Origin of the sequence: Chitinophaga vietnamensis, assembly GCF_902167635.1 — a bacterium.
Taxonomy (GTDB): domain Bacteria; phylum Bacteroidota; class Bacteroidia; order Chitinophagales; family Chitinophagaceae; genus Chitinophaga; species Chitinophaga vietnamensis.
Window position 1 is genome coordinate 634,227 of sequence record NZ_CABHMS010000004.1, and the last position, 84,927, is coordinate 719,153.

72 protein-coding genes and 1 tRNA gene (1 of these 73 cut by a window edge) are annotated in these 84,927 nt (G+C 49.6%); 52 read left to right on the forward strand and 21 right to left on the reverse strand.

Translation table 11 applies throughout. The features are described from left to right. Positions 1-509, forward strand: the end of a protein-coding gene (locus tag FPG75_RS13870; RefSeq protein WP_143307448.1) for a LamG-like jellyroll fold domain-containing protein. It extends 3,610 nt beyond the left edge of the window; only the last 509 of its 4,119 coding nucleotides appear in the window; the start codon falls outside the window, past its left edge; the stop codon is at positions 507-509. 132 nt (positions 510-641) lie between these two features. On the opposite strand, the gene FPG75_RS13875 is transcribed toward FPG75_RS13870, so the two are convergent. Beyond that, positions 642-3,275 carry a carboxypeptidase regulatory-like domain-containing protein gene (locus FPG75_RS13875; protein WP_143307449.1) on the reverse strand — a complete coding sequence of 878 codons (2,634 nt, stop codon included), beginning with the start codon at positions 3,273-3,275 and terminating at the stop codon, positions 642-644. Between the two features lie 190 nt (positions 3,276-3,465). Between FPG75_RS13875 and FPG75_RS13880 the strand changes: the two genes are divergently transcribed. Continuing rightward, a complete protein-coding gene (locus tag FPG75_RS13880; protein WP_143307450.1) occupies positions 3,466-3,816 on the forward strand; it encodes a hypothetical protein in 351 nt (116 codons plus the stop codon). Between the two features lie 462 nt (positions 3,817-4,278). Here FPG75_RS13880 and FPG75_RS13885 read toward each other — a convergent pair whose 3' ends face one another. Further along, positions 4,279-4,860: a histidine phosphatase family protein gene (locus FPG75_RS13885; protein ID WP_236652916.1), complete on the reverse strand. Its 582-nt coding sequence runs from the start codon at positions 4,858-4,860 to the stop codon at positions 4,279-4,281. Between the two features lie 230 nt (positions 4,861-5,090). Between FPG75_RS13885 and FPG75_RS13890 the strand changes: the two genes are divergently transcribed. Further along, positions 5,091-6,224 carry a terpene synthase family protein gene (locus FPG75_RS13890; protein ID WP_143307451.1) on the forward strand — a complete coding sequence of 378 codons (1,134 nt, stop codon included), beginning with the start codon at positions 5,091-5,093 and terminating at the stop codon, positions 6,222-6,224. Positions 6,225-6,238: 14 nt separating this feature from the next. On the opposite strand, the gene FPG75_RS13895 is transcribed toward FPG75_RS13890, so the two are convergent. Continuing rightward, positions 6,239-7,966: a hybrid sensor histidine kinase/response regulator gene (locus tag FPG75_RS13895; RefSeq protein ID WP_143307452.1), complete on the reverse strand. Its 1,728-nt coding sequence runs from the start codon at positions 7,964-7,966 to the stop codon at positions 6,239-6,241. A gap of 323 nt (positions 7,967-8,289) precedes the next feature. Here FPG75_RS13895 and FPG75_RS13900 point away from each other — a divergent pair, with 323 nt between their 5' ends. Further along, positions 8,290-9,363, forward strand: a complete 1,074-nt coding sequence (locus FPG75_RS13900; protein ID WP_143307453.1) for a class I fructose-bisphosphate aldolase — start codon at positions 8,290-8,292, stop codon at positions 9,361-9,363. A gap of 234 nt (positions 9,364-9,597) precedes the next feature. Here the strand turns inward: FPG75_RS13900 and FPG75_RS13905 are convergent, their stop codons facing one another. Then, positions 9,598-10,848, reverse strand: coding sequence for a glutamate-5-semialdehyde dehydrogenase (locus FPG75_RS13905; RefSeq protein ID WP_143307454.1), 1,251 nt, complete (start codon positions 10,846-10,848; stop codon positions 9,598-9,600). A 54-nt stretch (positions 10,849-10,902) separates the two neighbouring features. Then, on the reverse strand, positions 10,903-11,937 hold the full coding sequence (gene proB / locus FPG75_RS13910) for a glutamate 5-kinase (protein WP_143307455.1): 1,035 nt from the start codon (positions 11,935-11,937) through the stop codon (positions 10,903-10,905). Between the two features lie 80 nt (positions 11,938-12,017). Here proB and FPG75_RS13915 point away from each other — a divergent pair, with 80 nt between their 5' ends. The 6 genes from FPG75_RS13915 (at position 12,018) to FPG75_RS13940 (ending at position 20,236) form a co-directional block, all read left to right on the forward strand. Beyond that, positions 12,018-12,701, forward strand: coding sequence for a response regulator transcription factor (locus FPG75_RS13915; protein WP_143307456.1), 684 nt, complete (start codon positions 12,018-12,020; stop codon positions 12,699-12,701). 1 nt (position 12,702) lies between these two features. After that, the gene (locus FPG75_RS13920) at positions 12,703-14,067 is read left to right on the forward strand and encodes a HAMP domain-containing sensor histidine kinase (protein WP_143307457.1); all 1,365 of its coding nucleotides are present in this window, start codon (positions 12,703-12,705) and stop codon (positions 14,065-14,067) included. Between the two features lie 102 nt (positions 14,068-14,169). After that, entirely contained in the window at positions 14,170-15,276 is a 1,107-nt protein-coding gene (locus FPG75_RS13925) for an efflux RND transporter periplasmic adaptor subunit (protein WP_161596803.1), read from the forward strand. Positions 15,277-15,282: 6 nt separating this feature from the next. After that, on the forward strand, positions 15,283-18,360 hold the full coding sequence (locus tag FPG75_RS13930) for an efflux RND transporter permease subunit (RefSeq protein ID WP_143307459.1): 3,078 nt from the start codon (positions 15,283-15,285) through the stop codon (positions 18,358-18,360). Then, complete coding sequence (locus FPG75_RS13935; RefSeq protein ID WP_161596804.1) at positions 18,350-19,612, forward strand: TolC family protein; 1,263 nt, start codon at positions 18,350-18,352, stop codon at positions 19,610-19,612. Before FPG75_RS13930 ends, FPG75_RS13935 begins: the two co-directional genes overlap by 11 nt. 3 nt (positions 19,613-19,615) lie before the next feature. Continuing rightward, positions 19,616-20,236, forward strand: coding sequence for a porin family protein (locus FPG75_RS13940; protein WP_143307461.1), 621 nt, complete (start codon positions 19,616-19,618; stop codon positions 20,234-20,236). A 168-nt stretch (positions 20,237-20,404) separates the two neighbouring features. Here the strand turns inward: FPG75_RS13940 and FPG75_RS13945 are convergent, their stop codons facing one another. After that, the gene (locus FPG75_RS13945) at positions 20,405-20,890 is read right to left on the reverse strand and encodes a hypothetical protein (protein ID WP_143307462.1); all 486 of its coding nucleotides are present in this window, start codon (positions 20,888-20,890) and stop codon (positions 20,405-20,407) included. A 150-nt stretch (positions 20,891-21,040) separates the two neighbouring features. Between FPG75_RS13945 and FPG75_RS13950 the strand changes: the two genes are divergently transcribed. The 9 genes from FPG75_RS13950 to FPG75_RS13990 all read left to right on the forward strand — a co-directional run bounded on the left by FPG75_RS13950 (position 21,041) and on the right by FPG75_RS13990 (position 29,316). Further along, positions 21,041-21,310: an ArsR/SmtB family transcription factor gene (locus tag FPG75_RS13950; protein WP_143307463.1), complete on the forward strand. Its 270-nt coding sequence runs from the start codon at positions 21,041-21,043 to the stop codon at positions 21,308-21,310. A gap of 138 nt (positions 21,311-21,448) precedes the next feature. After that, entirely contained in the window at positions 21,449-22,210 is a 762-nt protein-coding gene (locus FPG75_RS13955) for a glucose 1-dehydrogenase (RefSeq protein WP_143307464.1), read from the forward strand. Positions 22,211-22,607: 397 nt separating this feature from the next. Next, positions 22,608-23,216 carry a TetR/AcrR family transcriptional regulator gene (locus tag FPG75_RS13960; protein ID WP_143307465.1) on the forward strand — a complete coding sequence of 203 codons (609 nt, stop codon included), beginning with the start codon at positions 22,608-22,610 and terminating at the stop codon, positions 23,214-23,216. 52 nt (positions 23,217-23,268) lie between these two features. After that, a complete protein-coding gene (locus FPG75_RS13965) occupies positions 23,269-24,531 on the forward strand; it encodes a TolC family protein (RefSeq protein WP_143307466.1) in 1,263 nt (420 codons plus the stop codon). Between the two features lie 10 nt (positions 24,532-24,541). Next, positions 24,542-25,438: an HlyD family secretion protein gene (locus FPG75_RS13970; protein WP_143307467.1), complete on the forward strand. Its 897-nt coding sequence runs from the start codon at positions 24,542-24,544 to the stop codon at positions 25,436-25,438. Positions 25,439-25,440: 2 nt separating this feature from the next. Next, positions 25,441-26,349, forward strand: a complete 909-nt coding sequence (locus FPG75_RS13975; protein WP_143307468.1) for an ABC transporter ATP-binding protein — start codon at positions 25,441-25,443, stop codon at positions 26,347-26,349. A 9-nt stretch (positions 26,350-26,358) separates the two neighbouring features. Continuing rightward, the gene (locus FPG75_RS13980; protein ID WP_143307469.1) at positions 26,359-27,081 is read left to right on the forward strand and encodes an ABC transporter ATP-binding protein; all 723 of its coding nucleotides are present in this window, start codon (positions 26,359-26,361) and stop codon (positions 27,079-27,081) included. Positions 27,082-27,091: 10 nt separating this feature from the next. Beyond that, complete coding sequence (locus FPG75_RS13985; protein WP_143307470.1) at positions 27,092-28,198, forward strand: ABC transporter permease; 1,107 nt, start codon at positions 27,092-27,094, stop codon at positions 28,196-28,198. After that, positions 28,198-29,316 carry an ABC transporter permease gene (locus FPG75_RS13990; protein ID WP_143307471.1) on the forward strand — a complete coding sequence of 373 codons (1,119 nt, stop codon included), beginning with the start codon at positions 28,198-28,200 and terminating at the stop codon, positions 29,314-29,316. Before FPG75_RS13985 ends, FPG75_RS13990 begins: the two co-directional genes overlap by 1 nt. Positions 29,317-29,322: 6 nt before the next feature. Here the strand turns inward: FPG75_RS13990 and FPG75_RS13995 are convergent, their stop codons facing one another. Continuing rightward, positions 29,323-30,756 carry an aminotransferase-like domain-containing protein gene (locus FPG75_RS13995; RefSeq protein ID WP_143307472.1) on the reverse strand — a complete coding sequence of 478 codons (1,434 nt, stop codon included), beginning with the start codon at positions 30,754-30,756 and terminating at the stop codon, positions 29,323-29,325. A 77-nt stretch (positions 30,757-30,833) separates the two neighbouring features. Here FPG75_RS13995 and FPG75_RS14000 point away from each other — a divergent pair, with 77 nt between their 5' ends. From FPG75_RS14000 to FPG75_RS14045, 10 genes are all read left to right on the forward strand, one after another. Beyond that, positions 30,834-31,307 carry a DinB family protein gene (locus FPG75_RS14000; RefSeq protein ID WP_144695862.1) on the forward strand — a complete coding sequence of 158 codons (474 nt, stop codon included), beginning with the start codon at positions 30,834-30,836 and terminating at the stop codon, positions 31,305-31,307. Positions 31,308-31,354: 47 nt separating this feature from the next. After that, positions 31,355-32,260: a DNA-3-methyladenine glycosylase family protein gene (locus FPG75_RS14005; RefSeq protein ID WP_143307474.1), complete on the forward strand. Its 906-nt coding sequence runs from the start codon at positions 31,355-31,357 to the stop codon at positions 32,258-32,260. 7 nt (positions 32,261-32,267) lie between these two features. After that, the gene (locus FPG75_RS14010; RefSeq protein ID WP_143307475.1) at positions 32,268-32,756 is read left to right on the forward strand and encodes a methylated-DNA--[protein]-cysteine S-methyltransferase; all 489 of its coding nucleotides are present in this window, start codon (positions 32,268-32,270) and stop codon (positions 32,754-32,756) included. A 370-nt stretch (positions 32,757-33,126) separates the two neighbouring features. Further along, complete coding sequence (locus FPG75_RS14015) at positions 33,127-34,530, forward strand: pyridoxal phosphate-dependent decarboxylase family protein (protein ID WP_143307476.1); 1,404 nt, start codon at positions 33,127-33,129, stop codon at positions 34,528-34,530. Further along, positions 34,523-35,437 (forward strand): EamA family transporter, encoded by a 915-nt coding sequence (locus FPG75_RS14020; RefSeq protein ID WP_143307477.1) that lies wholly within the window; start codon positions 34,523-34,525, stop codon positions 35,435-35,437. The genes FPG75_RS14015 and FPG75_RS14020 overlap by 8 nt, the downstream gene beginning before the upstream one ends. Before the next feature lie 180 nt (positions 35,438-35,617). Beyond that, positions 35,618-36,058, forward strand: coding sequence for a GNAT family N-acetyltransferase (locus FPG75_RS14025; RefSeq protein ID WP_143307478.1), 441 nt, complete (start codon positions 35,618-35,620; stop codon positions 36,056-36,058). A 6-nt stretch (positions 36,059-36,064) separates the two neighbouring features. Further along, positions 36,065-36,616, forward strand: a complete 552-nt coding sequence (locus FPG75_RS14030) for an NUDIX domain-containing protein (RefSeq protein WP_143307479.1) — start codon at positions 36,065-36,067, stop codon at positions 36,614-36,616. A 24-nt stretch (positions 36,617-36,640) separates the two neighbouring features. Then, positions 36,641-37,438: a 23S rRNA (guanosine(2251)-2'-O)-methyltransferase RlmB gene (gene rlmB / locus FPG75_RS14035; protein ID WP_201747958.1), complete on the forward strand. Its 798-nt coding sequence runs from the start codon at positions 36,641-36,643 to the stop codon at positions 37,436-37,438. Between the two features lie 89 nt (positions 37,439-37,527). Further along, positions 37,528-38,379, forward strand: coding sequence for a hydroxymethylglutaryl-CoA lyase (locus FPG75_RS14040; RefSeq protein WP_143307480.1), 852 nt, complete (start codon positions 37,528-37,530; stop codon positions 38,377-38,379). Between the two features lie 9 nt (positions 38,380-38,388). Beyond that, positions 38,389-39,363: a GSCFA domain-containing protein gene (locus FPG75_RS14045; RefSeq protein ID WP_143307481.1), complete on the forward strand. Its 975-nt coding sequence runs from the start codon at positions 38,389-38,391 to the stop codon at positions 39,361-39,363. Between the two features lie 2 nt (positions 39,364-39,365). Here FPG75_RS14045 and FPG75_RS14050 read toward each other — a convergent pair whose 3' ends face one another. Next, positions 39,366-40,826, reverse strand: a complete 1,461-nt coding sequence (locus tag FPG75_RS14050; RefSeq protein ID WP_143307482.1) for an MFS transporter — start codon at positions 40,824-40,826, stop codon at positions 39,366-39,368. A 263-nt stretch (positions 40,827-41,089) separates the two neighbouring features. On the opposite strand from FPG75_RS14050, the gene FPG75_RS14055 reads away from it, so the two are divergent. Beyond that, on the forward strand, positions 41,090-43,354 hold the full coding sequence (locus FPG75_RS14055) for a patatin-like phospholipase family protein (RefSeq protein WP_143307483.1): 2,265 nt from the start codon (positions 41,090-41,092) through the stop codon (positions 43,352-43,354). Here FPG75_RS14055 and miaE read toward each other — a convergent pair. After that, the gene (gene miaE, locus FPG75_RS14060) at positions 43,351-43,947 is read right to left on the reverse strand and encodes a tRNA-(ms[2]io[6]A)-hydroxylase (RefSeq protein ID WP_143307484.1); all 597 of its coding nucleotides are present in this window, start codon (positions 43,945-43,947) and stop codon (positions 43,351-43,353) included. The genes FPG75_RS14055 and miaE overlap by 4 nt on opposite strands. Before the next feature lie 71 nt (positions 43,948-44,018). On the opposite strand from miaE, the gene FPG75_RS14065 reads away from it, so the two are divergent. The 5 genes from FPG75_RS14065 (at position 44,019) to FPG75_RS14085 (ending at position 48,922) form a co-directional block, all read left to right on the forward strand. Continuing rightward, complete coding sequence (locus FPG75_RS14065) at positions 44,019-45,119, forward strand: aminotransferase class I/II-fold pyridoxal phosphate-dependent enzyme (protein ID WP_143307485.1); 1,101 nt, start codon at positions 44,019-44,021, stop codon at positions 45,117-45,119. Between the two features lie 58 nt (positions 45,120-45,177). Further along, positions 45,178-47,607, forward strand: coding sequence for a penicillin acylase family protein (locus tag FPG75_RS14070; protein ID WP_143307486.1), 2,430 nt, complete (start codon positions 45,178-45,180; stop codon positions 47,605-47,607). A gap of 86 nt (positions 47,608-47,693) precedes the next feature. Further along, a tRNA-Lys gene (locus tag FPG75_RS14075) sits at positions 47,694-47,766 on the forward strand. 113 nt (positions 47,767-47,879) lie between these two features. After that, positions 47,880-48,293 carry a DUF6326 family protein gene (locus tag FPG75_RS14080; RefSeq protein WP_143307487.1) on the forward strand — a complete coding sequence of 138 codons (414 nt, stop codon included), beginning with the start codon at positions 47,880-47,882 and terminating at the stop codon, positions 48,291-48,293. Positions 48,294-48,424: 131 nt separating this feature from the next. Beyond that, positions 48,425-48,922, forward strand: a complete 498-nt coding sequence (locus FPG75_RS14085; protein ID WP_143307488.1) for a hypothetical protein — start codon at positions 48,425-48,427, stop codon at positions 48,920-48,922. Between the two features lie 166 nt (positions 48,923-49,088). On the opposite strand, the gene FPG75_RS14090 is transcribed toward FPG75_RS14085, so the two are convergent. Further along, positions 49,089-50,147 carry a WD40 repeat domain-containing protein gene (locus FPG75_RS14090; RefSeq protein WP_143307489.1) on the reverse strand — a complete coding sequence of 353 codons (1,059 nt, stop codon included), beginning with the start codon at positions 50,145-50,147 and terminating at the stop codon, positions 49,089-49,091. Between the two features lie 93 nt (positions 50,148-50,240). On the opposite strand from FPG75_RS14090, the gene FPG75_RS14095 reads away from it, so the two are divergent. The 11 genes from FPG75_RS14095 to FPG75_RS14145 all read left to right on the forward strand — a co-directional run bounded on the left by FPG75_RS14095 (position 50,241) and on the right by FPG75_RS14145 (position 64,009). Further along, positions 50,241-50,984, forward strand: a complete 744-nt coding sequence (locus tag FPG75_RS14095; protein WP_143307490.1) for an SDR family oxidoreductase — start codon at positions 50,241-50,243, stop codon at positions 50,982-50,984. A 44-nt stretch (positions 50,985-51,028) separates the two neighbouring features. Then, positions 51,029-51,439, forward strand: coding sequence for an SMI1/KNR4 family protein (locus FPG75_RS14100; RefSeq protein WP_143307491.1), 411 nt, complete (start codon positions 51,029-51,031; stop codon positions 51,437-51,439). A gap of 229 nt (positions 51,440-51,668) precedes the next feature. Beyond that, entirely contained in the window at positions 51,669-52,739 is a 1,071-nt protein-coding gene (locus FPG75_RS14105) for a hypothetical protein (protein ID WP_143307492.1), read from the forward strand. Between the two features lie 226 nt (positions 52,740-52,965). Further along, positions 52,966-54,447 (forward strand): MAC/perforin domain-containing protein, encoded by a 1,482-nt coding sequence (locus FPG75_RS14110; protein ID WP_143307493.1) that lies wholly within the window; start codon positions 52,966-52,968, stop codon positions 54,445-54,447. Between the two features lie 146 nt (positions 54,448-54,593). Continuing rightward, complete coding sequence (locus tag FPG75_RS14115; protein ID WP_143307494.1) at positions 54,594-55,328, forward strand: hypothetical protein; 735 nt, start codon at positions 54,594-54,596, stop codon at positions 55,326-55,328. Between the two features lie 160 nt (positions 55,329-55,488). After that, entirely contained in the window at positions 55,489-56,055 is a 567-nt protein-coding gene (locus tag FPG75_RS14120) for an RNA polymerase sigma factor (protein ID WP_143307495.1), read from the forward strand. A gap of 65 nt (positions 56,056-56,120) precedes the next feature. Beyond that, the gene (locus FPG75_RS14125; protein WP_143307496.1) at positions 56,121-57,080 is read left to right on the forward strand and encodes a FecR family protein; all 960 of its coding nucleotides are present in this window, start codon (positions 56,121-56,123) and stop codon (positions 57,078-57,080) included. Positions 57,081-57,139: 59 nt separating this feature from the next. Then, positions 57,140-60,562: a TonB-dependent receptor gene (locus tag FPG75_RS14130; protein WP_143307497.1), complete on the forward strand. Its 3,423-nt coding sequence runs from the start codon at positions 57,140-57,142 to the stop codon at positions 60,560-60,562. 9 nt (positions 60,563-60,571) lie between these two features. Beyond that, positions 60,572-62,380 (forward strand): hypothetical protein, encoded by a 1,809-nt coding sequence (locus FPG75_RS14135; RefSeq protein WP_143307498.1) that lies wholly within the window; start codon positions 60,572-60,574, stop codon positions 62,378-62,380. A 9-nt stretch (positions 62,381-62,389) separates the two neighbouring features. After that, positions 62,390-63,187 (forward strand): DUF4397 domain-containing protein, encoded by a 798-nt coding sequence (locus tag FPG75_RS14140; RefSeq protein ID WP_143307499.1) that lies wholly within the window; start codon positions 62,390-62,392, stop codon positions 63,185-63,187. A gap of 69 nt (positions 63,188-63,256) precedes the next feature. After that, a complete protein-coding gene (locus FPG75_RS14145; protein WP_143307500.1) occupies positions 63,257-64,009 on the forward strand; it encodes a DUF4397 domain-containing protein in 753 nt (250 codons plus the stop codon). 56 nt (positions 64,010-64,065) lie between these two features. Here FPG75_RS14145 and FPG75_RS14150 read toward each other — a convergent pair whose 3' ends face one another. The 8 genes from FPG75_RS14150 to FPG75_RS14185 form a co-directional block, all read right to left on the reverse strand. Next, entirely contained in the window at positions 64,066-66,477 is a 2,412-nt protein-coding gene (locus tag FPG75_RS14150) for a TonB-dependent receptor domain-containing protein (protein WP_143307501.1), read from the reverse strand. 118 nt (positions 66,478-66,595) lie between these two features. Beyond that, positions 66,596-68,215 (reverse strand): thiol-activated cytolysin family protein, encoded by a 1,620-nt coding sequence (locus FPG75_RS14155; RefSeq protein WP_143307502.1) that lies wholly within the window; start codon positions 68,213-68,215, stop codon positions 66,596-66,598. A gap of 6 nt (positions 68,216-68,221) precedes the next feature. Further along, on the reverse strand, positions 68,222-69,784 hold the full coding sequence (locus FPG75_RS14160) for a S41 family peptidase (protein ID WP_143307503.1): 1,563 nt from the start codon (positions 69,782-69,784) through the stop codon (positions 68,222-68,224). A 5-nt stretch (positions 69,785-69,789) separates the two neighbouring features. Continuing rightward, on the reverse strand, positions 69,790-70,953 hold the full coding sequence (locus FPG75_RS14165; RefSeq protein ID WP_143307504.1) for a thiol-activated cytolysin family protein: 1,164 nt from the start codon (positions 70,951-70,953) through the stop codon (positions 69,790-69,792). 64 nt (positions 70,954-71,017) lie between these two features. Further along, positions 71,018-72,151, reverse strand: a complete 1,134-nt coding sequence (locus FPG75_RS14170) for a thiol-activated cytolysin family protein (RefSeq protein WP_143307505.1) — start codon at positions 72,149-72,151, stop codon at positions 71,018-71,020. Positions 72,152-72,160: 9 nt separating this feature from the next. Then, complete coding sequence (locus FPG75_RS14175; protein ID WP_143307506.1) at positions 72,161-72,691, reverse strand: hypothetical protein; 531 nt, start codon at positions 72,689-72,691, stop codon at positions 72,161-72,163. 285 nt (positions 72,692-72,976) lie between these two features. Continuing rightward, a complete protein-coding gene (locus FPG75_RS14180) occupies positions 72,977-73,720 on the reverse strand; it encodes a LytR/AlgR family response regulator transcription factor (RefSeq protein ID WP_143307507.1) in 744 nt (247 codons plus the stop codon). Further along, complete coding sequence (locus FPG75_RS14185; RefSeq protein WP_143307508.1) at positions 73,713-76,637, reverse strand: sensor histidine kinase; 2,925 nt, start codon at positions 76,635-76,637, stop codon at positions 73,713-73,715. Before FPG75_RS14185 ends, FPG75_RS14180 begins: the two co-directional genes overlap by 8 nt. Before the next feature lie 199 nt (positions 76,638-76,836). Here FPG75_RS14185 and FPG75_RS14190 point away from each other — a divergent pair, with 199 nt between their 5' ends. Beyond that, positions 76,837-77,868: an RNA ligase family protein gene (locus FPG75_RS14190; protein ID WP_143307509.1), complete on the forward strand. Its 1,032-nt coding sequence runs from the start codon at positions 76,837-76,839 to the stop codon at positions 77,866-77,868. Here FPG75_RS14190 and FPG75_RS14195 read toward each other — a convergent pair. Then, positions 77,856-78,737: an ATP-grasp domain-containing protein gene (locus tag FPG75_RS14195; protein WP_143307510.1), complete on the reverse strand. Its 882-nt coding sequence runs from the start codon at positions 78,735-78,737 to the stop codon at positions 77,856-77,858. The genes FPG75_RS14190 and FPG75_RS14195 overlap by 13 nt on opposite strands. Positions 78,738-78,830: 93 nt before the next feature. On the opposite strand from FPG75_RS14195, the gene FPG75_RS14200 reads away from it, so the two are divergent. Together FPG75_RS14200 and FPG75_RS14205 are read left to right on the forward strand one after the other, a co-directional pair. Then, entirely contained in the window at positions 78,831-79,286 is a 456-nt protein-coding gene (locus FPG75_RS14200; RefSeq protein WP_143307511.1) for a DoxX family protein, read from the forward strand. An 88-nt stretch (positions 79,287-79,374) separates the two neighbouring features. Beyond that, complete coding sequence (locus FPG75_RS14205; protein ID WP_143307512.1) at positions 79,375-81,072, forward strand: hypothetical protein; 1,698 nt, start codon at positions 79,375-79,377, stop codon at positions 81,070-81,072. Between the two features lie 212 nt (positions 81,073-81,284). Here FPG75_RS14205 and FPG75_RS14210 read toward each other — a convergent pair whose 3' ends face one another. Then, positions 81,285-82,049, reverse strand: a complete 765-nt coding sequence (locus FPG75_RS14210; RefSeq protein WP_143307513.1) for a hypothetical protein — start codon at positions 82,047-82,049, stop codon at positions 81,285-81,287. A gap of 101 nt (positions 82,050-82,150) precedes the next feature. On the opposite strand from FPG75_RS14210, the gene FPG75_RS14215 reads away from it, so the two are divergent. Continuing rightward, the gene (locus tag FPG75_RS14215) at positions 82,151-82,597 is read left to right on the forward strand and encodes a YybH family protein (protein WP_201747960.1); all 447 of its coding nucleotides are present in this window, start codon (positions 82,151-82,153) and stop codon (positions 82,595-82,597) included. Between the two features lie 15 nt (positions 82,598-82,612). Here the strand turns inward: FPG75_RS14215 and FPG75_RS14220 are convergent, their stop codons facing one another. Beyond that, the gene (locus tag FPG75_RS14220; RefSeq protein ID WP_143307514.1) at positions 82,613-83,428 is read right to left on the reverse strand and encodes a helix-turn-helix transcriptional regulator; all 816 of its coding nucleotides are present in this window, start codon (positions 83,426-83,428) and stop codon (positions 82,613-82,615) included. Between the two features lie 149 nt (positions 83,429-83,577). Between FPG75_RS14220 and FPG75_RS14225 the strand changes: the two genes are divergently transcribed. After that, positions 83,578-84,399: an HAD-IIA family hydrolase gene (locus tag FPG75_RS14225; RefSeq protein WP_143307515.1), complete on the forward strand. Its 822-nt coding sequence runs from the start codon at positions 83,578-83,580 to the stop codon at positions 84,397-84,399. 14 nt (positions 84,400-84,413) lie between these two features. After that, positions 84,414-84,794 (forward strand): DoxX family membrane protein, encoded by a 381-nt coding sequence (locus FPG75_RS14230; RefSeq protein WP_143307516.1) that lies wholly within the window; start codon positions 84,414-84,416, stop codon positions 84,792-84,794. Positions 84,795-84,927: the final 133 nt, after the last annotated feature.

Below are 84,927 nucleotides of genomic sequence, written 5' to 3' on the forward strand. Positions count from 1 at the left end.
TGCGCGTGAGCGGCAATGATTCCGCCAACCTGTCGCTGTTAAATTTGTACAAACGTTCAGCCAACGCCACCGGCAGCACCTGGAGCAATGCCTGCACGGCCACTTCGGCCAGCAGCGGCGACAATGGCACTGTTACCTTTGGCAGCGGCTGTAACCTCAGCTGGCTGGGACAGTTCGCCATTACCAGTCAGGGTACCTCTTTCGATACCACCCAGCCACTAACGGCAACGGCTATATCAAAAGCAGTAACGCCCGCAGCAACGCTGAGCATCTATCCCAACCCGGTAAATACTTCTGCCACCATTTCCTACCTCGCGGCCGGTAACGGCACGGCAAGCATCCGCATCACAGACGTGAAAGGCACGGCCATCTTGCGCCGCACCGAGGCGGTGGTAAAAGGTGCGAACAGGATCATCGTGAATACCGCTTCCATGGCCGCCGGCTCCTATATCGTCACTGTAAGCGAAGGAGGGAAGATGGTGTCGAAGGAGATGGTGATAGCGCGGTGACGCGAAGGTTGTTTGGCTCAGGATTTAATGATTGAAAGGATTAATGGGATATAATTAAAAAAGGCCAATTCGGAGATTGTTAAATAACGTAATCTCCGGATTGGCTTTCTAACTAAAATTAACAATGAGTGTTTAGCGTTTGGGAATATCCAAATGCTTTTTACCTATAATGTAAATGGCGCTCAGCATTAGATATTGTTGAAGAGTACTACTTGAGTAAGAATCAATAAAAATTGACGTAGTGGACCTTTGAATGAATTTATTTTGATCGAGTATATCGAAGGCAAGTAGTTTTAACGTAAGCTGTTTGTATTTTAGGAATGATTTTGCAATCCAGAAATTCAACAGATTGGACGTCTGATTAATATCCTGCACTTTTTGCAAATTTAGTGATCCGCCTATTGTTATCCCTTCTGGGACGAAAAAAACGGCGCTACAATAAAATTGTGATAAAGAAAGAGTTGCTGTCGAAAGATTTGTACCTTCCTTTACATTATCTTCTTTCTTAAATTTTGTCCAGCCAAGGGCCTGGCTTATTGCCGCCCTCCATTCCATTACATTTTTAATCGTTATTGTAGTTGATATGCGATTGGAAAGCGTTATGGATTTGGCTTTAATAAATTGGCTGTTAAATGATGTTGGCGTGATATCGTAATCGATATTGCCATCATATCCAAGGGTGAAGATATTTCGGAAAAAGGGTTTTCCATAGCTGATAGATCCGTTAAAGTGCTTACCACCATTGATATTGATTTGTTTGGTAGTTTGTTTGCCCATACTATCCATGGTAGTTTCCGGCAGTATTTGATTTATTTTTATCGATGCTTCGCCGGTAGCCGTAAAGGTAGTTCCATTGGTTTTAAAAGCATTATAGCCTGCGATGCTTGTGATACTATATCCCGCTTTTAAAAGCGGATTCCCGATCTCTTTATTTGTTGGATCGGTTAGCTTAACAATATTTATAAAATTATTTGGTGATGGAACTGATGGCAGCCCATGAACATCAAATTTAAAAGATTTGAAATCAGTAAAGTTATAATTAAAGAAAATGGCAGGATAAATATACACTTGGTTTGTCTGGAAGTGACTGATGCCATAAATATCAGTTCTTATCCCATTAAAAGTTACAGTACTTTTTAATCTACATTTATTCCAGGAGGAAGAAAATTCAAAGCCAGCATAGTTAGATGTAATTTGAGACTTTATGCCATTGCTAAGTGAGTCAATTTGATGGTTATTCATATTGAATTTAGTAAATCCTTTGCTATCAGTGAGTGTTATCCCGTACATTAGTCCAATGCTGCTAACATCACTAAGTGGTTTGGTATAGGCAGCTTGGAAGCTGTAATTACTAGAAGTGTTCTTGTTTTTCATTATGATCTCTTCGTAAATTGGAATAGTGTTGCCGCCATTCAAGGTGCTTTTCGTATTGCTTTTATTGTCACTATACATGTCCTGCTGGCGGAACCTTCCGTCAAAATATATCATGGCGCCATGCGTACCTATTTGTTTTGCCATTCTGATGGATGCGCCATACCCGGATGTATTGGCGACATTGTAAGCATGAGATGTATTATTTGTTGTGTCTTTAGCATAGATATTATATTCAGTATTGGACTTAACCCGCTCAGATCCTTTTGCGCCATCGAGTGAAACTGATAGTGTAAGTTTGTCATTTAGTTTTATTCCAGAAATATGTAATGAAAGGGAATGATTTAAGTTTACCTTTTCGATATTGGACTGGGTATATGTATTTAGATGATCGGATTGAGCCAGATACTGCTTGTCTGAAACTGATTGGTTCTCTGTATTTGAATAGGAGTCGTTTAATGAGATGGCAAATTGGGTAGTTGGTCCTATAGTAAGATTATAGTTTCCCCATACGGCTGTATTAGTCAATTGTCCAACTTGAGCGTTTCCCGGATCTTCTTCTGAAACTGTATTTACGTTTCTGTTGGTATTTATATTATTGCCTGATATGGAAGAGAGCAATATTTTCTTTTTATTAATAAATTGAAAATTACCGGTATAGTTATATCTCTCATTGCTTCCACCGCCAGTAGAAAGTGTACCGTTTAGTATATTCTTATTTTCGTCACGAATTGTTATATTCATCGCTTTTTGATTGTCTTTAACGTCTATGATCTGAATTTTGGAAATAATATTTCCCGAGAGCATTGTTGCCAACTTATCTGGGTTCGCAGATTTTCCATTTTGATCTTGGAGAACAGTTTTTCCCTCTATGAAAATTTCTTCAATTTTCTTCCCTTGATAATTATATAATCCGTCCTTTATGGTTAGGCCAGGAATATTCTCTATTAATCCTTTGAGTGTGCTGTTTTCATGAGATATAAGTTTGTCGGCCGCAAATTCAATTGTGTCTTTCCTGGCATTTAAAATTTCTTTCCTGGATTTAACGGTAACTTTATTGAGCTGCTTCGCAGTCTTAAATAATTTTATGGCGGTGATAGTATAATTTTTTTTTTCTTCAATACCCACCTTTAAGAATTCAGTTTTATATCCTATATAGGATGCTGCAATGGTATAATTTCCTGGCTCAACTTTGAATCTAAATACTCCTTTTTCATCTACTTTACACCAGCGGATATACAATCCTGTTTCGTTTGAAATCTTCACACTGGTTCCCGCTAATACTTGATTGGTTTCTCCATCAACAACTTTTCCGGTGATCTGCTGCGCGCTTGACTGCACTCGGATAACAAGGGCCAATATGGTAATAAATAGTTTCCAAGTGCATCTATTCATGAACTAAAATTAGGATAGAGGACCTTTAATTTTGTTTATTCTGTGTTAACAGAAATGGATGTTAATATGGAGTTAACAAGATCAAATAATTTGTGGATGTTAATAAACTGTTATGCACGTGTAAATTTGTATATGCGTTCTAGTTATAGCATGAATAGCCGCAATTTCAATGCAAACAAAATTTAAATTCATGAAAAAACTTTTATCATTTCTAGCGGCAGCATTACTGATATGTTTCGCCATGTTCTTTCTTTTTAATGTAAAGCATGCAGATGCATCAAAAAGAAGAGTCTATAACATTTTCTATTGTTTGAAGACCGCAGGGGGAAACTATACCTATTCTTCAACCCCGCCAGGTTTCCCTATTGCGTGCCATGCAAATAATGCGAATACGAGTTGTCAGATTGAAACAAATATTTCGCTTTCTACTTTGAATTCAAGTTATGCGGCAACATTTCCGGTTGATAACTCTGCATACAAGCCTGATACTGATCCAAGTTGGACGAAATGGATAGGCGGCATTTATGAAATCTATCAATAGACACAGTACATTTATTTACTAATGGAAAGAGCCACATCTTTGATAGTGGCTCTTTTTTCGGGTAATTCGTTGAATCTGTTTTAACAACTGAAATTTCGATTGGGAATGTTTGAGCTTACTGATAGTCAAAATTTTATCCCTCCTGTAAGCTTACCTGTATATGTTTTTTCTCTTGATAACAGGAACCGTCTAAAAAATTACAAGGCATCTTGTAGTATCTTAACAGCATAGATCAAGGTGATATACTGTCTGTTTCAAGTAAAGAAAAAGTACAAATTAAATTTGTTGAAAAAACGGTAAAATTAAAATAATGTCAGATGTCACCTGCTATCAGGAGAAAGAAGCCTAAGAATAAGTACTATGTCAAAAGTTCGCAAAAATCTCCACAAATCCTTATTAATCCTGTAAAAAAATCCTGCTAATCCTTTCAATCATTAAATCCTGAGCCAAACAACCTTCGCGTTATTCCTCCAGATGTAACACGCAATTATACAGCTCGCAGCTCCATTGCATGCCGTCATATTGCAGTTCGGTGATGGCGGTATTTTTAAGGGCTATCTGGTGAGGGGCTTCGGGCACGAGGTAGGCGATGGTTTGCCGGATAAAGCTGCCGTGGCTCACGATGAGAATGTTTTTGCCGGGGTAGTTGGCAACGAGGTCGGACATGAATGCTGCGCCGCGGGCTACTACGGCGGCATTGCTTTCTGCGCCTAGGTTGAGTTGGCGCCATTGCGGGCCCCAGCGGCGGATACGTTCTTCTTCGGTGGTGCCTTCTGCTTCGCCGCCGCCAGCTTCGCCGAGGCGGCCATCTTCGAGTACTACGGGCAGCTCCAGCTCTTTGGTGATGATGGCCGCCGTTTCTTTTGCACGCAGCAGATGACTGCTCCAGATCATATCCCAATGTTCGTCCGCGAGGCGACGCGCCAGCTTGCGGGCTTGCTCCCTTCCTTCTTCATCTAATGGTATATCTGAATGCCCTTGCAGGCGGCCGGCCTTATTCCAGGCTGTTGTTCCATGACGGATAATAACGATGCGCGTAATCATGGTCACAAAGATATAAAATTCAGGCAGGGTTCATAAAGTACTGTATTTATACCGGCGGCGAGTATATTTCAGTTAAGCGATGTATATTAGAAATAATAAATTTGTCCAATTTAGCTTTTTTTCATCCAGTGTGAATACTTTCCCGGACCATTAATGATGCCAACTCTCCCAAGGGGTAAAGCCTTCCATTTATTATTTAATCAATCAATTCTTACTAAAAAATCACATCCATGAAGCGAGATGTAAAAATGGCTACACGCGCCATATTGCAAAGCGTGCAACAGCAATATCATGCATTGCTGATGCAGGGGAACACTATTTTCTCCCTGGAACAGCTGTTCGACAGCGACCAATTTGCTATCCGTGAATTCTGCCGCTCCTTTCGGCCACATGCCCACGCACCTGCGCTGGCACAGGCGGCAAGGGCTTTCGGAGAGCAACACGGTATCTGGCTGGAAACAGCTGAACATTATATCACCTGCGCCATCTTTCTTTTCACATCTGCCGACACGGCGCGCATGATGGCGATCGTCGAAAACCTGGCAGTGGATTATTATTTGAATGATACGATGGGCAGGGAAGTATTTGGAAGATTGTCGTCCGGCCAACAACGGCATGCTAGCATGATCATCGACAGGATGGGGAACATCGATGTTGTTCAGGACGATATTACTGCCCCGCATCCGGTGGAAATTGCCAACAGGCAGGTATTGCAGTTCATGAAAGAAACTTCTCCGGAAGCATGGTTTGATCAGTTCCTGGAACTTTACTGCTACCATGTAAAGGTAACCCATCGCAATTGCAACGCGACAGAAATGGGGCGTATCCCGTCGGTGGCGGAATATGTAGATAGTCGTTGCCATATGGCCGGCATGCATCATGTGATCAGTTTGCTGGAATACAGTGATGGCGCATTTCTGGACCATGCATGGCTGGAAGCAATGGGCATCATGCAGCCACTTAAAAGGCTGCAATATGTTACGGCTGCTATCGGTGGTTTGATGAACGACCTTTTCTCATTTGAGAAAGAAGTGATCGATAACGGGGCCGATGCGAATCTCGTCATGGTGCTGGCATTGAACCACCCCGCGCTCACATTGGAGGAGGTGCTGCTCAAGGCATGTCAACAGGTAAATGGTTTATTAGTCGAATTTCAATGTTTGTATAATGAGGTGATGTCTACATGCCAGGCAGCAGTTGCTGAACACGTGATACCCGCGGCCAGTCTTCACAAACACCTGGAGGGCCTGGAGCGTTGTGTGCAGGCCAGTTGGGTATGGCAGGTACATACAGCCCGTTATAAGAGGGCGCACTCCATTTGGGAAGAGACGCAGCTGCAGGATGTGATGGCCAGGGCGGTGTAATCTTTCAGGTAGATCTATTCCTGTAATTCTCCGTCGGTGTGATGCAAATGTTTGTTGAGCAGGCCTTGTAATGCCTTGAAGTGAATGGGTTTTTGAATGATAGCATCGGCTCCTGCCGAGAGTAGCAATTGTTGGGATTCGCTGAATGCGTCGCCAGTAGCGACGATTACAGGAATATTTCTGTTGAGCGGGTGCTGTTTTAATACATTGAGTGTGCTGATGCCGTCCATCTCTTCCATGTGGTAGTCCATGATAATGATATCCGGTGTTTTTTTCCTGACCTCATCCAGCACTTCACGGCCATTAGAAGCCAGCGACACAGAACAACCGATGCGGTGGAGGAACATGGTGAGCAGATGTGCATTCTGCTCATCATCTTCTGCCACCACTACGTGTATGTCGCTGAGGTCGGGCAGTTGCTCGTCTGTTTCCACGGTTTGTACATCAGCCATGGTAGCAGTTTTCAATGGCATCACGATATGGAAGGTGGTTTGTCCTTCGGGGGTGCTGTCGGCAGTAATATTTCCCCCGAGAGATGCTACAATATTCTTTACGATATATAATCCGAGGCCGGTACCTTCTGTGTATTTAGTTTTATCAGTGACAAAAGGATCGAAAATGGTTTTCAGTTTACCGGGTGCAATGGGGGAGCCGTAATTGGAGAACAGCATTTCCCAGTTGTCGCCTTGTTTGCTTGCCGTTAAGGTAACGGTACTATCCTTGTGAGAATATTTAATCGCATTGGCGAGCAGGTTGGTAACGATCTGGTTCAATTTTAAGGAATCTGCAATGATCGCGTCCGGCATTTCATTAACCAGCAGTTTCAGTTTAATATTCCTGAAACGTGCGATCATCTTGTTCACTTCAATTATTTTGGAGAGAAAAGTTCTTATCTCAAATGTTTCTTCGGAAGTAACATTCATTTTGCCTGACTCGATCTGCGACATATCCAGTACATTATTGATGATGTTGCGGCTGTTGTTGGTGGCCATCATCAGCTGATCTACCAGATTCGACACACTTTTCAACTGTTCATTCAATTTTACTTCTCTCTTCAAGAGCTGTGCGGCTGCATAGATGGCATTCAGCGGTGTGCGCAGCTCATGGGTTACCTGGTATATGAACATCTTTTTGAAATGGTTGGCTTTGTGCATCGCATCATTGCTGCGAACATAAGGTCTGCCCACGATAATGATCAGGAGTAAAACACCCATCACTGAAAGGGCCTTGAAGATAACGGTATAATTACGGCTCAATGCTATCGATTCAACAAACTGGTAGTAATAGTTTGCTTCCAGTAGCACGAGTATCGCGAGCGCAGAGGCGATACAGATAAATCTTATTTTTTCATCTTTAAATATCAGGAATGTGATCAGGAAGAGAAAGATGATCATGGCTTGCAACTCGATCATGTTGCCGAGCAGTAAACCGAAATACACAGATGCTAAACATTGTGTGAAGTATGTTATCAGAGCGGCTGCATTGTATTTCCTGTTCCTGTTGAGAAAGATGGAAGAAGCGGCCATGCATGCTTCTATGGAGGCAGGTATCAGGATAGATAACTGTCTCGACAAAGAATAATAAATGGCGCCAACCACCGTGATCAGTATGGTTAATGTCATACTGAGGATGTTGACAAGCCTGATTCTTTTTACCAGTTCGTCATCTACCAGGCCTTCTGTACCGGAGGTGATAACATCGTTGAAAAAATTGCTGATCCTGTCTTTAATAGTCATAGTCATAGTAAGCAAAAAGGGTTTTTTGCGCAGTTGCGTTCAGGTGTGAGCAGTAGTGAACGTTTTCCTGAAGGGTCCCGCTGATTTTCCGGTCAAAATGGTTATATGGGTAAACTCTATTCTTCTTAATGGTCATTCAATACAGGTGCGTGAAATTCCATTGCGCTGTGTAACGTTGCTTGTCAAGCCCGGCCTCCGCCCGGGAGAACGGCCTTCTTTCAAAGTTATAGTTTTTCTCAGAAAAGAAAAATAATTCTGCCACCGTTCTCCGGAACGCTGTGTGCAGCAATAATTCCTTAAATTTAGTGGGACCAAAAAAAGATCAAGCTATGTTATCTACTGACAAGATCAGCGCTTTACTGGGGCAGGAGAGCGATAAACTACTGCAACATACCAGTACCACCATCTCTAAAGATATGCTGCATCTTCCCGGGCCCCATACGGTGAATGCCATCTATGGTAATTCCAGCCGTAATCCGCAAGTGCTGCGCAGCCTGGGTCAGCTCTTCGGCAGCGGGCGACTGGCACATACCGGTTACATGTCCATCCTGCCGGTAGACCAGGGCGTAGAACACAGTGCCGGCGCATCTTTCGCCAAGAACCCTGCTTATTTCGATCCGGAAAATATCGTGAAGCTCGCCATCGAAGGCGGTTGTAATGCGGTCGCTTCTACCTTCGGCGTGTTGGCGGCGGTATCACGGAAATATGCACACCGCATTCCTTTTATCGTCAAGATCAATCATAACGAATTACTTACCTATCCTAACAAAGCGGATCAGGTGATGTATGGCACCGTACAGGAAGCATGGAACCTCGGCGCCGCCGCCGTAGGCGCTACCATTTACTTCGGCTCCGAAAATGCCGACCGCCAGCTGGTAGAAGTATCTCAGGCCTTCGAGCTGGCACATGAGCTGGGGATGGCCACCGTCCTTTGGTGCTACCTCCGCAACGACGCCTTCAAAAAAGATGTGGACTACCACCTCTCCGCCGACCTCACCGGACAAGCCAACCACCTCGGCGTAACCATACAGGCCGATATCATCAAACAGAAACTGCCCGAAGTGAATGGCGGCTACAAAGCTCTCAACACCGGCAGCTCCTCTTATGGCAAGCTGGATGAACGCATCTACACACAACTCACTTCCGATAACCCCATCGACCTTTGCCGCTACCAGGTCGCCAACTGCTACATGGGACGCATGGGCCTTATCAACTCTGGTGGCGCCTCACAAGGCGATGCCGACCTCGCCGACGCGGTACGCTCCGCCGTCATCAACAAACGCGCTGGCGGCGCCGGCCTCATCTCCGGCCGCAAAGCCTTCCAGCGCCCCATGCCCGACGGCATAGCACTGCTGAACGCCATACAGGACGTGTATTTGAACGCAGAGGTAACCATCGCATAGGTTGTTTGGCTCAGGATTAAAGGATTGGAAGGATTACCAGGATTTTTTTTTCAGGATTAATAAAGATGAAAGAAGATTGGTGAGAAGATCAACGAGGTTCCAGCCCTTGAAGCGCTTTGAGCGCTTCAAGGGCTATCGTCGCGAAGATCTTCTCACCAATCTTCTTTCATCTTTATTAATCCTGAAAAAAAAATCCTGGTAATCCTTCCAATCCTTTAATCCTGAGCCAAACAATCACTCGCGGACCTGCCCTGCACCATACACGAACCACTTTTCAGTAACCAGCTTCTCAAGTGCGAAAGGCCCGCGGGCATGCAGCTTTTGCGTGGAGATGCCGATCTCGGCGCCGAGGCCGAAAACGCCGCCATCGGTGAAACGGGTGGAGGCATTGACGTATACGGCGGCGGCATCTACTTCATGGAGGAAGCGCTCACTCATGATCGGATCGCGGGAGATAATGGCCTCGGAATGTTTGGAGGAATGCTCGCGGATATGCTCCAGCGCTGCATCCAGACCGGGTACCACTTTGATGGAACATTGCAATGAAAGGAACTCACGCCCGAAATCTTCGGGTGCAGCGGCCTGCAGATGCGGATAGCCCGCTGATTGCAACAGGACATAGGCTAACGGGTCCGCATATACGCCAACATCATATTTTGACAGCGAAGACGCCAGCAAGGGCAGGAAATCCTTTGCCACGGCTTCATCTACCAGTACCGTATCCAACGCATTGCATACAGACGGACGCGATACTTTGGCATTGGTAACGATAGCAACGGCTTGTTCGAGGTTGGCAGTACGCTCTACATAGGTGTGGCAAACGCCGGCGCCGGTTTCGATCACCGGCACTTTGGAATGAGCCCGCACAAAATCAATCAGCTGCTGCGAGCCGCGCGGGATGATGATATCGATATATTTTACGGCTGTGAGCAGCTCGCTAACGAAGGCACGGTCGGTGGGTAAAAGCTGCACTACATCCGGGTTGACGGAGAAACGCCGTAACTCCTCACGGATGATGTTAGTGAGTATAGTATTGGTATGAAAGGCATCGCTGCCGCCGCGCAACACACATACATTGCCAGAACGGATGCAGAGCGCCGCTACATCTACTGTCACATTGGGCCTCGATTCATATATCACGCCAACAACGCCAAGTGGCACCGTTTTTTTCTGTACCAGCAGGCCATTATCAAGGTGGCGCTCTGATACCAGCTGATTGGCCGGATCAGGAAGACGGGCAATATCCTGCAAACTGGCGGCCAGACCGCGTATCCGCGCGCTATTCAATAATAGCCGGTCCTTCTTGGGATCATCATCAGGCATCTTGTCCAGGTCCAATTGATTGGCGGCCATGATGGCGGGTGCGGCATCCTGCAGGTGCTGTGCCAGTGCGCGCAGCAGCTCCTGCCGTTGCGCATCAGGTAGTTGCCGCAAGGATACAGATGAGCGCTGTGCCGCTTCCAGTAAGGGTTGTATAGTTTCCATTTAAACAGAATTTATTGTTGCTGTTGTTGCGGTAGCAATAACAGCAACAGATCATCACAGTAGCACGATGTCATCAGCATGCGCTACTTCCGTATTTTTCTCTTTGCGTTGCTTTTCCAGCGTTTCGGAGGAGAGCTTGGCGCGGCCTACGGCCACTACGATGTTATCTTCGTTTACAATTTCTATCACTTCACCGCATTCAAATTTCCCGATGATATTTTTTACACCAACGGCAAGCAGGCTATGGCGGCTTTCCAGCGCTTGCTGTGCGCCGGCGTCGATCATGATGCGGCCCGTTACCAGGCTGCCGCTGGCGAGCCACTTCCTGCGGGCGGGCATGCTGCAGGGTTGTGGCAAACACAGGGTGCCGGTTTTGCCGGCGATAGCGTTAAGAAGGCCGTCGGTAGTGCGGATACCAAATATCACCACCCGGATACCCATGCGGGTGGCCAGTCGCGCGAAGGTGAGCTTGGATACCATACCGCCCAGGCCGAGCGCTGATTTTTCTTTGTCGGCCAACGCAAGGGCATGCTGATCGATCACATCGATCTGTGGTACCACTTCACCGTTTTTGTCCAGCACGCCGGCCACGGAGGTGCTGAACAGCAGCAGCGATGCGCCGAATCCTACAGCGATCAGCGTGGCCAGTTCGTCGTTGTCGGAGAACTTCAGCTCCAGGCTGCTCACCACATCATTTTCGTTAGCGATGGGGATGATGTTGCTGGCCCACAGTTCTTCGTAGGTGCGTTTCAGTTGGAGGAACTGGTCGCGGTTAGAGAAGTGCTGGCGCTCGCAAAGGCTCTGTGCTACGGCAATGCCATAGGGTGCAAAGTAGCGGCTGTATTTGTTGAGCAGCAGGGGATTGCCGATGGCGGCTGCCGCCTTGCGCTCGCTGATGCTGCCATTGTATTCCTTCAGGAATTGCTTGCCCGCCGCCACCGCGCCGGAAGATACCAGCACAATATGATACGTGGCATGTAAGTCCGCCACCTGCCTGGCAATGCCGGCGATTACTGTTTCGTCGAGATCGCCATTGCCCCGCGTGATGGAGGCCGTGCCAAATTTTATAACTAATATCGGTTTGGTCAATTTTGGTAAATTTTTGGACAAAATATGAAATAAGGAGAACTTTCTCTGCATATTCAGGAGAATATCAGACCTTTGAGACCATGGCAAGGATATTAGTTATTGAAGATGAAGAGAGAGTAGGAGCGCTGATCAGGCGAGGACTGGAAGAACAGGGTTACGAGGTAACGCTCGCGTGGGACGGAGAAGCCGGCCTGAAGCTGGCGCTGGGCACCGATTTCGATCTCGTGATCACCGATATTGTATTACCCCGTGTGAATGGCCTCGAGTTGAGCCGCGCGATACGCGAGGCACGCCCGCTACTCCCCATACTCATGCTCACCGCACTCGGCACCACCGACGATAAAGTGGAAGGCTTCGACGCCGGCGCCGACGACTACCTCGTGAAACCTTTCGACCTGCGCGAGCTGATGGTGCGTATCCGCGCCCTCCTCAAACGCAATCCCGTAGCGCCGCAACCCGCCACCAGGGTGCTCCGCTATGCCGACCTGGAAATGAACCTGCAAACCAAGATCGTTACCCGCGATGGCAAAGAGATCAACCTCACCCCCAAAGAATTCCGCCTGCTGGAATATATGATGCAGCACCATGAAAGGGTACTGTCGCGCACCGAGATCGCCGAAAAGGTGTGGGATACCCACTTCGATACCGGTACCAATTTCATCGATGTATATATCAACTATCTCCGGAAAAAGGTCGATAAAGATTTCTCTGTAAAGCTGATCCACACCAAACCCGGCATGGGCTTCATTTTTAAAGCAGGATAATATGAAAATCCGGACCCGGCTTACCCTACTGTTTTCTGGCATCATCGCAGCATTGCTGCTGGTGTTTGCACTGGTGATCTATATTTCGTATGCCCGTGACCGTGAGGAACAATATTATCAGACCCTGCGCGCGCAAGCCACCACCAAAGCCAATCTGCTGCTGGATGCCAAGGTAAGCCCCTCGGTATTGCAGCTCATCTATAAAAACACCGCCTCCTCCGCTGAAGAGGAAGTAGCCATCTATGATCCCGGTTTCCACCTGCTCTACCACGATGCCGTGGATATCGATAAAGTGAAGGAGACCCGGGAGATGATCAACGACATCGCGGCGAAAGGAGAGATCAGGTTCAGCCAGAGAGGTTTGCAGGTGGTTGGGTTCAGATATGAACACCGCAACGGCATTTATATCATTACCGCCGCCGCGGCCGATGAGGCCGGACTGGCGCGCCTCCGCAACCTCGCCTATACGCTGGTACTTGCCTTCGGCGGCAGCGTAGTGCTGGTATTCCTCGCCGGGCAGTTCTTTGCCCGCCAGGCCCTGAAACCGGTGTCTGATATGGTAGACCAGATGCAGGAGATCACCGCCACCAACCTCGACCTGCGCCTCAACGAAGGCAATGGTAAAGACGAGATCGCCGAACTGGCCATCACTTTCAACCGCATGCTCGATAGTCTTGAGCAATCCTTCGATGCGCAGAAACAGTTTGTATCAAATATCTCGCATGAGCTGCGAACCCCGCTCACAGCCATGATGGCTGAACTGGAGATCACGGCCTCCCGCGAGCGGCCGGCATCGGAATACCGAGAGTCCATGCATCACGCCATTGAAGATGCACAGCGCCTCGTGAAGCTCTCCAACAGCCTGCTCGATCTGGCCAAAGCCAGCTATGATCCCGCAGAGATCAACTTCCGCGAAATACGCCTCGATGAGGTGCTGATGGAAGCCCGCAGCAGCATATTGCAGGCACACCCCTCGTACAAGATCAGTGTGGTATTTGAAGAAGATATGGAAGACGACGACTTCATCTCCGTAAACGGCAATGAATACCTGCTCAAAGTGGCTTTTATCAACTTAATGGAAAATGGCTGCAAGTTCTCCGCGCCGCCGGAGGTGACGGTGGCGGTCACCTGGTTCAAAGGCTATACTGTATTGCGTTTTACAGACCATGGCGTGGGCATCTCCAAAGAAGACCTCCCCAATATCTTTACCCCCTTCTATCGTGGCGCCAACAAACCGGTGGCCTCGGGGAATGGTATTGGGCTATCGCTCGTACAGAAGATCATACGGCTGCATAAAGGCGATATTACGGTACAATCCAGGCCAGGCATGGGTGCCGTATTCACGGTGGAGCTGCCGCATATCTGATTTTAATTTTTTTTTAATGGTTTTTTAAACGTTCTCTAACTGATGTTGCGCAGTCGCTATTATACCTTTGCGCCATCAATGCATACACGTAATTTTTCCTTTATGAAGATGATGACCATTGGATGCTGTGCAGTATTGCTGGCCGCCTCCTGCAACCAAAAGCCCGCGCCCGCCGGAAGCGCCGATTACGAGCTCCATGGCGATACCATCCGTCTCAAACACGGATCACCGCTGGAAGCCAGGCTGCGTACTGCTACTGTAGAAGCGTCTCCCTACCGCCTGCAACTGCTGACCGCCGGGATCGTAAAAGCGATCCCCAACAATTATGCGGAGATCGCGCCACCGTTCTCCGGCCGTGTGTTAAAATCGTTTATGCGTTTAGGTGAGCAGGTGAACGAGGGCGCTCCCTTGTTCGAAATCTCCTCACCGGATTTTATCGCAGCGCAAAAAGCCTGGTTCCAGGCCAAACAGCTGTTCGACCTCGCCACCACCGCCAGACGCCGCCAGCAAGACCTGTTGCAGCACGGCGTAGGCGCGCAGAAAGACTTTGACGAGGCCACCGCCAATGCCGCCGTTCAACAGAAAGAATTTGAAAATGCACAAGCCGCATTACAGATCTATAAAGTCGATCCCAAACAAATGGTGCTGGGCCAGCCCCTCACCGTACGCGCACCCATACACGGAGAAGTGATCGACAACCGCCTCGTTACCGGTCAGTTCATCAAGAGCGATGGCGGCCCCGTAGCTATCGTGGCGGAACTTTCCAAAGTATGGATCGCCGGCCAGGTGCGTGAAAAAGATATTCGCTTCATCCGCGAAAATGATGACGTAACCGTAGATCTCGCGGCACTGCCCGATCTCCGCATCAAAGGAAAGATATTCCATATAGGCAGGATCGTGGATGAAACCACCCGCGCCATCGAAGTACTGATGGTTTGCGATAACCCCGGCCACCAGCTGAAACCCGGCATGTACGCCAATGTACACTTCATCGATCCGCCACAAACGCAGATACGCGTACCGGCTACCGCCATCATGCAACAGGAGAATTCCGGCTACGTATTCGTGGAAGCCGCTCCCGGCGCCTGGTGCAGGCGGAAAGTAACTACCGGCGAAACAGACAGCACACAGGTGATCATCACCGGCGGTCTGCAACCCGGCGAAAAAATTATCACACAAGGCGGGTTCTATCTGTCTGAAATAAAATAACAGCCTATGAAACGACTGATCAGAACCGCACTGGAAAAACGCTGGCTGTTTGTAGCATTGTTCCTCCTGCTGGCCTTTTTTGGCTACTACTCCTGGACGCAATTGTCTGTAGAAGCCTACCCGGATATCGCCGACGTAACCTCGCAGGTAGTAACACAGGTGCCCGGCCTCGCCGCAGAAGAGGTGGAGCAACAGATCACCGTGCCGCTGGAACGCGCGCTCAACGGCATGCCCGGCATGCACGTAATGCGCTCCCGCTCTACCTTCGGCCTCTCCATGATCACCATGGTATTTGATGACGGAATAGATGATTACTGGGCACGCCAGCGCATCACCGAAAGGATCCGTGAAGTAGACCTGCCCTACGGCGCAAAGCCAGGACTGGACCCGCTTACATCGCCCATCGGGGAAATTTACCGCTATATCATCGAAAGTAAATCCGCCGACCTCCGCGCACTCACCGACCTGCAAAACTGGGTGATCATCCCCAGGATACGGCAGGTGCCCGGCGTAGCGGACGTAACGAATTTCGGCGGCCTCACCACACAATACCAGGTGGAACTGGACCCGCATAAACTAGAGCAGTACAACCTGCCATTGGGATCTGTGGTGAGCACCATCTCCAGCAATAACAATAACAGCGGCGGCAGCGTGTTGCAACGCGGCGACCTTGGCTACGTTGTACGTGGCATAGGCCTGATGCGCTCTCTCAATGATATCGGCGCTACCGTGGTGAGAACAGATAAAGGCGTGCCGCTCTTCCTCCGCGATCTCGGCACCTTGAAATACGGCAACCTCGAAAGAAAAGGCGTGCTGGGCTTCACCGATCATGAACGCCATTACAGCGAAGGCATTGAAGGTATCGTGCTGCTGCTGAAAGGACAGAACCCTTCCAAAGTGCTGGAAGGCGTGCATGCCGCTGTAGAAGAGCTGAACAACGGCGTACTGCCTGCCGGCGTAAAAATACATCCTTACCTCGACCGTACCGCACTGGTGGATACCACGCTGCATACGGTATCGCATACACTCCTGGAAGGGATGACATTGGTGGTGATCGTACTGATCGTTTTCCTGGGCAGCTGGCGCGCCGCCGTGCTGGTGGCCATCACCATTCCTTTCAGCCTCTTGTTTGCTTTCATCTGCATGCATTTTACGCACATCCCCGCTAACCTCTTGTCATTGGGCGCGGTGGATTTTGGCATCATCGTAGATGGTGCGATCGTGATGATGGAGATGATATTGAAACAGCGCGAAGATCATCCGGAGATGATATTTGAAGAGAAGACGATCGCGCAGCAGGTAGTATCGGTGGGCAAGCCGATATTTTTTGCCACCATCATTATCATCACGGCTTATCTGCCATTATTTGCTTTTGAAAGGGTAGAGAAGAAGCTGTTCACGCCCATGGCCTTCACCGTAGGCTATGCGCTGTTTGGCGCGCTGGCAGTGGCTTTGCTGCTAATACCCGGATTAGCGTATATGCTTTACCGTAAGCCGCGCAAGTTGCATCATAACCGCTGGCTGCAAAAGCTGACGGTGATGTATCATCGCCGCATCAGCAAGATCGTAGAGAAGCCGCGCCAGGTATTCCTGCCGCTGGGCATCGTGCTGGCCGCTGCCGCAGTGCTGACGGTGATGGTAGGTAAAGACTTCCTCCCGCCGCTGGATGAAGGCTCCATCTGGCTGCAGGTGCAGTTGCCTCCCGGCCTGGCATTGCCCAAGGCCCGCGAAATGGCCGACTCCCTGCGGGAGCGCACCCTGCGCCATCCGGAAGTGACCTATATGATGACGCAAGCGGGCCGCAATGATGATGGTACCGATCCCTTCACCCCATCTCACTTTGAATGTTCTATCGGTATCAAACCATATAGCGAATGGCCTTCCGGCAAAAGAAAGAGCGACCTTATCCAGGAACTCGCGGCGGATTACGCCACCATGCCGGGGTATACGGTAGGTTTCAGTCAGCCGATGATCGACGGCGTAATGGACAAGATCTCCGGCGCGCACAGTGAGCTGGTGGTGAAAGTTTATGGAGAAGATTTTCGCGAAACCAGGCGCATCGCAGAAGAAGTGTTGTCGACCTTGAAAACGATACATGGCGCCGCCGACCTGGCCATCGACCAGGAGCCGCCATTGCCGCAATTACAGATACGCGCCAACAGAGACGAGATCGCGCGTTACGGCCTCAATATCTCCGACGTGACGGAACTGATCGAAGTAGCGGTGGGCGGAAAGGCCGTATCACAGGTATTTGCAGGTAACCGCGTGTATGATATCACCTGCCGTTATGCAGAAGACAGCCGCAATACACCGGAGAAGATCGGTAACCTGATGCTGACCAGCGCTACCGGCGCCAGGATACCATTATCGCAGGTAGCTACCGTGTCGCTGGCTACGGGCGAGAGCACGATCACGCGCGAGATGAACAAGCGCCATCTCACCGTACGCCTCAACCTGCGCGGTATCGATCTGACTTCTTTCCTCAAGATTGCGCAGGCGAAAATAGCGTCGCAGGTGAAATATGATCATACTAAATACCGCGTGCAATGGGGTGGTCAGTTCGAGAACCAGAACCGCGCCTATGGCCGTTTGGCGGTGATCGTTCCGCTGGCGCTGGCGATTATGTTCATCCTCTTGTATGGCGCCTTCGGCAAATTCAGGCAGGCAGGTTTGATCCTTTCCATTGTGCCGCTGGCATTGTTTGGCGGTATGCTGGCGCTCAATGTGCGCGGCATGACGCTGAACGTATCTTCTGCCGTAGGCTTCATCGCCTTGTTTGGCGTGGCGATACAGAACGGGGTGATCATGGTGTCGCATATCAACCAGTTGCGGCGTCAGGGATTGCCTTTGCAGGCAGCTGTGATACATGGTGCGCAGGATCGTTTCCGACCCGTGCTGATGACCGCTACCGTAGCGGTGTTGGGCCTGCTGCCGGCATCGCTGGCTACAGGCATCGGCTCCGACGTACAAAGGCCATTGGCTACGGTGATCGTATACGGTCTGCTCTTCTCTACCTTGCTCACCCTGTATGCATTACCGGCAATATATTATCTCACAGAAAGAAAATATAACAATGAGAATTAAATACCTGCTGCCGGCGCTGTTGCTTTGCAGCAGTGGTTTACAGGCACAAGATACTACCCGGCTGCAATACCCGCAGTTCCTCGCGCAGGTGGGGCAGCACAACCTCGGCTATGCCGCAGAGAAATTCAATGTAGATGTAGCTTCGGCCAATATCGAAATCGCCAAGGTGTTCCCCGATCCGCAATGGACGGCCGGTTTCGCCGACAATGGCCAGCGCCGGATGGAGACAGGCTACGCTTTCAACAGCGGCCTCTCCTGGACCCTGGAGCTGGGCGGCAAGCGCCGCGCGCGCATCGGTCTCGCCAAAGAAGAGCATTCCCTGGCCAAACTGCAACTGGCCGATTATTTCCGTAATCTCCGCGCCGATGCTACCCTGGCCTATTTGCAGGCCATGCAACAGCAACGGCTATACGAAATAAAAAAGCAGGCCTGGCAATTTATGGACCAGCTGGCCATCGCAGATTCTATCCGCTTTAAAGCGGGCGCTATAACGGAAACGGATGCACGACAATCGCGCGTGGAAGCAGGTACGCTGCTCACGGAAACCTACCAGGCGGCGGCCGACTGGAAAACCGCCATGCTGCAGCTCAACCAGCTCAGCGGCGTACAGTCCGCAGATACGCTGCCATTGGCTACCGGCGACCTTGGCCGTTTCGTGCGCCACTTCCCCTTGCAGGACCTGCTGATGCAGGCCACGCAGCAACGTGCCGACCTGCTCGCCGCTTTGCAGCAGCAACAGGTGGCGCAGCAGGCTTTGCGTGTGGCGCGCAGCTCCCGCGTGATAGACCTGGGGCTGAATGCAGGTCTTAACGCCACTTCTGTCGTTACTAACGTGGTCGCACCTACGCCGTCGATGAATACTTTATCGGCCGGTGTTTCCGTGCCGCTCAAGTTCTCAAATAAATACAAAGGAGAGCTGCTGGCGGCCAATGCAGGCATAAAGCAATCGGCGGTGCAAACGAAACAGGCATCCGTGCAGGTGCAAACAGAGGTGATACAGGCCTACACCAATTACGAGGCCGCCACGCGGCAGCTGCAACTCTTCGATGCAGGCCTGCTGGATGACGCCCGCAAGGTGCTGGCAGGAAAAACATATGCCTACAGGCGTGGTGAAACCACCTTGCTGGAGGTGCTGAATGCACAACGTACGTATAATGATGTGCAGCAACAATATTATCAAACTGTTTACCAGCATGCGGCCGCCCTGGTGGAGCTGGAGCGCGCCGCCGGCATCTGGGACATTGAATTTTAACGCATGAAACAACTATTCATATTGCTGGCGGCCTTGCTGATAGCGGCCGGCGTACAGGCACAGGAGCAGGAACAGCATTTCCGTTTCGGTATCAAAGCCGGCGCACAGGTGGCGCAGCTGCGCGGCCAGAACCTCGACAGTATCTCTGCCAATGGCGAAAGCAAAGGACAGCCCGGCCTCTTGCTGGGCCTCTCTGCGGAATCGCCTGTGAGCCGCTACTTCCTGTTGAAACATGATATCTTTTTCAGCAGCCGCCGCATCACATTGAAGAATGCCGATGGATCGGATGCGCCGCTGCGTCGCAGCAACATCGATATCTTCCCGATATCTCCCACCTTGCATTATAAAGGACTGGAAATATTTGCAGGCCCTTATGCAAGCATACTGGTATCCACCAAACTCAATGGCAACGACTATTTCGGTAATGGCACCACTGACCGTGGCTATTCCCAGAAAACAGATTTCGGCTTCACTACCGGCGCCGGCTATACGTTAAAAGAACATTGGCATATCGAATTCCGCTATGTACACGGCTTACAGTCGATGGTGGAGAACCCGGCTGTACATCAGCAATTGAAAATATATAACCGCTATATGGGATTGACGTTGGGCTATTGGTTTTAAGCGGAAGTTGTCTGGCTCAGATTATACTGATTGAAAGGATTAGGATTTTTTATCAGGATTAATAAAGATTAAAGGATTCGCGAAGATCATCTCGATTTGATCTTCGAATCCTTTATCTTATTAATCCTGATAAAAAATCCTGGTAATCCTTCTCAATCAGTATATCTCCTAGACAACCTCCGCACTACTCAAATACTTTTCATATTCCCCCTCTATGTTGGTGATATCCGCTTTGTGTACGGATTTGCCATCGAATATCAGTACGCCCCAGTTGTATTGTTCTTCATCGAGGTTGAGCTGTTGCGGTTTGCCGCCGGTGGGGCGGAAGCTCAGGGCGCCGTTGGTGGCGTCTACGATTTCGATGCCTTTATCGGCCAGGAATTGGCGTGAATCGGAGAGGTAGTGCTGGTTGTCGTCCGCGATGGTGTAGAAGGCTTCTTCGCCGTTCTCTTTTTTCAGCTTCGCCAGTTTATGTTCATCGGGTGCGTAGAATACGGCACAGCGGCGGGTGATCTTGAGTGCTTTCGGATCTTCCGCTACGGTTTTTACGCTGGCCGCCGGTGCGGCGTTGGCGGTGGGCAGTTCCGGTGCATGCGGGTGTTGACAGGCTCCCAGCAGGAGTATGCCTGCCGCTAAAAGATGTGGTGTCTTCATGGATAGTTGAATTAGCATATATTGATCTGTATGGTGTATCGGCTGCCGCAGCCGGTAAATATAGTATACTTTTTTTATATACGATAGTTTTCCGGAGAAAAAAAACATTGAAATATTTCAATGTTTCAAAAAATGGTCTATATTTGCGTCATGGATTTGGGTATAATAGAAAAAGCAGCCAATGCAGTAGCCGATAAACATCGATTGGCTATTGTGATGGAGGTGGCGAAAAAGGGCCATATGCTATGTGGGGATGTTTGTGGTCTATGTTGTTTATCGCAGCCTACGGTATCGCATCACGTGAAGATATTGGTAGACAGCGGTGTACTGAACTCTACAAAGAACGGGCGCATTGTAGAGCTGACCATTAACCGGGAGATGATGAAGCAGTTATCCATGTTCTTCCTTAAACTGAGCTGATGAGCTGTGACCGGTGCAGCATCCAGCTTTTTTTATGATCTGATACATTTATGTTTTTAAATATATAGATATGAGAGATGATAACATCTCTTTTTTAAAACTTTAATATATCGATACTTTTAAATAAATCAAATAAAGATGAAACAGTTAGCAAATAAAGTAGCCGTTATCACGGGCGGCAACAGCGGTATAGGATATGCAACAGCAGAAGAATTTTTGAAACAGGGCGCGAAAGTATTGATCACCGGCCGTAATCCGGGCGCTGTGCAACGGGCTGCACTGGCGCTCGGAGAGCAGGCAGAGGGCATCACTGCTGATCAGGCGAGCCTGGCAGATGCAGAACAGCTGGCGGCACATGTAGAAAAGACATATGGCAAGATTGATATTCTCTTCGTCAACGCGGGCGTTGGTAAGTTCTTCAATTTTGCAGATACCCATGAAGACGATTTCGACAGCATCATGAACATCAATTTCAAGGGCGCCTATTTCACGGTAAAACAGTTACTGCCTTTGATCAATGAAGGCGGCACCATTATCTTCCTTTCTTCTATCAATGCATACTTTGGTATGCCTGGCGCTGCGGTGTATTCGGCCAGCAAGGCGGCATTGAACTCATTGTCGCGCACCCTTTCGCGGGAACTGGTGGATCGCAAGATCCGTGTGAACACCGTGAATCCTGGTCCTGTCGCTACGCCGATATTAGAAAAAGCCGGATTCAATGCTGAAGAAGCAGTGGCCTTCCAACAGAAACTGGCCACCAACGTGCCGATAGGCCGCATCGGTCAATCGCCCGAAGTAGCCAAACTGGTAAGTTTCCTCGCCTCTGATGATGCCGCATTCATCAATGGCGTTGAATATAATGTAGATGGCGGTCTCATGGTACCAACAGTAGCCATATAAAAACAAACCCATAGTGTAAGTTGCCTGAACCAGGATTTACCTGATACAGCGCGATTCACCTGATCTGCGAAGCGTAGCCGGAGGTTATATAATCGTCCACCGGCAGCTGTCCTCATCAACTGAATCCCACTGTATCAGGAAAATCCTGGTTCAGGTTTTTTTTGTTTGTCTGGTTTTCACCTTGGTCTATCAGGTGCCGCCCCTACGGGGCGAGATATCGGGACCATGCTCCTTTGCTACCAATATTACGCCCCGAAGGGGCGATAGCCCGGTAGCAAAATATGCGCTACGCTGCCATCAGCCCTGGTAGGGGCGGCAGATATTCGATAATTTTTTTTGTCGATACCCAAAATGATTTTATCTTCATTAACCAAATGGTTAAATTAAATAGTTGAATATGGCGGAAGAGAAAAGCACCGAAGCCCAGATCAAAGCAGCCGCACAAAAGATATTCCTGCAAAAAGGATTGGCAGGCGCCCGTATGCAGGACATTGCCGACGAAGCCGGCATCAATAAAGCCATGCTGCATTACTACTACCGCAGCAAAGACAAACTCTTCGAGATCATCTTTGAAGAAGCCATGGATAATATGTTGAAGTCATTGCATAGCATCCTGCAATCCCGCGGCTCTTTCAAGGAAATGGTGGCCGGCATCGTGGATAACTACATCACGCAGCTGTCGGCACGGCCTTACCTGCCGGTGTTCATCCTCAACGAGATCAACCAGAACCCGGAGAGAATGATACGCCGCTTCCGTAACGCCAGCCATCCGCCTGATATCGAGGCTTTCGCGGAACGTGTGAAGCAGGCCCAGAAGAAAGGAGAGATCAGGAAGATCAGCCCCCTGCAATTATTGATGAACGTTATCTCGATGTGTGTGTTCCCGTTCGCCGCCAAACCGCTGATACAGGCGCTTGCCGGCCTCGATGAAGTACAGTACCGCATGGCCATGGAAGAACGGCGCAAACAATTGACCGAATTTATTCTGGCCGCTGTAAAGCCCTGATTTTTTTCGTTTGCCCTGAAGTTAACTATATGGTTAAATTTAATGGTTGAGTATGAAACATTTCGTCTGGATATGGCTGCTATGCTCCCTCAGCGCCGCCGCGCAGCATAATGGCCTACTATCCCTGGAACAATGCCAGCAGCTGGCGCGAGACAACTACCCGCTGCTGAAACAGAAAAAAGTGCTGGACAATATCCTGCAACTGCAAACCAGGAACATCAACAATGCCTGGCTGCCACAGGCCGAACTCAACGGCCAGGCCTCCTATCAATCAGATGTAGTGCAACTGCCCGTCAAGCTGCCACAGCTTAATATCCCGACGCCTGCGAAAGACCAGTACCGCGCTACCATCGATATCAAACAACAACTCTACGATGGCGGCTCCACCCGCCTTCAGCGCGAATTGCAGACTGCGCAACAACAAAGCTCCCAGCAACAGGTGGAAGTAGAGCTGTATAAACTGAAACAGCAGGTAACACAAACGTATTTTAATGCGCTCCTGTCCGACGAATATATCAATGCTGCCCAGGTGATGGAAAAAGACCTGCAGCAACGCATCGAAAAAATGCAGGCCGGCGTAGACAATGGCGCTGTGCTGCCATCTACCGTCGACCTGCTGCAAGCCGAGCTGCTGAAGGCCCAGCAGCAGGAGCATTCCGCCCTTACCAGCAAAAAAGCCTATCTCGATGTACTACAGCTGCTCACCGGCGTGCCGGTAACGGCGGTGGATATACGTAGTACCGGCGCCGTGGCCGATATAACGCCAACGGATACACTGAACCGGCCGGAACTACTGTTATATCGCCTGCAACAGCAAACGTTGGCGCAGCAGTCGGCTCTTACCGGCAGCCGCAAGCTGCCGCGGGTGAGCGCCTTTGTACAAGGCGGCTATGGCCGCCCGGGCCTCAATATGCTCAGTAATGATTTCGCAGGATTCTATATCGCCGGCCTCCGCCTCAACTGGACCCTCTGGAACTGGCACTACCAGCGCAATGAGCAACAAGTGCTGGCCTTACAGGAAAAAAATGTAGCCGAACAAGCCAATACTTTCGTGCTGAATACGAAGGTGCAGCTCACCCAGCAACAGGCCGAGATCAACAACCTGCAACAGACGCTGGAAAAAGATGATGCCATCATCGCGCTGCGCGACCGCGTGAAAGACGCTTCTGCGGCGCAGCTGGATAATGGCGTGATCACTGTGCACGACTATGTACAGGACCTCGACGCTGCCACGCAGGCGCGTATCAGTCAGCGCACACATCTCTTGCAGCTGGCGCTCGCAAAAATCAACTATCAATTAATCCGTGGTTATTAAAACGCAATACATGAAAACAGCTCCGGTATTATTGCTCTGTATCGCTCTTGCTGCCTGCAATTCAGGCAATCATAACGCTGACGCCTATGGGAATTTTGAAGCCGTGGAAACCATCGTAGGCGCCGAAGGCACCGGCAAGCTCCTCGTCTTTGGTGTAGAAGAGGGCATGGTGCTCCCCGCCGATACCATCGTTGGCTGGATCGACTCCACACAATTACATCTGAAAAGAACACAGCTGCAAGCCAATATCAAAGCGGTGCTCAGCAAACGTCCTGATATTGCGCCGCAATTGCAGGTGATACAGGAACAGATCAACCGACAGAAGATAGAACAGCAGCGCGTTACCAATATGCTCAAAGCCCGTGCGGCCACACCCAAACAGCTGGATGATATCAACGCACAGATTGCGATACTGGAAAAACAATACCGCTCGCTGGCCTCCACGCTGAATACACAGGTGAGCGGCATCAACAGCGAAACGCAGCCCTTGCAGGCGCAGGTGGCGCAGATCAGCGACCAGCTCACGCAATCGCGCGTGGTGAACCCGGTGAGCGGCACCGTGCTCGTGAAATATGTAGAGAAAGGAGAAGTGGTCACCTATGGCAAGGCATTGTACAAGATCGCTGATCTTAACGACATCATCCTGCGGGCCTATGTGTCAGAAGAACAACTTGGGCAGATCAAAATCGGCCAACAGGTAACCGTACTCACCGACCAGCCCGGCGGAAAATCCAAAGCATGGCCTGGAACCCTTACCTGGATTGCATCTGAAGCAGAGTTCACACCAAAAGTGATACAGACGAAAGAAGAACGCACCAACTTGGTATATGCCGTAAAAGTGAAAGTACATAATGATGGCAGCCTCAAAATCGGGATGCCGGCAGAATTGATGTTCTCAAAACAATAGTTATGGCCAGTCCGATTACCGTGAATGGTATCTGTAAAAATTTCGGCAAGGTGCAGGCCCTCAGCGATGTTTCTTTTGAAGTGAAAGAAGCAGAACTGTTTGGTCTCATTGGCCCGGACGGCGCGGGCAAATCCACGCTGTTCCGCATTCTCACCACGCTGCTGCTGGCAGACAAAGGCACGGCCAGCGTGAATAACCTGGATGTAAGGAAAGATTACAAGGCCATCCGCCGCATGGCGGGCTATATGCCCGGGCGCTTCTCGCTCTACCAGGATCTTACGGTAGCCGAAAACCTGCACTTTTTTGCCACCATCTTCAATACCACCATTCAAACGAATTACGAGCTGATAAAAGATATCTATGAGCAGATCGCGCCATTCAAAAACAGGCCTGCCGGGAAATTGTCCGGCGGCATGAAACAGAAGCTGGCGCTGTGTTGCGCGCTGGTGCACAAACCGGTGGTGCTCTTCCTCGACGAACCTACCACCGGTGTAGATCCTGTATCCCGCAAGGAGTTCTGGGAAATGCTGCGCGGCCTGCGCGAGAAAGGCATCCCTGTGCTGGTATCCACGCCATATATGGATGAAGCAGTGCTGTGCGACCGGGTGGCGCTTATACAGCAAGGCAAACTGCTGGATATTGATACGCCGCAGGGCATCATCAATAAGTTCCCGGACCGCATCTGGGCCATGCGCGCGGAAAATATGTACCACCTGCTGACCAGCGTGCGGGCTTTTCCGGGCACGCGCAGCGCTTTTACTTTCGGTGAATACCTGCATGTAACACTGAAAGAAGGCGAGACTGGTTTGCCGGCTTTGCAGGATTATCTGCGTACACAGCCGCATCAACATTTGCAGATCATTCCCGTGGAAGCCAGTATTGAAGACTGTTTCATGGCACTCAGCGCATAAACGATCATCATGAATCCAATTGTTACCAGGTCGCTCACCAAAAAATTCGGTGATTTTATCGCCACCAACGCCATCACTTTTGAAGTGATGCCAGGGGAGATATTCGGTTTCCTCGGCGCCAACGGCGCAGGCAAAACTACCGCCATGCGCATGTTGTGCGGCCTGCTCAAACCCAGCAGCGGCGAGGCTTTTGTAGCCGGCTATGATGTATACACGCAAACCGAAAAAGTAAAGCAGAACATCGGCTATATGAGCCAACGCTTTTCTTTGTATGAAGACCTCACAGTGAAAGAGAACATTCGTTTTTACGGTGGCATTTACGGTTTGAACAACGGAGAGATCAAAGAAAAGACCGGCGCGCTGCTGCATAAACTGGATATGGACAAGGAGGCAGCCACGCTCGTGAGCGCGCTGCCATTGGGCTGGAAGCAGAAGCTCGCTTTTTCGGTGGCCATCCTGCACGATCCGCGGATCGTATTCCTCGATGAGCCTACCGGCGGCGTGGACCCCGCTACCCGCCGCCAGTTCTGGGATATGATCTATGAAGCGGCCGACAAAGGCGTAACTGTTTTTGTAACCACCCACTACATGGATGAAGCAGAATATTGCAAGCGTGTATCGATCATGGTAGATGGAAAGATAGAAGCCCTGGATACGCCGCAGGCATTGAAACAGCATTACCAGGCGGCCAGCATGAATGAGGTATTCCTCCGCCTGGCCAGAGGCAAATAAAATTTTTGTTATGCACCAGTTCTTCGTTTTTGTCAGGAAAGAATTTTATCACATCTTCCGCGACCGGCGTACCCTGCTGATCCTTTTCGGTATGCCGGTGGTGCAGATCATCTTGTTCGGCTTTGCGATCACCAACGAAATCAAACATGCGAAAATAGCGGTGCTGGATGAATCACGGGATGCCTGTAGCCAGCGACTGGTGCAGCAAATGGCCGCATCGGGATATTTTGAAGTAGCTACTTACCTGCGTAATAATAAGGAGATCGAAACAGCCTTTAAAAAAGGCGATATCAAAATGGTGCTGGTGATACCACCGAAGTTTGGTGAAAATTTTTTCCATCAACACCGTGCACCTGTACAATTGCTCGCCGATGCCGGCGATCCGAATACTGCTACCACTTTGCTCAACTATGCAACAGCCATCATCGGCAGTTACCAGCAGGAGCTTAGCCGTCAATCCGAGCTGCCACTTGCAATAGATACCACGGTGCGCATGCTCTACAACCCGGAACTGAAGAGCGTTTTCATGTTCGTGCCTGGCGTTATGACCCTCATCCTCCTGCTCGTATCAGCGATGATGACCAGCATCACCATCACCCGTGAAAAAGAATTGGGCACCATGGAAATATTGCTGGTATCTCCCTTGCCACCGGCTATGATCATCATCGGAAAAGTGATCCCTTATATTTTGCTGGCCTTCATCAATGCAGTGGTGATTTTATGTATGGGTGTATGGATATTTGGTATGCCGGTGAAAGGCAGTCTGCTCCTGCTGTTGGCGGAATGTGTGCTGTTTGTGCTCACTGCGCTTTCTCTCGGTATCCTCATCTCCACCCTCACCAATACCCAGCAAACCGCTATGATGGCCTCTATGATGGGATTGCTCATGCCAACGGTGTTGCTGTCGGGCTTCGTATTCCCGGTGGAGAGCATGCCGCGGCCTTTGCAAATATTATCCAATGTGATGCCGGCAAAATGGTTCATCATCATCCTCAAAAATATTATGCTGAAAGGAGAGGGCCTGAAAGGCGTATGGATGCAAACCGCTATCCTGGCGGGTATGACGGTATTTTTCGTGGGGTTAAGTATCAGGAACTTTAAAATTCGTTTAAGCTGATGCGTACGATAAGGTTCATCTTACAGAAAGAATTTTTGCAGATATTCCGCAGCAAGGCCATGCTGCGCATCATCCTCCTGGTGCCGGTGCTGCAGCTGCTCGTGCTTTCCTATGCGGCCAATTACGAAATACACAACCTCGCTATCGACGTGGTGGATCATGACCTCTCGCCCTGGTCCCGGCAACTGGTGAGCAAGATGACCGCCAGCGGCTATTTTCGGCTGCACCGCCAAACCTTCAACCAGCAGGAAGCTTTCGACGATGTGCAGGCCGACAAAGCCGATATCATCCTCAGTATCCCGCCGCATTTTGAGCGCGACCTGGTGAAAACAGACAAAGCGCAACTGCAACTGATGGTGAACGCGATCAATGGCAGCAAGGCCGGACTGGCATCTGGCTATGCCAATACCATCATCCGCAGTTTCAACCAGGATATACGTAGCAACTGGTTTGCGCTGGACAAGCACGGCGGGCCGGCCATGATCGATGTCACCTATTCCAACTGGTACAATATCCATATGGATTATAAAGTGTTCATGGTGCCAGGCATACTGGTGGTGCTGGTAACGCTGATCGGCGCTTTTCTTTCCGGTATGAATATCGTGAAAGAAAAAGAGATCGGCACCATCGAGCAACTAAATGTAACGCCTATACGTAAATATCAGTTCATCCTCGGAAAGCTCATTCCTTTCTGGATTGTAGCCTTGTTTGAACTGGCCTTCGGTTTAGTGGTAGGCAAGCTGGTGTTTCAATTGCCGATCGTGGGTAATATCGGGCTGGTATTCCTCTTTGCCGCCATTTATCTCTGGGTGATGCTGGGCATGGGTTTGCTGATCTCTACTTTCACGGATACACAGCAGCAGGCCATGTTCATTGCCTGGTTTTTTGTGATCATCTTTATGTTGATGAGCGGCCTGTTTACGCCGGTAGAGAGCATGCCGCACTGGGCGCAGGTGATCACCTGGTTCAACCCTATCGCTTATTTTATCAAGGTGATACGCATGGTAATGCTGAAGGGGAGCGGTTTTGCACAGATACAAAACTATCTCCTCATCATGTGCGCCTATGCGCTGGTGATGAATGGCGTGGCGATATGGAATTACCGCAAAACGGCGTGAGGAGCCTTATGCGTTGCTCATCTTCCTGATCAATTTCCCCAATACCTTCAAACCATCATCCACCTGTTTGCTCCAGGGAACGTTATAACTGATACGCATACAGTTGCTGTAGCGGTTAGACAGGGAGAACATACGCCCGGGGCAGAAGCTCACTTTCTGTTTGAGCGCCAGCTGGAACAGCTCGAAAGTATTGATGGATTCATCCAGCGCCACCCACAGCACGCAGCCGCCTTGCGGCCGGCTGATGCGGGCGCTTTCAGGAAAATATTCACTGATGGCCTGCGAGTAGCGCAGGCATTGGGTGTGGAGCTGTTTGCGGAGATTGCGCAGGTGATGCTCATAGCGGCCTATTTCCAGGAAATGTGCGATGGCCGCATGCGGCAGCGAACTACAGGCAAGAGAATGGTTCTGTTTCAGTCGCAGTACGGTGTCTTTGTATTTCCCGGGGATGCACCATCCCACGCGGAAGCCCGGTGCGAGCGACTTTGAGAAGGAATTGCATAACAGCACATTCCCTTTTTTATCAAAGGTTTTGCAACAGCCGGGGCGCTGCTTACCAAAATAAAGATCGCCATAGATATCATCTTCGATCAATGCGATATCATATTTTTCGATGATGGTAACCAGTTCTTTCTTGGCTTCGTCCGGCATGCAGGAGCCCAAAGGATTGTTGAAGTTGGGCACAAAAAGGCAGGCCTTGATCTTATGGCGGGGAATGGCTTTGTCGAGATATTCCAGGTCAACGCCCGTTACCGGATGCGTAGGCACTTCCAGTACGCGCAGGCCAAGACTTTCCGCCAATTGCAGGGAGCCATAGTAGGCGGGGCTTTCCACGGCGATGGTGTCGCCGGGTTGCGTGGTGGCCGAAAGACAGAGGGTGAGCGCATCCATACAGCCATTGGTGGTGATGATATCATTTTCAGAGATCGCAGCGCCCCAGCTGAGGGAGAGCCGTGCGATCTGTCCCCTTAATTTTTCATTGCCCTGCAAAGGTTCGTAGCCAATGCCGCTGGCGGGCAGCTCGCGCATGGCCTGCACCACCGCCTTGGATATTTTCGCCGATGGCAGTATGCTCAGGGGCGGCGCCGCCACAGAAAGGCGCAGCACATCTTCTCTCAACATCTGTGTAAACACTTCCGATATCATCTCGCTTACCGTTACATCTGCCGCCTTCTTCACTGGCTGACAGGTTTTGGGCATCGGCGGCATGCGCCGCATATTGAAGCGGATATAATAACCCGATTTAGGCCGGGACTCTATCAGTCCTTTCGATTCCAGGTGATAATAGGCCTGGAAAGCGGTGGTGAGGCTGATGCCCTGCTGCTTGCTCAAAGTGCGTACGGATGGCAGCTTTTCACCGATCTTGAGCACATCTTTCTCTATCAGCTGTTCAATATTATCTGCTACCTGCAGGTAGAGATGGTCGGCAGTCTTTAACATGGCAAAAAATATCTGATATGGTCAAAATTAATGAAACTGCATCTGTTTTATTGCAAAAAAAATAATTTATTTTGGAGATGTTATATCCTTCTTTGCTTTCCCGTTTGCAAACACAGCACGAATCGTTTGCCGAGATCGTGCACATGCTTTCCGATGAACAATTAAAACAGCCGCCAGCACCCGGCAAATGGTCCGCGCAGGATCAGGTGGCGCACCAGACTGCCTATCAGCATATTTTCCTGGCCCGCGTGAAGCGGATGCTGGAAGAAGAGGCGCCGATGTTAGACAGATATGTGGGAGATGAAGATCCGTATTTTATCCAGTTGAGATCGCTGCCCGTTCAGGAAGTGCTGGCTGCCCTGAAAAACAGCAGGGAAGCGGTGATCCGCCTTGTGACCAGTTTATCCGGACCAGCGCTCCAACGCAAAGGCTTGCATCCTTTATACAAAGGACTCACCATCGCCGAATGGACAGATTTTTTCGTATTGCATGAAGCGCATCACCTGTTCACTGCCATTAAAATAGCCGCACAATTGCGTGCGGGAAAATAGCAATAATCGGGCTGTAGAATGTCTCGTTTCTGTTTACTTTTGTTGATATGGATTGGCAAAAGATAATAGTAGAAGTGAGTGATCCGGAGAATTTTTCGTTCCGGGAATGCCTTTATTTTCTTGGCAGGTCAGACAAGGAATGTTTGCACTACATCCGGGGAAACACGCTACAGAAGATGATCCTGGCGGGTGATACGCCCGCGCTGCTGCACATCGCCGACACCGGCAAAGGCGCCTTGGAAGTGATGGTACGCGCGGCCGACAACACACCCGTTGATGCCGCAGGCATCCGCGATTATGTAAGCCGCTGGCTCGACCTCGGCATGAACCTGCAAGCATTCTACAACTACAGCGAGGGCGACACCTTGCTGCGAGGACTGCCACAGCGCTATAAAGGGCTGCGCCTCGTAGGCATCCCCGACCTGTTTGAAGCCATCACCTGGACCATCATCGGGCAACAGATCAACCTGGCATTTGCGTATACGCTGCGGCAACGTTTTATACAGGCTTTCGGTCATCATGAAAAGATCGATGGTACCGACTACTACCTGTATCCGCATCCCGCAGTGGTGGCGGCACTCCCGCCGGAAGCCCTGTTGCCTATGCAGTTCTCGCGCGGTAAGGCGGCCTACATCATTAATACCGCACAGCAGATGGCCAGCGGCCAGCTGAGTGCAGCCATGTTCGCTACTTTGCCTTACGAGGCCGCCAAAGAAAAATTGCTGGCCCTTAAAGGTATCGGCAACTGGTCGGCCAATTATGTGCTGATGAAATACAAGCGCTTTCCGCAAGCATTGCCACTGGAAGATGCGGGTTTGCACAACGCCATCCGTCACCGCCTGCAACTCGATGCCAAACCCACCCCCGCGCAATTGCAGACATATACCGGCCGCTGGCAACAGCATGCCGCCTATGCTACCTTCTACCTGTGGCGTTCTTTATTATCGCAATAAGTTGATCATGGACACCGTATCTTCTTCTCATCTTCGTATAGACACTCCCGTTGGTCCGCTGTTGATCAGCGGTACCGACACACATATCAGCGGCATCAACTTCCTTGATGAGGACAGCAGCGAGGCTTTTCCGCCGCCATCGGCGCTCGTACAGGAATGCGCACGTCAGTTACGTGAGTATTTCGCAGGCGAACGCAAAGCCTTTGAGCTGCCCATCGCGCAGCCAGGCACCGATTTCCAGCAAGGCGTATGGGCGCAGCTGCTCACTATCCCTTACGGACAAACGATTTCTTACCAGGCGCTGGCCCGTCGTATCCACAACCCGAAAAGCATCCGTGCCGTAGGTACTACCAACGGCAAAAACAATATCGCCATCATCGTACCCTGCCACCGCGTCATCGGCAGCGACGGCTCCCTCACCGGCTACGCCGGAGGACTCTGGCGCAAACGCTGGCTACTGGATCATGAGCAGGGGGATTTATTCATGATTAAATGATTGAAAGGATTACCAGGATTTTTTTATCAGGATTAATAAAGGATCGCGAAGGTTGTCTGAACCAGGATTAATATGATTAATAAGATTTTCCAGATTTTAGCCACGAGATCAAAGCGAAGATTATTTTTTGTTCAAAAATTTTCTTCGCTGCATTCTTGCCCCGTAGGGGCTAAAGCCCGGTAGCCCCGGGTGGAACCCGGGGAACAAAAAATAATCTTCGCTTTGATCTCGTGGCTTAAATCAGGAAAATCTTATTAATCCGTTTAATCCTGGTCCTATTCTGATATCCTCGAAAAACACGAAACTGAATCTGTTTTTCTACTGTAAATTGTCGCAATTTTGGTCTTTCATTTTCCTAAATGCCCGTCATATGAAACTCCGCGACGACCTAAAGCGCACAGACCAGTTATTACAGCTAACCAAAGATTTCAGCAGCAGGTTTTTATCAGTGATCGACAAGCTCGCGGCAGATAAGGTAGTTAAGCCACATGCGCCAATACCCTTGCCAGACGAAGGTTTCGGAGGAGTGACTACTTTAGAGAAGTTCCGGCAGCGCTATGGCGATCAGCTGACGGCGGCATCAGGACCCCGCTACTGGGGCTTCGTGACCGGCGGCGTAACACCCGCCGCTTTGATGGGCGACTGGATCGCTGCAGCTACTGACCTGAATGCTGCTGATAGGGATTCGGCCGCCTTCAATATAGAAACGGAAACGATTGCTCTACTGAAATCATTGTTCAATCTGCCGGAACATTTTCTCGGCGCCTTCGTTACAGGGGCTACCATGGCTAATTTCACAGGTCTTGCTATCGGAAGGGAATGGCTGGGCAAACAGCATGGAGTAGATATCGCGAAAGATGGGATGGCAGCATTGTCTTCCTTGAAGGTGTTGTCGTGCACGCCGCATTCCAGTATCGGCAAATCTTTGTCGATGCTCGGTCTCGGACGTAATAACCTGGTGAAGCTGCCAGCTTTGCCGCAGCGGGAGGCAGTGGATATAGCTGCTTTGGAACAATACCTGGAGGCGCATAAAGGCCAGCCATTTATTTATATCGCCAATGCCGGCACCGTGAATACCGTTGATTTTGATGACCTCGCGGCGGTGGCGGCTTTGAAAAAGAAATATGATTTCTGGCTGCACGTAGATGCTGCCTTTGGCGGCTTTGCCGCTTGCAGCGCGGATTATAGCCATCTGCTGCAAGGTTGGGAGCTGGCAGACAGTATCACGGTGGATGCACATAAATGGCTGAATGTTCCTTACGATGCGGCCATGATATTTTCCGCGCATCCCGACTTGCAGGTGGAAGTGTTCCAGAATGCAGGCGCTGCTTACCTGGGCGATCCGGCAGCCCATTTCAATTTTATCAATTACGTGCCGGAGAACTCCAGGCGCCAGCGTGCGCTGCCAGCCTGGTTTTCGCTGCTGGCATACGGTAAGGATGGCTACCGGCAGATCGTAGAGAACAATGTGCAGCTGGCGCAACAACTGGGCGCGCTCATTGCGCAGGATAAACATTTCAAGCTGCTGGCGCCCGTACGTTTATGCGTGGTGTGCTTTACGCTGGATGTGCCGGAAGCGCAGCAGGAAATGGCAGTCAATCAATTTTTGCAGGAGCTCAATGCCAGTGGCCTTACCTGCATGACCCGCACGGTTTATCAAGGCAAACACGCCATCCGGGCGGCTTTGGTGAACTGGCGCACAGCAACAAAAGATGTGCAGCTGGTCTATGAAAAAATGAAAGAACTGGTAATAGGTAAACAAGTCTATGCGTAAATCAAATACAAATGCTTACATCGCACTGGCGATCGTAAGTGTCTTTTGGGGAACCACTTATCTCGCATCCCGCATCGGGGTGCGGCACATACACGGGATCATGCTGGCCGGCATCAGGCAGGCCACTGCGGGCTTTCTGCTCACCGGCTTCTTCCTGTTGCGCGGCTATAAATTACCGGAAAGGGTGGTGTTATCGAAATTGTTTGTGATAGGGGTGATCATGCTCTGTGGCAGCAATGGCCTCATGACCTGGGCCATGCAGTATATTCCCAGCGGCCTTGGCGCTATCATTTCCGCTACCGTGCCTATCTGGATCACTTTGTTCAGTTATTTCCTGGTGCAACGCACGCGGCTGGGCTTACAGCTGATCATCGGGATGATACTGGGCTTCGCCGGCGTGGCCGCCATCTTTTATAATTACCTGTCGAGTTTGATGAACCCCGACTTTCGTTTTGGTATCACGCTGTCGATATGCGCCTGTGTATTCTGGGCGCTGGGCTCTGTGCTCACGGCCAAATGGGCGCTCGGCGTGAATTACCTGTATGGCGCCGGCTTCCAGATGCTTTTCAGTGGACTGGTGATGCTCACCGTAGGCACTACGTTCATGGGGCAGCAACTGAATGCCGGCAGCTTTACCGCTGAACTGTGGGAAAGCCTGCTGTACCTGATACTGGTGGGATCGATCATCTCTTATTCAGCCTATGTGTTTGCGCTCAACAACCTGCCGCCGGCACTGGCGGCGGTGTATGCCTACATCAACCCGATCGTGGCGGTATTCCTCGGCTGGGTGTTGCTCAGCGAAGGACTTACCTGGCTGATGGCATTGGGATCGGCCGTTACATTGGGCGGCGTATACCTGGTGAATGATGCGGTGAACAAGAACAAAAGAAAACAGTTGAGTATTTGAGTATTTGAGGATTTTGGGATTTAAGGATTTAGAGATGTGAGAATTTAGGGATTTGCGTATATACGTTAACGTTATTTAGCAAGATTTAAGGTAGAAGTATAGTCAGATGCCTCCCCGGTTTCCACCGGATCGGGCATCTGATCTATTTTTAGTACCTTGGTGTTCAAATACGATTATCTTATGGAAGTTATTCAGGCAACGGAATTGCATCTCAATGAAGTAGCGGTATTGTTCGATGCCTACCGCAGTTTTTACGGACAGGCGCCGGATTTCAGGGGTGCGCTGGAATTTATTACAGCGAGAATGAACAATAAGGAGAGTATCATTTTTGTGGCGCTGGAGGGAGAAGAGATCATCGGTTTCACGCAGCTGTACCCGATCTTCACCTCTGTAGGCATGAAACGCGGCTGGTTGCTGAACGATCTCTATGTGCTGGAAGCCCATCGTGGCAAAGGCGCCGGCAGCGCGCTGATAGATGCCGCCGAAGCCCATGGAAAGGCCACCAATGCCGCCTGGCTGATGTTGCAAACCTATATCGACAATACTACGGCACAACAATTGTATGAGTCGAAGGGATTTAAAAAAGACACTAATTCTTATTATTACTACCTCTCCTTATAATTGTAGATGGATATCAATAAAAATCCCTGGAAGATACATTCCAGCGAAACGAAGTACGACAATAACTGGATACGCCTGGATCACCACGAAGGGCTGAACCCCGCTGGCAATGCGGGTATTTACGGTGTGGTACACTTTAAAAATATAGCCGTGGGCGTAGTGGCGCTGGATGAAGAGATGAATACCTACCTGGTAGGGCAGTACCGTTTCCCGCTGGAACGTTTTACCTGGGAGATCCCTGAAGGCGGCGGCCCGCTGGGTGAAGACCCGCTGGCAACGGCTCAAAGGGAACTATTGGAAGAAACCGGACTTGTAGCCCGTCACTGGGAACTGCTGGTGAAACTGGATACCTCCAATTCCGTTACCGACGAAACAGCGGTGGTATTCCTTGCCCAGGGCTTGGAACAGCGCAGCGCCGAACCGGAAGAGACCGAACAGCTGATCGTTAAGAAAGTACCTTTCGAAGAAGCCTGGCGCATGGTGAAGCACCATGAGATCACCGACTCACTGTCCGTTGCCGCTATCCAGCGCCTGAAGCTGATGCAGCTGGGGTATTAGATAATTCCGGTATCTTTGCGGATAATGGAAAGAAAATTCAGAAAAGAGCGGGGCGATGCGCCCAGGAAATACGCGAATCCGCGTCCGAAGCAATCGTCATTGATCATAGGCCGCCAGCCTGTTTTGGAAGCGATCAACAGCGGCAAACCCATCGAACGCATATTCATGCTGCGTACCGCCACCGGCGATATTATTCCACAGATCAGGGAAGCAGCGGACACTTACAACATACCCGTTAACCTGGTGCCGGTGGAAAAGCTGAACAGCCTTACACAGGCCAACCACCAGGGCATTATCGCATTGGCGGGCAATATCACCTACCTCGATTTACAGGACGTGATCTCTCATGTAACAGAACAGGGCCAAACGCCGCTGTTCCTGATCCTTGACGGTATCACAGATGTACGCAATATCGGCGCTATCGCGCGGAGCGCGGTGTGCTGCGGCGCGCAGGCCATCATCATCCCCGACAAAGGCATCGCCGCCCTTAACGAAGAAGCGATGAAATCCTCTGCCGGCGCCCTGAAAAAGATCGCCGTATGCCGCGTCAACAGCCTGCTGAAAGCCATCGATACCCTGCATCTCAACGGTATCAAAGTGCTCACCAGCGAAATGGAAACGGATACCATCCTCTATCACTGCGATCTCAAAGAACCCGTAGCGGTGATCATGGGCTCTGAAGATAAAGGCGTGTATCCCGCACTGCGAAAGGCTTCCGACGTATTGTTCCGCATCCCCATGGCCGGCAACTTCGAATCCTTCAACGTATCAGTAGCTGCCGGTATTATTTTATATGAAGCGCTTAAACAACGAACCAAATAATTTTCGAATTTTTTGATGTGAGAATTTAGAAATTTAAATAAGCCCTTAAATTCCTAAATTCTCACATCGAAAATCTAAAAATATCTCTGATGCTTAAACTGATAGAATGCCCGCGCGACGCCATGCAGGGATGGCACAGGATGATCAGCACAGATGAGAAAGTGGCGTACCTGAATGCTTTGCTGAAAGTAGGATTTGACACACTGGATTGTGGCAGCTTTGTATCGCCCAAAGCGATACCGCAGATGGCCGATACCAAAGAGGTATTGCCACGGCTCGATCTCTCCGGCTCCAAAAGCAAGCTGCTGGCCATTGTAGCCAATGTGCGCGGCGCAGAGGAAGCGATCGTGTTCGATGAGATACGCTACCTCGGATTCCCTTTTTCTGTATCAGAAACATTTCAGCTGCGCAATACCAACAAAACCATCAACGAATCGCTGGAGCAGGTGCACACCATGCAGGAGCTTTGTATCAAAAGCGGGAAGGAGCTGGTAGTCTATATTTCCATGGGCTTCGGCAATCCTTATGGCGATCCATACAGCCCGGAGATCGTATTGAAATGGGTAGATGAACTGGTGAAGATGGAGATCGGCATTATCTCCCTCGCTGATACAGTAGGCGTTGCCGATCCGGAAAATATCTCCAGTCTCTTCCAACACCTGATACCAGCCTACCCTGCCACGGAAATAGGCGCTCACTTTCATGCGGCGCCCTATAACTGGGAAGAAAAAGTGCGGGCCGCCTGGGACCATGGCTGCCGCCGCTTCGATAGCGCCATCAAAGGTATCGGCGGATGCCCCATGGCCAAAGATGAACTGGTAGGTAACCTCGCCACCGAAAACCTGATCGCCTTCTGTGAAGCGCAACAGACGCCGGTTACGCTGGACAGGAAAGCGCTCATCGCTGCACAGGCGCTGGCAGACCTTGTTTTTAAAGATTAACATCAACTCATGCAATTTCATCTGAGCTTCCCGGTGGAACCACTGGAACCCGCCATACAATACAGCGATGAGCTGCTGCTGATGGGCTCCTGCTTTGCCGAAGAGATCGGCGAAAAACTATTGGAACACCGCTTTAATGTCAGTATCAACCCGCATGGCATCCTCTTCAACCCGCTCAGCATCACCAAAGCGATCCATACCTACCTTGACGGTAAAGTATATACGAAAAACGACCTCTTTCATCATAACGATGCCTGGCACAGCTGGGACCATCACAGCCGCTTCTCGGCAGAAACGCCGGAAGCCGCGCTGGAAGCCATTAACAGCGAACAGGCGCGCGCAGCTGTTACTTTGGAAAAGGCCGACTGGCTCGTGCTCACCCTCGGCTCCGCACATGCTTATTTCCTGAAAGAGAACAATACCATCGCCGGCAATTGCCACAAAGTGCCCGCAGCCACTTTCTACAAACGGCTGCTATCTGCTGAAGAGATCATCACCGCGCTGGATAATATGATGCACCGTCTCTTCTTCCGTAACCATAAAATTAATATACTCTTCACCGTTAGTCCGGTGCGCTATATCCGCGATGGCCTCGTGGAAAATAATCTCAGCAAAGCGATCCTGCTACAGGCCGTGCATCACCTGGTCAATAAGTTCGACCGGCTGTTCTATTTCCCGGCATATGAGCTGGTGATAGACGACCTGCGTGATTACCGCTTTTATAAAGCAGATATGGTACACCCCAATGAACTGGCGGTGAACTATGTATGGGAACAGGTGGTGAAAAGCTGCATCCATCCGGGCAGTCAGCCATTGTTGCACAGCATTGCAGACATCAACCGGGCGGCACAGCACCGCCCCTTCAACGCCGGCAGCCAGCAGCATCAACAGTTTTTACATACCTATGCCGCCAAGGTAAAGCAGCTGATGAAGGAACATCCGCAACTGCCGCTGCAATCGCTGCTGGCGCATTTCGAGCACTGAGCTTACAGCGGTATCCCTCTTTTGTCTTTGATGTATACGGCGCCGATCACGAAGCAGATCAATGCAATGGCGATGGGATAGATCAATCCTGCCAGGTGATGATGCGTTTCCGTTACCAGCAGGGTAGAGATGGTAGGGAGCAGTCCGCCGAATACGCCATTACCGATATGATACGGCAATGACATAGACGTATAACGGATGCGCGTGGGGAACAGCTCCACCAGGAAAGCCGCTATGGGTGCATATACCATCGTTACGAACAATACCTGTATGAATACGAGTACAATCAGCCAGATCACATTCGTGGTGCTCACGGTGATCTCTTTCTTACCCTCTTTTTCTTTCAGGATGGTGCCGTCGCTGTAGCTGTGTACGCGGGTGGTTTGCGCTACGAGCTTGCCGGAGGCGTCTTTGGCGTAATCGCTTTCTATTTTGAACAATTCTTTGGATTCCTGTTTCAGTTGCAGGTTGCCTACATTGTCCATCGCGCGGTAGATGGGGAAATACGCGATGGCGGCCAGCAGCATGCCTGCCAGCATGATCTTTTTACGGCCTATCCTGTCGGAGAGCCCGCCGAAATAGATAAAGAACGGTGTGCCCGCCAGCAATGCCACGGCGATGATGATGTTCGACTGCACAAACTCGATGTTCATGGTTTTTTGCAGGAAGGAGAGCGCATAGAACTGGCCGGTATACCATACCACGCCCTGGCCCATGGCTGCGCCGAAGAGCGCTAATAATACCAGGCGCAGGTTTTCTTTTTTACCAAAACTTTCCTTGATGGGATTAGCGGAGGTTTTGCCTTCCAGTTTCATTTGCGCAAACAGCGGCGATTCGTTTAGCCGTGTACGTATGTAGTACGACATGGCCACCAGCACTACCGACAAGAGGAAGGGGATACGCCAGCCCCAGTTGTTGAAATCTTTTGGCGTCATGGTGCTGCGGGTGATAAGGATCACGGCCAGCGATACGAACAGGCCCAGTGTGGCGGTGGTTTGGATAAAGCTGGTGTAGTACCCGCGGCGGTCGTTGGGCGAATGTTCCGCCACATAAGTAGCGGCGCCGCCATATTCGCCACCCAGTGCAAGACCTTGCAGCAGCCGGAGGAGGAGCACCAGCATAGGCGCCAGCGAACCAATGGTTTGATAGCTGGGGATCAGGCCTATGGCGAAGGTGGAGCCGCCCATGATCAGGAGCGTGAGCAGGAAGGTGTATTTGCGGCCTACGAGATCGCCGAGCCTTCCGAACACCAGGGCGCCGAAAGGCCGCACAATGAAGCCCACAGCAAAAGTGGCCAGGGTAGCGATATACGCCAGATCAGGATTGCTGGGCGGAAAGAATTTTTCAGAGATAATGGCAGATAAACTTCCGAAAATGTAGAAGTCGTACCACTCGATCATAGTGCCGGCTGACGATGCCAATATCACCTGCCAGATATTTTGTTGAGCATTAAGTTGTTTCATAGTGCCCTTAAGATATAAAAAATTATGGCTCAGGATTGAATGATTGAAAGGATTACCAGGATTTTTTTACCAGGATTAATAAGGATTAAGAAAGGATTCGCGAAGATCTACCCGAAAATCTCCTTTAATCTTTAAAAATCCTGATGAAAAAATCCTGTTAATCCTTTCAATCATTCAATCCTGAGCCAGACAACCTTCGCTCCAAGCCGTAATTCTTAATTCGTAATTCATAATTCGACCAATGCTCCTTATCTTTAATACAAATGAATCGTGGACAGTTATATCGCATCATCAGGGTGGCATGTTTCTTTGGCCTGTTATTGCTCGGGATAAACGGACAAGCCCAGGACAGCGGCGCAAAGCGCCCGAAGATCGGGCTTACGCTCAGCGGCGGCGGCGCGCGCGGACTCGCACATATCGGTATACTGGAAGCGATCGACAGCGCAGGCCTCAAAATAGATTATCTCACCGGCACCAGCATGGGCAGCATTGTGGGCGCCCTGTATGCGATGGGCTACTCCGGCGACTCCATTGAGGTGCTGGCCCGCAAACTCAACTGGAACAGCCTTTTCAGCAATCAGCCCGATCTTACCGAAATTTCATACGAAGAAAAAAATGAGTATAACAAATATATTATCGAGATACCGTTTGAATATGGCAAGCCCAAACTGGCTTCCGGCGTGATCTCCGGCGAGGCGCTGTGGCTCGAGTTAGCCAAATTGTGCTGGCCCGTGAAAGATGAAAAGAATTTCTCGAAGTTCAATATCCCTTTTAAATGCGTCGCTACGGACGTAGCCACCGGCGAGATCGTGACGCTCGACAGCGGCGAGGTGGTGACCAGTATCCGCGCCAGCATGGCCATCCCCTCGATATTCACCGCAGTGAAGATCGGTAACCGCAAGCTGGTGGATGGCGGCGTAGTACGCAATTTTCCTGTGATCACCGCTAAAGAAATGGGCGCCGATATCGTTATCGGCTCCAATGTGAGCGGCGGCCTTCGCAAAGCCGATCAGTTGCTCACACCCTTCGATATCCTTTACCAGCTGGGGTTCTATAAAGATGCCGCCGATTTCAAGGAGGCCCGCAAACAATGCGATATCTATGTATCTATCAACAAATATCTTGAAAACTATTCCGCTGCCAGCTTTGGCAGCGTGGACTCCATCATCGAAGCTGGCCGGCGCCGCGGCCGGGAAATGTACCCGGTATTCAAGCACCTGGCGGATTCGCTGAATGCGATCCATGCATCTGCGCCCTTTGTGGCCGACCGGCTGCCCTTTGCCACGGATATTGAATTGAGCAGCATTCATGTGACAGGCCTCATACACTCCGACGAGAAATTTTTCCTGCAACGATTGCGCCTGCGCCCGGGCGGCTGCTATACGCCGCTACAGCTGCGCGATGCGGTGAGAAATGTTTTCGGCACCCGCTTCTATAAACTCATCACCTACAACCTCACACCAGAAGGATATGGCAAAAGCCGCATGGATATTACGGTAGAAGAGAACCCGCTCACTTATGTGAAGTTCGCGATCAACTATAATACCTTTACCAATGCGAGCGCCATCCTCAATATCACGCAACGGAATTTTATCATCCCCAATTCCCGTTCCTTCGTGAGCGTAGCGATCAGCGAAAACCCGCGCCTGCAGGCCGAATACTTCAAATACCTCGGGCGTAACCGGAACTTCGGCTTCGGCTTGAGCACCTATTACGAAAATAATGGCCTCACTTTTTATGACGACGCTTTCAACAAAATGCAACAATACCGCAACAAGTATTTTAATGTGGATATGAGCATGCAATACACCATGGGCAGCACCATGTCTATGGGCGCGGGCACCCGTTGGGAGTATATTAAATACAAGCCGCAGTTCTCTCCTTACATTGAGCTGAAAGGCAGCACCAATCAGCTGAATACGTATATCTATTTTGGCGTCAATTCCCTCGACCGGAAAATATATCCTACACATGGTATGTGGCTGAATTTCGAAACAGGATATGTTTATAATCAGCACTCGGGCATCAAAGTGAATAAGGGCGGCGTTCCGGTGGACCTGGACAGTTTAGGCGTGAAGTTCAACAACTATCAACGGGCCTTGCTGAAGATGAAATACTACATTCCTTTCAGCCGCAAAAGCGCGCTGGAACTGGATGGTACGGGAGCGATAAACCTGGGCTATAACCAGAGCGGCATCAACGGATTTATTGTGGGCGGGATGTCGGATGTGATGCACAACCAGGTGCAGTTTGTGGGATTGTATGAGGGAGAGGTGATCACCTCCAGCATAGCGGCGGCGCAGGTGGCCTGGCAATGGGAGGTATGGAGAAATCTTTTTGCTATGCCGCGCGTAGGCGTTGCCCTATATGATTTCAACGGCAATACCAGCAGCAATTACAAATATCTCAGTGGCTATGGCATCGGAGCCGGCTACAGCACCCGTTTGGGGCCGGTGGAAGCCACGATGATGTACAGCGACCAGTCCGGCCAGTTGAAATTTTATGTGAATATGGGCTTCAACTTCTAGTGCATACGATCGCCCCGCACTTCAATATTTTTTAGTATTTCCGCTTCCATGCGCAGCCATTCCTGCCAGCGGTCCTTTACTTTTTCTTCCGGAAAATATTCATTGGCAAGATCGATGAAGAGGCGGTAGTGGCCCGCTTCGGAGATCATGAACTTGCGGTAGAACTCGCGCAGGTATTCATCTTTCAGTCCTTCGCTGAGAAGGCGGAAGCGTTCGCAGCTGCGCGCTTCGATGAGTGCGAAGATGAGCAGGGCATCGAGGAGAGCGTCTTCTTTCGTACCGCCTTTTACGCGGTGTTCCATGAGTGCGTTGACGTAGTCGTCTTTACGCTGCTTGCCCAGCGGGAGGCCCCGCTTTTTCATTTCGGCGAGCACCTGCCGGAAATGTCCCCATTCTTCGGTAACGATGGGCGCCAGTTCCTGTACGAGCCGCTCCCTGTCTGGATTGCGCTGTATCAGCGAGATGGCGGACGATGCCGCCTTCTGCTCACAATAAGCGTGGTCTGTCAGGATATCCTGCAGGGAGATCGCCGCAAGGTTCACCCAGCGCGGATCGGTGGGGAGCTTCAGGCCTAATATGGAAACTTTACTCATGGTCGCTCTTTGACTTGTTGCGCGAAGATACGCGCGAATGCTGTAATTTGCTAGAAGCAAGATGATTGTTTATGGAAGACTTTTTATTACAGCCACTCGCGCAACGGCGTGAGCAGCATGCTTTCCGTACGTTGCGGCTGCCGGGGCAGCTGGTGGATTTCTGTTCCAATGATTACCTCGGGCTGGCGCGCAGCGCGGCGATGCAGGAGGCGGTGCATACGCTGTTGCAGGAGCGGCCGTATATGCATGGCAGTACGGGATCGCGTTTGTTGGCAGGTAATTACGCATGGATAGAAGAAGTAGAAAAAGACCTGGCCGCATTTCATGATGCAGCGGCCGGGCTGATCTTCAATTCTGGCTATGATGCCAACCTGGGGCTGTTTTCAAGCGTTCCGCAAAGGGGCGATACTGTGATCTATGATCAGCTGATCCATGCTTCTATCAGAGATGGTATCCGTTTATCGCAGGGGCAGTCGTTTTCATTTATGCATAATGACCTGGCTGACCTGGAGAAAAAGATCGGCCGTGCTACGGGAAATATTTTCGTGGCGGTGGAATCGGTGTATTCGATGGATGGCGATATGGCGCCGCTGGCGGCCATCGCGGCTTTATGCCAGCGCAGCGGCACGCACCTGATCGTTGATGAAGCGCATGCCACGGGCATAGCAGGCGAGCGGGGAGAAGGCCTCGTGCAGGCGCTGGGCTTGCAGGCGCAATGCTTTGCGCGCGTGCATACCTTTGGCAAGGCAGTGGGCTGTCATGGTGCGGTGGTATTGGGTTCCGCCGTATTGCGGGATTATCTCATCAACTTCGCCCGTTCCTTTATTTATACCACGGCTTTGCCGGCAACGGCAATCGCCGCTATAGTGGCGGGTTACAGCCTGTTTCCGTACATGCGTCAACAGCGGGCGCATTTGCAATCGCTGATCAAACAATTCAGGGCAGGCGTACAGCATCGTGAAACGATACTGAGTGATACACCGATACAGGTGGTGCTCACGCGGGGCAATGAACATACGCGCAATACCGCTACGGCCTTGCAGGCGGCGGGGCTGGATGTGCGCGCCATCCTGCATCCTACGGTGCCGAAAGGAGAGGAGCGCCTGCGTATTGTGTTGCATAGCTTCAATACTGAAGCGGAGCTGACGAAGTTGGTAAATGTATTGGCATAAGTGGCGATTATATCTCAGAAATTACTTATTTTACTGAGATATATACCCTGATAAAATTATGAGAATCATCCCTGCTGTGGTATCAGCTGCTATCACCCTGTCGCTCACCTGGGCACTCAACACCAAGATTGGAAAGACCCCGCCGATGGGCAAGCTTTTGAGCCCCCAGCAAGGTTTCTGGATGAATGCTGAACCTATCGGCACCGGCCCGCGCGAAGCGCTGCAATTGCCAGGCTTCAAAGGCAAAGCAGAAGTTTGGTTCGACGATCGCATGGTGCCGCACATCTTCGCAGAAAATGAAGCCGACGCTTTTTACGTACAAGGATATGTGACCGCGCGCGACCGCCTCTGGCAGATGGAGCTACAGACCTTCGCTGCTGCCGGCCGTCTCTCTGAAATACTCGGTCCTTCCATGATCAACTACGACCGCACACAACGCCGTCGTGGCATGGTATACGGCGCAGAACAGGCATTGAAGACCATGATGGCTAACCCTGAAACGAAGGCCTCGCTGGAAGCCTATACGGCAGGGATCAATGCTTACATCGCCTCTCTCACGCCAGCCACGCTGCCGGTAGAGTACAAGCTGCTCGACTATCAACCGGAAAAGTGGGACCCGATCAAATGCGCGCTGCTATTGAAATACATGGCGCACGATCTCGCGGGCGCCTGTGAAGATCTGGAAAATACCAATGCGAGAAAGATCTTCTCCATGAAAGATTTTAACCTGATGTATCCCGATTTCCAGGATTCATCAGACCCTATCATCCCCAAGGGCACTGCATTTGCGGCCGCCTCTGTAAAAGCGGTGCCGCCGCCGGACAGTGTGCTGGCGCTCGATGCCGCCTATATGAAATTTAAAACAGACAAGCCCGATCCCGACAATGGCAGTAATAACTGGGCCGTGAGCGGCAGCAAAACAAGATCGGGCGCGCCCATCCTCTGCAGCGATCCACATCTCGGGCTAAGCCTGCCTTCACTGTGGTATGAAGTACAGATCCACACACCTGATATGAATGTATACGGCGCATCCTTGCCCGGCGCACCCGGCGTGATCATCGGTTTCAATGATCATATCGCCTGGGGCGTGACCAATGGAGAAGAAGATGTGAAAGACTTTTACCGCATGCAGTTCCGCAATGGAAAACAGGAGTATCTTTTCAATGGCGGCTATCGCAAAGCAGACCTGCGCATAGAAGATATCAAAGTGCGCGGCGGCGCCACCATCCACGATACCGTGGCCTACACCGTGTGGGGCCCCGTGATGTTTGACAACAGCTATCCCGATAAAACGGCGAACCAGTCTTTCCTCGCGATGCACTGGAAAGCGCTCGATCCTTCCAATGAGCTGTATACTTTCTACAAGCTCAATAAAGCGCACAACTATGATGATTATTTAGCTGCCATCAAAGAATATACCTGCCCTGCACAGAATTTTGTTTTTGCAGATAAGGAGGGAGATATCGCCATCTGGCACAATGGTCAATATCCGGCACGCTGGAAAGACCAGGGTAAATGGGTGATGCCAGGCGGCGACAGCACCTACGCGTGGCAAGGTTATATCCCGCATGATGAGCTGCCGCATATCAAAAATCCGGCGAGAGGTTTTGTGAGCTCTGCCAACCAGCATCCGACAGACAGCACCTATCCCTACCGCCTCTACGCAGAATATGATCTGTTCCGTGGAGAGCGTATCAATAATCGTCTTGCCGCGATGAACGGCATCACGCAAACCGATATGATCGCCTTGCAGACAGACAATACCAACCTCTTTGCCGCGGCAGCCTTGCCTTTGCTGCGGAGGCATATCGACAGCGCTTCGCTGAACGCAGCACAGCGTGGTTACTGGGAGCAGCTATCCCGCTGGAATTGTGTGAGCAGCCCTGACAGCAAAGCCGCTACCCTGTTCAATATGCTCTGGGACCGTTTGGAAGAAAAGATCTGGCAGGATGAGCTGAGCACTCCCGACAGCGCCGTGATTGCGAAGCCGCAATCCACCACCACCTTGCTGATGTTATTGCGTGATAGTGCGGTACATTTCATAGATAATATCCACACACCGCAAAAAGAAACGCTTACGGAGCTTGTGCATACAGCCTTCGTTGAAACAGAAAAAGAAGCCGCCGAACTGGACAAGGCAGGTGATCTTGCCCTGGGAAAGGCCAGGGGCACGGATATCAGGCATCTCACCCGCAGCCTGCCTGCCTTCAGTGCAATGAACCTCCGCACCGGCGGCGGGCAACATATTGTGAATGCTACCAAGAAAACGCATGGCCCTTCGTGGCGAATGATCGTGGAACTGAAGAAGGGCGCGACAGAAGCGGTGGGCATCTATCCCGGGGGGCAGAGCGGTAATCCCGGTAGTCCTTACTACGACAATGCCGTGGCCGACTGGGCGGCGGGGAAATATTATACGTTGCGTGTATTCAGTCCCTCACAGAAAGATGATCCTTCCATCCGTTTCAGGATACTGTTCAGCGGCAAGTAAAACTTTAATTTTCAAAAGATTAGAAAAATATTTGGCTGAGATCAAATAATTGCTATCTTTGCACTCCCGTTACAAACACGGGGAATGATTCCGTAGCTCAGTTGGTAGAGCAATACACTTTTAATGTATGGGCCCTGGGTTCGAGTCCCAGCGGGATCACAGGAAGAATATTAAAGCCGCATGAATCGCAAGATTTATGCGGCTTTTTTGGTTTTATGATAAAACGATAAGTCATAAATTTATTGCTAATACCGGAACGTAAATTTTATATCATGGAAAATACATTGGAAGATTATAAAATAAACATCAGAATTAAATTATCCGCTCTTTGGACGGCTATTATGTTTTGTTATATTTATGGGGACTATTTTGAACTTTACGTGCCCAAAAAAGTGGAAGGGCTTTTAAACGGACAAAATATGCTGGATAGTCCGATAAAATTGCTGATTACTACCTTGATATTATCAGTTCCTGCACTGATGATTTTTTTATCTTTAATATTAACTCCAAAAGTTACAAAATGGATGAATATTTCAGTCGGAATATTCTTTACATTGTTTACTGCGCTGGTGGGAATCTCATCATTGACAGAATGGAGAGTCTTCTATGTGTTATTATCATTTATAGAAAGTATATTGACTGCAACCGCAGTAGTGATGGCATGGAACTGGCCGAAACTAAAATAGTGAGTGTGTATTTCAAAAGCCGTCAGTTAGTATTGCGTGTACTGTTACTGTGGTAATGATAGCTGATGTTATTTAACTTTTACGCCCGGCAGGTTATTTCTGCCAATAGCAACTAAAAACGTTATAAAAATATGAATGATTATTCACCAACTTTTGAGAAAGCCCATCCCAATGCCAAGCAATTAATGAATGATACGTTTTTCTTTGATGTAATTGAAGAAACTGCGCCTTTTGGTAGCGACGATGGAGCGGATGCTTATGCCGGATTTAAGAATTGGCGAACGGCGCATAAATCAGAAAGCCCTGTTCAATTCATACATGAGCAAATTGAAAACTGGGGATATCCGAAATTTGATATCAAAGAAATCTCCCTTGAAAAACTGGCGCCTTATTTAAAGCAGCATGATTCAGGAATTCGTTACATGACTGGTATCGATGCAGCTATCGTTGCTACTGCTTTTGGACAATTATACCTCGAAGGTACCATAGAAAGTGATACAAAGGAACTGGCAAAAACATCCATCAAACGGGAGCTTCTGCCGGAAATTTTAAAGTTATGGGAAGAGTATAGAGAGACCCGCGAGGCGAATTTAAATAAATTGTTACAAGCTCTTAATGAAGTTAAATAGCCTGGCACGGGCGCCTGTTATTAAGAGTGGGAAAGTACAGGATCTCCGAAACTGAAAATGACAGCGCGGCAACAACGCATAATACAGAATAGCGCTGAATAAAAGATATTTTTTAGATCGAAGATATAAATGAACAGCCTGAGCTTTTTATTTTATATGCCCGGCATCAAACAGGCAAGTCATAGCTGCGCAACTGGCCATCGCCGGTCGTCAACAGCAGCTGCCCGTGTATGATCATTACATTGATGATATTACTGCTGTAATCAAAGATATAATCCGGGTTGGTAGTAGGATTGCCATCCAGGTTATATGCTGTAAATTCAATACCCTCCGGCATTACCTCTGCCTTGCAACGTAAATCTTTTCTGTCCAGCAATAACAATCTTCCAAATTGGGACACTACGAGTATGTTCTGATCATCTACAAAGAAAACACTATAGTTAATATTGTCTGGTTCTGCGGCAGGGAAATCTTTGCTGCCATCGAAAATAGCAGCTTGATCCTGCGTTGCCACCTTGGTGATGTCAGGGAAGGAGTAGATCTCCAGGGGACCATCATAGTGAGGGGCAGTAGTAAACTCTTTTCCGGATGGTGCAAAGTTGCCCATGATCACGTCATTACATTGGGTTAGTTCGGTCAGGGATACGGTGCTATTGCGCAGCTGTAATTGCATCAGCATGGTTTCTTCCTGGCCTGCGGCGGCTTCCAGCAGGACCACATCATCGTCTGGCGTGGCATGAAATACATAAGCGTATTGCTGGCTTTCCATCAGTGGGTGAGATGTTATTACCTCAAAAGTAACAGCATCCATTATCTGCAACTCGTCTGTTTTATTTTCATCACCTGGTAATACATACCAGATCGTTTTGTTATCCTTGCTGAAATAGCAGGCAGCGCCCAGGAACCAGCCCCAGGAGTCGTGTTCAATCTTGTGTAAGATACTGGCGCCTGCCGCATCGAGAACGCGTATATCGGTTGCGCCGGCAATCGCAATCAGGCGGCCATCAGAAGAAGCCGACAATTTACTGCTGACGTAATTCGCATTTTGTCCCTGCATGATTTTTTCCCAAACAATTTCAAGATCAGCACTGAGCCTGGTGATCAGCGGCTGACTTGCAAAATTCATCAGGAACTCTCCGTTCGGCAATGGCACTACGTTTACCGGGTTGGCGGTGAATGTCAGTTTGTGCTTTAAGGGCAGGTTGATATGCGGAAATTGACTCATGTTTTTTTATTGCTGTGGCGGCAAAGGTAATGCACTATGTCCGCAATTGTTTCATCTTTTTCCCTTAGCAGATATTCTGTAAATTGTATTATTATGAGAACATTTGCAAACGACGCCTTCAAAGGCAAAACCGCTATCGTAGTAGGAGGTTCAAGAGGTATCGGGAAGGCGATGGTAGAACAATTGGCCGCTGCTGGTGCGGCGGTAGCCATCAGTTACGCGAAAAGTGCTGCCATTGCGGAAGAGATGGCAGAAAAGATCAGGCAGCAGCAGGGGAAAGCAGTGGCCATACAAGCAGACATCTCTCAGCTATCCGCTATCAAAACACTTTTTGACAAGGCGGAAGAATCTTTAGGTACTCCCGATATTGTGATCGCCAATGCCGCCAACTATATTCCTGCCTTGCTGTCGGAGGCTACCGAGGAGCAATATGATACCGTGTTTAACACTAATGCAAAAGGTATATTTTTCGTGTTGCAGGAAGCCGCCAGAAGAGTGAAGGACGGTGGCCGTATCATTGTTACTTCTACTGGCGGTACGCAAATGTATTTTACCATGAACGCCATCTACCTTGGCAGCAAGGGCGCGGTAGAGCAATTTGTGCGGGTGCTGTCGCGGGAATTGGGAGCGCGTAATATCACCGTCAATGCCGTATCTCCAGGCTTTACGAATACCGATCTGTTACCGGAGCGCGACCGGGCAGTGGCCGCAGAAATGTCTCCTTTCAAGCGGGTAGGAGAGCCGGAAGATGTAGCCGATGTAGCTGTTTTCCTGGCCAGCGATGCAGCCCGGTGGATCACCGGGCAGAACATAGCTGCGGGAGGCGGGGTGTTTTAAATCTTTTTGTGGCATGATGAAAATATCGGCATCGTTATTAAAATATGAAGAACGGCATCATTGATATATGGCAACAATGGAGGACTGAAAAGATTAAACTGAATCCTGCGGCGTCTCCCGATTTAATTGCAGAAATAGAAATTGCAATAGGGTTTTCATTTCCAGAAGAATTCAAGGAATTGTATGCACAGGTCAATGGGTTTGCAGATTTTGACTGGAGAGAGAATTTGTTCTCCATCTGGCCGCTGGAAAGGATACTTGAAGAGTATGAAAGCAGTGCTGATAAAGGTTTTGTAGGATTCTCCGACTATCTTATTAACAGCCACAGTCTAGGATTTCTCAAGAGTCAAAGTGGGGTCTTTAAAAATTACGGAACAGGTAAATATATTCCCGTTTCAGCATCTTTCACGGAATCAATCAAGTTGATAAATTCCAATTCCGATCTGATCTATTAATGAACTACGCGAGCTTTCAGCCACATCCTGATTTGCGTTCCTTCGTGAAATGTTACTGGACCCTGGAAGTTCCTGCGGATAGCAATGCGCCAAGCAACGGGTATTGCCGGATGCTTGCATCTTTCAAATAAAATCAGCATGGGCAGGCCGCATCAGCGGCCGTCTTAATAGCTCAACAATAATTTTTTTGTGCTAATTTACCTGGATCATTTAAAATCATAATTGAACCATGAAAATTAGCTATTTGTTTATCCCCTTACTCAGCCTCTGTACTGTTAGTGCCTATGCCCAAAAGAATACTCCTCCGCTCCCAACAGGGAAAATAGGTATTGGAACCGATTCACCCACTGCACAACTGGACGTCAGAGGTGATTTTAGCCTGGGCGTATTGTCGTCGACCGGCGGACAGGCCTACAGTATTGGCTTTACGCGAAGTGGCGCACAATTATATGGTACCGCCGGTACCGGCCTTCAAATGGGAGGTTCCATCAGTAATGCAGACCTGACCATACTCCCGAATGGAAACATTGGCGTGGGTATCACCTCGCCGGGCGCACGTTTGCACATTGTAAACAACGTGCAGCAGATACAGTTAGGAACCGGTACCTGTACTTCAGGATATAGCTTGATGGTAGGCGCAAATGATGATGGCGTGAACTTCTCCAATAATTCAAATGCACGCGGATTCAACTTCAGTAATATCAACGGTAATTTATTTAACGTTAGCGCTGCCGGCAATATGGGCCTGGGTAAAACCGCCTCCGATCTTAAACTCGATGTAAATGGCGTTTTCAGAAGTAACGGTATGGTTGGCCTGTTCGGGCCCGGTACCGCCGCAGAGTTGAGCACTACTACCAAGCGAGGCCTGTATGTCGACAATGGCACTAATACCGCCTGGGATCTGCTTACATTACAAAACGGATCAGGCACCCTGATGAAGATCAACGGCGCCGGTAACGTATCTATCGGTACCAATAACTCACGGGGTTATAAGCTGGCTGTCGAAGGTACCGTAGGCGCACGCCGGGTGAAAGTATCGCAGGAAAATTGGGCGGATTATGTATTTCATCCCGACTACAAGTTCCCCACCATTGAAGAGATGGAGCAATACGTAGTAAAGGAACATCACCTGCCAGGCGTGCCTTCTGCTGAAGAGGTAAAGAACAATGGTATTGATCTCGGAGATATGAACAAAGTGTTGTTGCAGAAGATAGAAGAGCTTTCCCTGTATATCATTTTATTGAAGAAGCAGTTAGATACGCAACAGGCGCAGATTACAGCGTTGCAGAAACAGCACTAATGAAAAAGCCACCTTCAAGGTGGCTTTTTTATTAATGGATAAATTAAAATATTTTATTATTTTTGAAAACGCAGGCCTTCGGCAACCCTTATCTTCCTGCAATAATTTGACAACGGAAACGATTGAACCTATACCATCAGCATCGGATTTAATTTCGGAAACACCTATACTTTTCTTCTGAACCCTTTTCTGTCCCCTCTTTTTTTGTTAATCTAAAATATACATTATGAAAGTACCCTTTAGTAGCATGATCAAACTATCGTTGGTGATCTGGCTCACCGCGATGTTCAGTTACAGTTGCCAGAAAAATTCAACGGACAACCCATACCCTCAAAAAGAAAAGAAAGCAAAAACAGAAAGCGCCGGCGATGGCAAGTATGATGTTTTTGGCTATGGGTATGATGTTACAGGCGAGTTTGGCAATGCCACATCCGCCGGATTTCAGATAATAGACATCGAGAAACTAAAAAGAGATCATCCTGATCTCATCCAGGAAGAGTACCCCCGATCCCAGGAATACCTGGAAGAATACGGGGCCGACGCAAACGACTATTCCAAAAAAGTATCAACGAAAGTGGAGGCCACCACCGGTTTTGCCATTTTCAAATCTACTATCACTGCATCTTTCAATTCATCAGATGCATTTGAATCAAAGTATATCTATGGCAGTTACAATTTAACGATCAGGCAAAAGCGGCTTAGAACGAATGCGACTAACGATATACTGATACAATATCTTACCGATAATTTTAAATCAGCCATCCAGGGATTGACACCGCAGCAGTTCGTACAACAGTATGGCACACACGTATTGGTGGATATCTATACCGGTGCAAAACTGGATCTGATGTTTCAGTCGGAAACGCAAAACCAGGACCATGCCTATGCAGCAAGGGCAGGGATCAAAGCTGGCGTCAAGAACTTTTTTGGCATCGACATCAATAATGATGTGGATATTAACATCGCCCAGAAGAACTTCTCGAAGAAGCTTGCTTACCGCACACGGGGAGGAGACCCCTCCAAAGCATTGATCGGCATGATTGATATGGATCAAAACTCACCCACCAAAATCGATATCTCCAGCTGGCAGAGCAGCTCTACGCCACAAAATGCTGTTTTTGTAGACATCGGTAAATATGGCCTTATACCCATCTACGAATTAATTACCGATGCTAACAGGAAAGCGCAGCTGGAAGCCTATATCAAGCAATATATAAAGGATAATGAGGTGAAAGTGCATTATCCGATAGTGCCGATCTATGAATATAAGAATGATGGTCACCCGGGAAATTATTATTACACCACGCAAAGTACACCCACACTGCAAGGACCGGATTATAAATTTTCACTGATACGCAATGCCTTCAATGCCTATTCGGCACCGGCTCCTGGCACTGTTCCCATCTATGTATACTATTACAGCGGTTCAATTGATTTTTATTATACAACAGATGTAGGACCCGTGATCACAGGGCCTGGATACAGATATGAAAAACAGGGGATAGCTTTTTATGTGCCTAATGATCCAAATGCTCCGGGAGCCATACCTATTTATAGTTACTGGATAGACGGGAACTATGCACCATTGGGACATGGCCACAAGCTCGCTACCAAGAGTATTCCAACACAGGAAGGTATTGGCGGGCCTTTTTCTCGCTGGAAGATCACAAATGAAGGCATCCGCTTTTATGCCTTCCCAACCAACTAATCAATCAATCAATTACTCTTATCCCCGCTGTGAGCGCATCGCGGCGGGGAATTGTAATATTACACCCACCTGAGCACTAGCCTGTTTGTACGATAGCATCGACCCAATCATGTTTAACCCAATCATCTGAATCCAAAATCCAGTTTATGAAACACACCAAAACCCTTGTTAACACAACTATTGCCCTGTTGTTAACGCTCACCATCGTATCCAGCTGTAAAAAAGAAAACCTGGACAAAGCACCTGTAACACCTGAAAAACCCGTAGCAGGTCAGGCTGTCGAAGATCACCTCACCATTACGCCCGAAAGACAAAAGGTGATCGACTTTTTCAACAAGAACAAGCAAGCCCGCGGCGGCGGGATAGCAGGAGACACTTACCGCTCTTTTACCATCAACTACAGCGGCAGCGTGCCCAGTGATATCAAAGCCCTGGTGAATGGAGAGATCGACCAGCTGTACAATACCAGCACTACCAGCGTTACGAAATCGCACATGATGGGATGCCCTATCAACGTGTATTCCAGCCCTGGCAGCGGCGACCTCTTCTACAACAACGGAAATGTATACATCGTGAACTTCTCCGTTTACCGCAATGTACACACTGGTCCGGGCAATGTGATCTTCCACGAACTGTTCCATTACCTGCACGACCGCTGGGTATCTGGTGGATTCAACAATTCCACCATTTATAACCTCTATTACAACGCCTACTATTCCGGCGTGTATCCTGCTAATGCTTATGTGATGACCAACCAGGCCGAATACCTGGCAGTGTCCGCAGAAGCGAACTACTGCAATACCAACAGGCCGCCCTACAACGCAGCCACACTGGCCTCTCTGGATCCCGATTGCAGCAATTTCCTAACCGCCAATTTCTAGGAGAGATTTATTTATTTTGCTATTTATTTATTTGGATATTTTGATATTTCGTTGCAGTGAAAATCTTCCCCGGAACGAAATATCAAAATATCCAAATAAATAAATAGCAAAATAATTTTCCGGTAACATTGTCTTGCTATTTTCGCATGTTGATAATCACATGAACCATCTGCAGGACCAGGAACTGATCACGCTGTTAAAACAAGGTGACCACCACGCCTATGAGCAGCTATTTAACCGCTACTGGAAAACGGTTTTCACGATCGCACATCAGAAATGCGGCGATGAGCAGGATGCCCTGGACATCGTTCAGCATATCTTTTCCTATCTCTGGGAGAACAGGGCAGCGCTCACGATCCGCGGATCGCTGGCCGCCTGGCTCACCGCAGTGGTGAAATACAAAGTGATCGACTATTACCGCACCAATAAAAAACAGGAAGCACAGCTGGCCCAGCTACTGCTGCAACTGGAATCGCAATCAGCCATGCATGTGCGGCAGGAGAACAAACTTGCGTACCAGCAACTGAAGCAAGACTGGGAAACCGCCGTGGAGGCGCTTCCTGGCCGCATGAAAGAAGTATATCTCATGAGCACGCAGTCGGAGCTCAGCATCGCAGAAATATCCCGGCGCCTCTCTTTAAAACCACAGAGCGTCAAGAACCATCTTTTCAAAGCCCGCGAAAAGCTCCGCAAATTATTGGAGCACCATCTTATCCTCTTTTTATAGCCTTAACAATTTGGTAATACACCAACAAGGGTACTGCTTCCTGTTTTTTGCGAGATATTATCAGTATGAATGATCAGCAATATAACAGGATCACATTATTGTTGGGCAAATACCTGGAAGGACGTTGCACGCCCGAGGAACAACGCGTGGTAGATGCCTGGTACGAACAGTTGCAGAGAACGAACGACGACCTGCTGAAAACACGGCCCGACTTCGCCGCCAGCGCGGCGCAATCGTTGCGCGAACGTTTGCCCGGCCTGCCGCAGAACGGCGCCACCGTGATTGCTTTCCGCTGGAAGCCTTTTCTGTTGCGCGCCAGCGCAGCTGCCATGGTCATCGTGATGGCCGGCGCCTGGTATCTCTCCCGTCATCATCTCTCCCATAAAAAAACAATCGCATGGGCCTCCGCTTCCACCGATCATGAACTGAAAAAAATACTGTTGCCCGATAGCTCCGTTGTATGGCTGAACTATGCCTCAAAGCTCGAATGGCAAACCGGCAACGATAGCATGCGGCTCGTGAAACTCAGCGGCGAAGCGCTTTTCAGCATCCGCAAAGATGCGCAACGCCCTTTCATTGTACAGGCAGAACATACCAGCACGCAGGTACTGGGAACGGAATTTAATATAGAAGCCTATGCCGGAGAACCACAGGTGAAAGTATCGCTGCTACAGGGAAAGGTACAGGTGCAGGGAGAGAACGCCAGCGAAGCCATAGTGCTGCAAGCCGGCAAAATGGCCACCTGGCGCCGGGATAGCAAGTCCATGGAAGTATCCAGCCTGGAAAATGAAGTGAGCGCCTGGACGAAAGGATTTACCGTATTCAATGAAGTACCGCTTGATATGGCATTGGAAAGACTGGCCAGAAAAAATAACTGGCAGCTGCTATGGCGCCGTAAAAACCGTCCGCAGGAGCCGGTATCAGCACTGTTCAGCAAAGAAACGCCTGCGCAGATGGTGGAAGGGATCGCATTTACGCATCACCTGAAATATACCTTGAAGGATCGCACACTGACCATCTATTAAAACAGATAAATAAAAGAGGAGCTGCGCTAACAGCTCCCCCGGAAAAAAAAACAATAAAAATGAGGATCAAAAGTAACATGATTTGGGGAGAGTCCCAAAAACGGGAGCGGTATGTCTGCCTGAAACGCATGCTCACCGGCTGCCTCCTGTGGCTGGCATGCCAGCCTGGCAACGGTTACGCGCAATCGTATCAATTGTCGGAGAAGGTGAGCTTACACATGGAGCATACCAATGCCACCGATGTACTGGAAGCAGTAGACGCACAAACGAATTTCACCTTTACCTTTTCAAGAACGGCTTTCAAAAAGATCGCGATAGCGAGAGTGGCGTGGCAGAAAGTAAGTCTTCAATCTGCGCTCGACGAACTGAAAAAGAATTATGGCCTCGATTACCACCCCGTAGCCGGCACGATCTCTTTTAGTTACACCGCTCCTGTTGCACAACAGGAAAGCGGCGCTAACGGTGTGCTGAAAGGCCGTGTGGTGGATTTTGAAACCTCGCAACCCTTGCCTGGCGCCACCGTGCAGCTGGAAGGCGCCAGTTATGGTACGGCTACGGACGACAAAGGATTTTATGAATTAAAACATCTCCCCGCCGGCAGGTACGCCATCGTTGTTTCTTACATCGGCTATCAGCGCAGCCGCCAGGCGGCCGTGGAAATAGATGCAAACAGAACAAGGAACCTGGATATCAAAATGCAGGCGGGTAAATCCCTCGAAGCCGTAGTGGTTACTGCCGGCCCGCACCGTGTGAAACCGGTCACCTATTCCACAGACAGGGAGATCATCAATGAGATACGTGGCGCCAATGCAGTGGTATCAGGCATCTCCAATGAACAGATCAGCAAGATGGCCGATCGCAATGCCGCCGAAATTGTGAAACGTATCCCCGGTACTACCATCACCGATGAACGCTTCATCGTGATACGCGGTATGAATGCGCGCTATAACCAGACTTACCTCAACGGCAACCTCGCGCCCAGCACGGAACTGTACACACATGCCTTTGCGCTGGACCTGCTGCCCACGCCGATCATCGATCGTATTCTCATTTATAAATCGCCTACGCCCGATCTTTTTGGAGATGTTACCGGCGGCTCTGTAAAAATCTTTACGAAGAACGCCAAGCCGGTGCGGCATTTTGATATAGGCGTACAACTAGCGGCGAGAGAAGGTACCACCTTCAAAACAGGAAATACCTATCACGGCGGGAAGCTCGACTGGCTGGGCTTCGACGATGGCGCCCGCGGCCACGCGGCTTCCGCCCTGCCCGGATTTGCAGATGCGTATGGTAAAGCGCCCATGTCGCAACAGCAACTGTTGCAGGCATTTTCTCCGGATATTGCTATCGGCAGAAAAACCATGCAGCCGGATTTCCAGGCCTTCATCAATTACTTCGACAACTTCCGTATCAGCTCAGGTGCGAGACTGTACAATTTCACGATGATCAATTATTCGAAGGAAACCCGCACCCAGCAAGTATACCGGCAAACGGGTAACCTGTATTCCCAGAGCTTCGGCAGCCTGATCACCAAAGATCAGAACAAAATTGCCTATGCGGATCAATCACAGGAAAAGGCAAGGGTGAACGTCATGGAAAACCTGCTGCTGAAGCTGAACGCCCGCCATAGCATCGAGTTGAAAAATTTCTTCCTGAATGAAGGCGCCCGCAACACATCTGTGACCACCTCGCAGCTGAACCAGCTGCCAGTCCAGGACAGCTCGCAACGGCTCCGCAGTAAAGACCTGCTGGAATCATTCGAGCAGCGTACCCTTTACTCCGGCAACCTAACAGGCACGCATACACTGGATCAAAAAGACAAACAACAACTGCAATGGAACATTGGTTACAACTATTACCGCCAGCAGTTGCCGGACCAGCGGAATATCCGCTTTTATGGCCAGAATGGACAGCTCTTCGCCAACGGCAGCAATGGCAGCGCCTACCGCGATGTATTTCTTGGAATGATTAACCGCAGCTTTATTAATAACCGTGAACAGAACTACCAGGCGTCACTGGATTATACCTATGCCATTAACCCGGCCTTCACACTAAAGGCCGGCGCTTATAACCTTTTCAAGGACCGGCAGGTGGACCGCCGTTTCTTCCAGGTGAACCGTGCCGGCCTCGAAGGCGTTAACCTCGCAGGATTTGAGTCTGCCGGCTCCGGCATCCATGACAACTCGGGATGGAGTGATCCCAACCTCATCCGCTTCCGTGAAGACGAGCTCGGGAAAGTATGGAGCACAGATTATTTCAGGGCAGATGGCAAAGGACTGGCTATCTATAACGCCACACAACCTACCGACAGCTACGTGGCCAATGAGCGCAATACCGCTTTCTATGTAATGGGCGACCTAACGTTGATGCATAAACGCCTTAACCTGGTAGGAGGGCTGCGCGCAGAAGACGACCGGCAGGAATTGTCGGCCGCTATCGTGAGCAATGGCGCATTCGTACCCGTACACCTGGTGAAGCCGCTCACCGCCTGGCTGCCATCGCTGAATGGCGCCTGGACCTCTCCGGACTCCAGCTGGGTACTCCGGGCAGGCTATGGTAAAACATTGAACCGGCCTGAGTTCCGTGAGATCTCTCCCTTCTCCGATTATGATTTTATCAATGATGTGGTGATCTATGGTAATCCCGCTTTAGTGACAGCGCGCATCGATAACTACGACCTGCGCGTGGAATGGTATCCGAAGGCTTATCCCGGGGAGATGATCAACCTCGGTGTTTTTTATAAACACTTGCAACATCCGATAGAACAGATCCGCAATGATCAATCGGGCGCCGTTAGTTTTATGCCTACCAATCTCAGCTACTGGAATGCAGATGAAGCACAGGTGTATGGCGTGGAAGCCGAGCTGCGCAAAAGCCTTGCTTTCCTTGCCGCTGGCTTCTTCCGCAATCTCTCTGTGATGTTCAATGGGGCGTTGATCCGCAGCCGGGCCACCAAAGCGCCGCTAGGCGATACGATGCAGCAAAGTTTTTACAGCGGCTTCCGCAACCGGCCATTACAGGGGCAGGCGCCTTATATCGTCAATGCCGGCCTGTTCTATGAAAATCCGGGATGGGGTTTCAAAGCATCCGCTACCTACAATGTATCCGGTACTACCATCCATGCCGTATCCACCGTGTCTACCAAAGATGCGCAAGGTAGCGCCACCGGTCCTGACGGCCGGCCTGCCAGCACGGCTTTCATACGTCCTAACCTGATAGAGCTGCCCCGGCATCAACTGGATATTTCGCTCACGCAACGCTTGCTGCGGTCGCTGAACATGCGGCTTAGTATACAGAACCTGCTGAACCAGGCCGTGCGTATTGCCGAAGATCAGGACTATGACAATAAATATACGCCCGAGTATAATTCGGGCATTGCACAGGGCAGCAGCTTCAAAGGACCATTGTATAAGGGAGATAATATCTTCCGGAAATCCAATACAGGCCGCTATTTCCTGCTTTCATTCACTTATTCTTTTTAATAAGGTCATATGCGCATACAACGTTTTTATATCTTGCTCATCCTGCTTTTTTCTTTTGCTGCGTGCAAGAAAGTAGAGCATTACGACAATTTTTTGCACACGGTTTATTCTGTGATCAATTCCGGTTTCCTGTACAGGACAGATGGCAGTTTCTTTTATTATCAATATCCCTATGCCGACAAAACAATGGTAGCTGGCGATACCTTGCATATCGCTGGTATACTCGGCGGAAAGGGCGCCCGCAAGGAAGTGCACATCGGCGATAGCGTGGTAACGCTGTTCGCCGAGACTCAATACCGCATCTATAATGTGGTTGCCAAAGATACCATCTGGTCGGATGTGGACTATTTTTCCTGCCGCATTCCGCAGGGCATTACCGGCAATAATGTAACGGTGAATGTGAAGGTGAACGGCGTGAGCGTAACGGCGCCGCCATTGAAGATATTGCAATACACCAACATTCCCAGCGCTACCGATACCACGCTGGTAGTAGAGAAAGTGACGGAATGGCTGCCAGCTGATCTTACGCTGTATGGCGGCGTCAGCAAGGCTTTGTGGGAGAGCGGCTTTGTAACTAACACCGGCAATGTGTGGTTTTATAACCAGCCTGAAGGTATCGTGAAAGTAGGCGCCGGTATTGCAAAAAAGATACTGTCGACGGGCGCGCAGGTAAGGCCGGTAAAAGGTACGCCTTTCAAAATACTCGGCATCGTGGCGTTTACCGTTGATATCGATGAAACGGTGGTATATTTCACTGCTGCCACTACAGAAGAATCGCCGGATAATGCACAATATTACATCACGCGCTTTTGCAGGATGGACCCCGCATCCGGCAGTATTGAAGTGCTGAACCGTTCACGTTTCCTGAAGCTGAGATCGCAATACGGGCGTGCGGCCGATCTTACTACCACGCTCTATGATCCCGGGGTTAATTATCTGCCGGCAGAAGGTTCCCTGGCAGATGCCAGGATCGTGCCCGGCGATCTGCGCATTGCATTGGACGGTACCTTGTATGCCCGTAACATGGCCTACCTTACAACGCCTTTCCCGAAAAGCCCGCTGGCCGGCAATCCCAAGTTTCCGCAATTCAGCGATCCTGCGTTTTACGCTACCCGCGATTCCGTGAATGCCTGGATGTGGTTTGGTTTGGGCGGTGGTTATATCCGCAGTGGCGTGAACAATTTTATACGCATCCGCAACGGGGAAGTGAAATCGCTCGCGAAAAGCAATAGCAGCTGGCCGGTGCCGGCGCTTGCCATCTTCTCCTACCTCAATCAGCAAATGAGTCCCGATGGTAAATACCTCTATCAGCTGAATGCACGGGATCGTACCCTGACGATTATATCTACTGATGATTTCGAGAGAGAACAGCAAGGTACGCCAGGAAAATTCGAATTCAGTTTCTCCTCGATGGATACCAGCGCCGCTACCGGTTTGCACGTACCGACCATCGTGCCGAATGAAGACCGCCTGGCGAACGGTTACGTATTATCCAACGGCGATGGCGTTTTCTTCCCTTCCGAGTTCGGCGGCCTTTCCCTGATGGGGATCAACTTTGCAAAGCATAACGCTTACGCCTATGCGGGCACAGAAAAAGGGCTCATTTTACCTATCAGTGAAAATGGATTGGTGCCTCAACAGCGCAATACCACCGGCCTGGCGCGCTGGGTGAACTTCTCGCCCGTACTGCAAAAAAATAGCAGGCGCTCCTTCATCGGGTTCGATCGAAAGAACAGTTTATATTTTGTATGCATAAACCAGAACGCCAACGGGACCGGCTATCTACCCCTGGAAATTTACAGGATCAAAAAACCATAATATTCGTATATGCGTGTTTATATTTTATTGATACTATCGCTGCTGGCACTGGCAGCTTGCAGCAAAGCTGATTACACAACTGATGCGGCTCATAGTGAAACAAGTTTTTATAATGCTTCTCATACGCTGGATAGCTGGCTGCCGCAAAGCTCAAACGCCGGGCAGCAGGTAACAATATCGCTGACTTCCGGCAACGTGAAGGCCTCCCAGCCCCGCTTCTGGACGGGCGCTGACGGCGCGCGCCAGGACTATCCTGCGGTGAACTGGCTGTTCCCCGCGCCCTGGATCGTGTTTGAACATTATACACCCGGTACGTACAAAGCACAAGCATGGCTCAGTGCCGACGCCGGCCCGCTTTTCGATTTCACGCTGAATATGGAACAGGGAAAGAGAACAACACTTTTTTTGTCGGACAGCCTGGGTAGCTTTCGCAGTACGGCCGTAACACATGAAAGCGTCAGCGTTACAAATAAAGTACGCCTGCGCATGGTACAGTTATGCCCCGATGCTGATTCAGTAAATCTTCGTATAGGCGCTAACGTTACTAGCCTGCGTAACCTGCCTTATGGCAGCGTTTCTACCTATGCCGAATGGCCGGCGGCCACGGATACGCTGTTGAAGCTGCGCCTCTTCAATGCCCGCGATACCATGAACGTCATTGGCCGTTACGACCTGAACGCCTCACCAGGACAATCTTACCTGCTGGTGCTCTGGAATTACCGCAACGCGCATCAGTATAAAGATAGCAAGGGCAATACCGTGAACATATTGGCTGGCGCCACATTGGATGTGAGGAAAACTGAATAAGATGAAGAAAGTTGCCCGGCGGTAAACAATTCATAAGATCAACTGTTATCGTCTTATAAACTTTATCTTATGAAAAAATCTGTTATTCCGGTAGTGGTGATCGCTGCGTTGATGATAACGTTTTTCTTTTCTTGTTCAAAGAACGACAACAACGATGTGCCCATAGCCGGTTTGATGGCCTTCAACCTGTCGCCGGACCAGGGCGCAGTAGCCGTTACGCTTTCAGGCAATATCCTGCCGGGCAACCCTTTGTATTATATGAGTTATTCAGGCGTGTACCTGAATATCTTTGCCGCCAATAGAACGGTGCGTACCTACGATTTTATTTCCGGGGCCGGACTGGCGTCTACGTCTTACAATTTTCAGCGCGACAAGTACTATTCCCATTTCTTTATGGGCGCGCGCAACAATTACACCAATGTGGTAGTGCCTGATGTGATTGACAGTTTGTCTAAAGGGGCGGCCTCATCAGGAAAAGCGTATATCCGTTACGTAAATGCGATACCTGATTCCAGCAAACCCCTGGTGACTATGGTGGCGAACGGGGATAGCATTATTAAAAGCTGGGCGCCGTATACTGCCGTATCGGGCTTCGCGGCTGTTACGCCTGGTCCGGTGGCTATTGCGGCCACCAATGCCGGGAGTATCAATGTAGCCCGTACGATCAGTGTGGAAGCGCAGAAAGTATATACGGTACTGCTGGTGGGCATGCCGGGTGCATCGGATGCTTCCAGAACGGTGCAGATCAGGTATGTTATCAATGGTGTGCTGTCTCAGTCAACATTCCGGCAGGATTCCGCAGCAGTGGCACAAGGACGCTGATCCTATTCTTAATATAAAAGCCGCATCAGTTTTGATACTGATGCGGCTTTCGGTTTTTACAAGCGTCTTTTTTCTTCTTCGTTACCGGTATCGCTGTTGCGGGCCTTGTGCGCGCCGCCGAAGCGGTAGCTGAGGTTCAGCATCAGGTAGCGGTTCAGCTGGAAATTGGTGACCTCCTGCGGCATGCCCATAACGGTAGACGATACTTTGATGGCGCTGCTCATGAACAGGTCGCTCATCGTGAGCGAAATGTCCATTTTCTTTTGCAGCACGCTGGCTTTGAAGCCCAGGTCAAGTTTATAGCTGACGCCGGTGCGGCCGATATGATCGATCTCCGGAAACTGGTACCAGCCATTGATAGCGCCGCCCAAGGTCTTGTTCTTATTGAACCAGATATTGTTGTTGGTGGCGAGATAAAGCCCCCAACCCCTGATCCCGTCTACTTCCGGGAGTGAAGACCTGGCATCGGTATAATATACGCTGATCTGGTTATTGTTATCCAGCCAGTTGAAGAATGGCAGCACAATATTTTCCGTGAAACCATAGCGACAGGTTCTGATGAAGTTAAACGGTTTCGTATATACGAGATTGGTATCCGCCCGTGCGATGGTCACGGCGTTGAAGCCATCGTCGGTGATATGGAGGAACAGCGCCGATGTGAGGATGCCTTTCCAGTTATGTGATAACTCCGCATTGGTATTATATTCCGGTTGCAGGAAAGGATTGCCTTCGCCAAAGCTGTAACTGGTGTACAGTGATTTGTAAGGGTTCAGGTTCCAGAATGAGGGCCGGTTGATCCTTCTGCCGAAGGTGAGCGAGAGGCCGTTGTCCTTATTCACCTGCCAGGAAACGGACAGGGACGGGAAAAGACGAAAATAATGTTGCGGCGTGCGCTGATTCAGCGTATAGGAGTAACCGTTAGTTTGCGTGAGTTCGCCTCTGAGGCCGGCTTCATACTTCCAGTTACCGGCTTCCTTGTTCATGCTGGCATACAGGGCCTGCGTGTTTTCCTTATAGTCAAATTCATTGCTCAGGTCCGGATTGAAAACGAGCTGGTTGCCGCTCAGTTTATTGTAATAGAAAGCATAGCTCTGGTTGTCGATGAAACTGAGTTTGCCGCCGAACATCCACCTGGCAAAGGATGTAGGGTACTCTACATCGGCTTTGAAGGTATAGATGTTGATCAGCTGCCGGGTATGGTCATAATAGCGGGTGATGCCGGAGGGATGCTCATCGCCGGGCATAAAGGTATTACTTTCAAAATCGGATTTGTCGGTCCGGTAGTAGTTGAAATAATCTGCATTCAGCAACAGGCGCCTGCCTGAAGTGTCGAAATTAAGGGTGGAGTGGAGGTTCAGCGCATGGCTTTGTGCGATGGGGTAGTAGGTGGCGAAGGTTTTCATCAGGGAGTCCAGTTGTCCATCGTTATTATAAATGGGGTTGGTTACATGATCGGAGCCTTCATATTTATTTTTGCTGCCCTGGTAATTCACTCCTATGGCGGCTTTGGAGCCGAGCTGATAGTCGACGCCTGCCGTGAGGTTGATGTTATGATAGGTGTATACGCCGGTATCGCTCTGTGTCCAGAACTGGTGCGGATAGCGGATATCTGTTCGGAATCCTTCCAGATGTCGGTCCTGATCGAGACTGATGCCGCCATAAGCAGCCCATCGTCCTTTGTTATAATCCGCGGTGGCGCTGAGGTCCGCTGCTTCGTAGTCGCTGCGGCCGTATACTACCGGCGGATTGTGAAACCATTGTTTGCCGCTGGCCTGCACATTGCCGGAGAAGCCTTGCTGCCTGCCTTGTTTAGTGGTGATGTTGATCAGTCCTGCATTGCCTTCTGCATCGTAAGCGGCGCCAGGATTTTTGATCAGTTCAATCTTCGATACCTGGTTGGCGGCCATAGATTTCAGGTAGCGCAGCAGGTCTATGCCGGTGAGCTGCACGAGACGGCCATTTACCATTACTTTCACGGCGCCTTTTCCCGCGATGCCGATTTCGTTATCACTGATCCGGATGCCTGGCACCTGGCTCAGTGCGGTGAGTGCATCGCTGCCGGCGGCGGTGATGCTGGAGGCTACATTGTACACCAACTTGTCAGGATTGTTGCTGATGGCGGCTTTCACGGCCGTTACTGTTACTTCGCCCAGTTTGGCATTCAGCGGCTGCATGGTGATGCGGATCGTGGTATCGCCACTGATCAGCGCCGTGACCGATTGCGTTTGATAGCCCGTAAATGCCACCCGCAGCTGGTATTCGCCCGGTGTAATGCCTTTGATAACAAAATGCCCGGAACTGTCCGTTTGCATCGTTTGTTGCCATGCCGGCGCGCTGCGTTGCAACTGGATAAGGGCGAATGGGATGGGTTCGTGGATATGATTGTTCACTGCTCCTGTTAATACAACCTGGCCGGAAACATTGCTACAAAAGACCGCCAGCAGGAGTAAAGAAAAAAACGATCTCAATTACTCTTGGTTTTAATGTGAAAGAGCCAAGATAAAAATTCTGCTGCTGCGGGGGGTAGAAAATGGATAAGTGGTAAAATGCCATAGCCACGCTAGTGGCGTGGCTATGGCAAACTGGTTATTTTATCAGGCTGGCTACAGGAATGTAGCCCACACCCTCCAGGAGTTCCGGCGTCTTGATCTCATTAGAAGTATAACCATCGGGCAGTCTGATGTAGGACTCCGTTCGGTAATTGGCATACAAAAGTTTGGTATGCCCCTTTTCTGTGTTGTACACGCTTTCGGTGGAGAGGTAACTCGTTCCGGATGATCGGGAAGGAGGATTGGTGTACTGATAGTCGTATTGACTTTTGAAACGATAATCAAATTTGATAAAGTTATATGCTTTGTCTTCCACCGTGCAGGCGGGATCCTGGTAAAACCGGAGGAAGATGTTTCTCGTAGTTTGATAGCCCGTGGCATTGCCGCCTACATTGTTGCTGGTTTGCTGAAACAATGTTTCTATTCTTGCATATATTTTATCAAACGGGCCGAAGTTCACCTGGAAAGGCGCTACGATGGTGCTGTCTGTATCTACGTCGCGCATGCTGAAGGCGATGGGCACGCCCGGCAGCTGTGGGGTATAGGTTTGTCCTTTCGCCAGTAAGGTTGCCAGTCCGGATACGCCGGCGATGGTTTGCACGGCATCTTCGCCTGCCACGCCTACCATCGATACTTTTACATCTGCCGCATTGATGATCCTTTGTTCTTCATCCGTCAAGGTACTGCCGCCATTTACGATGCCCAATATGCTGAACGCTTTCTGAAAGGTGGCGATCACTTTGCTCTCTTCTTCATCTGATTCTATCGACATGATGCCCATGCGTCCGTACTTTACCGTTGATACGTACAAAGGCTTGTGGCCTTCAAATATAGCAGGATCGGCGTTCCGGTCTATCAGTTGTCCATCTTCCGGTATATCCATATCTATCGTAAAATTCTCCTGCCAGAACCTGACCATTACACCGGTGTTTCTCTTGATCATATCTACATTCCTGTCGCTGGCAGTGGCGCTGTTGATGAAGAGCAGGTTACTTTTGGTATTGTAGCGGTACAACTCTTTCATTTCCTGGTAGTAGGAGAAGGCCTTCATTTCATAATTCATTTTCGCAACGCCGCCCGAGCCGGCGAATTCATTCGTTAGTGCTTCTCTCACGATCCTGCGCATTTCAGCGCCGGAGGCCAGCGCCACCGTTTTTGATACTTTGTTGGGACTGGTGGGAATAGAAACAGATACGGTGATGGGCCGTCCGTAACCCAGTATGGGCCTGAGCAGGAAGTTGTCTACACTGCCGCCTTGTATGATAGAGCCAGGGTAAACGACGTTGCTATTGGGTACATCGACCGTAAATTCAGTGGCTTCAAAAAATTTCTGGTAGATCGCTTTCGACTGGTCAACGAGATTGGAAAATTTGATGCCTTTTTCGGTGAGCCCGGTTGCAATCGTACCAGGACCGCCATCGAGTTTTTTTCCATCGAGCCATGCTTTTGCGGTGAACAATTGCCCGCCGCTTTTAGGCGGTTTGGGCACATCGATGCTGAAAGCGGGTATAGACGCGGGTTTTAGCCCGGAGAAGGAACTGCGGCCTGGTTTACTGCCCAGGGCATCTGTTTGCGCTTTTCTGCAACTGGTGTTGACGAAGAGCAGCAGAGAACAGCAGAGGCCTGTGAGGATGACATGAGGAGAAATATGTTTCATAATGTATTATTTGTAGTGTAGTTCATTTATCTGTTTGATCAATCCGTATGGCGTGCCGGCGTTGCCGCTGATCATCTTTCCCGGAAAATCTGCCGGCAGCCGCTCTGTGGCGGTCAGTCGCGGATAAGCGCCGGGCGCTATCTGGTGGAGGATGCTGTGCAGCGCGGGATCCTGCGTATCTCCAAAATCATATCTGGGATCATCTGGTACGGAAACATCGGCGGGCATCCCGTCGAAGTAAGCGCCTTCTCCCGCAGCGTTTTTGGTTTGATACAGGGAGAGGAACACCGCGTATGGACCGATCTTGATATCGAAGAAACCAACAGGTTTGCCATAGGTGCGTACGGCGCCGCCCGAAAGCGAAACGCCGGTGAGCGATACCTGCATATATGGTTTCAGGCTGTTGATGAGCAGCTCGCTGGCAGAGGCGGTGGCCTTACTAACGATGAAGTATACACGCCGTAAGGATAGCAGGTTGCCTTCTTTTTCAAACCTCGCGGTATTGGCAGCAGGAGTATAGTCCACATCGAAGAGGGTGGCGGGTTTCCCGTTGATCAATACCGGTTGGCCTGCGCTGTTGGTGATATACTGTAGTTTGAGCAGGTCTGCTTTGCCGGCCTGCATCAAACTGTTGTAATGTTCGCTGAACATCACCTGGCCGCTGGCCCTTGCCGGCGCGATCAGGTTGGCGAGGAAGCGGCTGCTGTTCTGATAGCCGCCGCCATTGTAGCGCAGATCGATGATGAGGTCTTGTATGCCGGCCTGTTCAAAGCGTTGGAAAACGGGGGTGAGACTCGCGCGCGCGTTTTGTTCTTCCGTAAATCTTTCAAAAGCGAGATAGCCGATTTTTTCATCTCCGGCATCCAGTATCTTTTCTTTATACACGGGATTGGGCGTATAGGAAAGCGCTATCAGCGGCACTTGCCGCCGGTTATTGGTTTGGCCATCCGCGATATCCAGTTGTACATTGCCGCGCTGAAAACTATTCAGTATGTACTGATAATAGTTATCAGCAGTTTCTGCGGCCCGGCCGTCTACCGCCATGATCCGGTCGCCGCGTTTCAGGCCCACGCCTGCGGCTGGCCCGCCTTTGCTGACGGCCATGATCCGGATATCCTGCGGGCCTACAGCGGCCAGCGAGAGGCCCATGCCGCCATCTCCGGCCTGCAAGGCCGCCAGCGGATGTTGCTGCGCCGGCAGATAAGAACCAGGATCGTCCGGCTCTACGATGATGGAATATTTATTGCCCTGCTGTTGGTTCGGTAAGGCTTCGTAAGGCTGTTGCGTCAAAGGATTTACGGCATATGCTACCAGGTCCTGCAGGGCTTTGCGCATGCGCTGCAATGGCGCCTGATCGCTGGCATCTGCATAATGTTGCGGGCTGAACTGCCTGTAGCCCGGCAACTGATCCTGCCAGAGATAGAGTTGCGAAGTATACAGGAACAGCGTGTCCAACGACTTTTTCAAGGCGGTATTTTCACCTTTTTGTGCTGTAGCCGGCGCCTCTTTTTTACAGGCAGTCGAGAGGTGGAGCAGCAATAGCAACAACAAAAAATGACGAGCGTTCATATGTATTAATTGGGATAGTCCAGCCGGAAAACAGTTTTTACGGGAGTATTATCGCTGAGATAGCGCATGGTAAAAGATATTGGCACGCCAGGATCGGCGGCGCTGAATGTGGTGCTGTGAAAGATATAGTTCACAAACTGGTCATAGCCATTCACTGCCTGTGTTACCGGCGCACCGGAGCCGCCTATCAGGTAGATGTTGATCCGGGCGGAATTGACCAATGTTTTTTCGTAGTCTGTCAAAGATTCTGTTGTTCTGCCGAACAGTTTTTTGATTGTTTTTTCAAATGCGGATTTCACTTCGTCTGATTGAAAATTACTTTCTGCCACTACGATACCCATGCGGCCATAGGTAACGGTGTTCACGTACACAGGTGAATAGCCATAGAGCACAGATTTGTCTACATTGGTTTCATCTACCAGCTTACCATCGGCCGGCGCATCGAGTACGATGGAGAAGTTTTTCATCGTGAACTTGGCGATGATCGCTGTGGGAAATTCGGAGCGGACGGCAGAGAAATTGAAAGAAGAGCTGGATGAATAAAAAAGCCCTTTCACGTTTACATTGTAACCATACGCTTCTTTGATCTCGTCATAGTAAGAAAACTTGAAGGTTTCATACAGGAATGATTCGAGCTGCCCGCCGGAAAAGCCCGGCGACGTTAGCGCCTGGCGCAGGAATATGCGGGTGCGCGACAAGGATGGCGTATCAATTACTGCAACGGAAAGATCTGAAGGGAAGGTAGCATACACCTTGATGGGGTAACGCTTGTAATTCCGGATGGGCAGTGGTACAAAATTATCTGAGTTGATAGAGGTGCCCCTGATCAATGAGCCAGGATAGATCAAGGTTTCATTGTTGGGCACCACTACCTGCTCATCAGCTTCATAGAAGCGGCTGTAGCCGGTGTTATAGGGCCATATACTATCTCGCAGGAATTGCCCGGTGTTCATTTTCCGGGCATCGAGCAAGGCTTTCAGGTCTGCCTGGTCTGCTGCTGTCCTGATGGTAATAATGGTATCACCGAACTTCTTTAACTGGCGGAAGGAGTAAGGTGCATCCGAGGCGTTTTTTCCGTCAACCGGATCCACATTAATTTTTTTGGTACAGGCATTCAGCAGGAGCGCGGCAACCAGTATACCTGCCGGCAATTTCCAGGTCTGGAGCATAATGTATCATTTTGAGTAATTGAAAAACAGCAGCAGGCCGCTGGCGGCTTGCTGCTGCTGCTCATCAGTTCGGAGGCAGTAATAATTGGAACTGGGTAGCATAGGGTGAAAAGTCGCTCACATAACGCAGGTCAAATGAGATGGGAACGCCCGGGTTGGTAGCGGAAAATTTTCCTCCTTTGAGGATCAGTTCAGAAAATCCGTCGAAGCCGCTGATCGTTCTTACAGCGTCTGTACCATCTGCACCGATGATGTAAGACTGGATCGTGGCTGCCTGCAACAGGTGCAGCTGATCAGAAGTGAGGTTGGCGCCGCCGCCTACAATGCCTACGTTGAAAGCCGCTTTAACAGCCAGGTTCGTGGCTTCGTAGGTATCTGTTGATTCTATCGTAATGATACCCATGCGGCCAAAGTTCACATTGCTCACGATCAGCGGCGCATAGCCGCCAAAGCGGGAGGGATCTACAGAACCTTCTATCACCTTTCCATCTGCCGGAGGGTCCATGTTGATGGAGAAATTCTTCTGTACAAACATGGCGCGTATCCTTGTTCGCTTGTTGCTGGAGCTGTCCCAGCTTTGAACGGAAGCAGAAAATATCTTGCCGATATTCACATTCGCGCCGAACGACAATTTCAATTCATCGGAGCGATAGAAGCGCTGCATATCATAGGTGAAAGAAGAGATCTGATCGCCCGTACCTCTCAGCAATGCTTTGCGTACGAAGGCCTGTTGTGAAGAGCCGCTGGGCACTTTGATAGAGTCCTGTACGAAATCGGTGGGAAAGTCTGCATACACGGAGATAGGCCGCTGTTGCACGCCCTGTATAGGTTTCAGCGTCATATCATCTATTGAGTTGCCTTGTAAAAGCGCGCCGATATAAGTGGTGGTGCGGTCTTTCACCGTTAATGCCGGGATTTCGTCGGAAGAGAGGTAATAGGTTCTGCTGCCGTCAGGGTTGGTAACTACACGGTCGATGCTGGTGGTGTTCCGTTTTGAGCGGTTAACGATGGCCTGGAATTGCTCTTCCGTCAGCATCTGAAGCTGAATTGGCTTAGGAATGAACTTCTGGAAATTGGCGAACTGATAATCGATCTTGCCAGGTCTTTGTTGTTGCGGGGCGGCTGCCTCCTTGTCTTTCCGGCAGGAGTACATTACCAGTGAGGCGCAGCCAAGCAGTAACAGGATATATTTTTTCATAGTCTGATTTTAGTTGATGGAAGTATAGGCTTTGATATTCATCTGGGTGGGGATATTATCCAGTTTGTATATCACCTGTTTGTTATTGTCGTAAGTAGTTTCGTTGAAAAGGGTGAGCCATCCGCCGAGTTTGAAATTATAGGACTGCACATCCAGCGTAAGCCTGGGCGATCCGGTAGCGGGCCAGCGATCAATGCCATTGGCCATTATCCAGATATTGTATTTGATGTAATTGCCGTTGGCGTCCACTCTTGGCAGGGTAATCACATCATTCTTGTCCCAGAACTCCTGTATGGTAACAATGGGCGTATAGTTTTCATCGGCTACGGTGATATACAGGTTGCAATCTACATAGGGAGTACCTATTTGTTTATTGCTCCAGGTGATCGTTACATTTGATTCGGTGGAAGATACGCTGGCTTTGTGCTGATTGTCTATTGCAGGTAAAGGCGGCTGTACGGGCGAAGCATCTTTCCGGCAGCTGGCCACCATAAAGGCAAACAGGAGAAAAAAAAGTAGTTGATAAGGCAGTCTTTTCATAATCTGGGTTTTTAAAAGCGGGTCCCGGCTGAAAAGCAATGATTCCAGCAAAGACATTGTTATTAAAGGATAATATGTACGGGTGTTAATTAAAAAGTGCTCGGGTTTATTAATAGTTTCATCAGGCAGGTATGTTCGCGCTACGTACCGTTTTTTTTATTGGATATAAAGATGAAGATTCCGGATCAGAATAAAAATGGCTGATTGATAAGTGAGGCGTTTCAATTCATAAACGTATACTTTGAGCCGGGTTGGATAAGGACGAATACGTACCTCCCCGCCTGATCATAGTTTCAGGCGGTTCATGAAATCGTGTTTCCTTCGTTGTGATATCTCGATGATCTTCCCATTGCTCATCTCTACCTGCCCGTTCTTACCTGGCAGGTATTTTACAATATGGTTCAGGTTAATGATGTAGGCATCATGCACCCGGTAAAAATCCCGCTCCGGCAGGATGGCTTCATATTTTTTCAGGTAACCGGAGATCAGCAAAGGTTTTTTGTTGGTGAACTCAAATAAAGTATAGGCCCCTTCTGCAATACAGGCCACAATGTCCGCAACAGGATAGAAGAACGAGCCCTGGTTGGTCCGGAGAATGATCCGGTTGCTGTGCTGCGTTTGTTGCACTTCCTGCAGCAGGTCGTTGAGGCGGGTATGAATATGCCGTGCGCTATGCCGGTCCCGCACTTTTTGAACGGCCTGTTTGAGATCTCCGATATCGATGGGTTTAAGGAGATAGTCCAGCGCATTATAACGAAATGCTTTGGTGGCATAGGATGCATAAGCTGTTACAAAGATCACTTCAAAGCTAACTGGCGCGATCTGTGAAAGCAGGTCAAAAGCATCCTGCCCTGGTAGCTCAATATCCAGGAATAGCAGGTCGGGCGCGTTTTCGCCGATCAGTGTAATTGCTTCGCTTACTTTGCTGGCGGTGCCTGTGATAGTTACATCCAGGCAATAGAGACCCAGCATTTTAGTCAGGATAGAGATGTTCCTGGGTTCATCATCAACAATGATACATTTAATCATACACGGTTTTCTTTGTCAAAATATGAGGTAATCGGATCGTTACCCTGGTGCCGGATAGCTTGCCCGGAGTATTTTTCAAGTCTGTGATTTCGATCATAATAGGGAATCCCATCGCTTTGCTTAAAAGTTCAATGCGTTCTGCTACCAGCTGCATTCCCCTGGATTTATGAGCGGCATGCTTACTGGCTTTCAGGGCCTGCGCTGCCGTTATCCCGATACCATTATCCTGTATCTCGCAGATAACATGTTGCTCGCTCTTCTTAAAGGAAATTTCTACCAGCCCTGCTCTGTCCCAGCCATGGCCTATGCCATGGCGAATAGCATTTTCAACATAGGGCTGCAACATCATGCTGGGTATTTTGGTATCATAAGCATCGAGCGTACTGTCTATATGAAATGCGTATTGCAGTTTGTTATCAAACCTCAGTTGTTCCAGCGTGAGATAATTTTTTAGATAGGAAACCTCATCAGAGATGGGAATGGTGGTTTGCAGGGAATTGTCAAGCGTTTGACGGATCAGGCGTGCAAAGCTGCTCAGGTATTTATTGGCATTGATGATGTCCTGTTCCAATATATATTCCTGTACCGCATGCAGGCAGTTAAAAATAAAATGCGGGTTCATCTGCGCCCGCAGCGCCTTTTGCTCTAACTCCGACAGCCTTTGTTCCATTTGCCTGCTGAGGCTTTGCCGCTGGTTATATATCTTGTTCCGGTAAGCCACAATGGCCCAGGTGATGAAGATGATCACCAGGGATATACCCACCAGGAACCAGCCTGTTTGCCAGAACTTCGGAATCACTTTTAAAGGAATGGCGATCGTTTTGCTTTTCACGTTAAATTTATTGACAGCATACATTTCCAGCTGGTAGGAGCCGGGAGGCAGGGAGATAAATTCGAGGAAATTCTGATGGATCATTTTCCAGCCCGGATCTTTGGGCAACAAGCGGTAATAGTAGGAGATATCGCCTTCCGACTTGAAAGATATCGCAGTGAAATCAAAGCGGATATGGTTATCGGCGTATTCGAGCGCGGACAGCTGCTCCTGGCCCACCGGCAGGCCATTGGAGGAGATGCCGAGTATTTTAAGATCGCATATAGACGTGGAATGTACCCTGGTTTTATCGAAGAAGGTGAGGCCGTCGAGCGTGCCAACGAATACCGTATCTTTTCTGATAACGATGGTGTTGATAAAGCCGCTGGCCAGGCCATCTGCGGTGGTATAGTGATTGATCTTTGTGGCGCTGTCTTTAATTTTCAACTGGTCCAGCCCTTTGTCGGTGCCTATCCACACGCTGCCGCCGGTATCGGGTACGATGCAATGGATATCGCTGCTGCTCAAGCCATTCTGTGAATCGAAATGCCACAATACCCGTTGATGCCGGATACCGAATACGCCGCCGCCGGAAGTAGCCACGCACAACGTGCTGTCGCTGCTCATAGCGATAGCTGTGATACGATTGCCCAGGTATGGATGCAGGTGGCTCATCGCTGTCAGCACATTGTTACTGTCGATGGTGTACAGGCCATGAAAGGTGCCGAGATAAGTAGTGTTACCAGATACGTATACTGCGGTGGTGCGTTCCTGGTAGCGCACAACATAATCGCGCGGGCGGAGGCTGTTGAATTGTAATAGTCCGTTGGAAGCCGCTACCAGTATGGAACCGTCGGGGTTCAGGAATACTTTCTTGACAGAGGAAGTTACCTGTAGCTGTTGCGCATGGTTTGCATCACTGAAAGAATAGAAGTTATCACCACTTGTTACCAATAGTTGATGATCGGTCATGGCGATAAAGGAAACAGGCCGCTTGAATGTCTGCGTTACTGCTTTGCTGATGCGGACATCCGGATGGAAGCCGATCTTCAGGCAGGCGTCTTCTGTCCCAACGAGCAGTTCATGGCCATTATCGTATAGCGCATGCACCATGATGCGCTTGTTGTCCGCCGTATGGCGGATGCATTTGAACTGTGCGGAATGCATCCGGAATATACCGTTATTCAAAGTGCCGAACCAGGTGTTGCCTTCTCTGTCTGTATAGCAGCTGCTCACATTTTCTCCCGGTAAAAAATGATCCATGGTCCTGAAACTGGCGGTATTGAACAGGATCGTTCCGCCGGAGGTATTCAGATACGCCATCGAATCATTGGCCAGTTTGAAATTGTTGATGACCGGGAATTTCAATACTGTTTTGCTGCCGGAGATATGAAACTCATTGTCTGAACGCCAGTAGATGCGGGCATTCCGGGAAGCTACCTGGTATATATATCCTGTAGTTTTCTGATGGAGCGGAATGGCCCTTCCTTTGCTGAGCAGGTACAGGCAGTTGAGCCGCATCATGTAAATATTCCCCTGCTCGTCGGAGGTGATATAATCAATGCTGTTCATCAGGCCGGGAGGCCGGTTGCCCAGGGAGATCACCTTGCCTTCACGCGTTAAAATGTATAGTTCTTCCCGGCTGGCGATGATGATGTTTTGATCTTTATCTTCAATAATACTGTGAATGATATTGGTGAAGCGCATTTTACGGAGTGCCGTATCCTGCTGCTGGTTGTACACTTTGCCCTTATAGCAATAGGAGATAGTATTCCTGAAGGGAACAAACCACATCCTGTTCCTGCTGTCTGCAAACAAGTGAATGGTGGCATTATCAGGGAGACCGTCACTGGTGGTGATGTTGCGGAAGGTGGTGCCATCGAAGCGGCTAACGCCGGTTTCTGTGGCAAACCACATAAACCCTTCTTTGTCTTGCGTGATATCGTACACAATATTGCCGGCAAGGCCCTGGTCAAGGCTGTATTGTGTGTAGTTATACGTTTGCGCGCTGATGCCGGAACAGCCAACAAGTGCTATCCATAATAAGGGAAGCCTTTTTAGCCACCTGGTATAAAATGCATGGGTGTTGGCGGATGAGTATAACATGTAAACAATGAAGCGGGATAAGAAACAAAGACTGCACAGGCAGCCGGGTTAAATCTACAATACATCTTTTCGCTGGGATCCGTTCTTAATGCCACTGTAACTAAAGTATAGAAAAAAGGCCTCCTGTCCAAATATCTTTTCTGCCGGATTCGTATATTTGCGCCTGTTTTTGTTAACTCATAAGTTCCAGCCATATCATATGAACAAGAATTCTGAATATGAGAAAATGCCCAAGAACCTCAAGGGGCTTGACCTGTCTGAGAAAGACCAGCAACAGCTGAATAAATTAAAATGGGTAGTGACAGAGAAGATACATGGCGCTAATTTCAGCTTCGTGTATGAAGACCGGCAATTGCGGTATGCCAAAAGGAAAGATTACCTGAAATGGAACGACGACTTTTTCGGATTCCAGACAGTGGCGGTGAAGATGGAAGAACAGATGACCAGTTTATTTGAACAGCTGAAACAAGACATCCCTGCACAGCGGTACATTGTTTATGGAGAGTTGTTCGGAGGAAAATATCCGCACCCGGAAGTGGCCGCGGATGAGCAGGTACAGGCCATTCAAACGGGTGTCTATTATTCTCCTGTTATCCAGTTCTGCGCGTTCGATATCGCGGTAGAAACGGCAGAGGGCATCAAAAACTATCTCGATTACGACCATGCGATAAAATATTTTGAACGCTTCGGGATATTCTATGCCAAAGTATTGTTCAGCGGCAAACTGAATGAAGTGTTGAACTTTAATACCCGCATAGATTCCGGCATTCCATCCCAATTGCATTTACCGGCGCTGACGCCTAACCTGATAGAAGGCGTGGTGGTAAAGCCTTTGAGCCATTCTTCCATTCCCGGCCTTGCCTCGCGCCCGGTCATCAAACTCAAAAATCCTGAATTTGATGAAGAGAAAAAATTTCATGAAGCAGAGAAATGGTCCTTTGTGCCGGATCTCAGGTCCCGTTCAGAAGAGCTGTCGTTCCTCGTGGAGGAGATGGCCCACTATATTACAAAGAACAGGATGAACAGTGCTTTGTCGAAGATCGGAAGGCTTGATTTCAGTAATGAAAAGAGAATGGAAGAAATCAAAAAAGAGTTCCTGGAAGATATCTTTTGCGACTTTAACAACGACAACGACAATATCCTGGCCGATCTGGATGCCTCCGACACCCAGTGGCTACGCGACCGGATAGCGGTACGTATTGCGGAGTTCATCGCCGGCTACGATAGTTGAGCTAAATGCTCCACCAATGCCTGATGGTAGTTAGCCATGGCATTCTCGCCATAAGCCAGGTACAGGAAGGGTTCTGTTAACTCCAGTTCCATCAGTACAAAGCGCCCGTCTACCATCAATCCATCTACGCGGGCATAGAGGCAGTCTTTCGCAAACTGTTGCACATAGGCTGCTGCGGCGGCTATTTCCGCTGCGGAGGGATGTAAGGTTTCAATAGACCCGCCATAGATCTGTTGTACCCGGAAATCGCCTGCCTTGGGCTTTTTCAGAATGGTATGGCTATACTTGCCGTTAAAGAAAGTAAAGGACCATTCGCCCTGCTGTACTTCTTCCATCAAAGGCTGCACAATGAAATCGCCTTTGCCGAGCAGGGTTACCACCTGGTCATATGCCTGGTCCATCTCTTCTTTCCGGATGATCACCGTATCCTTGGAACCGCCGCTCACACAGGGTTTGATGATGATGTTGCCAGTATGCAGCTGTTCAAATAAAGCGGGAAGATCTCCCTGCCATCCCTGTTCCAGGAAAAGCGAAGGTATCATATCAAATCCGGCCGCGGCGATATCTTGCAGGTAATGTTTATCGATATTCCAGCGCACCGTTTGGTAATCATTGAGCAGCCGTATGTTCAGGGCCTCGAGCCGATGGAGCCAGGCTTTGAAAGCATCGATCTTCTGATGGTAATCCCAGGGCGTTTTGAGCAGGGCTACATCGTATTGCTGCCAATCGACGGATGGGTCGTCCCAGATTTCGGCGCTAATATCGAGGCCTTTGTTTTGCAGGTAAGGCAGTACGTCGGTGTATTCGTTGAAACCGTTGGCGGCGGAGTATCTCACGGCGCCGTCATATATAATATAAGCGATCTTCATGGGCAGCAAAGCTATACATTTCTGAATAGCGTCGCAACTCAGAAACTAACATACATCAATTTTCCGGGGCATATTATTACAGACCTTTGTACCATGAAACCATTATTTGTATTGATCATTACAGCGCTATTGAGCGCGGGGATCTCAAAACTTTTTACCGGCAGCTGGCACTGGCTGCTGGCGGGCAACCTGGCCATGTGCCTGATGTTATGCTTTACGGCGCTGGGGCATTTTCTTTTCACCAAAGGGATGACGATGATGCTGCCGCCCTTTGTTCCTTTCAAAAAAGAGATGGTGTATCTTACAGGCGTGATAGAGCCTTGCTTCGGTATTGCGCTCTTGTTCCCTGCTGTACGGCACATCGCGGGCATGGCGTTGATCTTCTTTTTTGTGATCATACTACCGGCGAATATCTATGCGGCCATCAAAAGGGTGAACTATGAGCAGGCCAGCTTCGATGGTCCGGGGGCTGCCTACCTGTACAAAAGAGTACCCATGCAGCTGCTTTTCATTGGCTGGGTCTATTATTTTTCCATATGGCTGAAATAGATGTTCCAACGCATTTTAATGTTATTATAATATTTGTCTTGCGCATAATCCCCTACCTTTGGCAGCTATGACCAAAAAGGACGTAACCATGAAAAGCCTCCATTGGATAATTTTCCTTCCGTTCATCTTCTTCTTTTATTCTTCAGCCTTTGCGCAATCAGATTACATCGACCTTGGAAACAAGCAATATCAGCTGCTCAACAGGCTCGATATCCGCACCCAGGGCGATTCTTTGCTGGGTTTTACGTCTGTGAAGCCGTATAACCGCAAAAAGATGACGGAAAGGGTATTGTGGATAGATTCCATGGCAGGCGCCGGCCAGCTGCCTTTTCACCTCACATCGGTAGACCGGTACAATATCCGCCGGATGGCGATGGATAACTGGGAATGGGCGCCCGATTCGGCATGGATGTACACCAGGAAACCGATCTGGCATGTCTTTTATCAAAGGCCAGGGGCATTGTATGCCGTAAACGTGAAAGATTTCAAGTTGGTGGTCAACCCCGTACTGAACCTGCAAATAGGGCATGCCAATGATGGTACCGGCAGTATCTATCAGAACACCCGTGGCGTTGTACTGAGAGGGGTAATTGCCAACCGGCTGAGTTTCTATACCTACCTTACCGATAACCAGGAGCGTGATCCTGCTTATGTGAGGGACTTTGTAACAAAATATGATGCCGTGCCAGGCGCGGGATTTTATAAATCGTTTGGCCGTAACGGTTATGATTACTTCGATGCCAGGGGCGGTATCTCCTTCAATGCCGCTAAATATTTCGATATTCAGTTTGCCTACGACAAACTCTTTATCGGAAATGGCTACCGTAGCCTGTTCCTGAGCGATTTTAGTAACAATTACCTGTACCTGCGTATCGTTACCCGTATATGGAAATTTGATTACGAAAATATCTTCGCGCAAACTATCGGGCCATTCCCGCCTTACGGGCAGGATGGAAAAAGAGAGCTGCGGCCGCAGAATTATATGATGATGCACCATCTCTCCCTGCAGGTAACACGATGGCTGAACCTGGGCTTCTATGAAAACATTATGGAAGATGGTTCGCATGGTTTACAGCTCAGCTATCTGAACCCGATCATTTTTTACCGCTCTATAGAACAGCAGCTGGGCGCTGTAGGCAAGGCCAATGTAGGCTTTGAGGCCAAAGCTAATGTGGCCAAAACAGTGCAGCTCTATGGTCAGCTGCTCATCAATGAGTTTGTGACCAAAGAGGTGTTCCACTATAGCCGCGGTAGTTTCGCCAACAAACAAGCCTTGCAGCTGGGCGTGAAATACATCGACGCCCTGAACATCAGGAACCTCGATCTGCAGGCGGAAGCTAACTTTATACGACCATATACTTATACTAACTACGATAGCGTCACCAATCTCACACACTACAATCAGCCGCTGGCGCACCCGCTGGGGGCCAATGTCAGGGAGTTTATCGGGATCGCTAAATACCAGCCTGTTCCCCGTTTATATCTCACGGGCAAACTGATGCACTATTTACAAGGACTGGATTCTGCCGGTGTGAACATGGGCAGCAATGTTTTCCGCAGCTATAACACCAGGCCAAGAGATTATGGTTTCTTCATTGGCACCGGTACGCCTGTGAACAGCACCACCGCCTCCATGGCTGTGTCGTGGGAGTTATTTGAAAATGCCTTTCTCGACCTGAATGCCACCTACAGAACCTATAATGTAAAGGGGATGCCCAACAGCAATACACTCTTCTATTCCATCGGCTTCCGGATGAATATACAACCGCGGGAGTTCAACTTCTGACGCGAAGGTTGTCTGGCTCAGGATTATATGATTGAAAGGATTAGCAGGATTTTTTTACAGGATTAATAATAAGGATTAAAAAAGGATTCGCGAAGATCATATCGAATTGATCTCCGCGAATCCTTTTTTAATCCTTATTATTAATCCTGTAAAAAAATCCTGCTAATCCTTTCAATCATATAATCCTGAGCCAGACAACCTTCGCGCGCGACTCAGAATTTGATCAACAATTTTTCAGAAATGAGCTTATTGTCTTTGTAATACTCAAAATACCAGTCCCCATTTCTTTTCAGCACGATGCCGTGTGAGGCGTTGTTATCCGCGATGAAGCAATCCGGTACGGAGGTTTTCAGCAGGTTTAAAACTATTTTCGGAGAGGTGTCGATGAGCTGATAGCCATTGGCGGTAGTCTGTGCGTACAGGGTGCCTGCAGCATCTTTTACCTGTGGTACGGCAGGTGTTGGCGCAGCGGCCGCTGGCGCGGGAGCAGGCGTTGGCGCAGGTGTTGCCGCAACTGGTGCTGCGGGCTGTGGCGCTGCATTGGTGGCGCCATTATAAGCATATGGTACGTCATTCAACGAAGTGAAAGCATCCCGCAAAGCAAGGTTGTAGGATGTGGCAAATTCTTTCTCCCGGCTCTTGCCTTCTTTACTTTTAAAGAGCTCATTACCCTGGCAGTCTTTCAGATGCAGCACGAGATTGGTGGCGAAGAGGGTCTTCCTTTCTGTCACCTCTGCTTTCAGCGCATTGCATTTGTTGGCGGCCAGTTCTTTCGGGATATCGGTATTATCGAAAAAAACAGTGAATCCTTTCTCTTCGAGTAAAGATTTGGCCAGGGTGTTCAGGCCGTACTGGTTCTCTTCTTTGGAGAAACTGAAACGCTCTGGCAACAACACGTATTTGTAGTTATTGATAGTGTTCTGGGCCTGTGCCGCAAAGGAGGCGAGCACCAGGAATAATAATGTACGTACTTTCATATGGTAGTTTGTCTGCTGATGATGACGAATATAGATTTTTGTTCGCTATTTTACAATTTTCCCGCCTCCCGATCCGCTTCCTTTGTGTAAAAATGATAGCTATGAAATGTATGTTTATGTCAGGCCTGTGGCTGATGATCGCGGGAGCCCTCAGTGCGCAGGTGACCCAGGACCCGCTGAAAGCCGCCAGGAAGGCCATTGAAGCCAGTAATGCCATTTATGCCGATCTGGCCAACAAAAATGATGGTTCTATCCTCACGAGGTATACTGATGATGCCTGTCTGCTGCCGCCCAATGCAGCGCCGGTTTGCGGCAAAGAGAATATTGCGCGTTTCTTTAAAGATGGCCCGAAGGTGCATAGCAAGTTCACGATCCAGCATTTGTATGGAGATGGTAAAACATTTGTGACGGAAGAAAGCTATTACGAGATGACCGACCTGCAAGGCAATAAGCTTGATGATGGCAAGGTGGTGGTGGTGTGGAAGCATACCAAAGACGGATGGAAGATGCATCGCGATATGTTCAGCAGCAACCATCCCACGAAATAGGCTGCCACGGCCGTTTTAGAAGCCTATGTTCACCGCTTGCTGAAAGGCTTCTCCATGCTTCATCAATGAAAGACGGGCCGCCGATGGCGTGATGCCGGTAAATTTTCTGAACTCCTTGATGAAATGCGCCTGGTCGTAATAACCGCATTCATACGCGATGGAGGTAAGCGATGCCGGTGTAGATAATACCCGGTCGAGGCTTTTGTTGAAACGTATCACGGCCACAAAAGCAGCAGGGCTGATGCCTACGTGCGACAGATACAATTGCTGTATATATCTTTCAGATATCCCGGAACTGCGCGCCAGTGCGGGCAGGTTCAGCTGCTCATGTGTGGCCGAAAGCTGGCGGCAGAGCTGCTGCACAATGCCGGCCTTCTTCAATTGCTTTTCATTTTTCCTCAGTTGCTGTAACAGGTAAGTCTCCAGCACCGCTATCTTGCCGGTGATGAGGGGCGCCTGCTGAAGTTGTTCATATAGTTGCTGCATGGCTGCCGGCTCCACATCATAGAGGTCGGTGGCATAGTTGGTGAACACAGCAACCGGATGAGGAAAAAATAAGGGACAGGCATAAGGGAAGAAGCGCGCGATGAGCACCGTAGTGCCTTTGCTGACGCTCAATCGCGTAGGCAGCGTGAGATGCCCGAGCAGCTCGATGGAGGGCGTGTCTTTCCTGTTGCCATTGATAATGGTAGCTGCCGAGCCGGAGAGGTTGACCACCATATCAACATAAGCGCTCGGATAAAACACCTCGTTGTTGAGGTCTTTCCCGATAGTGAGCACCGTATAATTCTTGATATATGGCGCCAGGATCGCAGAGGGGAGAAAGGGCATCCGAAATGATCTTTGTCTGAAGATAAAAAAAATAGTTATCTTTAAGCCGTCATAACACCTCATACACCTGAAACGCTGTTCTGATACAGCTTCCCGCCTTTATCATTCCATAGTTAATCAATCAACATCTAACCAACATCTGATTTACTATGAAAAAAAAGGGATTTCTTATCGACATGGACGGTGTGATCTACAAAGGACATGAGCCTATTCCGGGCGCAGTAGAATTTATCAATGGCCTGAGAGCAAAGGGCCTGCCTTTCCTGTTTCTGACCAACAACAGCCAGCGCACCAGCAGAGACGTATGTTACAAGCTCAACAAGATGGGGTTTAAGGTGAATGAAGGAGATATCTTCACTTGTGCGATGGCTACCGCGCGTTATCTCGCCTCGCGGAAGGAGCATGGCACGGCCTATGTGATCGGCGAAGGCGGCCTGCTCACAGAGCTGCACAATGTGGGATATTCTATTGTAGACGACCAGCCGGATTATGTGATCATCGGCGAGGGTCGCACGATTATGCTGGAGTCGGTAGACAAAGCGCTCAACATGATCATGAAGGGCTCGAAGCTCATTGCTACCAATCTCGATCCCAATTGTCCGGTATCAGATGGCAAGTACCGCGCAGGTTGCGGCGCCCTGGTAGCGATGCTGGAATGCGCCGCCGGCGTGAAGGCCTTCAGCGTAGGAAAGCCCAGCCCCGTGATGATGCGCATGGCCCGCAAAGCCCTGCAACTCACTACCGACGAAACCGTGATGATCGGCGACACCATGGGAACAGATATCCTTGGCGCCGGCTCCATGGGCTTCACTACTGTGCTTACGCTCACCGGCGTTACACAGGAACAGGACCTCGATCATTTTGGATATACACCTGATTTCATCATCAGATCTATCAAAGACCTGCTGGATGAAACACTCTTCTCACGCGTAACAGGAGCAACAATTCAAAAAAATATCTATTTTTCATAAAAATTCACACACTTATGAAAAAGAAAATCCTGTTCGTAATCAGCTTGTTGTTCGGGTTGATGTTCATCAATGCCGGTCTCAACAAGTTCTTAAACTACATGCCTGTTCCGAAAGATATGCCGGAGAGTATGATGAAGCTCATGGGAGCCATCATGCAGATCAGCTGGCTGATCCCGCTGGTAGGCATCGTAGAAGTAATAGGAGGCCTATTGTTTATTTTTAACAAAACCAGGGCGCTGGGTGCGATCGTTATTCTGCCGGTAATGGTAGGCGTGTTGCTGATCAACATCACGGCAGCGCCTTCCGGATTGCCGATAGCAGGAGCGCTGTTCCTGATCAACCTCTGGGTGATCTTCGAGAACCGCGCCAAGTACCTGCCAATGGTACAGGCATAAGCAGCTTCCAGGCTGTGCAAGAGACAAACCATTTATTTAAGATTTTCGAATTTATTGATTTACGGATTTATTGATTTAATTGAAGCGGAGATAGCAACATTGTTCGTCTCCGCTTCAATTAAATCAATAAATC

Excerpts from the sequence above, each read along its gene's own strand:
- FPG75_RS13875 (WP_143307449.1), bottom strand. The coding sequence starts at position 3,275 with ATGAATAGATGCACTTGGAAACTATTTATTACCATATTGGCCCTTGTT.
- FPG75_RS13880 (WP_143307450.1), top strand. The coding sequence starts at position 3,466 with ATGAAAAAACTTTTATCATTTCTAGCGGCAGCATTACTGATATGTTTC.
- FPG75_RS13885 (WP_236652916.1), bottom strand. The coding sequence starts at position 4,860 with ATGATTACGCGCATCGTTATTATCCGTCATGGAACAACAGCCTGGAAT.
- FPG75_RS13890 (WP_143307451.1), top strand. The coding sequence starts at position 5,091 with ATGAAGCGAGATGTAAAAATGGCTACACGCGCCATATTGCAAAGCGTG.
- FPG75_RS13895 (WP_143307452.1), bottom strand. The coding sequence starts at position 7,966 with ATGACTATGACTATTAAAGACAGGATCAGCAATTTTTTCAACGATGTT.
- FPG75_RS13900 (WP_143307453.1), top strand. The coding sequence starts at position 8,290 with ATGTTATCTACTGACAAGATCAGCGCTTTACTGGGGCAGGAGAGCGAT.
- FPG75_RS13905 (WP_143307454.1), bottom strand. The coding sequence starts at position 10,848 with ATGGAAACTATACAACCCTTACTGGAAGCGGCACAGCGCTCATCTGTA.
- FPG75_RS13915 (WP_143307456.1), top strand. The coding sequence starts at position 12,018 with ATGGCAAGGATATTAGTTATTGAAGATGAAGAGAGAGTAGGAGCGCTG.
- FPG75_RS13920 (WP_143307457.1), top strand. The coding sequence starts at position 12,703 with ATGAAAATCCGGACCCGGCTTACCCTACTGTTTTCTGGCATCATCGCA.
- FPG75_RS13925 (WP_161596803.1), top strand. The coding sequence starts at position 14,170 with ATGAAGATGATGACCATTGGATGCTGTGCAGTATTGCTGGCCGCCTCC.
- FPG75_RS13930 (WP_143307459.1), top strand. The coding sequence starts at position 15,283 with ATGAAACGACTGATCAGAACCGCACTGGAAAAACGCTGGCTGTTTGTA.
- FPG75_RS13935 (WP_161596804.1), top strand. The coding sequence starts at position 18,350 with ATGAGAATTAAATACCTGCTGCCGGCGCTGTTGCTTTGCAGCAGTGGT.
- FPG75_RS13940 (WP_143307461.1), top strand. The coding sequence starts at position 19,616 with ATGAAACAACTATTCATATTGCTGGCGGCCTTGCTGATAGCGGCCGGC.
- FPG75_RS13945 (WP_143307462.1), bottom strand. The coding sequence starts at position 20,890 with ATGAAGACACCACATCTTTTAGCGGCAGGCATACTCCTGCTGGGAGCC.
- FPG75_RS13950 (WP_143307463.1), top strand. The coding sequence starts at position 21,041 with ATGGATTTGGGTATAATAGAAAAAGCAGCCAATGCAGTAGCCGATAAA.
- FPG75_RS13955 (WP_143307464.1), top strand. The coding sequence starts at position 21,449 with ATGAAACAGTTAGCAAATAAAGTAGCCGTTATCACGGGCGGCAACAGC.
- FPG75_RS13960 (WP_143307465.1), top strand. The coding sequence starts at position 22,608 with ATGGCGGAAGAGAAAAGCACCGAAGCCCAGATCAAAGCAGCCGCACAA.
- FPG75_RS13965 (WP_143307466.1), top strand. The coding sequence starts at position 23,269 with ATGAAACATTTCGTCTGGATATGGCTGCTATGCTCCCTCAGCGCCGCC.
- FPG75_RS13970 (WP_143307467.1), top strand. The coding sequence starts at position 24,542 with ATGAAAACAGCTCCGGTATTATTGCTCTGTATCGCTCTTGCTGCCTGC.
- FPG75_RS13975 (WP_143307468.1), top strand. The coding sequence starts at position 25,441 with ATGGCCAGTCCGATTACCGTGAATGGTATCTGTAAAAATTTCGGCAAG.
- FPG75_RS13980 (WP_143307469.1), top strand. The coding sequence starts at position 26,359 with ATGAATCCAATTGTTACCAGGTCGCTCACCAAAAAATTCGGTGATTTT.
- FPG75_RS13985 (WP_143307470.1), top strand. The coding sequence starts at position 27,092 with ATGCACCAGTTCTTCGTTTTTGTCAGGAAAGAATTTTATCACATCTTC.
- FPG75_RS13990 (WP_143307471.1), top strand. The coding sequence starts at position 28,198 with ATGCGTACGATAAGGTTCATCTTACAGAAAGAATTTTTGCAGATATTC.
- FPG75_RS13995 (WP_143307472.1), bottom strand. The coding sequence starts at position 30,756 with ATGTTAAAGACTGCCGACCATCTCTACCTGCAGGTAGCAGATAATATT.
- FPG75_RS14000 (WP_144695862.1), top strand. The coding sequence starts at position 30,834 with ATGTTATATCCTTCTTTGCTTTCCCGTTTGCAAACACAGCACGAATCG.
- FPG75_RS14005 (WP_143307474.1), top strand. The coding sequence starts at position 31,355 with ATGGATTGGCAAAAGATAATAGTAGAAGTGAGTGATCCGGAGAATTTT.
- FPG75_RS14010 (WP_143307475.1), top strand. The coding sequence starts at position 32,268 with ATGGACACCGTATCTTCTTCTCATCTTCGTATAGACACTCCCGTTGGT.
- FPG75_RS14015 (WP_143307476.1), top strand. The coding sequence starts at position 33,127 with ATGAAACTCCGCGACGACCTAAAGCGCACAGACCAGTTATTACAGCTA.
- FPG75_RS14020 (WP_143307477.1), top strand. The coding sequence starts at position 34,523 with ATGCGTAAATCAAATACAAATGCTTACATCGCACTGGCGATCGTAAGT.
- FPG75_RS14025 (WP_143307478.1), top strand. The coding sequence starts at position 35,618 with ATGGAAGTTATTCAGGCAACGGAATTGCATCTCAATGAAGTAGCGGTA.
- FPG75_RS14030 (WP_143307479.1), top strand. The coding sequence starts at position 36,065 with ATGGATATCAATAAAAATCCCTGGAAGATACATTCCAGCGAAACGAAG.
- rlmB (WP_201747958.1), top strand. The coding sequence starts at position 36,641 with ATGGAAAGAAAATTCAGAAAAGAGCGGGGCGATGCGCCCAGGAAATAC.
- FPG75_RS14040 (WP_143307480.1), top strand. The coding sequence starts at position 37,528 with ATGCTTAAACTGATAGAATGCCCGCGCGACGCCATGCAGGGATGGCAC.
- FPG75_RS14045 (WP_143307481.1), top strand. The coding sequence starts at position 38,389 with ATGCAATTTCATCTGAGCTTCCCGGTGGAACCACTGGAACCCGCCATA.
- FPG75_RS14050 (WP_143307482.1), bottom strand. The coding sequence starts at position 40,826 with ATGAAACAACTTAATGCTCAACAAAATATCTGGCAGGTGATATTGGCA.
- FPG75_RS14055 (WP_143307483.1), top strand. The coding sequence starts at position 41,090 with ATGAATCGTGGACAGTTATATCGCATCATCAGGGTGGCATGTTTCTTT.
- miaE (WP_143307484.1), bottom strand. The coding sequence starts at position 43,947 with ATGAGTAAAGTTTCCATATTAGGCCTGAAGCTCCCCACCGATCCGCGC.
- FPG75_RS14065 (WP_143307485.1), top strand. The coding sequence starts at position 44,019 with ATGGAAGACTTTTTATTACAGCCACTCGCGCAACGGCGTGAGCAGCAT.
- FPG75_RS14070 (WP_143307486.1), top strand. The coding sequence starts at position 45,178 with ATGAGAATCATCCCTGCTGTGGTATCAGCTGCTATCACCCTGTCGCTC.
- FPG75_RS14080 (WP_143307487.1), top strand. The coding sequence starts at position 47,880 with ATGGAAAATACATTGGAAGATTATAAAATAAACATCAGAATTAAATTA.
- FPG75_RS14085 (WP_143307488.1), top strand. The coding sequence starts at position 48,425 with ATGAATGATTATTCACCAACTTTTGAGAAAGCCCATCCCAATGCCAAG.
- FPG75_RS14090 (WP_143307489.1), bottom strand. The coding sequence starts at position 50,147 with ATGAGTCAATTTCCGCATATCAACCTGCCCTTAAAGCACAAACTGACA.
- FPG75_RS14095 (WP_143307490.1), top strand. The coding sequence starts at position 50,241 with ATGAGAACATTTGCAAACGACGCCTTCAAAGGCAAAACCGCTATCGTA.
- FPG75_RS14100 (WP_143307491.1), top strand. The coding sequence starts at position 51,029 with ATGAAGAACGGCATCATTGATATATGGCAACAATGGAGGACTGAAAAG.
- FPG75_RS14105 (WP_143307492.1), top strand. The coding sequence starts at position 51,669 with ATGAAAATTAGCTATTTGTTTATCCCCTTACTCAGCCTCTGTACTGTT.
- FPG75_RS14110 (WP_143307493.1), top strand. The coding sequence starts at position 52,966 with ATGAAAGTACCCTTTAGTAGCATGATCAAACTATCGTTGGTGATCTGG.
- FPG75_RS14115 (WP_143307494.1), top strand. The coding sequence starts at position 54,594 with ATGAAACACACCAAAACCCTTGTTAACACAACTATTGCCCTGTTGTTA.
- FPG75_RS14120 (WP_143307495.1), top strand. The coding sequence starts at position 55,489 with ATGAACCATCTGCAGGACCAGGAACTGATCACGCTGTTAAAACAAGGT.
- FPG75_RS14125 (WP_143307496.1), top strand. The coding sequence starts at position 56,121 with ATGAATGATCAGCAATATAACAGGATCACATTATTGTTGGGCAAATAC.
- FPG75_RS14130 (WP_143307497.1), top strand. The coding sequence starts at position 57,140 with ATGAGGATCAAAAGTAACATGATTTGGGGAGAGTCCCAAAAACGGGAG.
- FPG75_RS14135 (WP_143307498.1), top strand. The coding sequence starts at position 60,572 with ATGCGCATACAACGTTTTTATATCTTGCTCATCCTGCTTTTTTCTTTT.
- FPG75_RS14140 (WP_143307499.1), top strand. The coding sequence starts at position 62,390 with ATGCGTGTTTATATTTTATTGATACTATCGCTGCTGGCACTGGCAGCT.
- FPG75_RS14145 (WP_143307500.1), top strand. The coding sequence starts at position 63,257 with ATGAAAAAATCTGTTATTCCGGTAGTGGTGATCGCTGCGTTGATGATA.
- FPG75_RS14155 (WP_143307502.1), bottom strand. The coding sequence starts at position 68,215 with ATGAAACATATTTCTCCTCATGTCATCCTCACAGGCCTCTGCTGTTCT.
- FPG75_RS14160 (WP_143307503.1), bottom strand. The coding sequence starts at position 69,784 with ATGAACGCTCGTCATTTTTTGTTGTTGCTATTGCTGCTCCACCTCTCG.
- FPG75_RS14165 (WP_143307504.1), bottom strand. The coding sequence starts at position 70,953 with ATGCTCCAGACCTGGAAATTGCCGGCAGGTATACTGGTTGCCGCGCTC.
- FPG75_RS14170 (WP_143307505.1), bottom strand. The coding sequence starts at position 72,151 with ATGAAAAAATATATCCTGTTACTGCTTGGCTGCGCCTCACTGGTAATG.
- FPG75_RS14175 (WP_143307506.1), bottom strand. The coding sequence starts at position 72,691 with ATGAAAAGACTGCCTTATCAACTACTTTTTTTTCTCCTGTTTGCCTTT.
- FPG75_RS14180 (WP_143307507.1), bottom strand. The coding sequence starts at position 73,720 with ATGATTAAATGTATCATTGTTGATGATGAACCCAGGAACATCTCTATC.
- FPG75_RS14185 (WP_143307508.1), bottom strand. The coding sequence starts at position 76,637 with ATGTTATACTCATCCGCCAACACCCATGCATTTTATACCAGGTGGCTA.
- FPG75_RS14190 (WP_143307509.1), top strand. The coding sequence starts at position 76,837 with ATGAACAAGAATTCTGAATATGAGAAAATGCCCAAGAACCTCAAGGGG.
- FPG75_RS14195 (WP_143307510.1), bottom strand. The coding sequence starts at position 78,737 with ATGAAGATCGCTTATATTATATATGACGGCGCCGTGAGATACTCCGCC.
- FPG75_RS14200 (WP_143307511.1), top strand. The coding sequence starts at position 78,831 with ATGAAACCATTATTTGTATTGATCATTACAGCGCTATTGAGCGCGGGG.
- FPG75_RS14205 (WP_143307512.1), top strand. The coding sequence starts at position 79,375 with ATGAAAAGCCTCCATTGGATAATTTTCCTTCCGTTCATCTTCTTCTTT.
- FPG75_RS14210 (WP_143307513.1), bottom strand. The coding sequence starts at position 82,049 with ATGAAAGTACGTACATTATTATTCCTGGTGCTCGCCTCCTTTGCGGCA.
- FPG75_RS14215 (WP_201747960.1), top strand. The coding sequence starts at position 82,151 with ATGAAATGTATGTTTATGTCAGGCCTGTGGCTGATGATCGCGGGAGCC.
- FPG75_RS14220 (WP_143307514.1), bottom strand. The coding sequence starts at position 83,428 with ATGCCCTTTCTCCCCTCTGCGATCCTGGCGCCATATATCAAGAATTAT.
- FPG75_RS14225 (WP_143307515.1), top strand. The coding sequence starts at position 83,578 with ATGAAAAAAAAGGGATTTCTTATCGACATGGACGGTGTGATCTACAAA.
- FPG75_RS14230 (WP_143307516.1), top strand. The coding sequence starts at position 84,414 with ATGAAAAAGAAAATCCTGTTCGTAATCAGCTTGTTGTTCGGGTTGATG.